The organism is Amycolatopsis sp. NPDC005232 (assembly GCF_040607795.1).
Taxonomy (GTDB): Bacteria; Actinomycetota; Actinomycetes; order Mycobacteriales; family Pseudonocardiaceae; genus Amycolatopsis.
Genome location: NZ_JBEXHL010000009.1, coordinates 55519 through 167565 on the forward strand (window position 1 = coordinate 55519; position 112047 = coordinate 167565).

The 112047-nt window shown below is 70.9% G+C and carries 115 protein-coding genes (1 of these 115 only partly in view); 52 read left to right on the top strand and 63 right to left on the bottom strand.

Annotated elements, in window-relative coordinates; genetic code table 11:
* From ABZU76_RS18870 to ABZU76_RS18890, 5 genes are all read left to right on the top strand, one after another.
* Window positions 1-1130 carry the 3' portion of an NAD(P)H-quinone dehydrogenase gene (locus tag ABZU76_RS18870; RefSeq protein ID WP_220246291.1) on the top strand. 274 nt of this gene lie to the left of the window's left edge, so 1130 of the gene's 1404 nt are visible here — the last part of the coding sequence; its start codon lies off the left edge, out of view; the stop codon is at window positions 1128-1130.
* A 109-nt stretch (window positions 1131-1239) separates the two neighbouring features.
* Window positions 1240-1701, top strand: coding sequence for a hypothetical protein (locus ABZU76_RS18875; protein ID WP_354871586.1), 462 nt, complete (start codon window positions 1240-1242; stop codon window positions 1699-1701).
* Between the two features lie 232 nt (window positions 1702-1933).
* The gene (locus ABZU76_RS18880; RefSeq protein ID WP_354871003.1) at window positions 1934-2581 is read left to right on the top strand and encodes a hypothetical protein; all 648 of its coding nucleotides are present in this window, start codon (window positions 1934-1936) and stop codon (window positions 2579-2581) included.
* 100 nt (window positions 2582-2681) lie between these two features.
* Window positions 2682-3281 carry a class F sortase gene (locus ABZU76_RS18885; protein ID WP_354871006.1) on the top strand — a complete coding sequence of 200 codons (600 nt, stop codon included), beginning with the start codon at window positions 2682-2684 and terminating at the stop codon, window positions 3279-3281.
* A gap of 99 nt (window positions 3282-3380) precedes the next feature.
* Window positions 3381-4175 (top strand): VOC family protein, encoded by a 795-nt coding sequence (locus ABZU76_RS18890; RefSeq protein WP_354871008.1) that lies wholly within the window; start codon window positions 3381-3383, stop codon window positions 4173-4175.
* Window positions 4176-4259: 84 nt separating this feature from the next.
* Here the strand turns inward: ABZU76_RS18890 and glpK are convergent, their stop codons facing one another.
* Both glpK and ABZU76_RS18900 read right to left on the bottom strand, forming a co-directional pair.
* The gene (glpK, locus tag ABZU76_RS18895) at window positions 4260-5765 is read right to left on the bottom strand and encodes a glycerol kinase GlpK (RefSeq protein ID WP_354871011.1); all 1506 of its coding nucleotides are present in this window, start codon (window positions 5763-5765) and stop codon (window positions 4260-4262) included.
* 49 nt (window positions 5766-5814) lie between these two features.
* The gene (locus tag ABZU76_RS18900; RefSeq protein ID WP_354871013.1) at window positions 5815-6759 is read right to left on the bottom strand and encodes an MIP/aquaporin family protein; all 945 of its coding nucleotides are present in this window, start codon (window positions 6757-6759) and stop codon (window positions 5815-5817) included.
* 151 nt (window positions 6760-6910) lie between these two features.
* Between ABZU76_RS18900 and ABZU76_RS18905 the strand changes: the two genes are divergently transcribed.
* Window positions 6911-8623 carry a glycerol-3-phosphate dehydrogenase/oxidase gene (locus tag ABZU76_RS18905; protein WP_354871015.1) on the top strand — a complete coding sequence of 571 codons (1713 nt, stop codon included), beginning with the start codon at window positions 6911-6913 and terminating at the stop codon, window positions 8621-8623.
* A gap of 116 nt (window positions 8624-8739) precedes the next feature.
* On the opposite strand, the gene ABZU76_RS18910 is transcribed toward ABZU76_RS18905, so the two are convergent.
* The 8 genes from ABZU76_RS18910 to ABZU76_RS18945 all read right to left on the bottom strand — a co-directional run bounded on the left by ABZU76_RS18910 (window position 8740) and on the right by ABZU76_RS18945 (window position 15479).
* Window positions 8740-9270: a GNAT family N-acetyltransferase gene (locus ABZU76_RS18910; RefSeq protein ID WP_354871017.1), complete on the bottom strand. Its 531-nt coding sequence runs from the start codon at window positions 9268-9270 to the stop codon at window positions 8740-8742.
* 27 nt (window positions 9271-9297) lie between these two features.
* Window positions 9298-10290, bottom strand: a complete 993-nt coding sequence (locus tag ABZU76_RS18915) for a hypothetical protein (protein ID WP_354871020.1) — start codon at window positions 10288-10290, stop codon at window positions 9298-9300.
* A 71-nt stretch (window positions 10291-10361) separates the two neighbouring features.
* Complete coding sequence (locus tag ABZU76_RS18920; protein WP_354871023.1) at window positions 10362-10979, bottom strand: response regulator transcription factor; 618 nt, start codon at window positions 10977-10979, stop codon at window positions 10362-10364.
* Window positions 10976-12199, bottom strand: coding sequence for a sensor histidine kinase (locus ABZU76_RS18925; protein WP_354871026.1), 1224 nt, complete (start codon window positions 12197-12199; stop codon window positions 10976-10978). The genes ABZU76_RS18920 and ABZU76_RS18925 overlap by 4 nt, the downstream gene beginning before the upstream one ends.
* Before the next feature lie 72 nt (window positions 12200-12271).
* The gene (locus ABZU76_RS18930; protein ID WP_354871589.1) at window positions 12272-12658 is read right to left on the bottom strand and encodes a DUF1707 domain-containing protein; all 387 of its coding nucleotides are present in this window, start codon (window positions 12656-12658) and stop codon (window positions 12272-12274) included.
* 19 nt (window positions 12659-12677) lie between these two features.
* Window positions 12678-13247, bottom strand: coding sequence for a DUF1707 domain-containing protein (locus ABZU76_RS18935; RefSeq protein ID WP_354871029.1), 570 nt, complete (start codon window positions 13245-13247; stop codon window positions 12678-12680).
* Window positions 13248-13301: 54 nt separating this feature from the next.
* Window positions 13302-15095: an acetyl/propionyl/methylcrotonyl-CoA carboxylase subunit alpha gene (locus tag ABZU76_RS18940; RefSeq protein WP_354871031.1), complete on the bottom strand. Its 1794-nt coding sequence runs from the start codon at window positions 15093-15095 to the stop codon at window positions 13302-13304.
* Between the two features lie 93 nt (window positions 15096-15188).
* A complete protein-coding gene (locus ABZU76_RS18945) occupies window positions 15189-15479 on the bottom strand; it encodes an SAV_915 family protein (RefSeq protein ID WP_285970436.1) in 291 nt (96 codons plus the stop codon).
* 50 nt (window positions 15480-15529) lie between these two features.
* On the opposite strand from ABZU76_RS18945, the gene ABZU76_RS18950 reads away from it, so the two are divergent.
* Window positions 15530-16267 (top strand): hypothetical protein, encoded by a 738-nt coding sequence (locus ABZU76_RS18950; RefSeq protein ID WP_354871033.1) that lies wholly within the window; start codon window positions 15530-15532, stop codon window positions 16265-16267.
* Window positions 16268-16359: 92 nt separating this feature from the next.
* Here ABZU76_RS18950 and ABZU76_RS18955 read toward each other — a convergent pair whose 3' ends face one another.
* The 5 genes from ABZU76_RS18955 to ABZU76_RS18975 form a co-directional block, all read right to left on the bottom strand.
* Window positions 16360-17685, bottom strand: coding sequence for a dicarboxylate/amino acid:cation symporter (locus ABZU76_RS18955; RefSeq protein WP_220246306.1), 1326 nt, complete (start codon window positions 17683-17685; stop codon window positions 16360-16362).
* Between the two features lie 91 nt (window positions 17686-17776).
* The gene (locus ABZU76_RS18960; protein WP_354871035.1) at window positions 17777-18406 is read right to left on the bottom strand and encodes a nucleoside triphosphate pyrophosphatase; all 630 of its coding nucleotides are present in this window, start codon (window positions 18404-18406) and stop codon (window positions 17777-17779) included.
* 688 nt (window positions 18407-19094) lie between these two features.
* Window positions 19095-20720 carry a DHA2 family efflux MFS transporter permease subunit gene (locus ABZU76_RS18965; RefSeq protein ID WP_354871038.1) on the bottom strand — a complete coding sequence of 542 codons (1626 nt, stop codon included), beginning with the start codon at window positions 20718-20720 and terminating at the stop codon, window positions 19095-19097.
* Window positions 20701-21318, bottom strand: coding sequence for a helix-turn-helix transcriptional regulator (locus tag ABZU76_RS18970; protein WP_354871040.1), 618 nt, complete (start codon window positions 21316-21318; stop codon window positions 20701-20703). The genes ABZU76_RS18965 and ABZU76_RS18970 overlap by 20 nt, the downstream gene beginning before the upstream one ends.
* 268 nt (window positions 21319-21586) lie before the next feature.
* A complete protein-coding gene (locus tag ABZU76_RS18975; protein WP_354871043.1) occupies window positions 21587-22897 on the bottom strand; it encodes an MFS transporter in 1311 nt (436 codons plus the stop codon).
* A gap of 97 nt (window positions 22898-22994) precedes the next feature.
* Between ABZU76_RS18975 and ABZU76_RS18980 the strand changes: the two genes are divergently transcribed.
* Complete coding sequence (locus tag ABZU76_RS18980; protein WP_354871046.1) at window positions 22995-23606, top strand: TetR/AcrR family transcriptional regulator; 612 nt, start codon at window positions 22995-22997, stop codon at window positions 23604-23606.
* 94 nt (window positions 23607-23700) lie between these two features.
* Here the strand turns inward: ABZU76_RS18980 and ABZU76_RS18985 are convergent, their stop codons facing one another.
* Together ABZU76_RS18985 and ABZU76_RS18990 are read right to left on the bottom strand one after the other, a co-directional pair.
* A complete protein-coding gene (locus ABZU76_RS18985; protein ID WP_354871049.1) occupies window positions 23701-23916 on the bottom strand; it encodes an acyl-CoA carboxylase subunit epsilon in 216 nt (71 codons plus the stop codon).
* Between the two features lie 8 nt (window positions 23917-23924).
* Window positions 23925-25559: an acyl-CoA carboxylase subunit beta gene (locus tag ABZU76_RS18990; protein WP_220246313.1), complete on the bottom strand. Its 1635-nt coding sequence runs from the start codon at window positions 25557-25559 to the stop codon at window positions 23925-23927.
* A 70-nt stretch (window positions 25560-25629) separates the two neighbouring features.
* Here ABZU76_RS18990 and ABZU76_RS18995 point away from each other — a divergent pair, with 70 nt between their 5' ends.
* A complete protein-coding gene (locus ABZU76_RS18995; protein WP_354871051.1) occupies window positions 25630-26436 on the top strand; it encodes a GNAT family N-acetyltransferase in 807 nt (268 codons plus the stop codon).
* Between the two features lie 21 nt (window positions 26437-26457).
* Here the strand turns inward: ABZU76_RS18995 and ABZU76_RS19000 are convergent, their stop codons facing one another.
* Window positions 26458-26874: a MarR family transcriptional regulator gene (locus ABZU76_RS19000; RefSeq protein WP_354871054.1), complete on the bottom strand. Its 417-nt coding sequence runs from the start codon at window positions 26872-26874 to the stop codon at window positions 26458-26460.
* An 80-nt stretch (window positions 26875-26954) separates the two neighbouring features.
* Here ABZU76_RS19000 and ABZU76_RS19005 point away from each other — a divergent pair, with 80 nt between their 5' ends.
* A complete protein-coding gene (locus ABZU76_RS19005; RefSeq protein WP_354871057.1) occupies window positions 26955-27500 on the top strand; it encodes an NAD(P)H-dependent oxidoreductase in 546 nt (181 codons plus the stop codon).
* Between the two features lie 3 nt (window positions 27501-27503).
* Here the strand turns inward: ABZU76_RS19005 and ABZU76_RS19010 are convergent, their stop codons facing one another.
* Window positions 27504-27857, bottom strand: coding sequence for a helix-turn-helix domain-containing protein (locus ABZU76_RS19010; RefSeq protein WP_354871059.1), 354 nt, complete (start codon window positions 27855-27857; stop codon window positions 27504-27506).
* Window positions 27858-27939: 82 nt separating this feature from the next.
* On the opposite strand from ABZU76_RS19010, the gene ABZU76_RS19015 reads away from it, so the two are divergent.
* Window positions 27940-28791, top strand: coding sequence for an NAD(P)-binding domain-containing protein (locus tag ABZU76_RS19015; RefSeq protein WP_354871061.1), 852 nt, complete (start codon window positions 27940-27942; stop codon window positions 28789-28791).
* Here ABZU76_RS19015 and ABZU76_RS19020 read toward each other — a convergent pair.
* Window positions 28770-29477, bottom strand: a complete 708-nt coding sequence (locus ABZU76_RS19020; RefSeq protein WP_354871063.1) for an NAD(P)H-dependent oxidoreductase — start codon at window positions 29475-29477, stop codon at window positions 28770-28772. The two genes, ABZU76_RS19015 and ABZU76_RS19020, sit on opposite strands and share 22 nt — an antisense overlap.
* 70 nt (window positions 29478-29547) lie before the next feature.
* On the opposite strand from ABZU76_RS19020, the gene ABZU76_RS19025 reads away from it, so the two are divergent.
* The gene (locus tag ABZU76_RS19025; RefSeq protein WP_354871065.1) at window positions 29548-30531 is read left to right on the top strand and encodes a helix-turn-helix domain-containing protein; all 984 of its coding nucleotides are present in this window, start codon (window positions 29548-29550) and stop codon (window positions 30529-30531) included.
* A gap of 160 nt (window positions 30532-30691) precedes the next feature.
* Here ABZU76_RS19025 and ABZU76_RS19030 read toward each other — a convergent pair whose 3' ends face one another.
* From ABZU76_RS19030 to ABZU76_RS19065, 8 genes are all read right to left on the bottom strand, one after another.
* The gene (locus ABZU76_RS19030; RefSeq protein ID WP_354871067.1) at window positions 30692-31525 is read right to left on the bottom strand and encodes an NBR1-Ig-like domain-containing protein; all 834 of its coding nucleotides are present in this window, start codon (window positions 31523-31525) and stop codon (window positions 30692-30694) included.
* Between the two features lie 67 nt (window positions 31526-31592).
* The gene (locus ABZU76_RS19035) at window positions 31593-32570 is read right to left on the bottom strand and encodes a hypothetical protein (protein WP_354871069.1); all 978 of its coding nucleotides are present in this window, start codon (window positions 32568-32570) and stop codon (window positions 31593-31595) included.
* Window positions 32567-33796 (bottom strand): MFS transporter, encoded by a 1230-nt coding sequence (locus ABZU76_RS19040; RefSeq protein ID WP_220246321.1) that lies wholly within the window; start codon window positions 33794-33796, stop codon window positions 32567-32569. Before ABZU76_RS19040 ends, ABZU76_RS19035 begins: the two co-directional genes overlap by 4 nt.
* A 76-nt stretch (window positions 33797-33872) precedes the next feature.
* Window positions 33873-34739: an alkaline phosphatase family protein gene (locus ABZU76_RS19045; RefSeq protein WP_354871072.1), complete on the bottom strand. Its 867-nt coding sequence runs from the start codon at window positions 34737-34739 to the stop codon at window positions 33873-33875.
* Window positions 34740-34980: 241 nt separating this feature from the next.
* A complete protein-coding gene (locus ABZU76_RS19050; protein ID WP_354871074.1) occupies window positions 34981-35793 on the bottom strand; it encodes a class I SAM-dependent methyltransferase in 813 nt (270 codons plus the stop codon).
* Window positions 35790-36116, bottom strand: coding sequence for a VOC family protein (locus ABZU76_RS19055; RefSeq protein WP_354871076.1), 327 nt, complete (start codon window positions 36114-36116; stop codon window positions 35790-35792). The genes ABZU76_RS19050 and ABZU76_RS19055 overlap by 4 nt, the downstream gene beginning before the upstream one ends.
* Window positions 36113-36262 carry a CopG family transcriptional regulator gene (locus ABZU76_RS19060; protein ID WP_354871078.1) on the bottom strand — a complete coding sequence of 50 codons (150 nt, stop codon included), beginning with the start codon at window positions 36260-36262 and terminating at the stop codon, window positions 36113-36115. Before ABZU76_RS19060 ends, ABZU76_RS19055 begins: the two co-directional genes overlap by 4 nt.
* Window positions 36263-36288: 26 nt before the next feature.
* Window positions 36289-37215, bottom strand: a complete 927-nt coding sequence (locus ABZU76_RS19065) for an AraC family transcriptional regulator (protein WP_354871080.1) — start codon at window positions 37213-37215, stop codon at window positions 36289-36291.
* 82 nt (window positions 37216-37297) lie between these two features.
* Here ABZU76_RS19065 and ABZU76_RS19070 point away from each other — a divergent pair, with 82 nt between their 5' ends.
* Both ABZU76_RS19070 and ABZU76_RS19075 read left to right on the top strand, forming a co-directional pair.
* Complete coding sequence (locus tag ABZU76_RS19070; protein ID WP_354871082.1) at window positions 37298-38008, top strand: SDR family NAD(P)-dependent oxidoreductase; 711 nt, start codon at window positions 37298-37300, stop codon at window positions 38006-38008.
* Between the two features lie 81 nt (window positions 38009-38089).
* On the top strand, window positions 38090-38683 hold the full coding sequence (locus ABZU76_RS19075; RefSeq protein ID WP_354871085.1) for a hypothetical protein: 594 nt from the start codon (window positions 38090-38092) through the stop codon (window positions 38681-38683).
* Here the strand turns inward: ABZU76_RS19075 and ABZU76_RS19080 are convergent.
* Together ABZU76_RS19080 and ABZU76_RS19085 are read right to left on the bottom strand one after the other, a co-directional pair.
* On the bottom strand, window positions 38586-39296 hold the full coding sequence (locus ABZU76_RS19080; protein WP_354871087.1) for a hypothetical protein: 711 nt from the start codon (window positions 39294-39296) through the stop codon (window positions 38586-38588). The genes ABZU76_RS19075 and ABZU76_RS19080 overlap by 98 nt on opposite strands.
* 53 nt (window positions 39297-39349) lie before the next feature.
* Window positions 39350-40426, bottom strand: a complete 1077-nt coding sequence (locus ABZU76_RS19085) for a C40 family peptidase (RefSeq protein WP_354871090.1) — start codon at window positions 40424-40426, stop codon at window positions 39350-39352.
* Window positions 40427-40590: 164 nt separating this feature from the next.
* Between ABZU76_RS19085 and ABZU76_RS19090 the strand changes: the two genes are divergently transcribed.
* The 6 genes from ABZU76_RS19090 to ABZU76_RS19115 all read left to right on the top strand — a co-directional run bounded on the left by ABZU76_RS19090 (window position 40591) and on the right by ABZU76_RS19115 (window position 44922).
* Window positions 40591-41400 (top strand): biotin--[acetyl-CoA-carboxylase] ligase, encoded by an 810-nt coding sequence (locus ABZU76_RS19090; RefSeq protein ID WP_354871092.1) that lies wholly within the window; start codon window positions 40591-40593, stop codon window positions 41398-41400.
* A gap of 191 nt (window positions 41401-41591) precedes the next feature.
* Complete coding sequence (locus ABZU76_RS19095) at window positions 41592-42185, top strand: PH domain-containing protein (RefSeq protein WP_354871094.1); 594 nt, start codon at window positions 41592-41594, stop codon at window positions 42183-42185.
* Between the two features lies 1 nt (window position 42186).
* Window positions 42187-43128, top strand: a complete 942-nt coding sequence (locus ABZU76_RS19100; RefSeq protein ID WP_354871097.1) for a hydroxymethylglutaryl-CoA lyase — start codon at window positions 42187-42189, stop codon at window positions 43126-43128.
* A 1-nt stretch (window position 43129) separates the two neighbouring features.
* On the top strand, window positions 43130-43693 hold the full coding sequence (locus ABZU76_RS19105) for a GNAT family N-acetyltransferase (protein WP_354871099.1): 564 nt from the start codon (window positions 43130-43132) through the stop codon (window positions 43691-43693).
* Between the two features lie 120 nt (window positions 43694-43813).
* Window positions 43814-44665: a TNT domain-containing protein gene (locus ABZU76_RS19110; RefSeq protein ID WP_354871102.1), complete on the top strand. Its 852-nt coding sequence runs from the start codon at window positions 43814-43816 to the stop codon at window positions 44663-44665.
* Window positions 44662-44922 (top strand): hypothetical protein, encoded by a 261-nt coding sequence (locus tag ABZU76_RS19115; RefSeq protein WP_220246333.1) that lies wholly within the window; start codon window positions 44662-44664, stop codon window positions 44920-44922. Before ABZU76_RS19110 ends, ABZU76_RS19115 begins: the two co-directional genes overlap by 4 nt.
* Before the next feature lie 69 nt (window positions 44923-44991).
* On the opposite strand, the gene hisN is transcribed toward ABZU76_RS19115, so the two are convergent.
* Window positions 44992-45780, bottom strand: a complete 789-nt coding sequence (hisN, locus tag ABZU76_RS19120; RefSeq protein WP_354871105.1) for a histidinol-phosphatase — start codon at window positions 45778-45780, stop codon at window positions 44992-44994.
* Between the two features lie 42 nt (window positions 45781-45822).
* Here hisN and ABZU76_RS19125 point away from each other — a divergent pair, with 42 nt between their 5' ends.
* The 3 genes from ABZU76_RS19125 to ABZU76_RS19135 all read left to right on the top strand — a co-directional run bounded on the left by ABZU76_RS19125 (window position 45823) and on the right by ABZU76_RS19135 (window position 48508).
* The gene (locus ABZU76_RS19125) at window positions 45823-46524 is read left to right on the top strand and encodes a response regulator transcription factor (RefSeq protein WP_220247366.1); all 702 of its coding nucleotides are present in this window, start codon (window positions 45823-45825) and stop codon (window positions 46522-46524) included.
* A gap of 15 nt (window positions 46525-46539) precedes the next feature.
* Window positions 46540-47823: an ATP-binding protein gene (locus ABZU76_RS19130; RefSeq protein WP_220247367.1), complete on the top strand. Its 1284-nt coding sequence runs from the start codon at window positions 46540-46542 to the stop codon at window positions 47821-47823.
* A 181-nt stretch (window positions 47824-48004) separates the two neighbouring features.
* Window positions 48005-48508, top strand: coding sequence for a hypothetical protein (locus ABZU76_RS19135; RefSeq protein ID WP_354871108.1), 504 nt, complete (start codon window positions 48005-48007; stop codon window positions 48506-48508).
* A gap of 31 nt (window positions 48509-48539) precedes the next feature.
* Here ABZU76_RS19135 and ABZU76_RS19140 read toward each other — a convergent pair whose 3' ends face one another.
* The 4 genes from ABZU76_RS19140 to ABZU76_RS19155 form a co-directional block, all read right to left on the bottom strand.
* Window positions 48540-49373, bottom strand: a complete 834-nt coding sequence (locus ABZU76_RS19140; RefSeq protein WP_354871111.1) for an NAD(P)H-binding protein — start codon at window positions 49371-49373, stop codon at window positions 48540-48542.
* Between the two features lie 220 nt (window positions 49374-49593).
* The gene (locus ABZU76_RS19145) at window positions 49594-50118 is read right to left on the bottom strand and encodes a GtrA family protein (RefSeq protein WP_354871113.1); all 525 of its coding nucleotides are present in this window, start codon (window positions 50116-50118) and stop codon (window positions 49594-49596) included.
* A gap of 37 nt (window positions 50119-50155) precedes the next feature.
* On the bottom strand, window positions 50156-50659 hold the full coding sequence (locus ABZU76_RS19150) for a GtrA family protein (protein ID WP_354871115.1): 504 nt from the start codon (window positions 50657-50659) through the stop codon (window positions 50156-50158).
* A gap of 10 nt (window positions 50660-50669) precedes the next feature.
* Window positions 50670-52922, bottom strand: coding sequence for a sigma-70 family RNA polymerase sigma factor (locus ABZU76_RS19155; RefSeq protein ID WP_354871117.1), 2253 nt, complete (start codon window positions 52920-52922; stop codon window positions 50670-50672).
* Between the two features lie 266 nt (window positions 52923-53188).
* On the opposite strand from ABZU76_RS19155, the gene ABZU76_RS19160 reads away from it, so the two are divergent.
* The 7 genes from ABZU76_RS19160 (at window position 53189) to purE (ending at window position 61313) form a co-directional block, all read left to right on the top strand.
* Window positions 53189-54031 carry a GGDEF domain-containing protein gene (locus tag ABZU76_RS19160; protein ID WP_354871119.1) on the top strand — a complete coding sequence of 281 codons (843 nt, stop codon included), beginning with the start codon at window positions 53189-53191 and terminating at the stop codon, window positions 54029-54031.
* A gap of 60 nt (window positions 54032-54091) precedes the next feature.
* Entirely contained in the window at window positions 54092-55504 is a 1413-nt protein-coding gene (locus ABZU76_RS19165; RefSeq protein ID WP_354871121.1) for a glycosyltransferase 87 family protein, read from the top strand.
* A gap of 7 nt (window positions 55505-55511) precedes the next feature.
* Window positions 55512-56642, top strand: coding sequence for a glycosyltransferase 87 family protein (locus ABZU76_RS19170; RefSeq protein ID WP_354871592.1), 1131 nt, complete (start codon window positions 55512-55514; stop codon window positions 56640-56642).
* Window positions 56643-56701: 59 nt separating this feature from the next.
* Window positions 56702-58312, top strand: coding sequence for a LuxR C-terminal-related transcriptional regulator (locus tag ABZU76_RS19175; RefSeq protein WP_354871124.1), 1611 nt, complete (start codon window positions 56702-56704; stop codon window positions 58310-58312).
* A 103-nt stretch (window positions 58313-58415) separates the two neighbouring features.
* Window positions 58416-59561, top strand: coding sequence for an NAD(P)-binding domain-containing protein (locus ABZU76_RS19180; protein ID WP_354871126.1), 1146 nt, complete (start codon window positions 58416-58418; stop codon window positions 59559-59561).
* Between the two features lie 50 nt (window positions 59562-59611).
* Window positions 59612-60796, top strand: coding sequence for a 5-(carboxyamino)imidazole ribonucleotide synthase (locus ABZU76_RS19185; protein ID WP_354871128.1), 1185 nt, complete (start codon window positions 59612-59614; stop codon window positions 60794-60796).
* Window positions 60797-60815: 19 nt separating this feature from the next.
* Window positions 60816-61313, top strand: a complete 498-nt coding sequence (gene purE, locus ABZU76_RS19190) for a 5-(carboxyamino)imidazole ribonucleotide mutase (RefSeq protein ID WP_220246345.1) — start codon at window positions 60816-60818, stop codon at window positions 61311-61313.
* A 1-nt stretch (window position 61314) separates the two neighbouring features.
* Here the strand turns inward: purE and ABZU76_RS19195 are convergent, their stop codons facing one another.
* Complete coding sequence (locus ABZU76_RS19195) at window positions 61315-62979, bottom strand: AMP-binding protein (RefSeq protein ID WP_354871131.1); 1665 nt, start codon at window positions 62977-62979, stop codon at window positions 61315-61317.
* A 105-nt stretch (window positions 62980-63084) separates the two neighbouring features.
* Here ABZU76_RS19195 and ABZU76_RS19200 point away from each other — a divergent pair, with 105 nt between their 5' ends.
* On the top strand, window positions 63085-64251 hold the full coding sequence (locus tag ABZU76_RS19200; protein WP_220246347.1) for an acyl-CoA dehydrogenase family protein: 1167 nt from the start codon (window positions 63085-63087) through the stop codon (window positions 64249-64251).
* Between the two features lie 48 nt (window positions 64252-64299).
* Here the strand turns inward: ABZU76_RS19200 and ABZU76_RS19205 are convergent, their stop codons facing one another.
* Window positions 64300-64974 (bottom strand): helix-turn-helix transcriptional regulator, encoded by a 675-nt coding sequence (locus tag ABZU76_RS19205; protein WP_354871133.1) that lies wholly within the window; start codon window positions 64972-64974, stop codon window positions 64300-64302.
* A gap of 73 nt (window positions 64975-65047) precedes the next feature.
* Between ABZU76_RS19205 and ABZU76_RS19210 the strand changes: the two genes are divergently transcribed.
* Window positions 65048-65407 (top strand): hypothetical protein, encoded by a 360-nt coding sequence (locus ABZU76_RS19210; RefSeq protein ID WP_354871135.1) that lies wholly within the window; start codon window positions 65048-65050, stop codon window positions 65405-65407.
* 46 nt (window positions 65408-65453) lie between these two features.
* Complete coding sequence (locus ABZU76_RS19215) at window positions 65454-66143, top strand: tetratricopeptide repeat protein (RefSeq protein WP_354871137.1); 690 nt, start codon at window positions 65454-65456, stop codon at window positions 66141-66143.
* On the opposite strand, the gene ABZU76_RS19220 is transcribed toward ABZU76_RS19215, so the two are convergent.
* Complete coding sequence (locus ABZU76_RS19220; RefSeq protein WP_354871140.1) at window positions 66140-66982, bottom strand: helix-turn-helix transcriptional regulator; 843 nt, start codon at window positions 66980-66982, stop codon at window positions 66140-66142. The two genes, ABZU76_RS19215 and ABZU76_RS19220, sit on opposite strands and share 4 nt — an antisense overlap.
* Window positions 66983-67086: 104 nt before the next feature.
* On the opposite strand from ABZU76_RS19220, the gene ABZU76_RS19225 reads away from it, so the two are divergent.
* The gene (locus ABZU76_RS19225; RefSeq protein ID WP_354871143.1) at window positions 67087-68103 is read left to right on the top strand and encodes an aldo/keto reductase; all 1017 of its coding nucleotides are present in this window, start codon (window positions 67087-67089) and stop codon (window positions 68101-68103) included.
* 18 nt (window positions 68104-68121) lie between these two features.
* Here the strand turns inward: ABZU76_RS19225 and ABZU76_RS19230 are convergent, their stop codons facing one another.
* On the bottom strand, window positions 68122-68667 hold the full coding sequence (locus ABZU76_RS19230) for a QsdR family transcriptional regulator (RefSeq protein ID WP_354871146.1): 546 nt from the start codon (window positions 68665-68667) through the stop codon (window positions 68122-68124).
* 83 nt (window positions 68668-68750) lie between these two features.
* On the opposite strand from ABZU76_RS19230, the gene ABZU76_RS19235 reads away from it, so the two are divergent.
* From ABZU76_RS19235 to ABZU76_RS19245, 3 genes are all read left to right on the top strand, one after another.
* Window positions 68751-69545, top strand: coding sequence for an alpha/beta hydrolase (locus tag ABZU76_RS19235; RefSeq protein WP_354871148.1), 795 nt, complete (start codon window positions 68751-68753; stop codon window positions 69543-69545).
* A 123-nt stretch (window positions 69546-69668) separates the two neighbouring features.
* A complete protein-coding gene (locus ABZU76_RS19240) occupies window positions 69669-70457 on the top strand; it encodes an alpha/beta hydrolase (protein ID WP_354871151.1) in 789 nt (262 codons plus the stop codon).
* An 88-nt stretch (window positions 70458-70545) separates the two neighbouring features.
* Window positions 70546-71478, top strand: a complete 933-nt coding sequence (locus ABZU76_RS19245) for an alpha/beta fold hydrolase (protein WP_354871154.1) — start codon at window positions 70546-70548, stop codon at window positions 71476-71478.
* Here ABZU76_RS19245 and ABZU76_RS19250 read toward each other — a convergent pair.
* Window positions 71471-71962 (bottom strand): N-acetyltransferase, encoded by a 492-nt coding sequence (locus ABZU76_RS19250; RefSeq protein WP_354871156.1) that lies wholly within the window; start codon window positions 71960-71962, stop codon window positions 71471-71473. The genes ABZU76_RS19245 and ABZU76_RS19250 overlap by 8 nt on opposite strands.
* A gap of 100 nt (window positions 71963-72062) precedes the next feature.
* Here ABZU76_RS19250 and ABZU76_RS19255 point away from each other — a divergent pair, with 100 nt between their 5' ends.
* Window positions 72063-72488 carry a hypothetical protein gene (locus tag ABZU76_RS19255; protein WP_354871159.1) on the top strand — a complete coding sequence of 142 codons (426 nt, stop codon included), beginning with the start codon at window positions 72063-72065 and terminating at the stop codon, window positions 72486-72488.
* Between the two features lie 99 nt (window positions 72489-72587).
* Window positions 72588-73412, top strand: a complete 825-nt coding sequence (locus ABZU76_RS19260) for a DUF1206 domain-containing protein (protein ID WP_354871162.1) — start codon at window positions 72588-72590, stop codon at window positions 73410-73412.
* A gap of 3 nt (window positions 73413-73415) precedes the next feature.
* Here the strand turns inward: ABZU76_RS19260 and ABZU76_RS19265 are convergent, their stop codons facing one another.
* Window positions 73416-75278, bottom strand: coding sequence for a translation factor GTPase family protein (locus ABZU76_RS19265; RefSeq protein WP_354871164.1), 1863 nt, complete (start codon window positions 75276-75278; stop codon window positions 73416-73418).
* A 251-nt stretch (window positions 75279-75529) separates the two neighbouring features.
* Here ABZU76_RS19265 and ABZU76_RS19270 point away from each other — a divergent pair, with 251 nt between their 5' ends.
* Complete coding sequence (locus ABZU76_RS19270; protein WP_354871166.1) at window positions 75530-75970, top strand: DoxX family protein; 441 nt, start codon at window positions 75530-75532, stop codon at window positions 75968-75970.
* Between the two features lie 8 nt (window positions 75971-75978).
* On the opposite strand, the gene ABZU76_RS19275 is transcribed toward ABZU76_RS19270, so the two are convergent.
* The 4 genes from ABZU76_RS19275 to ABZU76_RS19290 form a co-directional block, all read right to left on the bottom strand.
* Window positions 75979-76875 (bottom strand): aminoglycoside phosphotransferase family protein, encoded by an 897-nt coding sequence (locus ABZU76_RS19275; protein WP_354871169.1) that lies wholly within the window; start codon window positions 76873-76875, stop codon window positions 75979-75981.
* Window positions 76876-76934: 59 nt separating this feature from the next.
* Window positions 76935-77636 carry a TIGR03089 family protein gene (locus ABZU76_RS19280; RefSeq protein ID WP_354871171.1) on the bottom strand — a complete coding sequence of 234 codons (702 nt, stop codon included), beginning with the start codon at window positions 77634-77636 and terminating at the stop codon, window positions 76935-76937.
* Between the two features lie 22 nt (window positions 77637-77658).
* A complete protein-coding gene (locus ABZU76_RS19285) occupies window positions 77659-79002 on the bottom strand; it encodes an LCP family protein (RefSeq protein ID WP_354871174.1) in 1344 nt (447 codons plus the stop codon).
* Between the two features lie 64 nt (window positions 79003-79066).
* Window positions 79067-80602 carry an LCP family protein gene (locus tag ABZU76_RS19290; RefSeq protein ID WP_354871176.1) on the bottom strand — a complete coding sequence of 512 codons (1536 nt, stop codon included), beginning with the start codon at window positions 80600-80602 and terminating at the stop codon, window positions 79067-79069.
* A 139-nt stretch (window positions 80603-80741) separates the two neighbouring features.
* Between ABZU76_RS19290 and rfbB the strand changes: the two genes are divergently transcribed.
* Window positions 80742-81734, top strand: a complete 993-nt coding sequence (gene rfbB / locus ABZU76_RS19295; protein WP_354871179.1) for a dTDP-glucose 4,6-dehydratase — start codon at window positions 80742-80744, stop codon at window positions 81732-81734.
* A 43-nt stretch (window positions 81735-81777) separates the two neighbouring features.
* Window positions 81778-82659 carry a dTDP-4-dehydrorhamnose reductase gene (gene rfbD, locus ABZU76_RS19300; protein WP_354871181.1) on the top strand — a complete coding sequence of 294 codons (882 nt, stop codon included), beginning with the start codon at window positions 81778-81780 and terminating at the stop codon, window positions 82657-82659.
* Window positions 82660-82710: 51 nt separating this feature from the next.
* On the opposite strand, the gene ABZU76_RS19305 is transcribed toward rfbD, so the two are convergent.
* From ABZU76_RS19305 to ABZU76_RS19315, 3 genes are read right to left on the bottom strand one after another with little or no spacing between them, the layout of a single operon-like run.
* On the bottom strand, window positions 82711-83796 hold the full coding sequence (locus tag ABZU76_RS19305) for a glycosyltransferase family 1 protein (RefSeq protein ID WP_354871184.1): 1086 nt from the start codon (window positions 83794-83796) through the stop codon (window positions 82711-82713).
* Window positions 83789-86302 carry a glycosyltransferase gene (locus ABZU76_RS19310; protein WP_354871186.1) on the bottom strand — a complete coding sequence of 838 codons (2514 nt, stop codon included), beginning with the start codon at window positions 86300-86302 and terminating at the stop codon, window positions 83789-83791. The genes ABZU76_RS19305 and ABZU76_RS19310 overlap by 8 nt, the downstream gene beginning before the upstream one ends.
* A gap of 37 nt (window positions 86303-86339) precedes the next feature.
* Window positions 86340-87269, bottom strand: coding sequence for a glycosyltransferase family 2 protein (locus ABZU76_RS19315; protein ID WP_354871189.1), 930 nt, complete (start codon window positions 87267-87269; stop codon window positions 86340-86342).
* Between the two features lie 18 nt (window positions 87270-87287).
* On the opposite strand from ABZU76_RS19315, the gene ABZU76_RS19320 reads away from it, so the two are divergent.
* A complete protein-coding gene (locus ABZU76_RS19320; RefSeq protein ID WP_354871191.1) occupies window positions 87288-88355 on the top strand; it encodes a glycosyltransferase family 1 protein in 1068 nt (355 codons plus the stop codon).
* A gap of 76 nt (window positions 88356-88431) precedes the next feature.
* On the opposite strand, the gene ABZU76_RS19325 is transcribed toward ABZU76_RS19320, so the two are convergent.
* A complete protein-coding gene (locus ABZU76_RS19325) occupies window positions 88432-93303 on the bottom strand; it encodes an RHS repeat-associated core domain-containing protein (protein ID WP_354871194.1) in 4872 nt (1623 codons plus the stop codon).
* Between the two features lie 229 nt (window positions 93304-93532).
* On the opposite strand from ABZU76_RS19325, the gene ABZU76_RS19330 reads away from it, so the two are divergent.
* Both ABZU76_RS19330 and ABZU76_RS19335 read left to right on the top strand, forming a co-directional pair.
* Window positions 93533-94663: a glycosyltransferase family 1 protein gene (locus ABZU76_RS19330; protein ID WP_220247369.1), complete on the top strand. Its 1131-nt coding sequence runs from the start codon at window positions 93533-93535 to the stop codon at window positions 94661-94663.
* Window positions 94664-94809: 146 nt separating this feature from the next.
* Window positions 94810-95667: a glycosyltransferase family 2 protein gene (locus ABZU76_RS19335; protein ID WP_354871196.1), complete on the top strand. Its 858-nt coding sequence runs from the start codon at window positions 94810-94812 to the stop codon at window positions 95665-95667.
* Here ABZU76_RS19335 and ABZU76_RS19340 read toward each other — a convergent pair whose 3' ends face one another.
* A complete protein-coding gene (locus ABZU76_RS19340) occupies window positions 95668-96075 on the bottom strand; it encodes a hypothetical protein (RefSeq protein ID WP_354871199.1) in 408 nt (135 codons plus the stop codon).
* A 140-nt stretch (window positions 96076-96215) separates the two neighbouring features.
* Between ABZU76_RS19340 and ABZU76_RS19345 the strand changes: the two genes are divergently transcribed.
* Both ABZU76_RS19345 and ABZU76_RS19350 read left to right on the top strand, forming a co-directional pair.
* Window positions 96216-97295: an NDP-sugar synthase gene (locus ABZU76_RS19345; protein WP_354871201.1), complete on the top strand. Its 1080-nt coding sequence runs from the start codon at window positions 96216-96218 to the stop codon at window positions 97293-97295.
* The gene (locus ABZU76_RS19350) at window positions 97295-98188 is read left to right on the top strand and encodes a DNA-3-methyladenine glycosylase 2 family protein (RefSeq protein ID WP_354871595.1); all 894 of its coding nucleotides are present in this window, start codon (window positions 97295-97297) and stop codon (window positions 98186-98188) included. The genes ABZU76_RS19345 and ABZU76_RS19350 overlap by 1 nt, the downstream gene beginning before the upstream one ends.
* Before the next feature lies 1 nt (window position 98189).
* Here ABZU76_RS19350 and ABZU76_RS19355 read toward each other — a convergent pair whose 3' ends face one another.
* The 8 genes from ABZU76_RS19355 to ABZU76_RS19390 form a co-directional block, all read right to left on the bottom strand.
* Window positions 98190-98582, bottom strand: a complete 393-nt coding sequence (locus ABZU76_RS19355) for a hypothetical protein (protein ID WP_354871203.1) — start codon at window positions 98580-98582, stop codon at window positions 98190-98192.
* 18 nt (window positions 98583-98600) lie between these two features.
* Window positions 98601-98963: a hypothetical protein gene (locus ABZU76_RS19360; RefSeq protein WP_354871205.1), complete on the bottom strand. Its 363-nt coding sequence runs from the start codon at window positions 98961-98963 to the stop codon at window positions 98601-98603.
* 79 nt (window positions 98964-99042) lie between these two features.
* Window positions 99043-99396: a GntR family transcriptional regulator gene (locus tag ABZU76_RS19365; protein ID WP_220246377.1), complete on the bottom strand. Its 354-nt coding sequence runs from the start codon at window positions 99394-99396 to the stop codon at window positions 99043-99045.
* Window positions 99397-99408: 12 nt separating this feature from the next.
* Window positions 99409-99555 carry a hypothetical protein gene (locus ABZU76_RS19370; RefSeq protein ID WP_220246378.1) on the bottom strand — a complete coding sequence of 49 codons (147 nt, stop codon included), beginning with the start codon at window positions 99553-99555 and terminating at the stop codon, window positions 99409-99411.
* 10 nt (window positions 99556-99565) lie between these two features.
* Window positions 99566-100102: an NUDIX hydrolase gene (locus tag ABZU76_RS19375; RefSeq protein WP_354871208.1), complete on the bottom strand. Its 537-nt coding sequence runs from the start codon at window positions 100100-100102 to the stop codon at window positions 99566-99568.
* Window positions 100099-101460, bottom strand: coding sequence for a coenzyme F420-0:L-glutamate ligase (locus ABZU76_RS19380; protein WP_354871210.1), 1362 nt, complete (start codon window positions 101458-101460; stop codon window positions 100099-100101). The genes ABZU76_RS19375 and ABZU76_RS19380 overlap by 4 nt, the downstream gene beginning before the upstream one ends.
* Complete coding sequence (gene cofD, locus ABZU76_RS19385) at window positions 101453-102451, bottom strand: 2-phospho-L-lactate transferase (protein WP_354871212.1); 999 nt, start codon at window positions 102449-102451, stop codon at window positions 101453-101455. Before cofD ends, ABZU76_RS19380 begins: the two co-directional genes overlap by 8 nt.
* Window positions 102448-103206 carry a GNAT family N-acetyltransferase gene (locus tag ABZU76_RS19390; protein WP_354871215.1) on the bottom strand — a complete coding sequence of 253 codons (759 nt, stop codon included), beginning with the start codon at window positions 103204-103206 and terminating at the stop codon, window positions 102448-102450. Before ABZU76_RS19390 ends, cofD begins: the two co-directional genes overlap by 4 nt.
* Before the next feature lie 59 nt (window positions 103207-103265).
* Here ABZU76_RS19390 and ABZU76_RS19395 point away from each other — a divergent pair, with 59 nt between their 5' ends.
* The 3 genes from ABZU76_RS19395 to dapC all read left to right on the top strand — a co-directional run bounded on the left by ABZU76_RS19395 (window position 103266) and on the right by dapC (window position 104970).
* Window positions 103266-103442, top strand: coding sequence for a hypothetical protein (locus tag ABZU76_RS19395; protein WP_354871217.1), 177 nt, complete (start codon window positions 103266-103268; stop codon window positions 103440-103442).
* 119 nt (window positions 103443-103561) lie between these two features.
* Window positions 103562-103882, top strand: a complete 321-nt coding sequence (gene fdxA / locus ABZU76_RS19400; RefSeq protein ID WP_220246384.1) for a ferredoxin — start codon at window positions 103562-103564, stop codon at window positions 103880-103882.
* Entirely contained in the window at window positions 103879-104970 is a 1092-nt protein-coding gene (gene dapC, locus ABZU76_RS19405; protein WP_354871221.1) for a succinyldiaminopimelate transaminase, read from the top strand. Before fdxA ends, dapC begins: the two co-directional genes overlap by 4 nt.
* Before the next feature lie 31 nt (window positions 104971-105001).
* Here the strand turns inward: dapC and ABZU76_RS19410 are convergent, their stop codons facing one another.
* The gene (locus ABZU76_RS19410; RefSeq protein ID WP_354871223.1) at window positions 105002-105622 is read right to left on the bottom strand and encodes a TetR/AcrR family transcriptional regulator; all 621 of its coding nucleotides are present in this window, start codon (window positions 105620-105622) and stop codon (window positions 105002-105004) included.
* Window positions 105623-105703: 81 nt separating this feature from the next.
* On the opposite strand from ABZU76_RS19410, the gene ABZU76_RS19415 reads away from it, so the two are divergent.
* Window positions 105704-107137, top strand: a complete 1434-nt coding sequence (locus ABZU76_RS19415; RefSeq protein WP_354871226.1) for an FAD-dependent monooxygenase — start codon at window positions 105704-105706, stop codon at window positions 107135-107137.
* A gap of 154 nt (window positions 107138-107291) precedes the next feature.
* On the opposite strand, the gene ABZU76_RS19420 is transcribed toward ABZU76_RS19415, so the two are convergent.
* The 3 genes from ABZU76_RS19420 to ABZU76_RS19430 all read right to left on the bottom strand — a co-directional run bounded on the left by ABZU76_RS19420 (window position 107292) and on the right by ABZU76_RS19430 (window position 109812).
* Window positions 107292-108260: a CHAD domain-containing protein gene (locus ABZU76_RS19420; protein ID WP_354871229.1), complete on the bottom strand. Its 969-nt coding sequence runs from the start codon at window positions 108258-108260 to the stop codon at window positions 107292-107294.
* 96 nt (window positions 108261-108356) lie between these two features.
* Window positions 108357-109337, bottom strand: a complete 981-nt coding sequence (gene dapD / locus ABZU76_RS19425) for a 2,3,4,5-tetrahydropyridine-2,6-dicarboxylate N-succinyltransferase (RefSeq protein WP_354871232.1) — start codon at window positions 109335-109337, stop codon at window positions 108357-108359.
* A gap of 28 nt (window positions 109338-109365) precedes the next feature.
* Window positions 109366-109812: a hypothetical protein gene (locus ABZU76_RS19430; protein ID WP_354871235.1), complete on the bottom strand. Its 447-nt coding sequence runs from the start codon at window positions 109810-109812 to the stop codon at window positions 109366-109368.
* 43 nt (window positions 109813-109855) lie between these two features.
* On the opposite strand from ABZU76_RS19430, the gene dapE reads away from it, so the two are divergent.
* Complete coding sequence (dapE, locus tag ABZU76_RS19435) at window positions 109856-110929, top strand: succinyl-diaminopimelate desuccinylase (RefSeq protein WP_354871238.1); 1074 nt, start codon at window positions 109856-109858, stop codon at window positions 110927-110929.
* A gap of 150 nt (window positions 110930-111079) precedes the next feature.
* Here dapE and ABZU76_RS19440 read toward each other — a convergent pair whose 3' ends face one another.
* Window positions 111080-111931 carry a YceI family protein gene (locus ABZU76_RS19440; protein WP_354871241.1) on the bottom strand — a complete coding sequence of 284 codons (852 nt, stop codon included), beginning with the start codon at window positions 111929-111931 and terminating at the stop codon, window positions 111080-111082.
* Window positions 111932-112047: the final 116 nt, after the last annotated feature.

Consider the following 112047-nt stretch of genomic DNA (forward strand, 5'->3'; position numbering starts at 1 on the left):
CGCAGTCGGCCGACATCCGCGCCCGCGTGCAGCGTGAGGGCGTGCGCGTGATCAACGGCACCGCCAGCTTCTGCGACGAGGAGCCGGGCCTCGCGACGCACAAGGTCGCCGTGACCCACGCCGACGGCACCACAGAGGCCGTGGGCGCCGACGTCGTGCTGATCTCCACCGGCGCCACCCCGCGCGTGCTGCCCGGCGCCGTGCCCGACGGCGAGCGCATCCTCGACTGGCGCCAGCTCTACGACCTCACCGAGCTGCCCGAGCACCTCGCCGTGATCGGTTCGGGTGTCACCGGCGCCGAGTTCGCGTCGGCCTACACCGAGATGGGCGTGAAGGTCACCGTGGTGTCCAGCCGCGACCGCGTGCTGCCCCACGAGGACGCCGACGCCGCCGCGGTGCTCGAAGAGGTCTTCTCGCAGCGCGGCACCACCGTCGCGAAGCACGCACGCGCCGAGCGCGTGGAGCGCACGGAGAAGGGCGTGGCCGTGCACCTGGCCGACGGCCGCGTGATCGAGGCCAGCCACGCGCTGATGACCGTCGGGTCCATCCCGAACACCGCCGACATCGGCCTCGACCGCGTGGGCATCGAGCCCGGCCCCGGGGGGTTCATCACCGTCGACCGCGTGTCGCGCACCAGCGTGCCCGGCATCTACGCGGCGGGTGACTGCACCGGCCTGCTGATGCTCGCGTCGGTGGCGAGCATGCAGGGCCGCATCGCGATGTGGCACGCGCTGGGCGAGGGCGTCGCGCCGATCAAGCTGAAGACCGTGGCCGCCAACGTGTTCACGCACCCGGAGATCGCGACCGTCGGCATCAGCCAGCACGCCATCGACTCCGGCGAGGTGCCCGCGCGCACGATCATGCTGCCGCTGGCCACCAACGCCCGTGCCAAGATGGAAGGCCTGCGCCGCGGTTTCGTGAAGCTCTTCTGCCGCCCGGCCACGGGTGTGGTGGTCGGCGGTGTGGTCGTGGCGCCGTCGGCGAGCGAGCTGATCCTGCCGATCGCGCTGGCCGTGCAGAACCAGCTGACGGTGGACCACCTGGCGCTGACGTTCTCGGTGTACCCGTCGTTGTCGGGCTCGATCACCGAGGCGGGGCGCCAGCTGATGCGCCACGACGACCTCGACTGATCCCGGTCGATCTGGTTCGGACAGTTTTTCCATTCCCGCGCAACCCCACGTGGCTCGCCGCGTCTTGTGCGGTGACAGGCTGATGACTGAGCGGGACAAGGGGCCGAGGGTGCGCAAGAGGGCGGTTTTCGTTGCGGCGGTGGCGATCGGGACGGTCGCCGTGGCCGGACAAGCGGTGGCGGCGACCGGAGGGCCCGCGGCCGCGCCCGCGCCGGCCGTGACCGTGCAGTTGAACCAGGACACGGCGGCCCTGCACGGGCTGGTGAACCACTTCCAGCGCGGCGAGCCCAACGTCGCCCTAGCCGACTGCCCCGGCGCCAAGGCCGGCTCGACCACGTTCAGTTCGCCCGTGCTGAAGTTCGGGAACTACGACTTCGGGCCCTTCATCGGCGTACGCGCCACCGTCTCCGCCGACGCCGACCTCGTGTCCGGCACCGCCGCCGGCGACTACCCGCTCACTGTGGCGTGTGGCGGAAAGACCTACGACGCCACGTTCACCGTGCCGGCTGCCCAGGTGGCGACGGTTCCTGCGGGCGCCGCGAAGGCGGGCGACGGAAGCCTCGCCGAATAGCGCATCCAGACCCACTGAAAAGCCGCCGGGAACCATATCCGGCGGCTTTTTCGTGTGCACCGACCCGAGTTCTCGGCGTGCTCGAATCGTTACCCTGATTGACAACTCGGTGCAGGTCAGAGACGTCTTCATGGTGTCGGAGGAGCACGGCCGCGCGGCAGGGGGAACTGTACGCGCGGGGTTGTGGAATCCGCTGTTCTCCGTTGGGGAAAATCAGTTGAGGGGAAACTCCATGAAACGCATTGCAGTTTTTTCGTCGATTCTCGCGGCCGGTCTGCTCACGGCCGCGCCGGCCTTCGCGGCCGAGTCCACCGCGCCGACCACGCCCGGGCAGCCGACGTCGAGCACCTCGACGCCGGTCCCGCCCACGTCGGACAAGCTCACGCCGCCGACGGGCGAGCACCGGCCGCCCAAGCCGTCGCTCACGGTCCTGCCACGCGCGGCCAGAGCCGGTGACTCGGTCACGGCGCGCGTGGTGTGCCCGCCGGAGACGAGCATGAAGCTGTCTTCGCCGGTGATCACGTTCGGGGAGCTTCACGCCGTCGGGACGGAGCAGCCGCTCGAGACCGCGTACGTCTACCAGACGCCGGCCGACGTGAACAAGAACGCGAAGCCGGGGACCTACACCGTCACGTTCCTCTGCGGCAAGGCCAAGCTCGCGCAGAGCTTCAAGGTCCTGCCGGCCAAGGACGCCGTGGTGACCACGCCGACGACGCCGAAGCAGGTCACCAAGGTGCCGGTGGGGGCGCCGCAGACCGGTGGCACCGACGGTCCCGTCGACGACTCGTCGTCCGGGCTCGCGGTGGCCGCGGGCGCGATGGGCGTGCTGGCCCTCGGCGGCGCGGGCATGGTGCTGGCGCGGCGCCGCTCGCGCGGCTGACGAAACCCGGTCGCCGGAGGGGAGTCGCGGCCCCTCCGGCGACCGCGCTCGGTCACCTGGTTGGGTGCTCAGTGCGCCCTCGGGACCCGAAGGGGGAGACATGTTCAGAAAGACTTTCACCGCGGTGGCTCTGGCTGCGCTGGCCGTGCTCGGTGGCTGCGCCGCTCCGTCCGCTTCGTCCCCGCCGCCGGTGGGACATTCCCTGACGCCGCCGGCGCCCGAGACGTCCGTGGTGCTGCCGAAGTCCAAACCAGTGTCGCTGGACATCCCGAAGATCGACGCGCACTCCACGCTCGTCCCGCTCGGGCTCAACGCCGACAACACCGTGCAGGTGCCGCCGGTGAGCACGCCGTTGCAGGCCGGCTGGTACGAGTACTCGCCGACGCCGGGGGAGCGCGGGCCGGCGGTGGTGCTCGGGCACGTGGACGGCAACAAGCACGAGGGGATCTTCTTCCACCTCAAGGAAATGGCGCCCGGGGACCAGGTCTCGATCAAGCGGGAAGACGGCAGCACGGCGCGGTTCGAAGTGACCAAGGTGGACCAGGTGCCGAAGGACGTGTTCCCGAGCGACGCGGTGTACGGCGACACTCCCGACGCGCAGCTGCGGCTCATCACGTGCGGCGGGGCGTTCGACCGCGCGGCGCACAACTACGAGGACAACGTGATCGTCTACGCGCGGCTCGTCGCCGACGGTCACTGATCGCTGCTCGTTCGTGATGGTTCGCGGTTTTGTCGGTGGCCGGTGCAAGACTGTGGCCGCAGACACAATCCGCATCGCAACTGATCATGGGGAGTGCAGATGTTGTTCCGCGACGAACGCTGGCCCGACGGCACGCCGTGCTGGGTCGACCTGATGGTGCCCGACAGAACCGCGGCCAAGACGTTCTACGAAAGCCTGCTGGGCTGGGACGTCCAGTTCGGCGGCGCCGAAACCGGCTATTACGGCATGGCGCAGCTCGCCGGGCGGCCGGTGGCCGGGGTGGGGGAGATCCCGGCCGAGCAAGCCGGCATGCCGGCCGCGTGGACCACGTACCTGGCCGTGTCCGATGTGGACAAGGCCGTGGCCGCCATCACCGAGGCCGGCGGCCACGTCGTCGCCCCGCCGATGGACGTGATGACCCAGGGGCGCATGGCGATCGCGACGGACTCGACGGGCTCCGTGTTCGGCCTCTGGCAGGCCGGTCAGCACTCCGGTACGCAGGTCACGCTCGCACCGGGCGCGCTCGCGTGGAACGAGAACATGTCGCGCGACTTCGCCGCCGCCAAGACCTTCTACGGCAACGTCTTCGGCTACTCGTTCAACGACATCTCGAACGACGAGTTCACCTACGCCACCCTCGACATCGACGGCCGCCCGACCGGCGGCCTTGGCCAGGCGAACGGTGACTACGAACCGGGCTGGATGACCTACTTCTGGTCCGCCGACGTCGACGCCGCCGCGGCCAAGATCCCCGAACTGGGCGGCACCGTGACCGAGAACCCGGTGGACACGCCCTTCGGGCGGATGCTCATGGCCAAGGACAACCAGGGCGCGTCCTTCCAGCTCATGGCACCCAACGAGCAGTCCGGCACCCAAGAGGGCTGGGGCGCCTGACCCGAACGCCTGCCGTATCCAGGAATGCGAACGACCCCCGTCCGAAACCGGACGGGGGTCGTTCGCCGAAACGAAGCCGCGGGGTCAGTCGACCCAGTCGAACGTCTTCGTCACGGCCTTCTTCCAGTTGCGGTACTCCGATTCGCGGCGCGGCTCGTCCATCGACGGGTCCCACTGCTTGTCCTGCGCCCAGTTCGTGCGGATGTCGTCCTCCGACTCCCAGAACCCGACGGCCAGGCCGGCCGCGTAGGCCGCGCCCAGCGCCGTGGTCTCGGCGACCACCGGCCGGATCACGGGCACACCGAGGATGTCGGCCTGGAACTGCATGAGCAGCTCGTTCACGACCATGCCGCCGTCGACCTTCAGCGACTTGAGCGGCACGCCGGAGTCGGCGTTCATCGCGTCGATGACCTCACGCGACTGGAACGCGGTCGCCTCGAGCACGGCCCGCGCGAGGTGACCCTTGTTGACGAACCGCGTGAGGCCGACGATCGCGCCGCGCGCGTCCGAACGCCAGTACGGCGCGAACAGACCGGAGAACGCCGGCACGAAGTACGCACCGCCGTTGTCCTCCACCGTGCGGGCGTGCTCCTCGATCTCCGCGGCCGACGCGATCATGCCCAGGTTGTCGCGCAGCCACTGCACCAGCGAACCGGTGACCGCGATCGAGCCTTCGAGCGCGTAGACGGTGTCGTTGGAGCCGATCTTGTAGCAGACCGTGGTGAGCAGGCCGTTGTCCGACATGACTTTTTCAGTGCCGGTGTTGAGCAGCACGAAGTTGCCGGTGCCGTAGGTGTTCTTGGCCTCGCCGGGCGAGAGGCAGGCCTGGCCGAACGTCGCGGCCTGCTGGTCGCCCAGGATCCCGGCGATCGGCACACCCGCGAGCGCGCCCTTCTCGCGGACCTTGCCGTACTCCTCCGACGACGAGCGGATCTCCGGCATCATCGAGAGCGGAATGCCCATGTCCGCGGCGATGTCCGCGTCCCACTGCAACGTGTCGAGGTCCATCAGCAGCGTGCGCGACGCGTTGGTCGGGTCGGTGACGTGGATGCCGCCGTCGACACCGCCGGTCATGTTCCAGAGCACCCAGGTGTCCATGTTGCCGAAGATCAGGTCACCGGCCTCGGCCTTCGCTCGGGCGCCGTCGACGTTGTCGAGGACCCACTTGATCTTCGGGCCCGAGAAGTACGTGGCGAGCGGGAGGCCCACCTTCGGGCGGTAACGCTCCTGGCCGCCGCCCAGCGCGCCGAGGTCGGCGACGATCTTGTCGGTGCGCGTGTCCTGCCAGACGATCGCGTTGTACACCGGCTTGCCCGTGGTGCGGTCCCACACCAGCGCCGTCTCGCGCTGGTTGGTGATGCCGACGGCGACGATGTCGCGCGTGTTCAAGTCGGCCTTCGCGACCGCGCCACCGGCGACGGCGCGAGTGTTCTCCCAGATCTCTTCCGCGTTGTGCTCGACCCAGCCGGCCTTGGGGAAGATCTGCTCGTGCTCGCGCTGGTCGACGGCGACCACCCGGCCGGAGTGGTCGAAGATCATGCAGCGGGTCGATGTGGTGCCTTGGTCGATCGCGGCTACGTACGAAGTCATGATTGCTCCCTCGCGCTGGCGAGACCCAGCGGAAACGTGATCTTGCCGGTCATTCGGCGCCCGCCCGATGGCTCGGCTCCTCGGCCGGGACCCGCCCCGGCTCCGGCTCGACCTGGACGAGCGCGCTCTCGCGTGCCGTGAGCACCTGGCCGATGAGCAGGTCGTAGATCAGGATGCCGACCACACCACCGATGAGAGGCCCGGCGATCGGGATCCACCAGTAGTTGCTGAACCAGTCGCCGTTGCCGGGGAAGGCTTTGTTCCCCCAACCTTCGAACAGGGTCAGCAGCCTTGGCCCGAGGTCGCGCGCGGGGTTGATCGCGTAACCCGCGTTCGTGCCGAACGACAGCCCGATTCCCACGACCACGAAGCCGATCAGGAACGGCCCCATGTTGCTCTGGGGCGCGTTGTTGCGGGTGTCGATCAAGGCCGCGATGATCCCGACGAGGATCGCGGTGCCGACGATCTGGTCGAGCAGCGGTCCCCACACCCCGCCACCGAAGTACTCGGCCGGGAAGGTCGCGAAGATGGAGAACGTGCCCAATGAGTCCGGTCGCGACAGTGGTGGGTTCTGCGTGGCGTTGAAGACGTTGATCGCGTCGTGGTACACGGCGTAGACCACTGCGGCCCCGGCCAGCGCGCCGACCACCTGCGCGCCCCAGAACGGCAGCACTTTGGCCCACGCGAACTTCCGCCGGACGGCGAACGCCAGCGTGACAGCCGGATTGAGGTGCGCGCCGCTGACGCCGGCGGTCATGTAGACCGCGAACATCACGGCGATGCCCCAGCCGAAGGCGATGATCAGCCAGTTGGACGCCCCGAAGGCGACCGACTGCCGGCCGGAGCCGGGCAGGCCGACCACAGCGACCGCGACCGAGCCGCAACCCAGCATGATGATGACGGCCGTTCCCAGGAACTCTGCGAGTAATTCGCCCCCAAGGCTCGTGCGTAGTCGGCTCCAAGCGTTTGACCTCTGAGAGATTTGTTCGCTCATCGCTTCCCTCCCAATTCGCCGCGTCGTTGCGCCGAGATCGTCCATGCTGCTCTGCCACGTCGGTACGGACAAGTTTCCGGCCGGGCGAAGTGCTCGGTAGTCGTGCAATGCTGGGGGTGTGCAACAGCCAGTCGCGAGGAGGGCAGCCGCGGTGACGGAAGCGAAGCTGGGGCCGACGGTGCGCGAGGAGTCCTGGCAGCGCCTCGGCAAGGAGACCTTCGACCTGGTCGTGATCGGCGGCGGGGTCGTGGGTGCCGGGACGGCGCTCGACGCGGCGACTCGCGGCCTGCGCGTGGCGCTCGTAGAGGCCCGTGACCTGGCATCCGGCACGTCGAGCCGGTCGAGCAAACTCTTCCACGGTGGCCTGCGCTACCTGGAACAGCTGGAGTTCGGCCTGGTCCGCGAAGCGCTCCACGAGCGCGAGCTGATGCTGACCACGCTGGCCCCGCACCTGGTCAAGCCGGTGAGCTTCCTGTATCCGCTGACCCACCGCGTGTGGGAGCGGCCCTACACCGCCGCGGGCCTGCTGATGTACGACCAGATGGGCGGCGCGCGGTCCGTTCCGGGGCAGAAGCACCTCACCCGCGCGGGTGCTTTGCGGATGGTTCCTGCGTTGAAAAGGTCGTCGCTCATCGGTGGCATCCGCTACTACGATGCGCAGTCCGACGACGCCCGCCACACCATGACCGTCGCCCGCACCGCCGCGTATTACGGCGCCGTGGTGCGCACGTCGACCCAGGTGGTGGGGTTCCTGCGCGAGGCCGACCGCATCTCGGGCGTGCGGGTGCGCGACGTCGAGGACGGGCGCGAGACGGAGATCCAGGCCGGCGCGGTCATCAACTGCACCGGCGTGTGGACCGACGAGCTGCAGCGCCTTTCGGGCGGGCGCGGGCGGTTCCGCGTGCGCGCGAGCAAGGGTGTGCACATCGTGGTGCCGCGCGACCGGATCGTCTCGGAGTCGGGACTGATCCTGCGCACTGAAAAATCTGTCCTCTTTGTCATCCCGTGGCGCAACCACTGGATCGTCGGGACGACCGACACCGACTGGCACCTCGACCTGGCGCACCCCGCGGCCACGAAGCACGACATCGACTACATCCTCGACCACGTGAACACGGTGCTGGCCACGCCGCTCACCCACGACGACATCGAGGGCGTGTACGCCGGCCTTCGTCCGCTGCTGGCGGGCGAAAGCGAGGAGACGTCGAAGCTTTCGCGTGAGCACGCCGTCGCGCGCGTGTCGCCGGGCCTGGTCGCGATCGCGGGCGGTAAGTACACGACGTACCGCGTGATGGCGGCCGACGCCGTCGACGCCGCCGTGGTGGACCTGCCTGGCCGGCCGCCGTCGTCCATCACGGACAAGGTGCCGCTGCTCGGCGCCGACGGCTACCACGCGCTCGTGAACCAGGCCGACCACCTGGCCGCGCAGCACGGCCTGCACCCGTACCGCGTGCGGCACCTGCTCGACCGGTACGGCTCGCTGGTCCACGAGGTGCTCACGCTGGCCGAAGGCCGTCCCGAGCTGCTCAAGCCGATCGACTCCGCGCCCGATTACCTGGGCGTCGAGGTCGTCTACGCCGCCAGCCACGAAGGCGCGCTGCACCTGGAAGACGTGCTCGCGCGGCGCACCCGCATCTCCATCGAGTACGCCCACCGCGGCGCCGACTGCGCCGACCAGGTCGCGCGCCTCGTCGGCGAGGTGCTGGGCTGGTCCGCGGAGACGATCAAGCGCGAGGTCGACGTCTACACGGCCCGCGTGGAGGCCGAACGCCAGTCGCAGTCGCAGCCGACGGACGAGTCGGCGGACGCGTTGCGGGCTTCGGCGCCGGAGGCTCGGTCGGGGATCATCGAGCCGGTGAGCTGAGGTCCGCCAAGGGCACCTTGAGGGACTCGGATTCCCTGAAGGTGCCGTTGGCGGCTTTGAACCGAAGGGCGCCCCGGCTCGGCCGAGGCGCCCTTCGCTGAATTTTCACCGCTGGTTCAGGCCTTGCGGATCCACCTGATCAACGGCTCACCGGTCGGCGCCGGCGTCCGCTCCGGTCCGACGTACGCGAACCCGCACTTCGCGGCGACCGACGCCGACACGACGTTGCTCTCCTCGTGCCGGTAACTGATCTCCTGCAGCCCGAGCCCGCCGAAGCCGTAGCGCAGAGCCGCGCTCAGCGCCGTGCTCGCCACGCCCTTGCCCCGCTCCGTGGGATGCGTCCAGACGGAGGCCTCGGCGGTGTCGAACGTCAGGTCCAGATCCCGCAACCCGACCTCCCCGAGCAGCCGTCCGGTCGTCGGCTCCGCGACCGCCCACGAGCACCGCTCGTCGCACGACCACTGCGCCGTGCGCAGCGCGATGTACTCGGTCGCTTCGTCGAGCGTCCGCAGCCGGTAGTTCAGCACGTAACGCTTGTGCTCCGGATCGGCGAACGCCTCCATCAGCGCGGCCCGGTCGTCGAGGTGCCGGTCCGCCCGCAGCTGGCGCAGGTAGTACGCGCCCGCGTTGATCTCCACGGGTTCCACGCCACGAGCGTAACCAGAGCCGGGCCCTCAGCGCTCCCAGATGACGGGTGCGCCACCCTCGTCGAGCGGCCCGTTGGACACGATTCCGCCGATCGTGCCGTCGTCGCCGACGGAGTGGACGTCGCCGCTGCGGTAGCCGTCGGGCAGGGGCAACTTGCCGAGTGGCGTGGTGTCCTGCCAGGCGAACGGCGCGCCGGCGTTCGGCGTCGTCAGGTTGGGCAGCTGACCGGCGCTCAACCCGGTGCTGTTGACGAACCGGGCCTGGTCGCCCTGGGGCAGCGGCTCGGGGCGGTCCGGGGCGGTCCACCTGAACGCCTGGCTCGGCGGCGGGCCGTCCGGGTTCGCGAACCCGACCACCACGCCGTCGCGAATGGCGAGCGCGAACGCCGAGGAGTAACCGGCCGGGAGGGCCAGCGGTGTGCTCGCCCCGTTCTTCCACAGGTGGTCCGAGAACAGCACGGTTCCGTCCTCGTCGAGGTCGCGTGCGTCGGCCCACTCACCGGTGTGGGGGACGATGACCAGGCCTTGCCCGAGAACGGGCCACAGTGCGACGGTGTCCTTGGCCGGGTCGTCGGCGAAGAGCAGCGCCAGCACGTCGCCGCGGTCGTTGAGCGCGGTGGCCTGGCTGCCGACGTAGCCCGAAGCCTCGGGCAGGAGGTGGAAACCGTTGCCGTCCAAGAGGAATCCGCGGACGAGGCCGGTGTCGTAGTCGACCGCGTCGCCGAGGACCACGCCCGAGCTGTTCTCGTCGACCACCCTCGCGAACTCGTACCCCGCCGGGAGCCCGCGCACGGTGGGCTGCCCGTTGGTCCACGTCACGACCTGTGAGGTGCCGTCGATGGCGAACTCGCCGGCGAAGCCGCCGTGGCCGTCGGCGCCCATGAGGAAGCCGGTCGCGTCCTCGTGCCCCTTCGGCAGGGGCAGCAAGGTCGCGTGCCAGGTCTCCGCGCTCGCCGGGACCGCCCCCAGGCCGGTCACGACGACAGCGGTCGCGGCGACCGCCAGTGCTCTGAGCTTCATGTAATTTCTCCCCTTTGTCGGAGAGTTCACGAAGCAGACGAACCGGACGTTGTCCGGCAAATGGGTGAAGGTCAGAGCAGCCCGCGCCGGTAAGCCTCGCCGACGGCGGCCGCGCGGTCGTTCACGCCCAGCTTGGCGTAGACGTGCAGCAGGTGTGTCTTGATGCTGGCCTCGCTGATGAACAGCTGGTTCGCCGCCGCGCGGTTGGTGGCGCCGGCGGCGACCAGCCGCAGGACATCGAGCTCGCGGGAGGTCAACGCGCCCGGCTTCGGGCGGCGCAGCGGCTCCATCAGGCGGGCAGCCACCGCGGGCGCGAGCACGGACTCGCCGCGGGCGGCAGCACGGACGGCGTGCTGCAGGTCGGCGACGGGCGCGTCCTTCAGCAGGTAACCCGTGGCGCCCGCCTCGATGGCGGGCAGGACGTCGGACTCGGAGTCGTACGTGGTGAGGACCAGCACGCGCACGGCGGGGTGCTCGGTGGCGAGCCGGCGGATCGCGCCGACGCCGTCGAGCTCGGGCATGCGCAGGTCCATGAGGACGACGTCGGGGTGATGGCGCGCGACGAAGGCCAGCGCCTCGACGCCCGTGGCCGCCTCGCCGATCACCTCGATGTCGGAACAGCCCTCGAACGCGCCGCGCAGGCCGTCGCGGACGATCGGATGGTCGTCGGTGAGCAGAAGGCGGATCATCGGTCCGCCGGGATGGCCGGGAGCTGCACGTTGACCGCGGTGCCTTCGCCCGGTGCCGATTCGAGCGCGAACGTCCCCGCCACACGCCGCACGCGCTGGCGCATCGCCTGCAGGCCGAAGCCGGTGCCGTCGCCACGCGCCGGTGACGCGGGGTCGAAGCCGGCGCCGTCGTCGCGGACATCGAGGAGGACGACGTCGCCGGCGTAGGTGAGGGAGACGGCGATCCGCGAAGCGCGCGCGTGTTTTTCCGCGTTGGCCAAGGCTTCCTGCGCCACGCGGTACAGCGTCACCTCCAGCTCCGGCAGCAGCGGAACGGGTTCGCCGGAGGTCTCGGCCGTCACCGCGACGCCCGACGTGTCCGTGACGCGCCGCGCCAGGTCCGCCAACGCCTCGGGCAGCCGCGAGTCCGTGAGCGGCTCGGGCCGCAACGCCTGCACGGCGCGGCGGGCCTCCGTGAGGCTGTCCTTGGCGAGCGTGTGGACCTGGGTGAGGTGGCGCTGCCGGGACTCCGCGGACGAAGCCCGGTCCGCGGCCTGCAGCTGCGTGACGATGCCGGTGAGGCCCTGCGCGAGCGTGTCGTGGATTTCGCGCGCCATGCGCCGGCGTTCGTCGTGCACGCCGGCCTCGCGCGCCTGCGTGAGCAGCTGCGCGTGGAGCCCGGCGTTCTCCTCGAGCGCTGTTTCGAGCCGCGCGTTGGCCTCGGCGAGGGCCGCGTTGGCGCGTCGCCGCTTGTCGTTCTCCGCGCCGACGAACCACGCCGCGTACAGCATCGGCCCGACTACCGAGACGACGAACACCCAGGCCGGCGTCGGCGTGTCCGCGCCCCAGATTCCCTTGGCCAACAAGGGAACCACAGCCGTCGCGGTCACGGCGAAGATGCTCCAGCGGGCGGCGAACAGCACGAACGCGATGGGGTAGCCGATCGACGCGAAGGCCGTGTACGTGGTGTCGAGCGTCGTGAGGGCGGCCGCCCCGGCCAGCAGGCCGGCGAAGAACCCGACCGCGAGCCACGGGTGTCGCGCCCGGCGCGGGAACAAGGGCACGAGCAGCAGCAGCCACGCCGCCGACAGGCCCGCGACGACGAGCGTCACCGCACCGACGTGGTCACCCGCCGCCCAGATCGTGCACACGGCGAGCGCCACGATCCCGATCGCGGCGAACAGCGGCCCGGCCAGCCGCTCGCCGTGCGGGTGCACGACACCCGGCACCACACCCATCATGGGCGCGATTCTCGCAGCTCGACGCGCGCGCCGGGGTCCACCGTTCGACGCCGGCCTCCACCGATCGGTGGATCAGCGCCGGCGCCAGCCCGTGATCAGGAGGATCGCCAGCGGCAGCGCGAAGACGAGGATGAGCCGCCCGCGCGACAGCACGAACACCGCGATCGCCACCACCACCGCGATCGGCACGGCGAACCGCAGGGCGAAGCGCATCAACGCGCTGTCGCCGGCGGGGCTCGGAGCAGGCACGGCGGTGGCCCCGGGCCGCGAAACGGCCAGCAGCGCACTCGGCCGGGGTGAGGGCAGGTCGTCGAACAGGGGTTCCAGGTCGCTGACCCGCTTGGCGGCCGTGACCTTGGCCGAGCGGGTGCCGTATTCGTCGACGTCCAGGCGGCCGGTGCGGACGTGCTCGGAAAGCACGTCGAGCGCGTCCTGGCGTTCCTCGTCGCTCAGCCGCATGTCGGGCACGGGGTACGCCTCACCAGCGGTCGCGTCGGCGACGGAACTCGTCGCGCATCTCGTCACGCATCTCGCGACGGGCTTCGCGGTGGTCGATGCGGTGTTCGCGGTGGCGGTCCCGGTGGTTGTGGTGGTTGCCGCCGCCGTGGCCCCACAGTGCCCGGCCGATGATGCTGAGCGCGATCGGCGCGATGACCAGCGGCCACGCGGGCAGCGTGCCCGTGGCGATCAGCGCGATCGTCGCGATCCACACCAGCGGCACCAGGGCGGCCGCCGCTCGCTGGCCACCGTTCCACCCGTCCGGCCGGGCCACCGTCGTCTGCGGAGCGGTCGCGGGAACCGGAGGCGCGGCGGGAACAGGTGCGGGCGCGACGGGCGCCGCACCGCCGTACACCGGGTGCGGAGCAGGGAGGTCGTCGAACAGCCCCGCCAGCTCACCCCGCGTCTTGGCCGCGGTGATGCGCGCCGAGCGCTCCCCGTACTCGTCGATGTTGATCCGCCCCGCGCTCATGTGCTCACCGAGCGCATTCAGCGCGGATTCCCGTTCCTGGTCACTGATCCGCAGTTGCGGAGACGGAACCTCTGTCACACCGACGATGGTATGCCGCAGCGGGCCCGGGGACCCACGACATTCGGCACAACTTCAGTCCTTGAGCTCCAGAAGTTGCGTGCCCTGGGTCACGGCGGCGCCGACCTCGACCGAAAGCCCCGTGACGGTGCCCGCTTTGTGCGCCGTGACCGGGTTTTCCATCTTCATCGCCTCGAGGACCACGATCAGCTCGCCCGGCTCGACGTGCTGGCCTTCCTCCACCGCGATCTTCACGATCGTGCCCTGCATCGGCGCCGTGACGGCGTCGCCACTCACCGCTGCCTTCGCGCCGCCCGAGCGCTTGCGCGGCTTGGCCTTCGTGGCCGTCGCCCCGCCGGAGCCTTCGAGCGCGAAGCCGCCCGGCAGCGACACCTCGAGGCGCCGGCCGCCGACCTCGACCACCACGTTCTGCCGCGGGGCCTCTTCCTCGGCCTCGGCATCAGGTGCGACGAACGGCTCGATCTTGTTGTCGAACTCGGTCTCGATCCAGCGCGTGTGCACCGAGAAACCGTTCTCGTCGCCGATGAACGCCGGGTCGTCCACGATCACGCGGTCGAAGGGCAGCACGGTCGCCATGCCCTCCACCACGAACTCGGCCAGCGCGCGCCGGCTGCGCTCGAGCGCGTTGTTGCGGTCGGAACCGGTGACGATCAGCTTCGCGAGCATCGAGTCGAACTGGCCGCCGATCACGCTGCCGGACTCCACGCCGGAGTCGACGCGCACGCCGGGGCCGTTGGGCGAGATGAACTTCGTGACGGTGCCCGGCGCCGGCAGGAAACCGCGGCCGGCGTCCTCACCGTTGATGCGGAACTCGATGGAGTGCCCGCGCGGCTCGGGGTCTTCCGTGATGCGCAGCTTCTCGCCGCGCGCGATGCGGAACATCTCGCGCACGAGATCGAGGCCCGTCGTCTCCTCGGACACGGGGTGCTCCACCTGCAGGCGGGTGTTCACCTCGAGGAAGGAGATGGTGCCGTCGGTGGCCACGAGGTACTCGACGGTGCCGGCGCCGTAGTAGCCGGCTTCCTTGCAGATCGCCTTGGCCGATTCGTGGATGCGCCGGCGCTGGTCGTCGGACAGGAACGGCGCGGGCGCCTCCTCGACGAGCTTCTGGTGGCGGCGCTGCAGCGAGCAGTCGCGCGTGCCGACGACGATCGCGGTGCCGTGCTGGTCGGCCAGCACCTGCGCCTCGACGTGGCGCGGCTTGTCGAGATAGCGCTCCACGAAGCACTCGCCGCGGCCGAACGCGGCCACCGCCTCGCGCGTCGCGGACTCGAACAGCTCGGGGATTTCTTCACGCGTACGGGCGACCTTGAGGCCGCGCCCGCCGCCGCCGAACGCCGCCTTGATCGCCACGGGCAGGCCGTACTCGTCGGCGAACGCGATGATCTCGTCGGCGTTCTTCACCGGCTCTTTGGTGCCGGGCACGAGCGGCGCGCCGGCGCGCGTCGCGATGTGCCGCGCGGTCACCTTGTCGCCGAGGTCGCGAATGGACTGTGGGCTCGGGCCGATCCACGTGAGCCCGGCATCCAGTACGGCCTGGGCGAAATCGGCGTTCTCCGACAGGAACCCGTATCCCGGGTGGACGGAGTCGGCGCCGGAACGCTTGGCCACGTCGAGGAGTTTGTCGATGGAGAGGTAGCTCTCGGCGGCGGTCGTGCCGCCCAGCGCGAACGCTTCGTCGGCCAGGCGCACGTGGGGTGCGTCGCGGTCGGGATCGGCGTACACGGCCACACTTTCGAGACCCGCATCCTTCGCCGCCCTGATCACGCGGACCGCGATCTCACCGCGGTTGGCGACGAGAATCTTGGTCACCGGACCACCCGTGCTCGCGACGTCCTGCTCGGTCACCCGGTACCTCCCGTGAGCTCCACTGCCTGGTGTCCCGGAGTCTACGGACCGCACTACCCGCTTGGATGAGAGCTGGACCACCCGGTGGTTTCGTTATACCCGCGCGGTGTGGCGCAGCTCGACCGGGAGTTCGGAGTCGAGCACGATCACGTCGTAGGGGTTGACCTGGTGGATCTTCGGCAGGTGCTCGGTGTTGATCATGATCCACGGCTGGTGCTCGCCGCAGCAGTCGATCAGCCGGTCGAGCGCGGTGAACGCGACCAGCGCCACGCGGCCGTCGGGGGTGCGGCGCAGCTCGATGTTGGCACCGGTACCGCCGTCCGTGGTCCCGGAGACCGGGCCGGTCGGCAGATACAGGGCCGGGGGGAGGTTGGGGTTCGTCACCGGAACAACATAGACGGCCACCCTCCGCAAGGTCGCCTACAGTCTCGGATATGCGGATTTCGCCGACCCGGACCCCGAGGTCCGCGCTGCTCACGGCGGTGCTCGCCGCCGTGGTGACGGTGGCCGCGCTGGTGGTCGTCGTCGTGCTGCGCCCGAAACCCGACGGTGCGCCCGGCGTTCCGCCCGTGAGCCTGGAGCCGGCGGCGCCCACCACGGCGACGTGCGGCAGCGGCGCGTGCCGCCAGCTGGCCGCGATGACCGTGGGCGGTACCCCGGTCGTGCTGCTCTCCGACGCGTCCGGCGGCTGGGGGCGCGTGCAGGTGGGGCCGCAGCCCGGCACGGAGTTCGAGCTCGCGATCACCACGATGGGGGCGAAGCTGACTGCGGAGTCGTTGCGCTGCATCGCGGGGGAGACGTCGGCGTGCCTCGTGACCGGCGACGTCGGCGGGGGCGACGGCGCGGGCGGCGCGTTCGGCGAGCTGCTCGTCGGCTCGGGCGGGGTGTGGCGCGACTTCGGGAAGCCCTACTTCGCCGACGCCGGCACGCTTTCGCTCTTCGACGTCGACACCGACGGCCGGCCCGACGTGATCGTCGTGCGGCACGAGTGTCCGGATGCGACACCGGGCACGCCCAAGTGCCAGGCCGCGCCGGTGCTCGCCGAGGTTTACCAGCTCGACGGTACGGAGCTCGGCTGTACCAAGAAGGTGGCGTCGCCGTCGGATCTGAGGGGGTGGCCGCAGGTCGAGGTGCGGGCCTCGGAGCTGCGGCCGTGTGCGGACGGCGGCTGAGTTCGGCTGGTGCTGTTGCCCAGCCGCCGTCGCGTCGGATCAGGCGGTTTGGTCAAGGCTGCTTGGTGACGCTGTTTGGTCAGGCGGTTTGGTCAGGCACTGACCGGCTCGGCCTGGACCTTGGGGGCCGGGGTATCGCGCACCGTGTCGTCGAGCAGGCCTTCGGCGCGGGCGACGATGGTCGGGACCACGATCTGGCCGGCGACATTGGTGGCCGTGCGCATCATGTCCATGATCGGGTTCACGGAGTAGATGAGCGCGATGCCCAGCGCCACCTGCTTGGCGTCGAGGCCGATGAACGCGGTGGTGAGGGTGAGGGCGGTGAGCCAGCCCGTGGTGCCGGCGGTGGCGAGCGCGCCGAGCACGGCGACCACCACGATGCCCACGTACTGCCCGATGCTCAGCTGCACGCCCGAGAGGTTCGCGATGAAGATGGCGCCGATGGCAGGGAAAACGGCGGCGCAACCGTCCATTTTGGTCGCACTGGCGAGCGGCGTGGCGAAGGCGGCGTAGGACGGTTCGACACCCAGGTTCACCGCGGCCTGGCGGGTGAGCGGCAGCGTCGCGGCGGAGGACTGCGAGGCGAACGCGAACTGGATCGCCGTGCCGGCCTTGGCGAAGAACGTGGCCGGGCTGATCTTGGCGACGAACTTCAGCAGGATCGGGTAGACGACGAACAGCACCAGCAGGCAGCCGACGTAGACCGCGGCCGTGGTGGAGAGCAGCGGGCGGAAGAGGGCGTCGCCGTAGTTGGACACGGCGGCGCCGATCAGGCCGGCGATGCCGAGCGGGGCCAGACGCACGATCCAGCCGAGGTAGCGCTGGATGATCTCGAAGACGCTCGTGGTGAAGTCGACGAACGGCTTGGCCTTGTCGCCAAGGCTGTAGGCCGCGGCGCCGATCAGCACGGCAAGAAAGAGCACCTGGAGGGTGTTGCCGTCGGCGAAGGCGGAGAAGAAGTTCTGGGGGAGCAGACCGTCGATGAAGGAATCCCACGAACCCCAGTTGCTCACGCTCTTGGCGGCCTTGTCGGCGTTCTTGGCCGTGGCCGCGATGCCCGCACCGAGGCCGCCGGCGCCGGGGCTGAACAGCGTGCCGATCGCGATGCCGATGAGCGAGGCGATGAACGACGTGATGGCGAACCACAGCACCGTGCGGCCGCCGAGGCGCGCGGCCGTGCGCCCGCCGCCGAGGCCGCGCAGGCTGGTGATGCCGACCACGATCGCCGTGAAGACCAGCGGGATCACCGCGATCTGCAGCAGCGTCGTGAAGATTTCGCCGATTTCGTGGAGGACGTTGGTCAGCGTTGTGGCGCTCGTCGTCCGGGCGAGGACGCCGAGCGCCGCGCCCACGACAAGCGAGCCGATCACCGCGGCCGCGAAGACTCGAGGTTTGGTGTACGCGCGGAGGAAGGACACGAAGCCACCCCAGAGGTCGAAAGTTCCCGTTCAGGCCCGAACCGGGCCGAACATGAACTTTCTTCGATCACTCGGTGGAGTGAAAGTCTTCTCAGAATGTGGGAGGCGTCCAGAGATCCACGACACTCACGCCGACCTCGGTCAACAGGCGCCGCACGAGCGGCAGGCTGAGCCCGATGACGCTCGACGGGTCGCCCTCGATGCCCTCGACGAACCAGCCGCCGAGCCCGTCGAGCGTGAACGCGCCCGCCACCTGCAGCGGCTCGCCGGTGGCGATGTAGGCGTCGAGCTCCTCGGCGCTGGGTCGTCCGAAGTGGACGGTGGTGCGCTGCGTGTCGGCGGCTTCCTTGGTGCGGTGGCCGTTCTCGACGCGGATGATGGCGTGGCCGGTCAGCAACTCGCCGGAGTTGCCGGCCATCACCTCCCACCGCCGCCGCGCGATCTCCGGCGTGCCGGGCTTGCCGACCATCTCGCCGCCGATCGACAGCATCGAGTCGCACGCCACGATCACCGCGTCGGAGTGGATACCGGCCACCTCGGCGAACACGGCGTTGCCCTTCGCCGCGGCGAGTGCCATCACGAGCTCATCGGGCGCTGGATCGGTGAGCGCCGCGGCCACGACGTCCTCATCGACGCCGGACACCACGACACTCGGCTCAAGCCCAGCGGCGCGCAACAACGCGAGACGGGCGGGGGACTGGGAAGCAAGTACAAGACGCACGGGTGAAAGCTACCGCGCGTAGCGAGCGTTGCCGAATTGTGACCTGCAACACCCGAACGTGGAGCTAGTTTGTTGTTGCTCGCAACATATCGACTCAGCTCGCCTCGACGGTATCAAGGCAGATGCCGGGAAGGGACCACGGTGCCGCATGACGGTCCGGGTGACGGAATCCACGCCGCCGAACAGGCTGCGCTCCGCGTGGTGGGCACGCCTGCGCGCGCCGAAACACCGCGACCCAGTTCGTGCTGGTGGTTCTGAGGCGCTGAAGAGCTCCCCACCTCTGCGCGGGTGAGCCTGCTGCCGCCCGGCCGGCCGACTTCGGCCGTGCCTGGCTGCTGACCCCTCGACTTTTCTCCCGCGGTAAACGTGCCGCCCCTCGGCCCCGGCTCCCGCACCGGCGGCCGAGGGGCAGCACGTCTTTTGTGCCGTATCCGCGGAGGCTCATGAGCACAGGTTGGTGGGACCGGCTTGGCCACTTGCGGGGCGCGGTGGTCCGTAGCTGTCGCCCGCCGCCGGCCTGAGGCGTCGTGCGTGAGGTGCGCTGCCGGCCAAGACTCGTCGGCGATCGTCTTTGCTCACGTGGCAACCTCGACGGCGGGCGGCCTTGTGGTTGATCGGCGCACCCTTCGCCAAGCCTCGTGAGCGCGGGTTGAAGCCTGCGCTCACGAGGCTCGGTGTGCCTGCCAAGTCAGGCGGTGACCGGGGTTTCCGAGGTGGTCGGGGTGGTGGCCGTCGGGGCGGGGCGGGGGGTTACGCGGCGCAGGAAAGCCGCCGAGAGGACGCCCAGGATGAGCACGGCGATCGGCAGGATCAGCGTGGCGCGGGCGGCGTCGGTGAGGCCGTTGTGGACGGCTTCGGAGGCGAGGCGGCCCGCCTGGGCGGCGACGTCGGCGGGGAGGCCCGGGATGGGCGCGGGGCCCGCGGAGGAGCCGAACTCGCCGGTCGAGGCGGCGGCGTGGGCGATGCCGTCGGCGAAGGGCTGGCGGTACTGCTCGGGCAGCTGCGCCGCGGCGGTGGTGGCCTCGTCGGCGATGGAGGCGCTGATACGGGCCTGCAGGAGCACGCCGATGGCCGCGCTGCCGAGGACGCCGCCGACCTGGCGGGCGGTGTTGAAGATGCCCGACGCGGTGCCGGCGAGCTGGGGCTGGACCGAGGCCATGGTCAGGTTGCTCATCGGCGAGAAGATGCAGCCGATGCCGAGACCGCAGACGAGCAGCGCCGGGATCAGCGCCCACGGGCTGGTGTCCGGGCGGGCCTGCACGGCGATGATGCCGATGCCCACTGCGAGCAGGGAAAGCCCGCCCATCACGAGGTACTTGCCGTTGATGCGGTCGGACGCGCGGCCCACGAACGGCGCGATGACACCCGACAGCAGCGACATCGGCGCGGTCAGCACGCCGGCGAGCGTGGGGCTCAGGCCGAGCACCGTCTGGATGTAGATGATCAGCGGCAGGAACATCCCGGTCATCGTGAAGCCGACCGTGGTGGCCGTGAGCGTGCCTGCGGAGAAGTTGCGGTTGCTGAACACGTTGAGCGGCACGAGCGGTTCGCGGCGGTTGTACTTCTGCCACAGCACGAACGCCACGAGCAGCACCACGCCGGCGCCGATGAACTCGAACACCGTGATGCCGGCGAAGACCGTGCCCCAGTCGTACTGCTGGCCGTTCTGCACGCCGAACACCAAGCAGAACAGCCCGGCTGCCGACAGGAAGATGCCGATGAAGTCGAAGGCGTGCGCGTGTTTCGGCTGCCAGTCGGGCACGAGCAGCACCGTCAGCACGATGGCGATCACGCCGATCGGCACGTTGACGAAGAAGATCCACTCCCAGCCGAGGTGGTCGACCAGCACGCCGCCCAGCAGCGGGCCCGCGATGGTGGCCAGGCCGGCGACGCCGCCCCACGCGCCCATCGCCGGGCCGCGCTTGGCGGGCGCGAACAGGTGCGTGATGAACGCCAGCGTCTGCGGCGTCATCAGCGCGGCGCCGAGGCCCTGCACGGCGCGCGCCGCGATGAGCATCTCGACGCTGCCGGACAGGCCGCACCACAGCGACGCGCCCGTGAACACGACCAGGCCGGCGAGGAACACGCGCTTCGGCCCGAAGCGGTCGCCCAGGCGGCTGGTGAACAACATCGGCACGGCGTAGGTCAGCAGGTAGACGCTGATCACCCACACCACGGAGTTCAAGCCCGTGTTGAGCTTATTCAGCATGTTCGGCACGGCGATGGACACGATGGTGGTGTCCAGCAGGATCATGAAGAACCCGAGGCACAACGCGCTCAGCGCGGCCCACGGGTTAGCTTGTCTTGCGTTCATGGTCTTCCTTGATGAGGCTGAGGGAGGGCTTCTCGTCCTGGAACCGGATGCGCCCTGCGGAAAGATCGGCGTGCAGGCGTTCGCACCACTCGAGCTCGAAAGCCCGGTGGGCGGCGGCGTAGCGGAAGTCGAGCCAGTAGATCTCGGGGACCGCGTTGTCCCGCACCTTCTTGAACATCACCTGGTCGGCCGCGATGCTCGCGCGCAGCAGCGTGAGGCGGTGCTCCAGCTCGGCCAGCGACTTGTCCCGGCCGAGGTCGTCGATGACCGCCAGCCCGCTGAGGAACTCCGGGTACTCCTGGGCGACGTCGCCCAGCATCTCCCGAGCTCGCTGCTCGAACACGTCCTTGCCGGCCGCTGTCATCGCGTACACGGTCCGCTCAGGACGCCGACCGTCGCGCTGGGTGTCGACGATCTCGACGAAACCGTTGTGCTGCAACCGTTCCACGGTGTGGTAGAGCGACCCGGCCTTCAGCTTCACACGCTGGTCCACGTAGCGCTCGCGCATGAGCTGCGCCATCTCGTAGGGGTGCATCGGCTTCTCGTGGAGAAGCTCCAGCACGGCCACCCCCAGAGCGGTCAGCTTCGCCGCAACCATGGCTGTTGATCCTTTCGAGTGATCCGGCGTGGTTATTCCATGTGGACTATATGCAAGGGGACTATACGACTTCGGGTACGGGCGGGTCCAGTGCGATTTGCGCTGGTGAGCGCGCTGTCGCGCACGGTGATGGCAAGGCTTGGGCCCGACGAAGACACCGTAACCGGCGGCACCGACAAAAATCGCGGTCGCTGTGCGTGACCAGCGCAAACGACGATGCCCGCCGCCCCGGATAAGGGGCGACGGGCACCGAAAGGACTCCAGAACCTCAGTCGGCCACGTGCTGCAGCTGCTTCCGAGCCTCCCGCGCCCGCTTCCCCCACAGCGAGTACCAGCCGGAAATACCCGTCCCCACCGTCAGCGCGGCCGCGCTCAGCCCGAGTGACCAGTGCACCCCCACCGCCGCACCGAGCAGGCCGACGGTGAACCCGCTCCCGGCGCGCAGGCCGTTGGCAGAGACGTTGTAGACCCCGATCACCCGCCCGCGTTCGGCCGGTTTCGCCAGCAGCTGCACCACCGTCTGCCCGATCGACATAGACGCCAGGTTCGCGACACCGCCGATCACCAGCAGTACCAACGCCAGCGGATAGCTTGCCGTCATCGCGAAGAACAGGCTCGACAACCCGTAGATCGCCGTGCTGACCACCGCCGCGAACACGCTCGGTTTGATCCGGCCCGTCGCCTCCAGCAGGATGCCGCCGAGCACACCGCCGGCGCCGTTGGCGAACAGCAGCACGCCGTACGCCGTGCCGGCGCTGCCCGCGCCCAGGTCCTGGGCGAAGATCGGCATCGCGCTCTGCAGGGAAGCGCCGACGAAGAACGCGCCGAGCCCGGCCAGGATGATCATCCCGACCATCGTCGGGTTCGCGCCGACCTCACGCAGGACCCGCACCGAGTCGAACAGCCCCACGCGCGGCCGCGCCACGATGCCGCCGTCGCGCGTGTGGCCGGTGAACTTGGTGCGGAACAAGAAGATCGTGAGCGGCAGGTAGAACGCGACGTTCACGAAGATCCCCGCCACCGGCCCCAGTCCGAGCAGCAGTGCCGACCCGACGACCGGGCCGAAGAGAATTCCCAGGCTGCGGAAGGTCGCGTTGAGCCGCACCGCGCTCGGCAGCTCGGACGGGCCGACGAAGTCGTGGAGCATCAGCTGTTCGCCCGGACCCCAGACCGCGCCCGCGACACCGTGCAGGATCAGCAGCACGCACGCGCTCCAGATCTGCAGCGTGTCGGTGAGGATCAGCACGCCCCACAGTGCCGACACGAGCATGAACAACACCTGCGCGGCCTGGATGATCCGCCGGCAGTCGTGCCGATCGGCCAGCCCGCCGAAGTACACCGAGAACAGCAGGAACGGCACCCAGTGGCTGATCACCTCGAAGCCGGTGAGCGCGGGCGAGTGGAACTTCTCCCACAGCACCCAGTACGTGATGACGTGCTCGATGTTGTCGGCCATCATCGCCAGCGCCGCGCCGAACAGGTACGGGCGGCAGTCCTTGTTGTACAGCGCGGCGAACTTGCGCGGCGCGGTCGTGACCGCGCCGTCCCCGCCGCCTTCCTCCAGGACGTGCGTCGGCACGCCACACGCGGAACACATGTCGAGTGACCCCCTTTTGCCGCGGCCTACGCTAGACGCGACGTTGCGTCTTGTCTAGAAGCCGATTAGGCTCGCCGAGGTGGGAAACACCACTGCACCGGACACGCGCCGGCATCACGGGAATCGCTACGGCCGCAGCGAAGACGCACGCCGCGCCGTGCTGGAGGCCGCCGACGACCTGCTGGTGGAACACGGTTTCGCCGGGCTCACGATCGAGCGGATCGCGGCGGCCGCGGGCGTGGCGAAGCAGACGATCTACCGCTGGTGGCCGTCCAAAGTGGACATCCTGCTGGACGCGCTTGGCGACGACCTCGCCGAGGAGCTCGTGCCGCCCGACCACGGCGACCTGCGCCGCGACCTGCGGGAGCACCTCGCGGCTGTCGCGACCTTCCTGACCACGGCCGACGCCGGCGCGGTGTTCCGCGCGCTGATCGGCCAGGCGCAGCACGACCCGGAGCTGGCCGCGCGGCTGCGCGCGGAGCAGATCCACGGGCAGCACGAACGCGACCGGCTGCCGTTCGAACGGGCGGTCGCCCGCGGCGAGCTCCCCGCCGACACCGAGCTCGACTGCCTGGTGGAGCAGGCCATCGGGCCCGTCCACTACCGCGTGCTGGTCACCGGCGCGCCCGTCACGCGTGAGTTCACCGACGCACTGGCCGACCGCGTCGTCAACTCGTGCGCCGACATCTGACGCGCCACCCCAATGTGGCGTTGGTTGCGTTCAACGCACCCAATGCGGCGTTCGTTGCGTTGAGCGCACCGAACGCCACATTGGGGCGCTTGGGTCAGCGGGGCAGGGCGGAAGCGCGCCACGCGCCGTCACCTGGCGCGGGCGAAGTGCCCAGCCGCGTCGCGCGGTCGTTCCACCACGACGTCCGCCGCTCGGGCGCGGGCGAGCCACCCGAAGACGCCGCCACCGCCGCGACAACGGCGGTGAGGGCGGCGAGTTCGGCGTCGTCCGGGTTGCCGCGGACGACGCGGAGCAAGGGGCGATCGCTCACGGGAGACCTCACAGGGGGATGTTGCCGTGCTTCTTGGGCGGCAGCGTTTCGCGCTTGGTCTTCAGCAGTGCCAGCGCCTTCGTGATGTGGCCGCGCGTGTGCGCCGGCACGATCACCGAGTCGACGTACCCGCGTTCGGCGGCGGCGTACGGGTTCAGCAGCGTGTCCTCGTACTCCTGGATCAGCTCGGCGCGCAGCGCGTCGACGTCACGCCCCTCGGCCGCGGCGGCCGCCAGTGTCTTGCGGTGCACGATGTTCGCCGCGCCCTGCGCGCCCATCACGGCGACCTGCGCGGTCGGCCAGGCCAGGTTGACGTCGGCGCCGAGGTGCTTGGAGCCCATCACGTCGTACGCGCCGCCGTAGGCCTTGCGCGTGATCACGGTGACCAGCGGGACCGTGGCCTCCGCGTAGGCGTAGATCAGCTTCGCGCCGCGGCGGATGATGCCGTTCCACTCCTGGTCGGTGCCGGGCAGGAAGCCGGGCACGTCCACGAAGGTGAGCACGGGGATGTTGAACGCGTCGCACGTGCGCACGAACCGCGCAGCCTTCTCCGACGCCGCGATGTCGAGGCAGCCGGCGAACTGCGTCGGCTGGTTCGCGACCACACCCACGCTCTGGCCGTCGACGCGGCCGAAGCCCACGAGGATGTTGGGCGCGAAGAGCTCGTGGACCTCGAGGAACTCGCCGTCGTCGAGCACGCGGGTGACGACCTCGTGCATGTCGTACGGCGTGTTCGGCGAGTCGGGGATGATCGTGTCGAGCTCGCGGTCGGTGTCGGTCACGTCGTCGAAGAACCCGGCGGGCTCACCCGGCTCGAATGCCGGCGGCTCGGACAGGTTGTTCTGCGGCAGGTACGACAGCAGTTCCTTGACGTAGGCGATCGCGTCCTCGTCGTCGGAGCCGAGGTAGTGCGCGACGCCGGACTTGGTGTTGTGCGTGCGCGCGCCGCCGAGCTCCTCGAAGGTCACGTCCTCGCCCGTCACGGTCTTCACGACGTCCGGGCCGGTGATGAACATCTGCGACGTCTCGTCGACCATCACCACGAAGTCGGTGAGCGCGGGGGAGTAGACGTGCCCGCCGGCGTTCGCGCCCATGATCAGGGAGATCTGCGGGATCACGCCCGACGCGTGGGTGTTGCGGCGGAAGATCTCGGCGTAGAGGCCGAGGGAGACCACGCCTTCCTGGATGCGCGCGCCGCCGCCCTCGTTCATGCCGATGATCGGGCAGCCGGTCTTGATCGCGAGGTCCATGACCTTCACGATCTTCTCGCCGTACACCTCGCCGAGCGCGCCGCCGAAGACCGTGACGTCCTGGGAGAACACGCACACGGGCCGGCCGTTGACGGTGCCGTAGCCCGAGACCACGCCGTCGCCGTAGGGGCGGTTCTTCTCCAGCCCGAAGTTCGTGGAGCGGTGGCGCGCCAGCTCGTCGAGCTCGACGAACGACCCCTCGTCGAGCAGCAGGTCGATGCGCTCGCGGGCCGTCTTCTTGCCCTTGGCGTGCTGCTTCTCGATGGCACGCTCGGATCCGGCGTGCACGGCCTCGTCGTAGCGGCGGTAGAGGTCCGCGAGCTTGCCGGCCGTGGTGTGGATGTCCGGTTCTTCCTCGGGCGGAGTCCCGAGCGGCTGCGTCGCACTGCTCATGAAGCGGAGCTTAGCTACCGCCAGGTCGCTTCGCGTGTGGCGTACGCCTCCCCGGGCATAGGCTGGCTGCGTGCTTCCCGTCCGCCCGCTCGGGCCCGCCGACCTGTCCGCTTGCCTCGACCTCGGAGCCGACCGCGACTGGCCGCGGGAGCAGCGCAAGTGGTCGATCCTGCTCGACGTCGGCCGCGGTTTCGGCATCGACGCACCTGACGGCGGGCTCGCCGCCACCTCGATTCTGGTGGAGACGGGACCGGTCGCGTCGATCTCAATGGTCGTGGTTGCCGCCCGGTACGGACGCCAGGGTCTGGGCGGCCGCGTGACGGCCGAAGCGGTTTCGGCCGCGGGCGACGCCACGGTGTTCCTGCACGCGAGTGAATTCGGGCTGCGGCTGTACGAGTCCCTGGGCTTCGTGGTCGACGGCGGCTGCGAAGGCCACATCGGCGTGCTCGCCGACGACGGCGGTCCGGTTTCGCGGCCGATCACGCCGGCCGACGTGGCCCGGGTGTACTCACTCGACGCCGGCGCGCAGGGCTTCGCGCGGGAGGCGCTGCTGGACCGGCTGCTGTTCGAGGCCGAGCACGTCCACGTGACCGACGACGGGTTCGCTCTGGGCACCGTGCTGGACGGGGTGACGGTGATCGGTCCGGTGGTCGCGCCCGACGAGGAGCGGGCCCGGGCGTTGATCCGCGGCATCGCGCGGGCGGCCGGCGGACGGATCCGGGTGGACGTGGATCTGGCCCAGGCGGGCCTTTCCGAGTGGTGCCGTGCGTCGGGGCTGCTGCCGATCGGCCCGGCTCCCCGGCTGGTCCACGGCGGTAGGTCGCTGCCGGGCGAAGCGGCGCGGAGGTTCGCGCCGTACAACCGCGCGCTGGGCTGAGCTTCTCGGGGCGGTCCGGAGTCAGGCGGTTCGGACCGACGCGATCGCGGCTGCGAGCGACGGGTCGGCGCCCGCCTTGTCGAGCGCGGCCGTGAGAGTGGTGCGGTAGGTCGTCTCGACCTCGTCATGCCGGGCTCGGCCTGCTTCGGTGATCACGGAGTAGACGCCCCGGCGGTCGTCTTCGCAGAGATCGCGGACGCTCAGGCCCCGGTCCTCGAGGCGCGCGACCATGCGGCTGACCGAGCTCTGGTTGAGCCCCACCGCCTCGGCCAGCTCCTGCATCCGCAGCTCGCCCTTGGGCGCGGCGGCCAGCTTGCCGAGCGCGCGGTACTCGGACAACCCGATGCCGTGCTTGCGCTGCAAGGCTTTCGCCAGCTCCTGCTCGACTCGGGTGTGGAGCAGGAGCAGCCGGCCCCACGCGTCTTCGTCGTTGCTCATCGGCCCTCCCCTTGACGTCAGAGTACATGCAGTGACAACATTTGAATGCACATGCATAGACTTGATGGGGAGAGATCGTGATGGATCGGAGCTTCCTGTTCCTGGTGGCGGCCGCTCGCGCCGGGGGCAACACGGAGATGCTGGCCCGGCGCGCCGCGAGGGAGATCCCCCGGCAGCACGAGCAAACGTGGATCCGGCTGCCGGAGGTGCCGCTGCCCGCGTTCGAGGACCGGCGGCACGGCTTCGGCGAGCACCCGGAGCCGGCGGGTTACGAGAAGGTGCTGATGGACGCGACGTTCGCGGCCACGGACCTGGTGATTGCCTCGCCGGTGTACTGGTACTCGGTGGCGGCGAGCGTGAAGCTGTACCTGGACTACTGGTCGGGGTGGATGCGGGTGCCGGGGGCGGAGTTCAAGGCTCGGATGAAGGGCAAGACGCTGTGGGGCGTCAGCGTGCTGAGCGAGGGGCCCGAGCAGGCCGACCCGCTGGTGGGCACGCTGGAGAAGACCGCCGCGTACTTGGGCATGCACTGGGGTGGTGTGCTGCTGGGCAACGGGAGCAGGCCCGGCGACGTGCTGGCCGACGATGCGGCCATGAAGTCGGCCGAGTCGTTTTTCACCGGGTAGGAGTCAGCGACCACGTGCCGGCAGCGCCCCTCGGGTGGTGGCGATGTGGTGCATATTCGTCTCGCCCCATTCGCCGAGGGTCAGCAGTGCGGTGTTGAGCGCCTGCCCGCGCTCGGTGAGCGAGTACTCGACACGCGGTGGGATCTCGGCGTAGGCCTCGCGGTGCACGATCCCGTCGTGCTCCAGCTCGCGCAACGACTGGATCAGCATCTTCTCGCTGATCCCCGCCACGCTGCGCTTGAGATCCCCGAACCGCAGCGGCTCCTTGTGCAACGCCCAGAGCACCAACGACTTCCAGCGGCCGCCGATCACGTCGATGGCCGCGTCGAGACCGCAGTTGTACCTGCGTGGCTGCATCCTCGATCCTTACGTTCGGGTGGGCACCGCACAAATTAGTCGGTACTTGTTCCCAGTAAAGCCACCCCGCAGCATCGGTGCCATGCAAAAGAATCCGAAGCAGGTGAGCGTGCTCGGGCTGGGGCGGATGGGCTCGGCGCTCGCGGCGGCGTTCACGCGCGCCGGGTACGACGTCACGGTGTGGAACCGCACGCCCGGGAAGGCCGCCGGGTTCGCCGTGCTGGCCGATCCCGCCGAGGCACGTGGGGTCGTCGTCACCTGTCTGTCCACATGTGACATCCAGCGACCGGTGCTCGAACGGCTCCCCGCCGGGACGACGCTGGTCAACCTGACCTCTGGCACGCCCGCCGAAGCCCGCGCCACGGCGGAGTGGGCTTCGCAGCACGGCATTACCTACGTCGACGGCGTGATCATGGCCGTGCCGCAGGCGATCGGCACGCCGTCGGCCCGGCTTCTCTTCGCCGGCGCCGAGACCGCGTTCGCGGAGCACCGGGAGCTGCTCGAAGTCCTGGGCACGACGACGTTCCTCGGCGCCGACGTCGGGTTGCCCGCGGCCTATGACCTGGCACTGCTCGGCATCATGTGGACCACCATGGCCGGCTACCTGCACGCGTTGGCGCTGGTCGGCGGCGAGGGTGTGGCGCCGGAGCGGTTCACGCCGGTGGCGACGGGCTGGCTCGACGCCGTGGGGGCGAACCTGCCGCGGCTCGGGGAGGCGGTGGCGTCCGGGGATTACCGGACGGAAGTGTCCTCTGTGGACATCAACGCGCGCGGGCTGGCGCACCTCGTCGAGGCTTCGCGAGGCCTCGACGCGCGAGTGCCGACGGCGGTGCGTGAGCTGTTCGAGCAGGCGGTCGCGAACGGTCAAGGCAAGCATGGGGTGGCCAGCGTGGTCGAGGTGATCCGACAGTCTCAGGGTGTGCCGCAGAGGTGAACGTCCAGGCCTTCGCGGCCGGGCGCCACTTCGGGGCGCAGCACGAGGTCGCGGCCGTAGTCGCCGCCGTTCTGGTGGCGGAACGGGAGGGGTGAAGCCGTCTCGAGGTCACTCAGCCGGGCCCGCAAGGCTGAAGCCGCCGAGGCGAACGCACACGCCGTCATGCGGTCCGCGTCGTACACGGCGAAAGGCGGCAGCACCGACATGCCGGTGTAGAAGAGCGTGCCGTGCTGGAGGCCGAAGAGCAGGTCGGGCAGCGGGCCGTTGACACCGCGCGGGCCGAGGGCCGGCGCGGGCGAGCCGGTGGTGACGACGACCAGCGCGCGTTTGCCGGCCAGCGCGCCTTCGCCGTAGCGGGCGGGGCGGCCGTCGGGGCGGTGGACGTCGTAGGCGTAGCCCTTCACGAAGACGCGGTCGAACCAGCCCTTCAGCATGGCGGGCGTGCCGTACCACCAGAGCGGGAACTGGAAGACCACGGCATCGGCCCAGGTCAGCTTGGCCTGTTCGGCGCGGACGTCGTCCGGAACCGCCGCGATCTCGTCGACGACCGGGTTCCAGTGCATGGCGTACAGATCCGACTCGCGCACTTCGTGGCCGAGGGCGCGCAGCGTCGCCAGGCCCTCGTCGCGCAGCGCGCCGCCGAGGGAGTGCGGGTCGGGGTGGGCGAAGAGCCAGAGGACGTTCATGTCGCCAGGGTCGCTCGCGGTCCGGCCCGGAAAAAGTGGCCCGATGGACAACCTGTGAAAGAATCGGGCCATGTCCGTTTTCCGGCACCCGGAGAGGCATCACGTGGCGGTGCTCGTGCGCCACGGCATGCTCGTGATGGAGCTCGGCATCGTGCACCGGCTGTTCGGCCAGGCGCGCTCGGCCGAGGGCGAGCCGCTGTACGAGGTCCTCACCTGCACACCCGAGCCCGGCGACGTCCGCACCGACTCCGACGTCGTCATCCCCGTCGCGGTCGGGCCGGAGGCGATCGCCGAGGCCGACACGGTGGTGATCCCGGCGTCTTCGCTCGAGTACGAGCCCACCGGCCGCGAGTACCCGCCGGCACTGGCCGGCGCCATCGACCGCATCCGCCCCGGCGCGCGCATCGCGTCGATCTGCACCGGCGCCTTCGTGCTCGCCGCCGCGGGCCTGCTCGACGGGCGCCGCGCGACCACGCACTGGCGTTCGGCGTGCGAGTTCCAGCTGGAGTACCCGCGGGTGAAGCTGGACCCTGACGTGCTCTACACCGAGGACGGCAACGTCTTCACCTCCGCCGGCGTCGCGTCCGGCATCGACCTCTGCCTGCACTTGATCCGGCGCGACTTCGGCGCGGCCGTGGCCAACGAGGTCGCGCGTGGCACCGTCGTCTCCCCGCACCGCGAGGGCGGGCAGGCGCAGTTCATCCGCCGCCCGGTGCCCGAGCCGCAGACCGCGTCGACGGGCGCGGCGCGGGCGTGGGCGCTGGAGCACCTCGACCGGCCGCTGACGCTGCGCGACCTGGCGTCGAAGGAGGCGATGAGCGTGCGGACCTTCACGCGGCGCTTCCGCGAGGAGGTCGGGATCTCGGCCTTGCAGTGGCTCACGCAGCAGCGCGTGGAACGCGCGCGGCAGCTGCTGGAGGAGACGGACCTGCCGATCGACCGCATCGCGACCGATTGCGGCTTCGGCACGGCGGCGTCGCTGCGCCAGCACCTGCAGAGCGCGCTCGGGGTGTCGCCCAGCGCCTACCGGAGCACGTTCCGCCGCACGGCGTGAAATCGGCGGTCCGTGGGGCGCCCTTCGCCCGGGCCACCCCACGGACCGACCCCCAGAATCCGTCGAAGACGGGGGAGGCACGCCTTCGCTGCGATCCATTTTCCGGCGGGAACGGGATGTTCGGTACCGACCTGACCAGGTCTTACAGAATCTGACAGCGTCAGGGGACGACGGTCACGAGCACGTACACCGGACGCTTCGTCGTGAAGAACTCCGTGCCCGCGGCGTCGACCATCTTCCAGCCGATCCAGCAGCGGCCCGGCGCGTCCGACGCCGTCAGCGGCACGCTGATCATCACGTGCTCGCCGGGCGCGGTGTCGCCGATCAGCACGCGGTCGGGCGTGCGGCAGGTGCCCGGGGCGGGCGGCAGGTCCATGCGCTGCAGGTAGCGCTCGTGCCAGCGGACCGAACCCGAGTTCTCGAGCTCCCACACCTTCTGCACGGTCACGCCGACGTGCACCGCCGCGCCGTCGGGCACCGTCACGTCGGCGATGAACTTGGTGTTGTCGCCGGGGACGCGGGCGCTCGCGTCGCCCGCCGGAGCGTTCAGCTTGCCGGGGATGACGAACGCGGCCACCGCGGCCAGCACGGCGATCACGGCAGCGACCACGACCAGCGCGTTCCGCCGGGTGGAGCGCTTGCGCGGCGGCGGGGCGAGGCGGACACCTTCGACGTCCGGCTCGGGACTGCGAGGCTCGGCAGGACCCGGCGTGGCCTGCGCGGCCACGGCGACGGGTTCCGGCACCGGTGGCACGCCCTTGAGCTCCACCCACCGCGCCCGCCACGGCTCTTCGCCCGCGCCACACGCCTTCACGAACTCCCGCGTGGTCTCCCACGACGGGAACCGCGTGCCCTTCACCGCCTCGTGCAAGGTGGTGTGGGAGATGCAGCCGGAGCGCTCGGCCATCTTGCGGAACGACGGGTTGCCGGCGCTCGCGCGCAACGCGGCCAGCTCCGCGGCGAGCACGTCGGCCGGGTCCGGCTCCGCGCTCATCGCTCTCCCTGGGTGTCAGATCCGCTGTTCCGGACAAGTCTGACACCCGTCGGGGTCCGGGCGACGGTCAGCCCAGCGCCGCCGGCGACTCCGCGTCCGGCACGAGCACGCGCGGCACGCCGCTGCCGTCGGCCGGCACCGTCCAGACGTCCGAGTGCTGGGTGCCGCGCGGGATGGCGTATGCGACGGAGCGCTCGTCGAGCCACGCCGCCTGGTCGTCGACGCTGCGGGTCTCGGCCAGCGGCGTCACGCGGCCCGACGCCAGGTCGAGCACCGACAGGCGCCAGCCCTTCGCGGGGTCGTCGTCGATGGCCGACTTGAACGCGATGCGCGTGCTGTCCGGCGACAGCGACGGGCACTCCACGTTCTCCCGCAGCGACACGATCGTGTGCGCCCGGAAGTCGCCGCGCACGAGGTAGCGGTGCCCGGCCGTGGACATCGTGGCGTAGAAGGTGTGGTCGTCGCGGGTGAACGTGACGCCCCAGAAGTTGAGGTCCACGGCCTGGTAGGGCTTGCCGTTCAGCGTCACCGCGAAGTCCTCCAGCGTCGGGGCCAGCTCGCCCGTGCGCGTGTCGAGGATGCCGGCGCGCGTGGAGAACACACCGCCGTTGTAGGAGTCGCCGGTGACGAACACCGTCCACGCGACCAGGTTGCCGCTCGGCGAGACGCGTGCGCGGTTGGGCAGCCCGACCAGCGGGATCTCGCGCTTCGACGTGAGCCCGGAGTCGAGCACCGCCAGCTGGTACGTCGTCAGGTCGCCGTCCTGGCGCAGGCACAGGCCGGTGCCCGCAGCGGCGTAGACGCGCGCGCACGTCACGGGCGACACCGCGCGCGGGCCGCCCGGGTCTGCCACTGACACCGTGACGACGTGGCCGCGCGAGGCGTCGGCCGTGCTGCGCACGAGCAGCCGCGGGCCGGGAGCCAGGGACACCGTGCCGGTGGCCGCGACGTCGCGGTTGCGCGCCGCCGCCATCCCGACGTACACCGCTGCCGCGGCGACCAGCACCACGACGCCCGCCACTGCAACCAAGATCCGCGTTTTCATCGCGCCTTCCGAAGGAGTCCGAACGTCACCACGATCGCGAGCACGGCCGCGCCCGCCGCCACGGCCATCGACGGCCCGATGCCCCACACCTGCCACGCCAGCCCGAACAGCGCGGACGAGACGAAGTACGCCACCGCCTGGCCGGTCTGGATGAGCGAGATGCCCGTGGTCCGCAGGGCTTCCGGCAGCACCGGTCCCGCCAGCGCCATCAGCACGCCGTCGGTGGCCGCGTAGAACGCGCCGTAGAGCGCGAGCGACAGCACCACCAGCGGCCAGCCCGACACGGGCCCGGCCAGCAGCAGGTAGACCACGACCAGCGCGCCGTAGCCGCAGAGCACCACCGGCAGCCGCCCGAACCGGTCGGCCAGCGAGCCGAGCGGCGCGGCCAGCACGAGGTAGGCGAGGTTCGTGCCCACGGCCAGCAGCGGGAACCAGCCCGTGCCGATGTCTTCGCGGCGTTGCAGCAGCAGGTAGACGAAGCCGTCGCCGATAGTCGCTGTGCCGAGCACGCACGCGGCGATCAGCAGCCGCCGTACGGGCGCGGACTTCAGCAACGCTGCCGCCGCGCGAGGGGACACCGTGCCCGTGGCGGGGCGCGGCGTGCGGTGGTCCCGCACGAAGAGGATCAGCAGCAGCACGCCGATCGCCGCGATGCAGAAGCTGGTGACGAACACGGCGTCGAACGCGTCGGTGCTCGAAGCGCCGACCAGTGCGAGCACGCCCAGCGCCACGAGCGGTCCCGCGAACGCACCGGCGCTGTCCATCGCGCGGTGCACGCCGAACGCGCGCCCGAGCATGTCCTGCGGCGCTGACAAGGTGATCAGCGCGTCGCGCGGGGCCGTGCGCAGGCCTTTCCCGGTGCGGTCGGCGGTGATCACCGCGCCGATCGCGCCCGCCGACGCGCCGGCGGCGACGAGCCCGAGCTTCGCGACGGCCGAGATCGCGTACCCGATCCCGGCGATGGTCTTGCGCCGGCTCACGCGGTCGGCGAGGTAGCCGCCGACGAGCCGCAACAGCGCTGTCGCGCCGGTGTAGAGGCCGTCGACCAGGCCGTAGATCGCGGGGCTCAGGTGCAGGCTGAGGACGAGGTAGATGGGCAGCACCGCCGTGACCATCTCCGAGGAGATGTCCGTGACGAGGCTGACGGTGCCGAGCGCGAGCACGTTCGCGGCGATCTTCCCTCGGGAGACCTTGTGCTCGCGGCGGCCGATGGTGGAGAGGTACACGAACGCGCCCTTCTGGAGCCCGCGGGCGCGCCCCCTGTGTCCACAGTGGACACAGGGGACACGCCCGCGGGAGGGATCACTGCCAGACGTCGAGGATCGGCGACTTGCTCGCCGCGCCCGCGATCCCCGGCAGGCCGTAGGAGGCCTCGATGGTGCGCAGGACCGTGTAGTGGTTGATGGATTCGGAGTAGCTGCCCGGCTTCACGTGGGCGCCGACGAACGTGGTGTAGATCTGGTTGACCGAGGTGCCGCTGTCCTCGTCGAACGTGACGATCAGCAGGCTGTTGTGCGTCTTGGCCCACTGCGCGTACGAGTCGAGGTGGCTCTTGAGCCAGGTGTCACCCGTGCCGATCGAGCAGTCGTGCATGTCGCTGCACATGTTCGGCGTCACGAAGGAAACCGTGGGCAGCGTCGTGTAGTCGGTGGGGAAGCTGGAGTAGCGGACGTTGCTGGCCGCCGGGACGTTCGAGAAGTCCACCCAGCTGTTGTGCTTGCGCATGTAGGTGCCGCTGGAGCAGCCGGTGTAACCGTCCGACGGCATCGACTCGGAGTAGCCCTTGAACGACTTGCCGGCGCCGATCAGCTGCTGGCCGAGGTTGGCCTTGTTGCCGAGGTTGGCGGGGCAGGAGTCGCTCGTGACGCCCTGGGTGGCGCCGGAGAACAGGGCGACGTAGTTGGGCTGGCTGGGGTGGGTGATGGCGAAGGAGCTGGTGAACTTCGCGCCTTGGCTCGCCAAGGACGTGAAGTACGGAGCGGCCGACGAGGTGATGGACGAGGCCTTCTTGTTCTCGAACATCACCAGCACGACGTGGTCGAACGCCGGCACGGCCGCGGCGGCGGGCGCCACGTCCGGTTCGCCGGTGTTCGTCGCGGCTGCCGTGACAACACCGGCCGCGGCCAGCGTCGCCGCGGCGAGCGCGGCCACGATCCGCTTGCGGATCATGAGTCCTCCTGGGTCGGGGGGAAGGGCGACTCATGATGGGGACGCCAGCGGGCCGGGGTGTGCCCGGTTGGGGTCCGGCGCGTGGTCGGAAAATGAACAACTGGGTTATTTGCCCTGGCTCCGCCGGGGGCGGGCGAGATCGCCTTTGAGCCGGTTTCCGGATGGAGCAGTCGGATCGGCCGGAGGGCCGATCGCACTGCCCCATCCGGAAACCGGCGCGATCCCGCGGGTGGTTACGCGTTCAGACGGTGGCGACCAGGAAGTCCTCTCCGGTGGACGGTCGCAAGCCGTCCGCGCGGCCGGCGAAGTACTGCTCGGCCAGGGCGGTTCCGGAGACGTGGCGGACGTCGGTGAACCCGGCGTCGCGGGCCATCGTCAACATTTCCTCCGGCCTGTAGAAGCTGACGAACGGGGTGCCCGCGGCTTTGGCGCCGTCCTGGCTCGCGCGCAGGCCCGGGCGGTCCGTGGTGTCGAGCAGGTCCTGGGGCAGGAGGAAGGTCATGGCCAGCGTTGTGCCCTTCGCCAGGTCGGCGATGGCGCGCAGGGTTTCCGCCGTGGTGGCCTTCGACAGGTACATGCTCACGCCCGTGGACGCGAAAACCGCGGGTCGCGTCGGGTCGAAGCCGGCGGCCTTCAGCTCGGTGGCCCACGACTGGCCGGATTCGAAGTCGACGGGCACCAGCGTCGGCAGCGGGTAGCCGAGGGCTGACAGGCGCTCGCGTTTCCAGGCCTGGGTGCCGGGTTGGTCGATCTCGAAGACAGTGGTCTTTCCGGGGCAACGCTGGGCGAAGGAATCGAGGCCGGCACCGAGGATCACGTACTGGGTGGCTCCTCGTTCGAGCACCAGCTCCTCGACGAACCGCGCCCGCGCGACCATGCTCGCCCGAAACCCTTGCGTCGCAACGGGATCCATGTCCGGCTGCTGCCGCCAGCCCTCGTCGGGCGCCGCCAGCTCCAGGCCGACGCGGTCCTCGAACACGTGCGGCGCAGCGTCCACTTCGAGGTGCAAGGCGCGCCACAACGCGGTGCGCAGCGCGGTGTTGTCGACGCTCATGCCTGCAGCGTCCACAAGCGACCGTCGGGATCGCGCACGGTCATCTCTTCCGTGCCGTAGTGCGTGGGTTCGTACGGGGTCACGACGTCGACGTCCGGGCCCGGTTCGGCCGCGCCGGGCGCCCTCAGCACGAGCCGTGTATGCGTCTCCTGCGTGTCCGGCACCTCGGCGATGAACACGGACGGCCCCTGCTTGCCGCGGAACTGCCCGGAGTGGTGGTCGGTCTCGAACTCCAGCTCAAACCCCAGCGACTGGAAGAACTTCGCGGCTTTGCCCCAGTTGTGCGTTTCGAGGAATACGGCCTCGATGCCTTCGGTGGTCATTCGCTCTCCTCCCCGAGGTACTCGCGCAGCGCCTCTGCGACCAGCGCGGACAGCGACGAGCCCGTCTCGATCGCGCGGATCTTCACCTGCTTGATCAGGCTGACCGGCAGGTACACGTTGAACTGCTTCACGTCCTCGTCGCCCACGCTCTCGAAGCTAGCATGCTAGCAAGCTAGCCCGCAACGGTCCGGCGCCAGTCCGAAGGGCTGACGCCCCGGGCGCGCTTGAACGCCACGCTGAACGCGAACGCGTCGGTGTAACCGGTCTCGCGGGCGACTTGGGCGATGGGGTTTTCCGTGTCCCGCAACAGATCTGCCGCCAGCGTCATGCGCCAGCCGGTGAGGTAGGTGAGCGGCGGTTCGCCGACGAGCGTCGCGAACCGGGCGGCGAACGCGGCTCGGGACAGGCCGACTTCGGCGGCCAGCTCGCCGACCGTCCACCGGTGCGCGGGATCGCCGTGCAGCAGCCGCAGCGCCTCGCCGACGCCCGGGTCGGCCAGCGCGCGGTACCACGACGGCGGGGTCGGCGACTCGGCGCACCAGGCCCGCAAAGCCTGCACCAGCACCAGATCCAGCAGCCGGTTGAGCACGGCGCCCTGGCCCGGTTCGTCGCGGGAGACCTCGGCGGCGAGCAGGTCGAGCGTCGCGCCCGTGCGTGGTCCCGCCGGCACCACGGCCAGCTCCGGCAGGAGGGCGAGGAGTCGATCGCTGACCTCGCCGTGGAGTTCGTACGCGGCCCGGAGCATCACGGTCGCGCCGGGCAGCCCGTCGCCGTACGTGCGCGGGGCGAGAAACCAGTGCTCCGTCGTGGGTTCACCGCTGGGCAGGTACTTGCGGTTTCCGCGGATCGTGACCTGCTCGGCCGTGCCCGGGTCGTCGGCGATCGTGTAGTCGCGGCTGGTGACCAGCGCGATGTCCCCGGCTTCGAGGCGCACCGGCTCGCCGCCGACCCGGATCGACGCGTGGCCGCCGAGCGTGGCCATCACGGTGAGCGCGGGAGCGTCCGCGTACGCGACCGACCAAGGCGGGCGCTGGATCAGCTGGCGCACGAGCGCGGTCCTCGCGCGGGCGCGGTGCAGAAGGTCGGTGAGCACGTCCATGACTCCGACGGTAGACGATCGCAAAGGAATCCTGGACCGTCGACCATGGATAGTCCGGCTTCGGCGGAGTTGGCTTGTCACCATGACCAAGTCGCTAGTCGTGTTCGGAGCCGGCCCGGGTGTCGGCCGCGCCATCGCCCGCCGCTATGGAAAGGCGGGTTACGACGTCGTCCTCGTCGCCCGCCGCCGGGCTCCGCTGGAGGAATTCGCGGCAGTGCTGGCGGCCGACGGCAGCACCGCCCACGTCCTCCCCGCCGACCTGTCCGAAACCACTTCGATTCCCGCTCTTGCCACGGGGATCCGCGCTCTTGTCGGCGACCCCGGCGTCGTTTACTACGCCCCTTCGCCCGCCGACCCGGGCTTCACCGCCGCCGTCTCCCTCACCGCCGCCCGGCTGCACGAACTGATGCCGCTCACGCTCGACGCCATCCTCGCCGTGGTCCAGGAGTTCCTTCCCGCCATGCTCACTCGCGGCGAGGGCGCGATCCTCACCGCCCAGGGCGCGGCCGCCGTCTCCGGCCGGGCCCACATGACCGGCTGGGCCACGCTCCTTGCCGCGCAACGCAACTACCTCCAGGCGCTGGCCGCGGAGGTCGCCGACCAGGGTGTGTTCGTCGGCCAGCTCCACATCGGCGCCCGCATCACCGGCACGCCCTTCGACGACCACTACCGCGCGTCGGGCCAACCCGAGGCCGCGTTCCCGGCCGCCGATCCGGCCGACCTGGCGGAGCTGTTGTGGACCATGCACGCCGACCGCAAACCGCAGGAGCTGCTGGTCCCTTCGGACTGGTGACGCGTTTCCGGCCGCCGTAACTCGGTTGAGCGCCGTCGTACGGTGATCAGTACCCAGGGGAACTCCTCGAAGGAGCCGGACGTGCCATTCACCGATGCGACCGAACCTTTTCCCCCGGAGCTGAAGACGGACGAGTTCGCCCTGCGTCCGATCGTGGTCGGCGACACGGAGAAGGACTACGCCGCCGTGATGGAAACGCGGGAGCCCCTGCGGTTGTGGCGGCAGTCGACGTGGCCCGAGGACGAATTCACGGTGGAGGAGAACCGGAAGGACGTCGTGGACATGGAAGAACGCCATGCCGCGCACCGCGCGTTCAATTACACCGTGCTCGACCCGGCCGGCACCAGGTGCGTGGGCTGCGTCTACGTCTTCCCCCCGAGCGCCACGTTCCTCGCGAAGTCCACGGTGATTCCCGTCGGTGCCGACGAGTGGGCGGACGTCGACGCGGTCGTCTTCTTCTGGGCTCGCCAGCCCGAAATGGAGAAGGGAATGGACGAACGTCTTCTCGCCGCGCTCCGCACGTGGTTCAAGGACGAGTGGAAGTTCGAGAAAACCGTGTACGCCACGAGCGAGCCGTTCACCCAGCAAGTGGAGCTCCTGGAGCGGACCGATCTGAGCCTGAAGTTCGAGCTGATCGAGCCCGGCAAGGCGGGAAAGCGGCTCGTCTTCGGCTGAGTGGCCCCGAACTCGGGACGCGGCCCCTCGGTCGCCGGGCCGGGCACTCCTTGGGCGACGCGCCTCCGACGCCGGCCACGATCGTCGCGCCGGCCAACGGGTCCGGCGCCGGCCGCGGCGCGTCGAGGTCCACGGGCTCGACCTCGAAGTCGGTGAACACCTCGCGCACGACGTCCTCGCGCAGCCCGTCCGACGATCGCCACCACGCCAGCGGTCCCTGGACCCCGACCCGGTCGTTCGGGCGCTGGTCCCGCTCGACGTAGTCCGACCAGCGCCGCATCAGTCCGGGGTGGCCCGCCGTGGCCACCACGCCGACGAGCGCGAGCTCCTCGAGCACGCTGCCGTACGCGCGGACCGAGGTTGTGTCCAGCAGCCGGTGGCGCTTGAGTTCCGTGCGAGCAGCCCCGTAGCCCCTGCCCTCGTCGTGGGTGGTCCGCCGCAGTACGTCGTGGGGCCGACCGGAGGCAGCCAACACGTCCGCGTCGCGCTTCGTCGCATCCGTCACCCTCGGCAGGGAGACACCCGCGTCCTTCAGGAGCGTCCTGTCCGCGTTCACCCGTGCGTAGTGCGCGAGCAGATCGACCAGCGGCTCACCGGATTCCTGGCTGTGCACGGCGAAAGGCTGACCGAGCCCGCCCGTCGCCAAGACGGCTGAAGTAACGGTGATCAGGCCGGGCGGCCCGCGCCCGCGTAGTCGTCGCCGCGGGAGTGGTAGGTGTGGATCTGGATGGCCTGGCCCTCGGTCGGCGCGTTGATCATCAGGCCGTTGCCCAGGTACAGGCCGACGTGATGGATGCGCGTGGCGGGGGAGCCGTAGAAGACGAGGTCGCCCAGCTGCGGTTCGCCGGTGACCGGGGGCAGCGAGCGGAACTGGCTGTCGGCCGTGCGGGGCAGCGCGACGCCGGCGCTGTCGTACGACGCCTTCGTCAGGCCGGAGCAGTCGAAGCCCGCGGCGCCGGCGTCGGGGCCGTTGCCGCCCCAGACGTAGGGGAGGCCGAGCTGGCCGAGGGCGAAGCGGGTGGCGCGCACGGCCGGGCTGTTCGCCTTCGCGGGGTCGAGGGAGAGCGTGGCGTAGAGCTGCGCGTTGCCGAGCACGCGCTGGCGGAACAGCTCGGTGTCCTTGCTCGCGTACGCGGCGATCGACTTCCACCAGCCCGTGCCCGCGGACAGGTCGGCGCCGCCGGCGCAAAGGGCGCGGCCCGCGGCGACCGACGCCGAGCTGGGGTCGGTCAGAGCAGGCTTGTCGATGCCGGGGATCTTCGCGCCGTACTTCTTCCACGCTGCCGGCGACAGGCCCATCGGGTTGTCGCCGTGGCGGCCGTGGTCCGAGCCGGCCTCGCCGACGCCCGCGAGCGTCACCCACGAAAGGTGGCAGCCGGGGTCTTCGGAGCGCAGCGCGAGCTCGCCGTCGGCGTAGCCGATCAGCGCGTCGGCGGGGATGTCCAGGGGGCCGGCGAGCGACTCGGCCCACTGCTGCAACGGCGTCTTGCCGCCACCGCCGGAGGCGCCCTGCCCGGGTTCCTGCGCCGCGACGGGCGCGCTCACCTCGAGCACCGACGGTCCGGCCTGAGCCGTGGCGGCGGTCGCGACGGGAGTCTGCGGCGCGGGTTGGTCACGGTCGGCCACGATCCAGCCCGCGGTGACGAGGCCGGCCACGAGCGGCAGCGCGACGAGTCCACGGTGGAACGCACCGCGCGCCCAGGACTTGCCTGTCCCCTTGCCGGCAGCGGCAGACGAGGGCACGGCAGTTTCTTCCGGCACGGTTTTTGAATCCGGCACGTCTTTTGAATCGAGCACAGCGCTGTGCTCGGGGTCAGGCGGCGTCACAGCGTCCAATCTAGGAGAGCGCACCTTTACGTAACGAGCGAGTCGCTTGCACGTTAGGGGGACTCTCATATTCTGGGCACATGTCTGGCATGGACGCAGCGCGACTGCGCGAGGGACTCGGCGATCGGTACACCCGGGTGGACGTGGTGGAGTCCACCGGCTCCACCAACGTCGACCTGCGGGAAGCCCTGGAAAACGGGGGTGCGGACCGCACGGTGCTGCTCGCCGAGCAGCAGACGGCGGGCGTCGGCCGGCGGGCGCGTTCGTGGAGCTCGCCGAAGGGTGCCGGGCTGTACTTGAGCGTGGCGCTGCGGCCCGCGGGCGTCCCCTTCGCGGCGCTCGGCTCACTGTCCGTGGTGGCCGGCCTCGCCGTGCGCGGGGTCGCCGCCCAGTTGGGGGTCGACGCCGTTCTCAAATGGCCTAACGACGTGCTGGCCGGACCCGACCGCGCCAAGTGCGCGGGGATCCTGGCCGAGGCCGTCGCGGGCGGCGAGCCGGCTGTCGTGCTCGGCATCGGCCTCAACGTGCTGCCGCTCGGCGAAGACGTGCCGGCCGGCCCCGGCGGCCTGCCCGCGACGTCGCTCGCCGAGCAGGGCGCCGCAGACCCGGACCGCACCGAGGTCGCGCTGGCTCTGCTCACCCGCCTCGACGACCTCGAACGCCGGTGGCGCGGCGCGTCCGGCGACCTCACCGCCGCCGGCCTGCTCGACGACTACCGCGCCCACTGCGCGACCCTCGGTCAGGAGGTGCGCGTCGAGCTGCCCGGCGACCGCGCCCTCACCGGCCGCGCCGCCGACCTCGACGCGACCGGGCAGCTGCTGGTCGACGCCACCGACGGCCGCCGCGTGACCGTGTCCGCCGGCGACGTGGTGCACGTTCGCCCGGCGTGACCTACTGTGCCGATCGTTACCAATCCGACCACAGTCACGGCCGAATGGCTTCGCGGCAACGGTTACGTGCCGCGCGGGGGTCGGCCTACTTTTGGTCGGATTGGTAAACCGCGGTGTCCGGGCGCCGCGAGCGCCCTCGCGCCGGTACGGTGAGTCGACCAGCGAAGACATGAACCAGGGGAGCGTCCGCCGTGGCCTATCCGGACGATTTGCTCAGCCAGAACGAGGAAGTGGTGGTGCACAGCCACCCGCATTTCAAGATGCTGATCTTCCCGTTCGTGGCCTTCGTGATCACGATCGCGGCCGCCGTGTGGCTCATCCTGCTGGCGCAGGACGCGACGGCGCCGTGGAACAACGTCGCGATGATCGCCATCGGCGTGGTGGCACTCGTACTCGTGGTGTGGCTGTTCCTCGCGCCGCTGGTGCGCTGGCGGACCACGCACTTCATCGTGACCACCGACCGGTTGATCGCGCGCGAAGGCGTGGTGAAGCGCACCGGCATCGACATCCCGATGTCACGCATCAACAGCGTCCAGTTCGAGCACGGCCTGCTGGACCGGGTGTTCGGCTGCGGCACGCTGATCATCGAGTCGGCCTCCGACGAGCCGCTGAAGTTCGACGACATCCCTCACGTCGAGCGCGTGCACACGGTGATCTACCGCGAGGTCAACGACAACCCGTACGACGACTACCGCGGCGCACCGGGGCAGGGCGGACAAGGCGGCGCCCAGGACACCGAACCGCTGCCGCCGACGAACCACCCGCCGCGCGGACGGCGGCGCTGACGTGGGCGCCCGCGAAGTCGGCCTGCCCGAACGGGTCCCCGCCGAGGGCCTGCCCCGGCGCGTGACGATCTGGGAGGTCGGTCCGCGCGACGGCCTGCAGAACGAGTCCGCCGTCGTGCCGGTCGAGGTGAAGCTGGAGTTCCTCGACCGCCTCGCCGGCGCCGGTCTCACCACGCTCGAGGCGACCAGCTTCGTGCACCCGAAGTGGGTGCCGCAGCTCGCCGACGCCGAACAGCTGCTCGCCGGCCTCGACCGCCGCGAGGGCGTGCGCTATCCCGTGCTCGTGCCCAACGAGCGCGGCCTCAACCGCGCGCTCGACGCCGGCGTCTCCGACATAGCGATCTTCGCCAGCGCCACCGAGACCTTCGCGCAGAAGAACCTGAACTCCACGCTCGACGAGCAGTTCGCCATGTTCGAGCCGGTCGTCACGCGGGCGCGCGCCGAGGGCCTGGACGTGCGCGGCTACCTGTCGATGTGCTTCGGCGACCCGTGGGAAGGCGTGGTGCCGGCCGAGCAGGTCGTGCGCGCTGGCAAGCGGCTGCTCGACTTCGGCTGCTCGCAGCTGTCGCTGGGCGACACCATCGGCGTCGCGACCACCGGTCAGGTCACGCGGCTGGTCCAGGAGTTCGAGAAGTCCGGAGTGGCCGTTTCCGCGCTGGCCGTGCACTTCCACGACACCTACGGCCAGGCCCTGGCCAACACCGAGGCCGCGCTGCGCGCCGGAGTATCCACTGTGGACTCATCGGCCGGCGGCCTCGGCGGCTGCCCGTACGCGGAGTCGGCCACGGGCAACCTCGCCACCGAGGACCTCGTGTGGCTGCTGGAGGGCCTCGGCGTGGAGCACGGCGTGGACCTCGGCAAGCTCGTGGAGACGAGCGTGTGGATGGCCGGGCAGCTCGGCCGGCCGTCCCCGTCGCGGGTCGTGAACGCCCTCGCCGGCTGACGTGCGCGAGTTCGTTCCGCTTGACGCAGCTTCGTGGCCGCTGTTCGAGCAGCTCTTCGGGCCGGGCGGCGTGCAGGGCGGCTGCTGGTGCGCGTTCTTCCGCCTGACCGGGCCGGACTTCAAGGCCGCGGGGCGCGACGGCCGCAAGGCGCACGTGCGCGGTGAGGCCGAATCCGGCGTGCCGCTGGGTCTGCTGGCTGTGGTCGACGGTGAGCCGCTCGGCTGGGTCGCCGTGTCGCCGAAGCCGGACAACCCGCGGCTGGCGCGCTCGCCGGTGGCGGCTTCGGCCGAACCCGGGAATGTCTGGGCGGTGACGTGCTTCTACGTCGACCGTCGCGGCCGTCGGCGAGGACTGGCGGCCGAACTTCTGCACGCGGCCGTCGAGTACGCGGCGGAGCGCGGCGCCGACGTCGTCGAGGGCTACGCCGTGGCCGCCGGCGACCGCCCGCCCGCGGATCTTTACCACGGGACCCTCGGCCTGTTCACGCGCGCGGATTTCGAGGTCGTCGAACGACGCGGAGTGGCGCGGGCCTTGGTGAGGCGGAAGATCGCCTCTGCCGGATAAGGTGGAATCACCACCTTGTCCGGTGCCGCGCGGAAGTTCCCCCTATCGGGGAATTGTGTGGAACCGGCTGGCGCGGCGGACGTCTTTCCTGAAGCCGGAGCAACCGAGAAGAGGGTGTCCGTGTCCGAACACGCCGAACCGGTCGACACCGACTTGGCCACCGGGCCCATCCGGCTGCCCGCGCAGTACGGCGGCTTGCTCGACGGCGGGTTCGACGACGTCCCGACACCCCCGACCGGCACCCGCCTCCCGCCCGCGCGGCCGGCCCCGCGCCTGCCGTTCGCGGGCCGGCCGCACAACCAGGTCTTCCGCGGGCCCGTGCCGTACCCGGCGCCCCCGCCCCCGCCCCCGCCCCCGCCCCCGCCTCCGCCTCCGCCGATGGGGGCGCTGCGCACCGAGCGCGAGAGCGTGCTGGCGTTGTTCCTGGTCCACATGTTCCCGATCGGGCACCTGCCCGTGGCCGCGGACCGGCCCGCGCTGCAATTGCCGTTGCCGGACAACGGTTCCGGCCCGTTCGACCACCCGGACTCGGCGCTGCTCGACGACACCGCGACGCTCGAATACGTCTCGCGGGGCCTCCGTCGCACGCCCGCGCCGCCCGCCGACCCGCGGCCGCCCGCCGCGCTTTTCGCGGGCTACGAGCCGGGCGCCGAGGACACCGCGTGGCCACCGGTTCAGGAAGAAAAAGCCGTGGTACTCCCGGAAAACACGTGGCTCGACCGCTTCGGCGACGAGCACGGCCGCCTCTTCACCGTCGACGGCACACCGTTCGCGCAGCGTTCGCTGCCGGAGTCCACGCGCCACGCCGGCTACCGGCGCTACCGCGTGGTGAAGCCCGTGCCCATGTGGAGCTCGACCGCGCCGGAGTGGTTCGGACAGCCGGGCGGCGGGATCCGCTACCGTGCCGTGCTGGCCGCCGACGAGCTGGTCACCCTGGGATTCCTGGCCGACGTCACGCGGGAGGCGCGATGAACACGCAGTCGATCCGGCGCTGGCTCGACCGGCTGGGCGTGCCCGCGGAGGTCGTCTCCGTCGGCACCGAGGCCGACAACGCGTGGTGCCTCATGCCCGCCGACGACGAGGGCTGGGAAGTCTTCTGGCGCGAGCAGGGCAACCGTTACGACTGGGCGCGCTTCACATCGGAGCAGGTCGCCTGCCACTACCTCTTCGGCCGCCTCGCGTGGTCGCAGGTCGCGCGCGGCGCTGTCGGCGTGCTGCCCGGCCACTGAACCGCTCGTGAGCGGCGGGGCGAACCGCTACTCACGAGCCCGTCGGAGCAGGTCCAGGAGCAGGCCGGCTCAGCGCTTGAGCACGGCCAGCGCGGCGTCGTGCAGCGCGCCGTTGCTCGACAACGCCGAGCCGCCTTCGTAGGTCGCCGCGCCCGTGAGGTCGCTGAACCGCCCGCCGGCCTCCGTCACGAGGACCTGCGCGGCCGCGACGTCCCACGGGTTCACGATGCACTCCGCCGCGAGGTCCAGCGCACCCTCCGCCACCAGGCAGTGCTGCCAGAAGTCGCCGAACGCGCGGCTCTCCCAGCAGGCCTCCGTCAGAGCGAGGTACTTCTCGCGGGAGTGGTACTCGGTCCACGTGTTGAGGTCCGTCGTGGAGAGGTACGCGTCTTCCAGCGAAGCCACGGCCGACACCGCGAGCCGCCGCACCCCGGCCGTGTCGCTGCTGTACGCGCCGTCGCCGTGCGAAGCCCACCAGCGGCGGCCCAGCAGCGGCGCGGTGATCATGCCGACGACGGGCGAACCGTCCTCGACCAGCGCGATCAGCGTGGCCCAGACGGGCACGCCGCGCAGGAAGTTCTTGGTTCCGTCGATCGGGTCGAGCACCCACGCGCGGCCGGTCGCGCCGGCCGTACCACCGCGTTCTTCGCCCGCGACCGCGTCGCCGGGGCGCTCTGTGGCGAGGATCGCACGGATGGCGTCCTCGACGGCGGTGTCCGCGTCGGTCACCGGAGTGCGGTCGGGTTTGCGGGACACCGAGAGGTCGAGCGCGCGGAAACGCGCTGTGGTGATCGCGTCGGCGGCGTCAGCCAGCCGGGTGGCAAGGGTCAGATCATCCTCGTAGCCAGGCACGGTCACGATGGTTTCACGGGTGTTCGCCGTAAGGTTGGCGAGGTGAGCATGGTCCTACTTGCCGAAGACGATCCCACCATCGCCGAGCCGCTGTCCCGGGCGCTGCAGCGAGAGGGGTACGAGGTCGAGGTCGTCACCGATGGACCGGCGGTGCTCGGCGCCACCTCCGCCCACCGCGTCGACCTGCTCGTGCTCGATCTGGGCCTGCCGGGCATGGACGGGCTGGAGGTGTGCCGCAGACTGCGTGCCGGCGGCACCGAGCTGCCGGTGCTGATGCTCACCGCCCGCACCGACGAGGTCGACTTCGTCGTCGGGCTCGACGCGGGGGCCGACGACTACGTGGCCAAGCCGTTCCGCCTGGCGGAGCTGCTCGCCCGCATCCGCGCGCTGCTGCGCCGCCGGGTGCCGGAGGTGCTGGAGTCCGGGGGCGTCCGCATGGACCTCGGCGCGCGGCTCGTCACCGTCGACCTGCACGAGGTGCAGCTGGCGAACAAGGAGTTCGAGCTCCTGCGCGTGCTGATGACCCGCGCGGGCCAGGTCGTGAGCCGCGACGAGATCCTCGCCGAGGTGTGGAACGAGCTGGAGTCGAAGACGTCGAAAACGCTCGACATGCACATGTCCTGGCTGCGGCGCAAGCTCGCCGTCGCGGCCGACGAGGCGGCCGGGCGCCCCGCCAAGTCCACGCACTCCGACGGCGAACGGCGCATCGCGACCGTCCGCGGTGTCGGCTTCCGCTTCAACGTCGAATAGCGTCGCGCGATGAGCATGCGCCGCCGCATCCTGATGGCGATCCTGCTGGCCGTGCTCGTGACCGCGGCCGTGCTCGGGATCCCGCTCGGCGTCACGGCCTGGCGCCTGGTGGAGAACCTCAATCGCGAGAGCCTGGCCGAACGCGCGCGGGTGATCGCCGCGACCGTCGACACGCAGGTCGCCAACGGCGACGACATCGACATCCAGCAGTTCCGCGTGGGCGTGCCGCACGGCGGGTTCCTGGAGGTCCGCGGCGACGGGCTGATCGAGAAGCACCTCGGCGTCAACCCCGGGCCCGACCCGGTCGTGGAGATCGTGCCGACGGCACGCCACGGTGAGGTGGTCCTGTCGATCCCCAGAGGTCCCGTGCGCACGAAGCAGACGCAGGTGACGCTGCTGGTGGTGCTGCTGGTGGTGCTGTCCGTCGGCACCGGCGCGGTGGTGGCGACGGTGACCGCGCGCCGACTGGCGAAACCGTTGCGGCACGTCGCGGACCGCGCGTCGCGCCTCGGCGGCGGCGACTTCCGGCCCGACCCGGGCCGCTACCGCGTGGCCGAGCTGGACATGGTCGCTGAGGCGCTGGACACGTCGGCCTCGGCCCTGGCGCAGCTCGTGCAGCGGGAGCGGCAGCTCGTCGGCGACGTTTCGCACCAACTGCGCAGCCGGCTCACCGCGTTGCAGCTGCGGCTGGAACCGCTGACGGTGCACGGCGACCCCGACGTCGTCGAGGAGTCGCGCGCCGCGCAGGAGCAGGCCGACCGCCTGGCCGAAGCCCTCGACGAGCTGCTCGCCGCCGCCCGCGCGGCTCGCGAGGTGGACGCCGAGCCCGTCGACCTGCACGCAACGCTGCCGCAAGTCGCGGAGGAGTGGCGCCAGCTGCTGCGGGTCGAGGGCCGCAACCTGCGCCTGAAGATCGCCGACGGCCTCATGGCCCGCGCGACCCCCGGCCGCCTGCGCGAAGTCATCGGCGTCCTCCTGGACAACGCCCTGCGCCATGGTGCCGGCACCGTCACCCTCGCCGCGCGCCGCGGCGAGTCCGACGCCACCGTCGTCATCGAGGTCGGCGACACGGGCTCCGGCGTGCCCGACGAGCTCGCCCCGCACATCTTCGAACGCGGCTTTTCCGGCGGTGGCTCCACCGGCGTCGGCCTCGCCCTGGCCCGCGCCCTCGTCGAAGCCGACGGTGGCCGCCTCGAACTGTCGAACAAACGCCCGGCGATCTTCAGCCTGTTCCTGAAGGTGCCCCGCCCGGACGACGTCGGCGAGGTCCGCTGGCCGGCGGAGCCGGTGCCGCGCTAGCCCGAGCGGCGGGGATACCGGCCGAGGTGGACCGCGAGCTTCGCCTTCTCGAGCAGCGAGAAGCCGTTCTCCACCAGACCCGCGACGACGATCCGCGCACCCGTCGCGGAGTTCGAGCTTGCCGACGGCGGTCCAGAGCGTGCCGCCCGTGCGCTGGTGCACGTAGGCGACGTCGGCCCACTTGACCGCGCGCGTGCCGTGGCGGTCGGTGTGGACGAAACCGCCTTCGTGCAGCCGGAACTCCTCGTCGCCGTGCCGCACCTCGCTCACGCCGACGCTCACGCCGCTCACCAGCACGGCAAACGCGAGCCCGGCCAGCGCCGCGAAGCCCCCGATCGGCACCACGTGGTCGTACGAGTCGTCGCCAAGGCTGATGAAGGCGAACCAGAGCACGGCCGCGAGCCCGGCGAAGCCGACCACCGTGGCCCACAACGCGACGCGGCGGCGCCGGCCCGCCTTGCGGTGCACCGACACCAGCGACCCCAGCTCGTCGGGCCCCGGCTTGGTTTCCCTGACCCGGGCGATCTGCCGCACCTGCCGGCGCCGAAACGTCCTGGACGAGCGGATCTTCGCGATGGTGTACCACGTCATGCCCACCAGCCAGACCGCGCCGATGACGACCACGACCTCGGGCACCGCCGGTTCCTGGTCCACCTCGCGCCCCCCTTCCGGAGGCCGAGGCTAGAACTGCGGCCGGGGACCGGTCTCCGCCTTGGTCACCCGGCGACTTCCCTGGCCCAATCGGCGAATGTCAGCGGCTTGCGTCCCAGTAGCCGTTCCACCGTGTCGAACACGACGTCCTCCCGGCCGGCCGACTGGCGCTTGAGCTCGAACGCGCCGTCGATCGCCTGGGCCGGCCAGCCCAGGGCGAGCATGCGCGCGCGGGCGGCGGGTTCAGGCTCTTCGACGTAGCGCACCGGTCGGCCGAGCACGTCGGCGAGGATGGCGACCTGCTGGGCGGGTGTGAGGGCTTCGCCGCCGGTGAGCTCGTAGGTGGCGCCCTCGTGGCCGGGGGTGGTGAGCACGAAAGTGGCAACGGCGGCGATGTCGCGGACGTGCACCAGGGCCGACGCGGGGTCGCCTTCGGGGACGTACACGGCGCCGTCCGTGCGGGCGGAGTGGAGCCAGAAGCGGCGGTTGTCCATGAACGCGCCGGGGCGCAGGATCGTCCACGCCGGACCGGCTTCGCGGATCGCCTGCTCCGCGCGGGCGTGGGCGAGGGTGATCGGGTCCGTTTGTCCGAAGTGGACGCCGGTGGTGGACAGCTTCACGAGGTGGGTGACACCGGCCCGGGCGGCGGCGCCGGCGAGCGCGGTCTCCTGCGCAGCCGAGTCGCCACCGTGGCCGGAGGTCAGCACGAACACCCGGGAGACGCCGTCCAGTGGCAGGGAACCGACGTCGTCGAGGTTGCCGCGCACCACTTCGGCGCGGGGGTCGATGTGGGCGCGGCCCGGGGCGCGCGTGAGGGCGCGGACGGAGGCACCGGCGTCCAGCAGAGCGGGAACGAGGGCGCGGCCGACCTTGCCGGTGGCGCCGAGAACGAGGATCACGAAAAGAACTCCTTGAGACAGAACGAAAACCGCACGAGGGCGTGCGAGGGCACGAGACGGGAAAAGGTTCCGACCGTCACCCGTGAACGGGTGCGGTCCTCTTCGCGCTCGGCGACCACCTCGGATTCGTCCCACCGGCCCGGTCGACCCCGGGCGGCGTCTCAAGAAGGAACAACAACAAGCATGACGTTAGACAAGTGCATGTCGACGAGCAACCAATTTACCGCGGCAGCCGCGTGACCTGCTCGCGCCGGCGTTCGCCCAGCTCGGCCGGGAAGACCCACTTCTTGAAGCCCCAGTACCGGAACACCATCGCCAGCAGCATGCCGATGATCGAGCCGCTCGCGAAGTCGGCGAACTCCTGCATGAACCTCGAGACGAACGGCTCTTCGAGATGCAGCACGTACCGCGAGACGTACAGCGGGATCAGGTTCACCACCACCGCCACACCACTGATTACGAAGAACAACGCGGCCTCGTGGGTCCGCTCGCGGCCGCCGCGGGTGCGGAAGGACCACTCGCGGTTGAGCACGTACGACACGATCGTGGCCACGATGATGGCGATGGCCTTCGCGGTCGTCGGCTTCGACTCGAGGACGCTGAGCTTGAGCAGGTACCAGACGCCGTTGTCGACCACGAAAGTCGTCCCGCCGACGATCGCGAACTTCAGCATCTCCCGGTGCTTGATGAGCACCGAGCGCAGTGGCTCCGGCGTGCGGGCCAGCACGGTCTCGACAACGGTCACGCCGCCCAGTTTAGAGAACCCGAGGTCACCGCGGGTCTCAGGCGGCCTTCCTGCCGGGAATGTCCGCATCGTCCGATGACCTGACCGCACGCAGGCGGGCACCCTCCGTGGGGAACACCCACTTCTTGAACGCCCACCAGCGGAACAGCGTGCCCAGCAGCGTGCCGATGATCATGCCGCTCACGAAGTCGGCGACTTCCTGCCCGAGCAGCGTGAGGTGCGGCTGCTGCAGGTCGAGCACGTAGCGCGAGATCCACTGCGGCAACGCGTTGAGCCCCAGCGCGATGCCGCTGATGAGGAAGAACAGCGCGGCCTCGTGCGTGCGCTCGCGGCCGCCGCGCGTGCGGAACGACCATTCGCGGTTGGCGACGTAGGAGAAGATCGTGGCGATCAGCACGCCGATGATGAGCGCCGTGACCGGGTTTTGCCGGAGCACGGTGAACTTCAGGACGTAGGTGATCGCCGTGGTGATCAGGAAGCTGATCCCGCCGACCACGGCGAACCGCAGCAGTTCGCGGTGCTTCGCCAGGAACCCTCGCACCTGGGCGACGCTACCCCCTCAGCCAGTCGAAAAAGCCGCGGGGCTCGATCGACGGCGGGGTCTCGCCGGGTTTGCCGGAGTTGCCGCTTCCCGGGGTCGGGGGCGCGCTCGTGGTGGTCGACGACGTGCTCGGCGGGGTGGTGGTGACCGGGTCCGTCGGCTTCGCCGGCGGGGTGCTCGACGGCGTCGGCTTCCGGTGCGGCGGCTTCTTCGACGAGCTGGACGATTCGGGGGTTTCCGAGGTCGTCGTCGAGGAAGTAGACGGCGTCGGCGGGACTCCGGTCGTCGGGTACGGCACGTCGCAGATCTCGAGCCAGCAGCCGAACGACACCTTGGCCTGCTGCGCCGCCTTGCCGAGCGTCGCGTTCACGGTCACGGCCGCGTTGTGCGCCGGTCGGCCCTTGAGCCGCACCCACAGGTTCACGTGCTGGCCGGGTGCGAGCGCACCGCGCGTGGTGCACGTGGCGCCCGTGTCCGTGGAGTGGCACGGGAAGCCGCTGAGGCTCCACGACTGGTACAGCGCGTGGTCGAAGGTGACCGTGACCGGCTTCGTGGTGTCACCGGTGTTGCGGACGCGGACGTAGACGAGCGGGTTGCGCGTCCACGGGAACGCCGAGAGCCCGTCGGTGTCGGCCTGCAGTGCGAGCAGGTCGGGCGGGGACTTCACGGTGACCTTCACGCTCACGGCGACCTTGATCGTCGCGCCCGCCGTGACCGAACCCGTGACGGTGCCGCCCTGCGCGGAGTCGTCGGCCTGCAGGCGGAACGTGAGCACGGCCGTCTGGCCGGGCTGCAGGCCGGAGCCCGTTTTGCACGTCACGGTGCCGGTGCCGCCAGGGCAGTCGACGCTGAGCTGGGTCGTTGCCGGCGTATCGGCTTGGCGCGAGAAGCCGCTCACAGCACCGCCGCCACCTCCCGAGGGCACGGCGGACACACCGGGCGGCAAATTCAACGCGACCTGCACGGGGTCGGACGGGCTGCCACCGTCGTTGCGGACTGTGATCGGCAGGTTCACCGGTCCGGCGCCGGGCTGGAGTTCGAGATCACCGGAAGGAGTGGTTGCCGACATCTTCGCCGCCGCGGGTGTCGCAGGGGGCGGCGGTGCCGCGGGCGGCGCGGCAGGCGGCTGGACGGGCGGGGGCGCGGGGACCGCGGGCGGCGGCGCCTGCGGCGGTGCGGGCGGGGCCGGGGGCGCGGGAGGCGCGGGCTTGGCCGGCGGCACCGCGGGCGCGGCGGCCGGCGGCGGGACCTGCGCGGCCACGGGGATCTCCTGCGGCGAGCCGGCCGCGGCCAGCGCGACCGCCACCGTCGCCACGATGGCGGCGCCCGAAGCCGCGACGCCCGCGAACTGGCGGGGCGCGGAAGCGGCGGCTGCGGCACCGGCCTTGGCACCACCCGCCGCGGCGGCGCCGGCACCCACGGCGGCACCGGCCGTGGCCGCGCTCGCCTTCGCGGCGCCGATCGTCGCGAGGTAACCCAGCGCGGCGCCGCCCAGCACGATCGGAGCGATGATCGCGCGCAGTCCGCCGTTCACATCGGCCAGTTCGGCCGCCAGTCCGCGGCAGTCCTCGCACTCGTCGAGGTGGTTCTCCACTTGGGAGCGTTCGCGTTTGGACAGCCCGTCGCGCGTCCACGCGCCGAGCCGCTCGGCCGTGGCGTGGCAGCGTTCGGCGGCGGTTTCCTGCAGGTGGACTTGCAGGTACGCCTGGCGCAGGCCCTCGCGGGCGCGGTAGGCGAGCGCGGACACGCCGTTCGCGGTCAAGCCCAGCAGTGGTGCGACCTCGGCCGGGCTCTGCTGCTCGATCTCGGTGTGCCAGAGCACGGCCTGCCAGCGTTCCGGCAGCCGCGCGAACGCTTTCGCCGCCAGCGTGCGCTCGAGCCCGGCCACGGCGGTGTCGGAAAACGGCACGGTGAGCGCCTCGCCGATGGCCCCGCCGACGTCGCTCATGTCCTCGTTGAGGTCGACGCGGCGGTCGCGGCGGGTCTTGTCGTACGCGGTGTGGCGCAGGGCGGTGAGGAGGTAGGCGCGGAACGCGGTGTCCGGACCTTTGCCGCCGCGCAGCGTCTCGAGGACCTTCGAGAAGGCTTCGGACACGAGGTCGTCGGCCTCGGAGCTCGAACGCGCGAGCTGGCGGGCGAGGTTGTGGGCGGCGCGGCTGTGGCGTTCGTAAAGGGGCCCGTAGCTGGCGATGTTCCCCGAGCGGACCTCGGCGATCAGCTCGGTGTCGCTCTTACCGGACAGATCGGCGGGAACGGTGGACACGAGGCTCCTTCATCTGGCGCACGCGGCCTGGCCAGCCACGATCTACCTCTGTAACGCGAGCACAAGTGTGACGGACGCGGCGATACGCGTCACCTCGTGGTCGGTGTGTTGACTCCGTCGGCGCAACAAGTTCACCCGGGTCTGGGGTGTGTCGCTGCGGCCGTCCTGCGAAAAAGACCCCGGAACGCCGTCACGCGGACGGCGGTGTCACGTCCCCTGAGTGGAGCAGGACAAGATCGACATCGACCGGGAAGGAGCGGTGGCCAGTGGATGTACCGGCGACCGGGGCACTGTCCGGTCCCGCCGGCGAGCAGGAGTCCCGCACCCGGTTCGACCGGGATCGGAACCTGCGCGCGCTGCGGGCCAGATGGCGCACCGCCAGTCTCGCCGCGGGGTGGCGCTTCCCGAGCGACTGGGCACTGCCCGAAGTGGACGCCGTGTGCGCCGCCGTGGTCCGCCACGGCGCGACGGGCGCCGAGACGGCGCTGGCCGGCCTCGGGCGAGCCCGGGCCGCCGCGGGCGCGAACCTCTCGGAGACGCTGTCCGACCTGGCCGCGCTGCACGCGGTGCTCGCCGACCCGGACGCGGTCGACGGCTTCGTCTCACCGGACGTCGACGCGACACCCGCGCGGTTACTGCGCGTGACCGCGCTGGCGTGGGCGGACGTGGCGACGGATCAGCTCGCGCACACCGAGGTGACCGATCCGTTGACCGGGTTGCCTTCTGCCGCGTACCTGCGGACGCGGCTGGCGGAGGTCTACCGGGCGAGTGCGGCCGACGAGCATGTGCTGCTGGTGGTGGCGATGGACCTGACCACGGTGTCCGGCTGGCCCCGGCTGACGGGGATGATCTTGGTGGCCGACGCGATGCGCGCGGTCTTCGACACCGGCGAGAGCCACGCGACGCTGGGCCCGTCGGTGGTCGCGGTGCTGTGCCGCCGGGACGGCCGGCTGGCTTCGCGGGGGGTGGCTTTGCGCCGGGCCCTGAACGACCGGCTGTCGGTCGACGCGCAGCTTCGGGAGGTCAACCGGCCGCGCGTCTCGGCGGTCCGCCTGCCTGCTTCGCACGACCGTGCGTGCGACTTGCTGGCGGACCTCGCCCGGGGCTGACGCTCGGCCCCGGCCCGACCCATCGGGCCTGCTCCGGCGCGTTCATGATTTCCTGGTGTGGTGACCAGGACCGTACCCTCCGCCGTCGACGGCGAAGTTCCGGCGAGCGCTGCCCAGCCTCGTCTGGCCCTGCGCAAGTCACTCGCCAGACTGTCGATGCGGCCGCGGTCGATCCTGATCTTGTCGGTGATCCCGCTGGTCGCGATCGGTGTCGGGATCTGGGGCTGGACGCACGAGTGGGGGCTGGGCGTCGACAGCGCGGTCTACCGCGGCGGCGCGCTCACCCTGCTGCACGGGGACTCGCTCTACGACACCAACACCCTGTCCACCGAACCGTGGTGGGCGCTGCTGCCGTTCACGTACCCGCCGACGGCCGCGTTGTTCTTCGTGCCGCTGGCGCTCGTGCCGACGCAGGTGGCGTGGGGGTTCCTGACGGCCGTCTCGCTGGGCGCGCTCGCGCTGTCCGTGCGGATCTCGATCGGCGCGCTGCCGCGGCCGGAGGAGGACGGGCCGCGGTGGTGGGCCTCGCCCGCGCGGTCGACGATCGTGTTCTTCGTGGTCTTCCTCGGCTTGGAACCGGTGTGGCGCACGATCTTCCTGGGCCAGATCAACCTGATCCTGATGGCCATGATCCTGCTGGACATGCTGGTGCTCGGCGCGCGCGGCAGCCGGTGGGGCGGCGTGCTGGTGGGCGTCGCGGCGGCGATCAAGCTCACGCCGCTGGTGTTCCTTGGCCACCTGTTCATCACCGGCCGCCGCAAGGACGCGTTGCGCGGGCTGGCGACGTTCGTGGTCCTGCAGGGCCTGATGTTCCTGATCAACTCCCACGACGCGTGGCGTTACTGGACCGCGACGCTGCCCGACACCGGCCGCATCGGGCCCGTGCACTGGGCCGGCAACCAGTCGCTCAACGCGCTGATGAACCGCGCCACCGACCTCGCGCCGTGGGCGTCGAAGGCGGCGATGGGCATCGGGCTCCTGCTGGCGATCCCGGCGCTGTGGCTGCTGATCCGCTTCCACCGCAAGGGACAGGCGCTGGCCGCGCTGCTCGTCACGGCGTTCTGGACGCTGCTGATGTCGCCGATCTCGTGGTCGCACCACTGGGTGTGGGTGGCGCCGCTGATCGTGCTGCTCGTGTCGCGCCTGCCGAAGACGACGCCCGCCACGGCGTGGAAACGCTGGCTGGGCACGGGGCTGGTGGCGTTCGTGTTCGTCAGCTGCGTGCTGCTGATCCTGCCCAACGGCCGCAACGTCGAGCTGCACTGGAAGGTGTGGCAGAACGTCCTCGGTGACGCGTACATCCTGATGCCGGTGGTGCTGGGGGTTGCCTTGATCCTGCGGTGGGGGCTGCAGCGGCGGGCGCGCAATCGCGGTTCGGGCCCAGGCCCGGATTCGGGGCCGGATTCCGGTTCTGGTTCGGGTTCGGGCTCTGGGGAGGCCGCGGACCGTGCCGACGCCACGCCGGCTCGCTGACCCGCGCCTGCTGGCGCTGCCGTTTCTCGCACTCGTCCTCGGAGCCGTCGTCTGGCTCACCCACCGGCACCTCGGCGCCGACAGCGCCGTCTACCGCGGCGGCGCGCTGACCCTGCTCAAAGGCGAGCCGCTCTACACCACCGGCGATCTCACGACCCTGCCCGACTGGGTCCGGCTGCCCTTCACCTACACCCCCGCCGCGGCCGCGCTGTTCCTCCCGCTCGCCCTCGTGCCGGCCGGGCTGGTGTGGGGCGTGGTGACGGTGTTGTCGGTGGTGTCACTGACCGTGGTGATCGCGATCGTCGCGCGCCCCTCGCGCTGGTGGCTCCTCGGCGGCACCGCGTTGGCCCTGGCGCTGGAACCGGTGTGGAAAACGCTGTTCCTGGGCCAGATCAACCTGATCCTGATGGCGTTCGTGGTCGTCGACGTCCTGGTGCTTTCGCTGCGCGGCTCACGCCGGGCGGGCGTGCTGGTCGGTGTCGCCGCGGCCATCAAGCTGACGCCCCTGATCTTCGTGCCGCACCTGTTCTTCACCGGCCGCTGGAAAGACGGCCTGCGCGCAGTGGCCACCTTCGTCGGCCTCGAGACCGTTATGTTCGCCGTCATCCCGCGCGACGCGTGGTTCTTCTGGACGAAGTCGGCCACCGACCCCAGCCGCGTCGGCTCGGTCTCGTGGATCTTCAACCAGTCGCTCAACGGCCTCGTCAACCGCGCCTCCGCCCTCGCCCCGTGGTCGCTCACGGTGGCCGTCGCCGTCGGCGCGGTGCTCGCCGTGCCCGCTGTGTGGCTCGTGATCCGGCTGCACCGCCGCGGCGAACCGAAGGCCGCCCTGCTGGTGACGGCGTTTTACGGACTGCTGCTTTCGCCCGTTTCCTGGTCGCACCACTGGGTGTGGGCCGTGCCGCTGATCGCCCTGCTCGTCACCACGGGCCGCCGCTGGTGGGCCCTCGCGGCCACCGCGCTGTTCGCCTCGGAAGTCGTCATGCTCGTCCCGAACGGCGCCGACGTCGAGTTCACGTGGGGCCTGGGCTGGTCGATCCTCGGCAACGCCTACGTCGTCGCGGCGGCCTGCACGATCGTCGGCCTGGTGGTGCGCGAGCTGCGGCTGAGTTCTCCCGTGGCGAGGCTGGCGAAATAGCGTCGCCGCTCCCCAGCGTCGAATCCGCGTCGTACAGTGGAACGACTGCCGGGAGGTGCATGGCGGTGGTGAACGGCGAGACGGCCGAGCGGGCCTTCGCCGGACAGGCGTGGCGGGAGGTGTACACACGGCTCACCGGAGGCCGTGCGTCGCTCACCGCGGAAGATCTCGTGCGCCTTTCGACGGCGGCTTATCTGCTCGGGCACGACGACGAAAGCTTCGAATCACGGGAGCGCGCGTATCTCGAGTACGTGCGGGATGGTGGGCTGGCCGAGGCTGCCCGGTGCGCGTTCTTCCTGGCCCTGCCACTGCTGCTGCGGGGTGAGCCGGCTCGTGCGAACGGTTGGCTGGCGCGGGCGCGGCGGCTGCTCGACGAGCACGGCCTGGACTGCGTCGAACGGGGTTACCTCCTCGTCCCGGTCGGCCTGCAGCGCATCCAGGGCGGTGACACCCGGGGCGCGCACGACGCGTTCACCGCCGCCGTGCAGATCGCTTCCCGCTTCGGCGACACGGACCTGCTGGCGCTGGGCCGGCACGCACAGGGCCGGGCTCTGATCAAGCTGCACCGCACCGCCGAAGGACTGGCCCTGCTCGACGAGGCGATGGTCTCGGTGACCTCGGGCGAGGTGTCGCCGATCCCTGCCGGAGTGGTCTACTGCAGCGCGATCGAAGGCTGCCACGAGGTTTTCGACGTCATCCGGGCGCAGGAGTGGACGGCGTCGCTGAGCGCGTGGTGCGCGGCGCAGCCGGACCTGGTGCTGTTCCGCGGCCAGTGCCTGGTGCACCGTTCGCAGGTGCTGCAGGCTCTCGGCGCGTGGCCGGAAGCCCTGGTGGAGGCCCGCCGCGCCGGTGAGCGGCTCTCCGGCCTCCGCCGTCAGCCGGCGCTCGGCATGGCGCTGTACCAGGAGGCCGAGCTGCGGCGGCTGCGCGGCGAGCTCACCGCGGCCGACGACGGTTACCGGAAAGCCGGCGAGTACGGCCATCCCACCCAGCCCGGCTGCGCGTTGCTGCGCCTGGCCCAGGGCCGGACGGCGGCGGCTGTCTCGGCGATCGGCCACGCCGTGGCCGAGGCGGCGGACGACCACCTCGTGCGCGCCCGGATGCTCGCGGCGCAGGTGGAGATCGTGCTGGCCGCCGGAGAACCGGGTGCCGCCCGCGGCGCGGCCGACGAGCTGACGGCGATCGCCGCCGAGATCGGGATGCCGCTGCTGCGGGCGACGGCCGCGCACGCGCGGGGCTCGGTCCTGCTGGCGGAGGGCGATCCCTCGGCCGCGCTGGCCGAGCTGCGCACCGCGTGCGAGGGGTGGGCCGAGCTGGACGCGCCGTACGACGGAGCCCGCTCGCGCCTGCTCATCGGCCGGGCCCGGCAGCTGACGGGTGACGACGACGCGGCCGAGGTGGACTTCGCCACCGCGCGTGAGGTCCTGCACCGGCTCGGCGCCGGCACCAGCGTTCCGCCGATTCTGCCGACGCCGCCGACCTCGCTGACCGAGCGGGAGCTGCAGGTGCTGGCGCTGGTGGCCGAGGGGCTGTCGAACCGGCAGATCGCGGTGCGGCTGGTGATCAGCGAACACACCGTGCGCCGGCATCTGCAGAACGTGTTCGCCAAGCTCGGCGTGCCCTCGCGCGCCGCCGCGGCCACCCACGCGGTTCAGCACCACCTCATCTGACCCGTGGTACGGACGGACCATCCCGCCCCCGACCGAAGTGGTACGGCTGTTCGATGCCGACCGCACGGGCGGCTCCTAACGTGCTGGTCAGGAGGTGTCACTGATGAACGAGCACGAGCGCACCGAGACCGTGATCATCGGGGCGGGGCAAGCGGGCCTGTCAGCCGGCCACTACCTCGCGCGGCGGGGGCGCGACTTCGTAGTCCTCGACGGCAACGACCGGATCGGGGACAACTGGCGCTGCCACTGGGACACGCTGCGGTTGTTCACCCCGGCCCTGGCGGCCGGGCTGCCCGGCATGGCCTACCCGGGCCCGCCGATGCACTACCCGACCAAGGACGAGATGGCGGACTACCTCGAGACCTACGCTCGCCGGTTCTCGCTGCCCGTGAGGGGTGGGCAGCGCGTGGAGAGCGTGAGGCGAACCGAGGCCGGGTACGAGGTGACCACCGGGACCACGACGTTCACCTGCGACAACGTGGTGGTCGCGACAGGTACCTTCGGCCGTGCGCCGCGGGTCCCGGAGTTCGCCGGGGGGCTCGACCCCGGGATCCGGCAGCTGCACTCCAGCGAGTACCGCAACCCGGCGCAGCTGAAGCCCGGGGCGGTCCTGGTCGTCGGCGCTTCGCACTCGGGCGGCGACATCGCGTACGAGGCCGCTCGGGCGGGTCATCCGACGGTGCTCAGCGGGCCGATCCGCGGTGAGTTCCCGTTCGACATCAACCGGCGCCCGGCCCGGGTCATCTTCCCGGTGCTGTTCTTCGCGGCCAAACACGTGATGACCCTGCGGACGCCGCTCGGCCGTGCAATGCGGTCCGAGATCCGGGCGCACGGCGGACCGTTGATCCGGGTGAAGCGCGCCGACCTGACCCGCGAGGGGGTCGAACTCGTCGCCGACCGCACGACCGGCGTCCGCGGCGGTGCGCCCGTCCTCGGCGACGGCCGAGTGCTCGACGTCGCCAACATCGTGTGGTGCACCGGGTTCCGCCAGGACTTCTCCTGGATCGACCCGCCCGTCACGGACGACTCCGGCTGGCCGCGTGAGGAGCGCGGCGTGGCGACCACGGCACCCGGCCTGTACTTCGTGGGGCTGTCGTTCCAGTGGGCGTTCTCGTCGATGCTCGTGGGTGGCGCCGGCCGCGACGCCGAGTACGTCGTGAAGCACTTGACCGCGCGCACCAAGGCGGCGGCCGGGGAGCGGAACGGACGCGCGCGGCTGGGCGCGGGTGCCGGTGGCGTGGCTCACTGAGCCGGTACCCGCAGCTCCGCCAGGTCTCGCCAAGTAACCTGAGCGGCGCTATGGACAAACGAACCGGTCTTCCCGTGGTGGGCATGGTGGGTGGCGGGCAGCTGGCCCGCATGACGCACCAGGCGGCGATCTCCCTAGGTCAGTCGCTGAGGGTCCTGTCGGCGAGTGCGGACGATTCGGCCGCGCTCGTGGCGTCCGATGTCGTCATCGGGCACCACACGGACCTTGAGGCGCTGCGGAAGTTCGCGCAGGGTGTCGACGTGCTCACGTTCGACCACGAGCACGTGCCGGGTGAGCACCTGCTGACGCTCGTGATGGAGGGCGTCGTGGTGCGGCCGGCGCCCTCGGCGCTCGGGTTCGCGCAGAACAAGCTCGTGATGCGCGAGATGATGGCCGGCATGGAGGTGCCCGGCCCCGCGTTCGCCGAGGTGTCCACTGTGGACGACGTGATCAGCTTCGGCGCGGCGCACCGGTGGCCGGTGGTCCTGAAGGCCGCTCGCGGCGGGTACGACGGCCGCGGCGTCTGGATGCTCGACACGGCGCAGCACGCGCGCGAGGTGGTGCCGCGCCTGCTCGACGCGAGCACGGCGCTGCTGGTCGAGGAGAAGGTCGAGATGAAGCGCGAGCTGGCGGCGCTGGTCGCCCGCTCGCCGTTCGGCCAGGGAGCCGCGTACCCGGTGGTCGAGACGGTGCAGACCGGCGGCATCAACACCGAGGTCCTCGCCCCCGCGCCCGGCCTGTCCGAGGAGCGCGTGCACGAAGCGCAGGACCTCGCGTTGCGCATCGCGTCGATGCTGGACGTCACGGGGCTGCTGGCCGTCGAGCTGTTCGAGACGGAGAAGGGCCTGCTCGTGAACGAGCTGGCCATGCGCCCCCACAACTCCGGCCACTGGACGATGGACGGCGCTCGCACGTCGCAGTTCGAGCAGCACCTGCGCGGCGTGCTCGACTACCCGCTGGGCCGCACCGACCTCGTCGCGCCCGCGTGCGTGATGGCCAACGTGCTCGGTGCCGACGTCGCGCCGCAGATGAGCCCGGACGAGCGCGTGCACCACTTGTTCGCGCGCTACCCCGACGTGAAGATCCACCTCTACGGCAAGCAGGACCGCCCCGGCCGCAAGCTCGGCCACGTCAACTTCGTCGGCAACGACATGGACGACCTGCGCAACCGCGCGCTGCTGTCGGCCCACTGGCTGTCCCACGCCGTCTGGCTCGACGGCTACGAGATCCACTGATCCGCTGAAGGGAACACATATGGCGCCGCAGGTGGGCGTGATCATGGGCAGCGACTCCGACTGGCCCGTCATGGAGGCCGCCGGCCAGGCCCTGGCGGAGTTCGGCGTGGAGTACGAGGTCGGCGTCTATTCCGCCCACCGCACGCCGCAGCGCATGCTGGACTACGCCACGTCCGCCGCCTCCCGCGGCCTGCGCGCCATCATCGCCGGCGCCGGCGGTGCCGCCCACCTGCCCGGCATGGTCGCCTCCGCCACCGTGCTGCCCGTCATCGGCGTCCCGGTCCCGCTGAAGTACCTCGACGGCCTCGACTCGCTGCTCTCCATCGTCCAGATGCCCGCCGGCATCCCCGTCGCCACGGTCTCCGTCGGCGGCGCGCGCAACGCCGGCCTCCTCGCCGTGCGCATCCTGGCGGCTTCGGACCTGCAGCTGCAGTCGAAACTGGCGGAGTTCCAGTCGAGCCTGGAGGCGCTGGTGCTGGAGAAGGACGCGGCGCTGCGGGAGAAGGCCGGCCAGTAGTTCAGGGCAGCTGCTTTCGAAGCTCCCGCTTCAGCACCTTCCCCGCCGCCGAGACCGGGATCTCGTCGACGAAGTACAGCTCCCGGATCCGCTTGTACGGCACCACCTTCTCGTTCACCGCGGTGATCAGCTCTTCGGCATTCAGGTCCGCATCCGGCTGCCCCACCACGAACGCGACGGGCAGCTCGCCGACGTCGGCCTGCGGGCGGCCGACCACGGCGGCCGTCGCGACGCCCGGCAGTGCGATGAGCAGCTCCTCCAGCTCGCGCGGGAAGACGTTGTACCCCTTGTACAACAGCATGTCCTTCTTGCGGTCCACAATGGACAGATAGCCGTCCTCGTCGAGCACGCCGATGTCGCCCGTGTGCAGCCAGCCGTCGACGAGCGCCGCGGCCGTTTCGTCCGGCCGGTTGCGGTAGCCGCGCATCATCTGTGGCCCGCGCAGGCACACTTCGCCCTCGACGCCGGCGGGCAGCGGGTCCTCGTCGAGGCCGACGATCTTCACCTCCGTGTCGAAGATCGGCCCGCCGACGGAGCCCACCTTGCGCACACCCGAGCGGTACGACGGCGAGATCACCGCGCCCATCGTCATCTCGGTGAGGCCGTAGCCCTCGGCGATCACGATGCCGGGGAAGCGCTCGTGGAGCGCGCGGATCATCTCGTGGTTCATCGGCGCCGCGCCGGAGCCGATGCTGCGCACGGACGACAGGTCGGCCGTGTGGAACGCGGGCGTCGCCAGCAGCGCGGCGAACAGCGCGGGCGCGCCGCCGAGGGACGTCACGCGCAGGCGTTCGGCGTCGGCGACGTACGCGGCCGGGTCGAAGCGCGCGTGCAGCACGGTCTGGGAACCGCTGAGCAGCGCGGCGTTGAGGCCGGCGATCACGCCCATCGCGTGGAACCACGGCGTCAGGTTGATCGCGACGCCGGTCCCGAGGCGTCCGACCCACTCGTCCGCGCTGCCGATCTGGTCGAGGATCACGTCACCGTACGTGTCCAGCGCCGGGATGGAACCGCTGCTCCAGCACGCGCTCTGCAGCGTGTTCGCCACGATGTTGCGGTGCGTGAGCTCCACGCCCTTCGACCGGCCGGTCGTGCCGCCGGTGTAGGCGAGGTGGGCGAGGTCGTGGTGGACGTCGATGGCCACGTCGGGCCGGGTGGCCGGCGCTTCGGCGAAGAACTGCTTGAACTCGACGACGGCGTCGGACCAAGCCGGCGCACTCGGCGCGACCACGATCGTCAGCCGCGCCGGGATCCGGTCCGCGACGGCCGCGACAGTGCCCGCGACCGGCCCGAACGTGACCACCGCGGCGGCCTCGCAGTCGGTGAGCTGGAAGGCCAGGTCGTCGGGCGGGAGCAGCGGGTTCGTCGGGCTGAAGGTCGCGCCGGCGAGCAGGGTGCCGTAGTAGGCGACGGGATAGGCGAGGCAGTTGGGCAGGTGGATCGCGACCACGTCGCCGTGGCCGATGCCGCGGGCGAGCAGCGCGTTGGCGAACTTGCACGCGCCTGCGTACGTTTCGGTGAAGGTGAGGCTGTCGTCGCCCATGGCGAACGCGGTGCGATCACCGAAGCGGACGGCGGCGCCGGCGAGTATCGAACCCACCGGAACATCGGGGTAAGTGAGGGAAGCGGGCAATCCGGGCGGCGGCGTCGACGCGGTGATGGCCATCACCCGACCTTACGAAGAGTGCGGCCAAGGACACAAGAACGAGCGGAGCGCCCGGCGTGAACGAGCGCTAACATCGACAAAACTCTCCCCATTGCTGCAGAGAAGGTGACGGAAGTGGCCGAGGGCCTGTACCAGCTTGCCGAGGAGCACGAAGAGCTGCGGGCCGCGGTCCGGGCTCTGGCCGAGAAGGAGATCGCGCCGTACGCCGCCGAGGTCGACGAGAACGAGCGGTTCCCGACCGAGGCGCTGGAGGCGCTGACCAAGTCGGGCTTCAACGCCGTGCACATCGGCGAGGAGTACGACGGCCAGGGTGCCGACGCCGTGGGCGCCTGCATCGTGATCGAGGAAGTCGCGCGAGTCGACGCGTCGGCGTCGCTGATCCCGGCGGTGAACAAGCTCGGCACGCAGCCGATCATCCTGTCGGCCTCGGAAGAGCTGAAGAAGATCGTGCTGCCCTCGATCGCGCGGGGCGAGGCGATGGCGTCGTACGCGCTGTCGGAGCGCGAAGCCGGCTCGGACACCGCGTCGATGCGCGCACGGGCGAAGCTCGACGGTGATCACTGGGTCCTCAACGGAACCAAGGCGTGGATCACCAACGCGGGTGAATCTTCGTGGTACACGGTGATGGTCGTGACCGATCCGGACGCGGAGAAGAAGTCCAACGGCATTTCCGCGTTCGTCGTGCACAAGGACGACCCTGGCTTCTCCGTGGGGCCGAAGGAGCGCAAGCTCGGCATCAAGGGTTCGCCGACGCGCGAGATCTACTTCGAGAACTGCACGATCCCGGCCGAGCGCATCATCGGCGAGCCGGGCACGGGCCTCAAGACCGCTCTGAAGACGCTCGACCACACGCGCCCGACCATCGGCGCGCAGGCGCTGGGCATCGCGCAGGGTGCTCTGGACGCCGCGATCGCCTACGTCAAGGACCGCAAGCAGTTCGGCAAGGCGATCGGCGATTTCCAGGGCGTGCAGTTCATGATCGCCGACATGGGCACGAAGATCGAGGCCGCTCGTCACCTCGTCTACGCCTCCGCCGCCGCCTCCGAGCGCGGCGACAAGCGCGCGGGCTTCATGGCGTCCGCCGCGAAGGCCTACGCGTCCGACATCGCGATGTCCGTGACCACCGACGCCGTCCAGCTCTTCGGCGGCGCCGGCTACACCCGCGACTTCCCGGTCGAGCGCATGATGCGCGACGCGAAGATCACGCAGATCTACGAAGGCACGAACCAGATCCAGCGCATGGTGATGGCTCGGGCTCTGCTCAAGGGCTGAGGTTCTTGGTTTTCGGCCCGCGCACCTTTTCGGGGTGCGCGGGCTTTTTTAGTGTCGCCGCCACCCGGCGCGGATCTTGGCGGCGTCTTCGATGCGGTAGAGGACGTCGAGGCAGATCAGTTCTTTTTCCTCCAGTTGCAGCAGCCTTGACTCGGTTTCGGGATCGGTCGCGTCGGCGTTCTTCGCCAGGTTGATCCGCTGTTGTTTGAACGAATCCCGCTGCTCGCTCCAAGTACCGGCCAGACGGTGCAGGTCTCGCGCGGTGTAGCGCAGGATCTCTTGCAGGCTGGGGACTTCGCATTCGACGAAGCGGCCTTGCAGCGTGCGGACTTTTTCCTCGGCGTCGTCGCGGTGGCGATTGGCTGTGTCGGCGGCGTCGGTTGCGGATTCCAGTTCTTCTGCCGCGTGGGACAGTTGTTCGAACAGGCTGGAGCGCGCGGGCAGGACCATGTTCGCGAGCGAAGTGTTGAGGACCTTCGCGATGGCGACGGCTTCGCTGAGGCGAATTGTCCGCCCGGTGGTGCCGTCGGCGTGTTTTTCAATGCGGGTGATGGCTGTGCTGTCGAGCTGGATTCCTACCCGTTCCAGCTTCTTCGCGAGGCCCGCTTGGGACACGCCCAGCTCTTCTCGTAGCGCGCGCATGTTCAGGGCGAAGGTGCGCTCGGCTTGGGCGCCGATGGCGTCGCCGGGAGCTTCGCGCGGTGGTTCCGGGTGATCCTGCACGAGGAGCAGTGTAGTGCTTGACGTGCAGCGCCGCTTGAGGCACTCTGGGTGACGACGGTGCTGATGGAGCACCATGCTGCACGAGGAGCACTGGATGAGGAGTGGCGATGACGAAGACCTGGTCGGTAGGGGATGGGCGGCTCGGCCGTATCGGCACGCGGCGTGGTGCCGGTACCAGGACGAGGAGCGGCACGCGTGTGATGCAGGTGCGCCGGACGTGCGCGGGATGGTGTCCGACGGCGCCGAGCCGCCGATCGTCTCCGCGACGGCCTGGCGGGCCGAGATCACCGAGCGGCGGTCGGTGCTGGTGCACGTCGAGAACCGGGACTGCTGGGCCGATGTCGAGGTCGACGGGGCCGGGGCGCGCGAGCTTGCCGCGCAGCTGGTTGCTGCGGCGGAGTTGATCGAGGTGCCGTTGCGGGAAGCGGCGTGACGAGGGAGCGTTCGGTGCGTCGGTCGCTGGGTCGGAAGGGAGTGGGATGGCGTTTGCGGAAGAGGCGTTCGCTGCGTTTCGGCGAGGGGAGACCGACGCTGTCGAGCGGTTGAGTCGCGCGGAGCTCGGGCGGGCGAAGGCCGCGGGTGACGCTGCCGGCGAGGTTGATGCGCTGTGCATGTTGGCCAGGGTTGCCGTGCGGGGTGGGGACTTGGCCGGGTGCCGGGAGTTGGCCGTGGAGGCGCTCGAGGTCGCGCGCCGGAGCGGTGACTCGGCGTTGGAGCGGGGGCCGGTGCATGTGCTGGCGGCCGTCGCGCGGATGAGGGGCGAGCCGGCGGAAGCGCGGGAGTTGTTCGCGCGGAGCATCGCGTTGCGGGAGGAGGCGGGGCTGGCTGATCTCGTGGTCTGGGAGCAGCTGAACCTCGGGTACGTCGAGCTGGAGTCCGGCGCCGTCGGGCGGGCTCGGGAGTTGTTCGAGGGAGTTCGGCGGTACGCGAGGGAGCACGGCGTCGGTGACCTGGTGCCGTACGGCGAACTCGCGAGTGCCGTGCTGGCGGAGAGGGATGGAGATGCCGCGGGGGCCGTCCGGTTGCTGGCGGAAGTGGAGAGGGCGTTGCGGGAGCGGGGTCAGGTGCTCGATCCCGATGACGCCGAGGTGCGGGAGGCGTTGCGGGAGCGTCTTGTCACAGCACTGGGAGAGGAGGGGTTCAAGGACGAATACTCGAGCGAAAGCTAACCGTCCACTGTGGCCGGTGACGTCCAGCTCGCCAGGAGGCGCAGGCGTTCCTCGGAAGGGGAGCCCGGCTCGACGGTCGTGATGCCGAGGGTTTGTTCGGGGTCGTCGACGGGGGTCATGGCTTCGTAGCCCAGCGTCAGCTCGCCGACGAGCGGGTGGTGGTAGTGCTTGACGCCGTGGGTGCGTTCGAAGACGTCGTGGTCGGCCCACCAGCGGCGGAAGTCCTGGTCGCCCAGGGAGAGTTCGCCGATGAGCTCCGCGAGCGCCGGGTCGTGGGGGTAGCGGCCCGCATACAGGTGGAGGGTGGCGACGACGCCGCGGGCGGCGCCTTCCCAGTCGGTGTAGAGGCCGCGGACGGTGTCGTCGAGAAAGATGAGCCGGGCCATGTTGCGGGAGCGAGGAGGGAGGGCGCCGAAGTCGGAGTAGAGGGCGTTGGCGAGGCGGTTGGCGGCGAGCACGTCCATACGGCGGCCGAGCACGATGGCCGGCACGTGGTGGAGGCTGTCGAGCACGAGCTGCAGGCCCGGGCGGACGCGCTGGGGCGGCAGGGGCCGCGGCCGTGAGCGCGTGGGCTTGGCGAGGGTGAATAAGTGGGTGCGCTCGAGGTCGTTGAGCTGCAGGGCTCGGGAGATGGCGTCGAGGACGGACTCGGAGACGTTGAGGTTGCGGCCGCGTTCGAGGCGGACGTAGTAGTCCACGCTCACGCCCGCGAGCTGCGCGACCTCTTCGCGGCGGAGGCCGGGCACGCGCCGGGGGCCGGGGTGCGGGGTGAGGCCCGCGTCGGCGGGGGTGATCTTCGCTCGGCGCGAGCGCAGGAAGTCCCGGAGTTGCTCGCTCATGCGACCCAGCGTAAGGCCGATGTCCGCCTCGAGAGGGGGTCTGCTGGACCCCCGGTAGAGGGAGTCCTCTCGCCTCGGGTGCGAACGGTGGTTGCGTGGGAACCATGAAACGACGCATTCTCGGCGGCACCGGCATCTCCGTGAGCGAGTACGCGCTCGGCACGATGATGTTCGGCGCCATGGGCAACACCGACCACGACGAGTCGGTCCGCATGATCCATGCGGCGATCGACGCCGGCATCAACTTCCTCGACACGGCCGACGTCTACTCGACCGGGGAGTCGGAGGAGATCGTCGGCAAGGCGCTCGCGGGTCGGCGCGAGGGCGTGGTGCTGGCGACCAAGTTCGGCCTCCCCATGGGCGAGGACCCGAACCAGCGTGGCGGCTCACCGCGCTGGGTCAAGCGGGCGCTGGAGAACAGCCTGCGCCGCCTCGGAACCGACTACGTGGACCTCTACCAACTGCACCGGCCCGACCCGGGCACCGACATCGACGAGACGCTCGGCGCGCTGTCGGACCTCGTGCGGGAGGGCAAGGTGCGGGCGATCGGCAGCTCGTTCTTCTCGCCGGAGGAGACGGTGGAAGCGCAGTGGACGGCCGAACGCCATGGCCACTACCGGTTCCGCACCGAGCAGCCGCCGTACTCGATCCTCACGCGAGGCATCGAGCAGCGCGTGCTGCCGACCGCGCAGCGCTACGGCATGGGCGTGCTCACCTTCGGCCCGCTCAACTCCGGCTGGCTCTCCGGCCGCGCCGACCCGACGGCCGGGCACCGCAACGCCGGCCGCGGCGCGCAGATGTTCGACCTCTCGCGGCCGGGCGTCCAGGCGAAGGCCGACGCCGTCGCGGAGCTGACCAAGCTCGCCGCCGACACGGGGATCTCCGTGCCGCACCTGGCGATCGCGTTCGTGCGCGCCCACCCTGCGGTCACGTCGGTGCTGATCGGCCCGCGCCGGCCCGAGCACCTCACCGACCTGCTGGCCGGCGCCGACGTGGAGCTGAGCGACGACGTGCTCGACCGCATCGACGAGATCGTGCCGCCGGGGGTCGACGTGCACTCCGGCGACTTCTACATCAACCCCACGCCGGCGATCCTCGACAAGCGCCTGCGCCGGCGCTGATCACCGAGCCGCGGAGGGTCACTTGGCGGTGGCGAGCAGCAGCCCGATCACCTGTACGGCGTCGTCGAGCCGCGGCTCGCCCCCGAGGAGCTGGGAGTACATGAACGAGTCGCCGATGCGGATCACGGCCTGCGCGACGGCCGCCGTCGGCGCGTCGAAGCGCAGGCCGTTGCGGTCGAGCAGCTCGGTGAACAGGCGCGCCGCCCGGGACTCGACCTCGCCGGGCGACATGATCACCTTCGCGAACAGCACGGGGTCGCGCCGGGCGAGGTCTTTCAGCGGCGCGAGCGTGACGACGGTGCGCATGAACCGCTCGACCACCACCAGCGTCCGCGCGAGGCCCGGGGGACCGGTCACACCGGCCTCGATCGCGAGGTAGGTCCGTTCGGTGCTGTCGGCGAGTACGCGCCCGAGCAGCTGCTCGTGGTTGCCGACGCGCCGGTACAGCGTCGCGCGGCTCAAGCCGAGCTCGGTCGCGAGTGCCGACATGTCGATCGTCCGGCCGCGCAGGTACGCCTCGGTCGCCGCGCGGACGACGTCGTCGGTGGAGGGAGGGCCGGCCATCCGCGCAGTATGGCCGACTCCGCTTGCCAAAACACCCTGAACGTGAGACAAAACGTCTGTCTGTCTCAATGCGGAGGTGCGGTGTGGCCACGGTGACCGTGAACGGTGGGCAACAGGTCCACTACGTCGACCACGGTGGCGACGGCCCGGCCGTCGTCCTGCTGCACAGCTTCCTGATGGACGTCGACATGTGGCTTCCGCAGGTCGAGGCGTTGCGCGGCGACCACCGGCTGATCGCGATCGACGAGCGCGGCCACGGCGAGACCCCGGCCGACGGGCCGTTCGACTACTGGGACGTCGCCCGCGACGCGCTCGCGGTGCTCGACCACCTCGGCTTCGACCGCGCCGCCGTGATCGGCACCAGCCAGGGCGGGTTCGTCGGCCTGCGCATGGCGCTGCTCGCCCCGGAGCGCGTGACCGCGCTGGCCGTGCTCGGCACGTCGGCCGCCGCCGAGCCCGACGAGGTCGCCGCCGTCTATCGGCAGCTCGGCGACGTGTGGGCGCAGAACGGCCCCGACGGCGTGATCGACGGCGTCGCCGCCATCTGCTTCGGCGACAGCTTCGACGCCGCGGCGTGGAAGGCCAAGTGGCGCGAGCACTACCAGGGCGCGCAAGCCGGCCTGCTGATCGGCGTCCTTGCCGGCCGCGACAGCCTGCTGGAGCGCCTCGGCGAGGTCCAGACCCCGGTGCTCGTCCTGCACGGCACGGCCGACCGCGCCTACCCCGTCGAGAAGGCGGAAGAGCTCGTCAACGGCCTGCCGAACGCGAAGCCGCTGGTCACGATCGCGGACGGCGCGCACTTCCTCAGCCTCACTCACGCCGCCGACGTCAACCCGCACCTCAAGGGTTTCCTCGCCGCGCACGCCGCCGTGAACTGACCCGCGCGGCACCGGCGAAACCGCGGCACCGGCGGGCATTCGGGTGAGGATTTCCCTGCCTCTTGCCCGATCCTGGCGCATGTGAGACATGTGCCATGCTGGTCCTCAACGCGGAGGTGTCGGATGGCGACGGTGTCTGTCAACGGTGGGCAGCAGGTGCATTTCGTCGACTACGGCGGTGATGGCCCCGCTGTCCTGCTGCTGCACAGCTTCCTGATGGACATCGACATGTGGGAGCCACAGGTCCAGTCCTTCGGCGCGGACTACCGGCTCATCGCGATCGACGAACGCGGCCACGGCGGCACTCCCGCCGACGAGGACTTCGACTACTGGGACGTCGCCCGCGACGCTTTCGGCGTGCTGGATCACCTCGGCATCGAGCGGGCCGCGGTGATCGGCACGAGCCAGGGCGGGTTCATCGCCCTGCGCATGGCTTTGCTCCAGCCCGAGCGCGTGACCGCGATGGCCGTGCTCGGCACGTCCGCCGAGAAGGAAGCCGAAGGCACCGCCACGGTCTACCGGCACCTGATCGCCGCCTGGCTCGAAGCCGGGCCGGAGCCACTGGTCGACGGCGTTGCCGTCTTCTGCCTCGGTGACTACGAAGCGTCCGCGTGGAAAACGAAGTGGCTCGAGGTCCCGGGGGAGAAGTTCCAGCGGATCATGGAGACGCTCGTCAGCCGCGACAGCGTGCTCGAACGCGCGGGCGAGATCCAGCAGCCGGTGCTCGTGCTGCACGGCAGCGGAGACAACGAGTACCCGATGGCCCGCGCCGAGTCGCTCGTGGCCGCGCTGCCCAACGCCGAACCGCTGGTCACGATCGTGAGTGGCGCGCACTTCCTCAGCCTCACCCACGCGTCGGACGTGTACCCGCACCTGAAGAAATTCCTCGAAGCCCACGCTGCGGGCAAGTAACCCACTCGGAGGAGTTTCCGTTCCTCTCGCCACGCGTTAACTGATCAGGTGGCTGGGGTCACCATCGGTTCACAGAGAGGTGGAGCGGATGGGTGTGCGCGCGTTCGGGCGTCGGGTAGTGGTTCTCGTGGCGGCAGTGGGAGCATTCGCCCTGAGTACCGGCACCGCGGACGCGGCGGTGAAGGAGCCGACCGGCCCGGTCCAGCCGAACATCATCTCGGCCGCGCTGTACTCCGTGGTGCAGCCGACGATCGCCCCGCCCGGCGCCAACGACTGGAACTGCAAGCCGTCGGCTGAACACCCCAACCCGGTGCTGCTGTCCAACGGCACCACGGCCAACGCGTACGAGAACTGGGCCAACCTCTCGAAGGTGCTCGCCGACCACGGTTACTGCGTGTTCGCCGGAAACTTCGGCGGCTCGCCGGGCAGCTTCTTGCAGACCGTCGGCCCGGTCGCCGGCACGGCCGCGCAGCTCGCGGCGTTCGGGGACAAGGTCCTCGCGGCCACGGGGGCCGCGAAGCTGGACGTCGTCGGGCACTCCCAGGGCGGAATGAACCCGCGTTACTGGATCAAGTACCTCGGCGGTGCCTCGAAGATCGGCAAGCTCATCGGCCTGTCGCCGTCGAACTACGGCACGAGCTTGTTCGGCCTGCTCAGCACGCTGCAGGCCATCCCGCCGGTGCGTGATCTCGTGGGCCTCGCGTGCGCGTCGTGCAACGAGCAGTCCACCGGTTCGGCGTTCCTGACCGACCTCAACGCCGGTGGCGACACGGTGCCCGGCATCGACTACACCGTGATCCAGACCAAGTACGACGACGTGGTCACGCCCTACACCAACGCGTTCCTCAAGCCGGCGCCGAACGTCAAGAACATCGTGTTGCAGGACGTCTGCTCGGCCGATTTCACCGACCACCTGGGCATTCCGTACGACCCGATCGCCGAGCGCGAGGTGCTCAACGCGCTCGACCCGGCGCACGCGCAGACCCCGAAGTGCGTGTTCGTGCCCCCGGTGATCAGCTGAGCGACTGGTACATCACGTGCAGCCCCACGTACCCGTGCACCGGGTGGTGGAAAGCCCCGGGCACCGTGCCGATCACGGTGAAGCCGAGTGATTTCCACAGGGCGACCGCGCGGGTGTTGGTTTCGACCACGGCGTTGAACTGCACCCCGCGGTAGCCCTCGGCGCGCGCCCACTCCAGCATGTGCGTGCCGAGCGTGCGGCCGACGCCTCGACCGGCGGAAGCGGGCGCGACCATAAAGCTCGCGGTCGCGATGTGCGAGCCTGGTCCTTCGCGGTTCGGCCCCATCTTCGCCGAGCCGAGAATGGCGTCGGAATCGTTCCCAGCGACGACGGTGCGGCCGGGCGGGGACATCAGCCAGAGGTCGCGCGCGGCCTGTTCGCCCAGGTCGCGGGGCAGGGCGTAGGTCTCGCCGGCGGCGACGATGTCGTGCAGGAACGGCCAGATGGCAGGCCAGTCTTGGCCCGTCGCGTCGCGGATCAGCACGTAACGAGGATTCCAGAAGTAGGTACAAACGCGAACTCTTTTCGTCCCGTTGTGCCATTCCAGTTGTGCAGCCCCGCGGCCGAGTGTCACAGTCGTCGACATGTTCTGGCCGGTCCCTGACACCTGGAAGCCGAGCGACGACGCCGAGCTGGTCGCCGGCTGGCGCCTGTGGCTCGAGCTGAGCGACCGCGCTTGGCCCACGGCCGCGTGGGACGGCACACCCGCCGACGCGGTCAAGCAGCTGCGCGAACTGCTCGACGTGTGCGACGACATCGAGACTGTGTACCGCGAGACTTCCGCCGACCCGGCAGAGGAGTTCGTGCACGTCATCCAGTCGCTGGCGCTGTGCGCGAGCGCCGTGATCGGGCTGTGGTGGGACGACTTCGCGCCACTGGACTCCGACCGTGCGCCCAAGCTCCACGAAGATCTGCAGCGCTTCGCCGCGCACGCCGAGCAGGTGCTGACGCTGCTGGCCACCCATGGCGGCTGGGCCGCGCTCGACTCGGTACGCCGCCGCCCGGCCTGAGTCCATTCGGGACAGTCCGGTTGCGCTGAATGGCCCAATCGGCCCCGGTTTCGTGTCACGCGGGCGAAACCCGGGCACTCCGGCAACGGAGGTGCCCGGATGAACGCAGTCAGAACGAGAATCCCGATCGGCCGCACCCGCGGCAGCACGACCGCGCAAGCACTCGGCCGCGCCGGCATGGCCTGTTACGGGGTGGTGCACCTGATCGTCGCGTACCTCGCGCTGCGCATCGCGTTCGGCGGTGGCAGCGGTGCACCCGCGGACCAGAACGGTGCACTGCAGGAGATCGGCTCGAACGCGGCCGGCCGCGTAGTCCTGTGGGTGCTCGCGATCGGGCTGCTCGCGTTCGGGTTGTGGCAGATGCTCATGGCCGCGACCGGCTACCAGTGGGTGTCCGGTGGCGAACGGGTCCGCAAACGCCTCGGCTCGGCCGGGCGCGCGATCGTGGTGTTCGCGCTGGGCTACAGCGCGATCCGGATCGCCGTGGGCGCCGGTTCGGCCGCGGGCAACCAGCGTCAGCAGGAGGCCACGGCGAAACTCCTCTCGCTGCCGGCCGGGCCGGCGATCGTCGTGGTGGCGGCTTGTTGCGTGGCCGCGGTGGCCGTCGCGGCCGGCGTGAAGGGCGTGCGGCGGTCGTTTATGCAGGACCTCGACACCTTCGAGCTGCCGCGGGCCACCCGGCGCTGGGTGGCCCGCCTCGGCACCGGCGGTTACCTGGCGAAAGGCGTGGTTTTCGCCGTGATCGCCGTCCTGCTGGGGTACGCCGGTCTGCGGTCGGACGCGCGGGCGGCCGGTGGCCTCGACGCGGCGCTGCGGACGTTGGCCGGCCAGCCGTTCGGCACGGTGCTGCTCACGATCGTCGCGTTAGGACTCGCCGCGTTCGGCGCGTACTGCTTCGGGGCCGCGTGGGCACACCGGCGGTGATGCTCAGCGCGGCCGGTACTCGGCGAACTCACTGAAGAACACCCCCTCGCCCTGCGTCAGTGCGGGCAACGCCTGCTCGAACTCGTGCACGGACGCGGCCGGGATCGTGCCGGTGACGGTGCAGCCGGTGGCCGTGACCGTGGGCTCGTCGGGTACCGCGCGAAGCTCCACGAGCTTGCGGAGCACGCCGCTCACCGCGTTCGCCGGGGCCTCGGCCTCGAAGCTGTGCACGGGTTCGTGCACGCGGGTGACGGCTGCGCGCAGGGCTTCGGCGAGCGCGAGCGCGGTCATGCCGCGGAAGTCGCCGGCCGTGGTGAGTGGCGGAAAGAACGCGGCCTCGGTCAGGGTCACCACGCAGTCGATCACCGGGCGCGGACGGTGGCGCAGCTGTTCGTGCACGGTCTCCTCGATGGCCTTGTGGAACGCCAGCGGCAGTGAGCCAAGGTGCACTCCCAGCCGGTACGCGACGCCGGAGGCGGGCGGGCCGGGTTCCACGCGCAGGCCGACGTTGGCCCAGAAGTACACGCGTTCGTCAGGCGCGCGGTGGCCCACGGCGTGGCCCGCACGGCAGAGGCGTTCGACGAGCAGGATGCGGGACTCCTCGAACTCCGCGGCCAGGCCGAAGTCCTCGGCCAGCGTCGAGCGGATCACCTCTTTCTGGACTTCGCCGTAGAGCCGCACGGAGACCTCGTGTTCGTGGCGGCGGACGCTGATCAACGGGTCCTGTTCGGACAGTCGTTCCAGCGCCGAGTACAGGGCCACGGCGTCGTCCGGGTCGACGGGCCGCACCACCGTCTCCAGGCTGGGCGGGGCGAAGAATCCGGGCTCGGCGAGGGTGCCGGCGCGACCCAAGTGGTCGCCGATCCGCACATCCTTGAGGCCCCACACGCGGGCGACGTCGCCGGCGCACGCCGGGCCGTCGACCGGGGTGGCGCCGTGTTCGTAGACGCGCACGGCGGACGCGCGGCCGGTCAGCTCGGTGACCGTGCCGTCGGGTTCGCGGCGGTGGAAGGGAAACGGCGTGCGCGGGCTCAGTGAACCCGACCGCACCCGGATGTACGCGATCTTTTCCCCGGCGCGCCCGCGTTCGATCTTGAACACGGTGGCGGCTAGCTCTCCGGCCTCGGTGCGTTCCCTTGCCGGGAAGAGCTCCCGCACGCGCGAGACGAGCGCGGCCACGCCCGAGCCGGTGATCGCCGAGCCGAACACCACCGGGTGCACGGCTCCGCGCGCGACCTGGCGGACCAGGGCCGCGTGGTAGTCCGGTTCGCGTCCCTCCACATAGGACGCCAAGAACTCGTCGTCGTCCGCCAGCGCCTCGGCCAGCTCGTCGCCGGGTGGCAGCGGCACGGGTTTCGCCTGCGGTGTCCCGAGCCCGGTCACGGTGTCGAGCGCGACGCAACGCGGGGAAAGTCGCGTGCGCAGGGCGTCGAGCAGGGTGGTTTCCTGCGCGCCCACGCGGTCGATCTTGTTCACGAACACGAGCACGGGGATGCCGAGGCGCGTGAGAGTCCGCATGAGCACGCGGGTCTGCGCCTGCACCCCGTCGGCTGCGGACACCACGAGCACGGCGCCGTCGAGCACACCGAGGGCGCGTTCGACCTCCGCGATGAAATCGGAGTGGCCGGGGGTGTCCACGAGCGTCAGCCGGTGCTCGCCCGTGGTCACAGCGACCACGGCCGATTTGATGGTGATTCCGCGGCGGCGTTCGAGCTCCAGGGAGTCGGTCTGGGTGTCGCCGGAGTCGACGCTGCCGAGGTGGCCGATCACGCCGGTCTCGAAGAGCAGGCGCTCGGTCAGGCTGGTTTTACCGGCGTCGACGTGCGCGAGGATGCCAAGCGTGAGTGTCTTGAGTTGCGGGGTCATGAACGGGTGAGGTCCTCATCGATGCGATGGACAGGCCGAACTGGGGTCGGTCGGACTGTCGGCGCATCGGGGTCTCCTCACCGTCTCGAACAGGGCGGTCGGCACGATACCGCTCGGTGACGGACGCGTACAGCGAGTATTTTCCGGTGCCTGTCGGTTTCCTGTCGATCACTCGCCGAAGCGGGCTTCGGCGGCGCCCTCCGACCTACTGTGGGCCGGGACAGTGGGAAGATCACCGATCAGGAGTTTTCATGTTCGCTCGAGTCAAGGACGTCGCACTGCTGCTCGGCCGCATCGGCGTGGCCGTGGTGTTCTTCGCCCACGGCCTGCAGAAGTGGAACAGCGGGGTTGGCGCCACTGCGGACTTCTTCGGCCAGGTCGGCGTGCCGCTGCCCACGATCTCGGCGGTTTTCGTGATCATCCTCGAGGTGCTCGGCTCGATCGCGTTCGTCGCCGGCTTCCTGCTGCCGCTGATCGCCGTCGGCTACGTCGTGGACATGGCCGGCGCGCTGCTCTCCGTCCACGCGCCCAACGGCCTCACCGGAACGGGCGGCTACGAGCTCGTCCTGGTGCTCGGCTTGGCCGCCCTCGCCCTCGGCTTCAACGGCGGGCGGCTTTCCCTGGACCACGTCCTGTTCTGGCGCAAGCGCGAGGCCCGCACCACCCCGATGGCCGAGCTGGAAACCGTGTAACCACAGCGTCAGCGGGCTTCGGCCAGCACCGTCCGGATCACGTGCCGGGCGGTGTTCGCCATCGCCGCGTTCGTCTCCCGGTAGTACGGCAGGGCGACCAGCGCCTGGGAAAGCGTGCGGGCCCGGCCTCGGGCCCAGGTCGCGTCGTCCACGCCGAGCGCCTCGCGGAAGACCTCCCGCGCATCCACCGGCAGCAGGTTCCACGCGGGGAACAGATCGCAGGCCGGATCACCCGTCCCCGTGCAGCCGAAGTCGATCACCGAAGTCAGCCGGCCGTTCTCGAGCAGCAGGTTGCCCGGCATGAGATCGGCGTGCAGCCACACCGGCTCCCCGGTCCAGCCCGGCGCGCGCAGCGCCTGCTCCCACACGGCGAGCGCGGCGTCGCAGTCGACGCCCTCCTGTGGCAGGCCACGGAGTTCGCCGATCGCGGCCCGCGTCCACGGATCGAGCTCGGTGAGCGGTCCGCCGCGGTGGGCCCGCGGCGCTCGCGGCAAGGTGATGCTCCGCATCGCCGCCACGAACGCGGCCAAATCCTCGGCTAGCGCCAGCGCCAGCGGCTCGGTGAGCGCTTCCGCCTCGGGGTGCTCACCGGTGCGCCAGCCGTAGACCGACCACGGCCACGGATACTCCTCGGCGGGCTCCCCGGCCCCGACCACCTCCGGAATGGCGGTCGGCAGGCGCGAGGCGAGGCGAGGCAGCCACTTCTGCTCCAGCGCGACGTCCTTCGCCCCGCTCTCGAGCAGCGGCAGTCGCACGGCCAACTCCTCGCCGAGCCGGTACACGGCGTTGACCGTGCCGCCCGAGGGATGGCGCCGCACGGGCAGCGCCGCCCACCGCGGGAACTGCCCGGCGACCAGCCGCCGGACGAGGTCGTCGTCGAGGGGGTGCGGTTGTCCGGGGGTCATGGCACGTCATCCGACCCGGGGAAACCGTTGGCCGTCAAGCGGGTTTCCGCCGCTGACGGTCAGCCGAGGTCGGTGGTGGTGCGTTCGGCGTCGCGTTTGCGGTCGAGCTTCGCCGGGTCCGCGTGAGTGACCTGGACGAGGTGGGCGCTCGCGGCCAGGGGCACGAGGAAGCCGTCCAGGACGCCTTCGGGGATGGTCCAGTCCAAGGTGGACAGGGTGCGGTCGGTGGCGGTCAGACCCAGCTTTTCGGCGCGCGCACGGGCTTCCGCGAGCACCTCGTCCACTGTGGACGAGCCGAGCGCGGGAGTGTCCCCGGGGATGGGGGACATCGGTGTGAACTGGTCGCCCGACATCCGCGCCTCGGTGAGGTAGTCGAGGGCGCCGCCCGCCGGGGGAGTGGACAGGCCCCGGCCCATCGGGTCGAGGGAGACCACGGCGACGGCCGGTGCGTCGACGGAAGCGTCCGGGCCGATGAACACCACGCGCGCGCCGTTGGGCTCGGGGACCACGCGGGCGCCGCACCACCAGGCGCCGAGCAGGATGCCGGCGGTCTGCCAGTGGGCGGGCAGCTGCACGGCGACGTCGTCGCCCGGCTCGACGTCGAACTCGTCGACGAGCCAGTTGGCGGTCTTCGCGGCCCAGTTCAGCGTGGTCGCCACCGACAGCTCGACGCGGCTGCCGAGCTGGTCGTCGTAGTGCGTGATCAGCGGTTTCGCGGGCGACGCCAGCAGCGGGCGCAGCAGCTGTTCGGTCAGACTCATGAAGCCCAGGCTAGCCGGGGCCTCAGTCGACGCAGGGCACGCCGGGGATGCCCGACTGGAGCTGCAGTGCGGGGGCGCCGGCCGCGGCCCCGCCGCCGCCGGTGGGCGCGCGGCCGACCAGGCCGGCGACGAACTTGCGCACCGCCGCCGGGTCGATCTCGACGATGCTCTGCCCGTCGGCGCTGCGGCCGTTGGCCGTGATCACCGGCACGGTCGTGAAGTTCAGATCGCCGGACGCCACGCCCTTCACTTGCTGCGCGAAGTCGAGCACGTCGAGGCCGTCGTCGAGCGTGATCGAGCGGTGCACGGCGTCCATGAGGCTGCTCATCGTCGACGGGCTGGTCAGCGTGCCCGCCGACAGCACCTGGTGCAGCGCCGAGGACAGGAACGCCTGCTGGCGCACGATCCGGTCGAGGTCGCCGTGGGGCAGGTTCTTGCGCTGGCGCACGAACGACAGCGCCTCGCCGCCCGACACCGTCTGCACGCCGCGGCGGAAGTCCGCACCCGAGTCCTTGTCCGACGTCGAGTGGTTCAGGCACACCTTCACGCCGCCGAGCGCCTCGGTGAGCAGGTAGAAGCCCAGCAGGTTGATCTCGGCGTAATGGTCCACCCGGATCTTCGTGAGGTCCTGCACGGTCTGGACCAGTACGCGCCGGCCCTCGCTGTCGGAGTCGCGCTCGATCTTCGCCTGGTCGCGCTCGCCCTTGGCGCGCTCGGCGTCGGCGAACTTGGCCTTCGCCACGCCGTACGCCGAGTTGATCTTCGCCTGGCCGCGGCCCGGGATGTCGACCCAGCTGTCCCGAGGGATCGAGACGCCCGACGGCTTGCTGCCGTCCTTCGGGAAGCGCAGCAGGATGATCGTGTCGGTGTTGATCCCCGCCTTCTCCTCGGTGCGCAGCGACTTCAGCATGCTCAGCGGCAGCGGGTTGCCCTGCGCGTCGGTGCGGGCGTCGCTGCCGACGAGCAGGATGTCGGTGGCGCCGTCGTCGGCGGGCGGGGCCGGCGGTTCCCCCGCGCGGGGGGTGAGGACGTCGGTGGTGGGGACCTTGCTCTGCAGCTGGTCCTTCGTCACGTACGCGTAACCGGTGGCGCCGAGCGCCAGCACCGAGACGAGCCCGAGCGCGATCCGCCGGGTGATCCGGCCGGCGCGGCCCGGACGGACACGCGGGGTCCGCACTGTCGGCTGCGGCAGGTCCAACCGGGGGTAGGGCGACGGCTTCCAGTCGGAAGACTGTGCCGATTCGTCACTGTCCGTGTCCGAATCCGGCGTCTCGGCAGCTTCAGCCGGCTCGACGGCTTCTTCCGACGACGGCTCCGTCGGCTCCGCGCTCTCGGCCCGGTCCGGCTTGTCCTCGTTCTCGTCCACCCCACGTACCTCCCCATAGCCCAGCCTAGAGGCCGCCCCCGGCCGCCACGCTGAGTGCCCGACTCTAGTTGACGCAGGGCACTCCGCCGGCCGTAATCGGCGGAGCGGGTGGTGCGGCCGGCGCGCTGGGTTTGGTCGGGGTGCTCGTCACGGTCGGGGTCGACCCCGACCCGGCGCCCGCTCCGCGACGGTCCTTGCCGAGCAGCACACGCACGTGCCCGGCGGTGACGTCGGAGTCCGGCTCGGCCTCGAGGTCGCCGCCGAGGGCCTGGCGGACCAGCGCGAGCGCGGCGTCGTCGGCCGGGTTGTAGCGGATCACCGTGCTCGCCCGGGTCGACAGCATCGTGTCGCCCGCGAGCTGGAAACCCTTGCCCTGCAACAGGGTGTGGGTCTGCGTGGCGACATCGGCGCCGCTGCCGTCGAACAGCTCGACCGTCACGGCGCCGGCACCGGGCAGCGTGGCGGGCGTCGAGGTGGGGGTGTCGGGCGTGCCGTCGGAGGTGAGCCGGTCGACCTCCGCCTGCACCTGGGCCGGATCGACGCGCAGCACGTCGGCGCCGCCGATCACCGCGTTGCCCTGCGTGGGGATGGTGTGGAACTCGACGTTGCCGCCCGTCAGGCCGCGCATCTGCTCCGCGAACTCGGTGAGGTCCCAGCCCTCGGAAAGCACCACGGACTTCTTCACCGCGGCCACGAGCTGCGCGATCTTGCCCGGGTTGGTGAGCACGTCGCCGGAGAGGACCTTGTTGGCCAGCCCCGAGAGGAACGCCTGCTGGCGCGCGATGCGGTCGAGGTCGCCGTTGGGCAGGCCGTAGCGCTGGCGCACGAACGCGAGCGCCTGCACGCCCGAGATGCTCTGGCGGCCCGCCGGCAGGTCCACGCCGGACTTCTTCTCCTTCACGGCGCTGTTCAGGCACACGTCCACGCCGTCGATGGCCTTCGTGATCTCGTAGAAGCTCGCGAGGTTCACCTCGGCGTAGCGGTCGATCATGCCCGGCTTGCCGATGAACTTCTCCAGCGTGGCCACGAGGTTCTTGCGACCGGCCACCTTGGACTTCTCGTCGACGTCCTTGAGGTCGGCGTCGCCATGGTTCTGCAGCGTCTTGAACGTGTCGTTGTAGGCGTACACATACGCGCTGTTGAGCTTGTGCTTGCCGAAGCCGCCGGTGATCTCCACCCACGAGTCGCGCGGGAACGAGATGGCGACCGCGTGCTCTCCGTTCTGGGGGATGTGCACCAGGATCATCGTGTCGGTCTGCTTTTCACCGTCCGCGATGCCGGCGTGGAGCATGTCGAGCACCTCGCGCGGCAGCGGGTTGCCCTGCGCGTCGGTGCGGCTGTCCTGGCCCACGAGGAGGATGTCGATGGCGCCGTCGAGCGGTTTGGCGTGCGCCTCGGGCTGGTCGAAGATCTGCGTGGTCGTGAACCCGGTCTGCGGGTCGCCGATGAACTGCCAGCCGTACCAGGTCAGCGCCAGGACCACGATCGAGAACATCGAGAGCACGACCTTGCCACCGCGGCGCAGCACCACGAGTACGCCGCGGCCCCGCGTTGCCGGTACCCGCTGCGACGGCAGCGGCGACCCAGGCCACTCGGTCACGCGTTCCTCCCCCACCAGTGCCCTCGTGGGCACCGGAGTGCCTCCAGGAGACTCTACCGAGTCTCGTGTGAGTCATCCGTAGTCTGGTGGTCGGATTGCCCGGTCGGGCACGAGAAGCGGGCACGAAGGGTGGAGAAGGATGCGAGTCCTGGTCACGGGCGGTGCAGGGTTCATCGGATCGCACTACGTCCGGCAGGTGGTTTCGGGTGCCTACCCGACGCTGCGTGACGCCGAGGTCGTGGTGCTGGACAAGCTCACCTACGCCGGCAACGAGGCGAACCTCGACCCGGTCGCCGGCAGCCCCCGCCTGCGGTTCGTCCGCGGCGACATCTGCGACGCCCCCCTGGTCTCGGACCTGATGCGCGGCGTCGACCTGGTGGTGCACTTCGCGGCGGAGTCGCATGTGGACCGTTCGATCCTGGGCTCGGCCGACTTCGTGCTCACCAACGTGCTGGGCACCCAGACGCTGCTGCAGGCCGCGCTGGAGGCGAGCGTCGGCAAGTTCGTGCACGTGTCCACCGACGAGGTCTACGGGTCCATCGCGGACGGTTCGTGGTCGGAAGACCACGTGCTGGAGCCGAATTCGCCGTACTCGGCCTCGAAGGCGTCGTCGGACCTGATCGCGCGCTCGTTCTTCCGCACCCACGAGCTGCCCGTGTGCGTCACGCGGTGCTCGAACAACTACGGCCCGTACCAGTTCCCTGAAAAGGTCATCCCGCTCTTCACCACGAACCTCCTCGACGGGCTGAAAGTGCCCCTCTACGGCGACGGCCTCAACGTGCGCGACTGGCTCCACGTCGACGACCACTGCCACGGCATCCAGCTCGTCGCCGACGGTGGGCGGCCCGGCGAGATCTACAACATCGGCGGTGGCACGGAGCTCACCAACCGCGAGCTCACCGGGCGGCTGCTCGACGCGGTGGGCGTCGGCTGGGAGCGGGTGGAGCCCGTGGAGGACCGCAAGGGCCACGACCGGCGCTACAGCGTCGACATCAGCAAGATCAGCTCCGAGCTCGGTTACGCTCCGCGGGTGTCCTTCGAGGACGGTCTGGCGGGTACGGTGCGCTGGTACACCGACAACCGCGCGTGGTGGGAGCCGCTGAAGGGCCGCGCCGCGCTCGGCACATCCTGAACTTTTTTCGTGCTCGGCGAAGCTTTTGTGTGGAGGTAAGACGGTGCGGCTCGCTCTGCTCGTCCCCGGCGGTTCCGGCCAGCTCGGCCGCGACCTGGCAGCGCTCGCGGGTCCCGAGGTGGAGGTGGTCGCGCCGTCTTCGGCGGAGCTGGATCTCCGCTCGGCCGGCGAGGTCGTGAGGGCACTCGACGCCCTGGTTTCCCGCGCCGCCTCGGGTGCGGCCCCCGTGGTCGTGAACGCGGCGGCCTACACGGCGGTCGACGCGGCCGAGCAGGATGAGGTTCGTGCGTTCGGCGTGAACGCCGACGGACCGCGGGTGCTCGCCGCGGTGTGCTCGTCGCGGCGGGTGCCGCTGGTGCACGTGTCCACGGACTACGTGTTCCCGGGCGACGCTTCGCGGCCGTACGAGGTCACGGACGAGCTGGGCCCGAAGAGCGCGTACGGGCGGACCAAAGCGGCCGGCGAGGACGCGGTGCTCGGATCCGGCGCATCGGCCTGGGTGGTGCGGACGAGCTGGGTCTACGGCAAGAGCGGGGCCAACTTCGTCAAGACCATCCAGCGGCTGGAAGGCGAGAAGGACCAGCTGACCGTGGTGGACGATCAGGTCGGGTCGCCGACGTGGTCCGCGGACCTGGCCGGTGGGCTGGTGGAGCTGGCCGGGCGGATCGCGGCCGGCGAGGGTCCGTCGTCGCGGGTGCTGCACTGCACCGGCGAGGGCGAGGTGACGTGGTGCGGGTTCGCGAAGGCGATCTTCGAGGAGATCGGCGCGGATCCCGAGCGGGTGCGGCCGTGCACGACCGAAGAGTTCCCGCGGCCGGCGCCGCGGCCCGCGTATTCGGTGCTGTCCAACGCATCCTGGCGCGAGGCGGGGCTGACGCCGTTGCGGCCGTGGCGCGAGGCGCTGGCGGAGTACTTCCGGAGCTGACTCGTGAGCGGCGCGCGCCGGTTCCGTCGGCGGGCGCCACCCCCGAGCGGATCAGCGGCCGGCGGCCCGGCGGTAGGCCTCGACGGTCAGCGTCGCGCAGTTGCGCCAGGTGAAGCCGGCGGCGTGCGTGCGGCGGGCCGTGGACGTGGCCGTCGCGTGCGGATCGAGCACGGCTTGCCGCAACGCCGTCGCCAACCCGTCGACGTCGTCGTAGGGCACGAGCGTCGCACACGGACCGGCCACTTCCCGCAGCGCCGGAATGTCCGTGCAGACCACGGGAACGTCGGACGCCATGGCCTCCAGCACCGGCAGCCCGAAGCCCTCGTCGCGTGACGGCAGCACCAGCGCGGCCGCCCCGGCGACGACGGTCCTGAGGTCCACATCGGACAGATAGCCCGTCTGTCCGGAGCGCGGCAACCGCGGGAACGGGCCCGGCCCGGCGAAGACCAGCGGCGGCAGATCGGGCGCCGACGCGTGTGTGCGGGCCAGCCAGTCGAGGCCCTTGCGCGGCCCGGCGGCGCCGGCGAACAGCAGGTACTTCTCGGGCAGGCGGAGCTTCGCGCGCTGGCCGTCGTCCGGCGGGCGCGCGGTGAACCACGCCGGGTTCACTCCGAGTGGGGTGACGACGATCTTGTCGCGCGAGACGTCCAGGCGCTCGGCCACCGAGTCGGCGACGGCCGAGGTGGGGGTGCAGATCACGTCGGCGCGGCGGGCGCCGCGGCGCACCAGCTCCGGCAGCGTCCGGTCGGACGGCGCGAGCTCACCGGGTTCGTCGAGGAACGCCAGGTCGTGGATGGTCAGCACGCCCGCGGCGCGCAGGCGGCCGGGGAGGACGAAGTTGGTGCCGTGGACGACGTCGGTGGGCCCGGCGAACAGCTCGACCGGTGGGAGCTCGGAACGCAGCCACGCGCGGCGCAACAGCCGCGCGGGCACCGGCATGCCGCGAGCCCGTGCGCCGTGGGGCAGGACGCCGCGCAGCTTTCGCCAGCCGCGCAACGTGAACGCCACCGCGCGAGGGTCCACTTCGGACATCGACGCCAGTTCCTCGCTCAACGCCGCCGTGTAGCGGCCGATGCCCGTGCGGGAGCCGAGCAGCGGGGTGCCGTCGAGCAGCACGCGCAGCGGTCGGTCAGCCACGGCGCAACCGTTGCCGGGCGACCTTGACGACCCGGCCGCCGACGCGGCGGGCCAGCTCGCTCGCGCCGCCCTGCGCGAGGTACTCGCGGACGAGGTCGACGTCGCGGCGGACCAGGGCCGTGCCGCGGACCGGGGCGGTGGTCGTGAGGTCCGCGGTGCCCGGCAGCCGGTCGGCGGCGGGCCGCGGGTTGCGGCAGAACTCCACCAGCGGCTTCAGCGCCTCCGGCCATGCGTAGCGGCGCGCGACCTCGGCGATCCGCTCGACGCAGCCGGCCGCGAACTCCTCGTCGTACAGCGACTTCTCCAGCGCGGCCGCCAGCGCCTCCGCGTCCTCGGCCGGCACGACGACTCCGAGCCGCTCGGTGCGGACGAGGTCGGCGAACGCGTCGCCGTCGGTGGTGACGATCGGCAGGCCCGCCCACAGGTAGTCGAGCACGCGCGTGCGGAAGGCGAACGTGGTCTCGACGTGCTCGTAGTGCGTGGTCACGCCGCAGTTGGCGTCGAGCAGCCAGTTCTGGCGCTCGCCGTAGGGGACCCACTGCTCGTTGAAGAACACGTGCTTGTCGGTGAGGCCCAGCGAGTCGGCCAGGCGGATGGTGCGCGCGCCGATGTCCATCTCGGCGACCTCGGGGTTCGGGTGCTTCATACCCAGGAACACGAGCCGCGCGTCGTCCCGGTTCTGGCAGAGCAGATCCATCGCACGGATGAGCGTGAGCGGGTCGAACCAGCTGTACACGCCGCCGGCCCACAGCACCACTCGGTCGGACTCGCCGAGGCCCAGCGACGCGCGCAGGCCGGGGCCGGTGCGCACGGGTTCCTGCGGCGAAAGGCCGAACGGCACCACGGCCAGCAGTGACTGCGTGGTCGGGTCGGCGTCGTAGAGCCGCGGCGACAGCCGGCCCAGCGCGGCGAGGTGGCCGAGCCAGAAGTGGCGCTGCCGCTCCGACGCGCAGAGGAAGAAGTCGGCGCGCTCCAGCTGTGCGTCGAGGACCTTCGTGACGCCCGCGAGGTCGAGGGCGCGCTGGTCGTCGGCCACGCCCTTGCCCTGCTCCAGGAGCTCGAGGTGCATGGGGTCGTAGACGTCGGCGACCACGATCTTGTTCGCGTGCTGTTTCTTCAGCGTCGGCGCGAGCTCCAGGACGTGGCCTTGCAGGATGATCACGTCGGCCCACTCGACGGGCGCGTCGAGGTCGCGGAACTTGCCCGAGCTGATCTTGAACGCGGCGGGTGGCGGCGAGAGCAGCGGGTTGGTGGTCATCAGGTGCACTTCGTGCTCGGCCGCGAGCGTCGAGGCGATGTTCCACGCGCGGATCGCCGGGCCGGCCATGCGCTCGGTGATCGAGTCGCCCGTGAGCACGAGGATCTTGCGGCGCTGGCCGAACACGGCCTCGATGCCGAAGGCTTCCACGAGGATGTCGTGGGCGCGCAGGTAGTCCGGCAGGGGGTACGCGGGCTCTAAAGCCTTGCGCAGCAAGGGAAGCAGGTCGGCGTCGGTGCGGACGCGCGCGGCCTGCTCCTCGGCGCGCGACTCGGCGAGCGACGGCATCATCTCCACGAACCGGTCGATGGCCAGCACGCCCGCGACCGTCGTCCGGGGCACCGCGAGGTCGCCCGTCTCGACCGGGCCGACGCCCTTTTCGAGGTTGAGCTGCTCGGGGTCCAGGCCGCCGCGCGCGGTGGCGCGGCGCACGGCCAGCGCGAGCGCCGCGGGCAGGGCCTTGGCCAGCGACTCGTCGGAGAGGTTCTTGTAGAGGGCGGCGAGCGCGTTGCGTTCCAGCAGGAAGGTCTCGCGGCCGGTCTCGGGCGCGTCGACGGCCGACATCGTGCCGTGGTGGCGGTGATACGCCAGCGATTCCGGCACGTAGCGCACGCGCCAGCCGCGCAGGTTCAGCCGCCAGCCCAGGTCGACGTCCTCGTAGAACATGAAGAATCGTTCGTCGAAGCCGCCGAGCTCGGCGAACACCGAAGCGCGCACGAACATCGCCGAGCCGGTGCCGAAGAGGACGTCCTTGGCGACGTCGCGTTCCGCCTCGGGCACGTCGGCCAGCGGGCTGCCCGCGTGACGCTTGTAGCCCATGCCGAACCAGGTCAGGCCCGCGTCGACGAAGTCGGTGCCGGTGCCGTCCCAGTCGACGACCTTGCTGGCCACCGCCGCGACGGTCGGCTGCGCCCGCAGCTCCGCGACGGCCGCGGAGACCCACGCGGGCGCCGGGCGGGCGTCGTTGTTGAGGAAGGCGAGGACGGTGCCGCCTGCGTGCTTCGCACCGAGGTTGCAGCCCCCGGCGAAGCCGCTGTTCACGGGCGACTCGATCAGCGTCACGTCCGGCACGGCGGCGCGGATGCGCTCGGCGTCGTCGCCCCCGGAGGCGTTCTCGACGCAGATCAGCTCGACGTGCTCGTAGTCCAGCTCGGCCGACAGCGCGCGAAGGCAGGTGATCGTATCTTCGGCGCCGCGGTAGTTCACCACGATCACCGAGACGAGCGGTTGCGGTTCCCCCAGCGGCAAAACGAGCTCCTGTCCGTGGTGTCGGGCCTGACCCAGCTTAAAGGCCCGCCCAGGCGTCCCAGATCGCCCCTCGGCCGAGGGTGGTGATCGCGCCTGTGCGTCTGCGGGCGTGGAGGGTGGCGGGGAGCCTGATCGCGACTTCGGCCAGCACGCGAGCGCGAAGGCCGATGTGGAAGTTGGCGGCGTCGGGCTTGCTGCGGCGGAGGGGGAGCAGTGCGGTGATCAGGGCGAAGCGGACGATTTCGCGCACGGCGATCGTGGCCGGGGCGCAGCGCAGGAGCATGAGGAGACGGTTGCGTTCGTTCCAGCGGTGGAACAGGGGCGAGCCCGGTTTTGTGCTCGCGCCGTGGAGGTGGCGGACGCGGGCCTTCGGGGCCGAGACGACGTGCCACCCGGCCAGGCGCAGGCGCCACGCGGTGTCGGTGTCTTCGTAGTAACAGAAGAAGCTCGCGGGGACACCGCCGACGGCGCGCACGGCGTCGGCCCGCAGGAGCGCGGCGCCGCCGCAGAAGCCGAAGACCTCGTCGACGGGTTCGGTGAGGTCGGCGCCGTGGCCGTCGGCGGTGAGGCGGACGCCGGTCGACTGCGTGGTGCCGTCGGCGAGCTCCAAGTGGCTCGTGACGGCGGCGGCGAGCGGCTGTTCGTCGAGGGTGTCTTCGAGCTCGGCGAGCCAGGTGGGTTCGGGCGCGGCGTCGTCGTTGAGCCAGGCGATGGCCGGGGTTGTCGTGCGGTCGAGGGCCACGGCCATCGCGCCCGCGTAGCCCGTGTTGCGACTGAGGCGGATGACCTGCGGTTTCGACGGGTGGGCCGCCAGGAGGGCGGCCGTGCCGTCGTCGGAGGCGTTGTCGATCACGAGCGTCCGATGTGGACGCGTCTGGGCGGCGAGGGCGTCGAGGCAGGCTTCGACGTGAGCCGCGCCACGCCAGGTGACCACGACGACGGTGCTGCCGGTTTCCGCGCTGGTCACCTGGGTGAGAATAGCGGCGTGCCCGAACTGGTAGTGCTCGCCGAGCAGCTGCTCGCCCCCGTCCCGGGTGGTACGGGCCGGTACACCGCCGAACTGCTGCCCGCGCTGGCGCGCACCGCGCCGCCGGGCTGGACGGTGTCGAGTGTGGTCGCGCGCCACGCAGACGTATCGCCTGCCGTTGTCGAAGGCGTCGAGGGGCCGCGCGCGCTCCCGGTTCCGCCGCGCGCCCTGGTCGGCCTGTGGCAGCTCGGCGTGCCCTGGTGGCCGGGCGGCGACGCGGTCCACGCGCCGACGCCCTTCGCGCCCCCGCGCCCGCCCGCGGGCCGCACGCTCACCGTGACCGTCCACGACACCGTGCCGTGGACCCACCCCGAGACCCTCACCGCCCGCGGCGTGAGCTGGCACCGATCGATGATCGCGCGAGCCGCGCGCCGGGCGTCGACCTTGATCGTGCCGACGCGAGCGGCGGCCGACGAGCTGGCCGTGCTGGTGGACGTGACCGTGCCGGTGCGCGTCGTGCCCCACGGCGTGACGGTGCCTCAGGGACAGGCGGCGCTGGACCTGCCGTCGAAGTACGTCCTGGCCGTCGGCACGATCGAGCCGCGCAAGGGCATCGACGTGCTGGTGGACGCCGTCGCCGCGGTGGGCGATGTCGCCTTGGTGCTCGCCGGGCAGCCCGGCTGGGGCGGCATCGATCCGGTGCAGCTCGCGGCTTCGCGCGGCCTGACGGACGTGCACGTCCTGGGCAAGGTCACGGACGCGGAACTGGCCACGGCCCTGCGCGGCGCGAGCGTCCTGGCCGTGCCCAGTTTGGCGGAGGGCTTCGGGCTGCCGGTTTTGGAGGCCATGGCTTCCGGAGTGCCGGTGGTGCACACGGACGTGCCGGCGCTGGTGGAGGTCGCCGGTGGTGCGGGGGTGGTCGTGCCGCGGGGTGATGCGGTGGCGTTGGCGGCCGGGCTGCGCGAGGTGCTGGGCTCGCCCGAGCGGGCCGCCGAGCTGGTCACCCGCGGCCGTGCCCGGGCGCGGGAGTTCACCTGGCGCGCCGCCGCGGAGGCCGTGTGGGCCGCGCACCGGAAACGGTCCTGACCACGGCTGACCCGGTCCTGCTCACGGTGCCCGCCCGCCGACCGGGTGTCGGCGGGCGGGCACCGTCGTCAGCGGCTCACTTCACCCACTTGCCGGGTGTGGGACGTCCCGGAACGGTCGTGGTGCCGGTCCAGTCGACGGAGTTGCTCGCCGCACCGAAGCCGCCGGGCTGTTTGCGCAGGACCAGCTCGATCGGCCGGCCGCTCTGCATGGCGGCGGCGAACGTGTGGTGCTTGTCGCCGTCGATCGTGAGCTGACCCGGTTTGTTCGGGGGGTAGTAGACCGGGACCTGTGTGGGGGTATCCATCTGCCCGTCCTTCTTCCACTGGGCGATCTTGTCGTCGATGACGCCCTGGAAGACGTGCTCCTGCTGGCCGGCGACACCGTTGAACCGGGTACCTCCGATCTTCTGCGGTTCGGGGGTGAAGGTGTAGGTCCCTTCCACCCGCTTGACGCCGAACTTCGTGCCCTCCGGAGCCGGGTGGAAGTCCGTCCTCGCCGCGGGCGGCTTCGACCCCGGGTTGGTGTTGGTGCCCACGCCTCCGTGCGGAGCGGGGTTGGTGTCGGTATCCGGTTTGGTCGTGGCCGGTTCCGGCTTCGGGTCCGGGTGGGAGCCAGTTCCGGCCGGGTCCGGCTTGGGAGCCGGTTCGGGCTTCGGCGCGGAGGTGTCCGGGGTGGAGGAGTCCGGTTTCGCCGTTGATGCGGTCGTGGAATCCGAATCCGGCTTGGCTGCGTCCGGCTTCGGATTGCCTTGCAAGCCCGCCGGCTTCGGGGCCGGCGTCGGCTTGCCCTGCAATTCCGGTGGCTTCGGGGCCGGCGTCGGCTTGGACTGCAAGCCCGATGGCTTCGCGGGCAGCTTCGGCTTTCCGGTCAAGGGGTCGATCGGCGCGGGCGGGCGGTTCTTGAGCGGCGGTGGGGTCGGCTTCGCCGTGCTGCCACCGGTGTTGCCGGCGTTGTGGCCGGCGTTCGGCGTGGCCGGCGCCGGGTTGGCGGAACTGGCCTTGGTCGAGCAGTTCATGAGTCCGAGCGCGTCGAACTCCGCGAACGGGTCGGTGACGTAGGCGTAGGGGTCGGGGCCTGGTTCGAGGCCCAGCGGGTCCTGGCTCAGGTACCTCGCCGTGGCCGGGTCGTAGTAGCGGAACACGTTGTAGTGCAAGCCGGTCTCGGCGTCGGCGTACTGCCCGGGGAAGCGCAGCGGGGTGGCCGCCGCGGTGAGCTCGCGGCCGGTCAGCGTGCGGCGGCTGGTCCAGGCCAGCGCGCCGCGGTCGTCGAGCAGGTCGGTCGGCGTGCCGATCGAATCGGTCACGAACGTGTGGAACACCTCGCCGCGCGCGCCGTGCTCGGACTGCGCCACCGGGGCCGGCGTGCCGGGCAGGTGGTCCCACGTGACGATCCCGTCGGGGCGGGACTCCTCGATCAGCGTGGTTCCGTCCCACGTGTAGTGGGTCGTGTGCGTGGTGCCGTCCGGGTGGCGGGAGGTCTTGCCGATCCGGCGGCCCAGCGGGTCGTAGTGGTAGTGCCAGACCGTGCCGTCGCCCGTGGTGACCGCGGCGAGCCGGTCGCCGGACCAGCTGAAGGTCTGGCCGGCCTGCCGGCGGACGCGGCGGCCGTGCTCGTCTTCGGCGACCGCGGCACCCGGCGGCGGCACGGGTGTGCCGGCGCTGTCGTAGCGGTACTCCTCGCGCCCGCGCGCCGTCGTCACGGCGATGATGCGGCCCGCCGGGTCGCGGGCCAGGGTCGTGGCGCCGGTGACGTCGTCGCGCAGCCTGGCGAGCGAGCCGCCTGGCTGGTAGGTGAACCCCCGGCGCTGCACGGTGGCGGGACCGGCGGTCACGGTCTGCGAGGTGAGCGCGCCTCCGGGGCCGTAGCTCTGGGACAGCTTGGAGACGCCGTCCGCGGTCCGGGCCGTCACGCGGCCGTCGGCGTCGTAGCGGTACTCGACGACGTGGCTGCCCGTGGCGAGCCGGATCGGGCGGTCCAGGTCGTCGAACGTCCAGGTGCTCTCCAGCCCGCCCGGCGTGCGGCGCCGGATGGTGCCGGGACTGTAGGCGAACTCGACGCTGCGGCCGTTGACCGTTTCGCGGACCACGCGGCCGAACTCGTCGCGCTCGAACTCGACGGCCGACTCCCCGTTGTCCGCGTGGACGAGCATGCCGACCGGGTCGTAGTGGTAGGTCGTGGTCCGCTCGGGCGCCCGGACCTCGACGAGGTTGCCGAGTGCGTCGTAGCGGTACTCGGTGGGCTCGCCGGCGGGATCGGTCGACAGCATGAGGTGCCCGGCGCTGCCGTAGACGTAGGTGCGGGTGCGGCCGCCGAAGTCGGTCTGGTGCACGAGACGGCCGAGCGCGTCGTAGCGGTAGTGCCACGTGCGGCCGAGCGGGTCGGTCACGGACGTGAGCCGCAGTTCCGTGTCGTAGCCGTAGGTGGTGCGCGCGCCCGAGGGGTCGGTCACGGCGGTGAGCTTGTCGAACGGCCCGTACTCCCGCCGCGTGCGGCGGCCGAGCTCGTCGGTGTGCTCGATCTCGTTGCCTTCGCCGTCGTAGCGCCAGAGTTCGCGCTCGCGCCGTTCGGTCGAGCGCGCCGCGCGCAGCCCCTCGACGGTCCAGCCGAGGCGAACCCGCCCGCCACCGGCTTCGGGCACCTCGCGGGGACGGCCGAACTGGTCCGTCTCCACGGCGTCCGGATTCGCGGGCGGGGCTTGGTCGAGGCTGATCGCCGAGGCGATGCCGACCTGCTCGGTCAACGGGTCCGGCGCGCCGTTGTCGTAGCGGCGGTAGAAGGTCCGCTCCCCGTCGTCGACGGTGATCGCGACGACCTGACCGGACTCGTCGTGTTCGGGCCGCGCGACGGAGCCGTCGGGGCGCGTGATCGTGGCGAGCACGCCGTCGCCGTCGTAGGTGTAGCGGGTGGCGCGGCCGAGGGAGTCGGTGCGCGCGAGCAGCCGGTCGTAGCGGTCCCACTCGAAGTGCGTGACGTCGCCGAGAGGATCGGTTTCGGACACCACCTGGTGGGCGTCGTTGAGCCGGAACTCCGTGGTGTGCCCGAGGGAATCGGTGTGGCGGGTGAGGTGATCGCCGTAGTCGAAGGCCCCGTTGAGGAACCCGTCGACGCCTTCGGTGCGGACGCAGCGGCCGCGCTCGTCGTAGACGTAGCGGTATCGGACGCCGTTGCGGTCCTGCCAGCCGGTGACCCGCCCGGCGAGGTCGTAGTCGAACAGCTGGGGGCGGCCCGAGGAGTTGACCACCTCGGTGAGGCGGCGGCGCTCGTCGTAGCCGAAGCGCAGGACCCGCACGTCCGCCAGGGTTCCGTCGCCGAGCACTGCCAGCTCGGTGACCCGGTTGTTCTCGGTCCGCACGGCGACCCGCACGCCGTCGTCGCGCCGCAACAGCGCGGGTGCGCCGAGGTCGTTGTAGAACACCTCGACCCGGTGCTGCTTCGAGGTGATCGCGCGCAGCGCGAGCCGGTGGCCGGTGCCGGGGAACTCCAGGTCGCGGTCGCCGGCGTGCAGCGAGTAGCCCCGCTCGGTGCGGGTCAGCGGCCAGCGCGGGCCTTCGAGCGGCCAGCGCGTGCCGTCGCCGAGTGCGTAGACGAGGATCTTGCCGTCCGGCGCGAAGTAGCAGACGTGCTCGTCGTCGACCTCGAGCCGCTGGTCGATGCTCGACGCCCAGGACGGGCCGAACCAGCGGCCGGCCCGGTAGGACGAGACGTGCGTCCGCTCGAACAGCAGGGTGCCGAGGTCGAGGTCCAGCTGTTCGATCACCACCTCACCGGTGGCGACGTCGACCGGGTCGGACTTGCAGACGCGGTCGTCGGTGCCGACGGAGCGGTCGCGCGGGTTGCCGGGCTTGTTCGAGGAGGGCGTGGTCGAACCCGACGTGTCCGGGGTGTCTTTCGGCTTGGGCGCGGGGATGTCGCCGCCCGTCGCGCCGTCGCTGCCCGAGGGCGAGTCGCCGCCCGGGCTCGACTTGGCCGGGGGAGGCGGGCCGCCGTCGTCGAGCTTCGGCGCGCTGGAGGTCGTGGTCGTGTCGTCGCCGCCCTTGCCTGCGGGCGGGGTGTCCTTGGCGGGCGGGGTGTCCGAGCCGTGGTAGCCGGCGCTGGACGTGGTGGTGCTGTCGCCGCCGGGTGCCGGCTTGGGCGTGTCCTTGCCGGGGCCCTTGGGCAGCCCGCCGGGCTCGGCGCCCTTCGAGATCTTCCCCGGCTTGAGGTTCTTCAGGCTGCCCGCGGCGTCCTGGAAGAGGTGGCCCGCCTTGGTCAGCAGCTTGCCGAGGTCGCCGAGCGCCTTGACCAGGTTCTTCACCAGTTCGGCGAGGTCCTTGGCGGTCTTCGCGACGAGGTTGACCACCTGCGGTACGACCCAGCTCAGGCCGACGCCCAGCGTGAAGATCACCTGCAACGCCCAGGAAACCATGTGCCCGACGACCTGCGCGATCGTGTCCCGCACCAGCATGCGCACCGCGGCGACGACCTCGCCGGCGGTCTTCACCCCGCTCGACGCGCCTTCGGACGCTTGGGAAGCGCCTTGGAGGAGCTTCGAGACTTCGTCGGCCTGCTTGCGGTACGCGTCGGCCGCGGAGCCGGCCCAGCTCTGCAGGTCAGAGTTGACCAGGTCGATCATGTCCGACGAGACGGAGGTGAGCTCGTCGGCGATGTTCTTCCAGGTTTCCGAGGCCGCCGTGATCTGGTCGGGGTTGCCCGCGAGCTTGTCGAGCGCCTCCTTGAGCGGGCCGACGTGCTCGATCAGCCAGCCGACGCCGTTGGCGAGGATCGCGCCGAACGGGTCGGCGACAACGGAAAGCGCGTCCATCGCGGTGCCCGCGACGCCCATCACCGTCGACGCCCAGTCGCCGCTCTCGATGCCTGTCTTGAGGCTCTGGGCGTCTTCGAGGATCGATATGCCGGAGACGGCGGTCGTCGAATCCTTGGGCTGCGCGACCAGCGGGTTGGACATCGGGTTCTCCTGTTCTCGGTGCTCCCTGGGACCAGCACGAGGAGGTCACCCCAACGGTTCAAATCTCCTTGATCGGCGGGCGTGTGAGGACACCCGGTCATGTCGGAAGGGGCACCCCGGCGGAGCTGTCAACCGGGCCTGTGCCGGGTCACGCACTGTCAGTTCGTCGGTTCCTTACTTGCTCGCTGGGTGATCGCCGTACTCTGCTCACGTGACCGGTGATCCCCGTGTGTTGATCGACGCGACCGCGGTGCCCGCGGATCGGGGTGGCGTCGGCCGGTACGTGGACTCGCTCGTCGCGGCCTTGGACCAGGACGGTGCGCGGCTGACGGTCGTGTGCCAGCCTCGTGACCTGTCGCTGTACGACCGGCTCGCTCCCGGCGCGCGCGTGGTGCCCGCGTCACCCGCGACGTCCACCCGCACGGCCCGTCTGACCTGGGAACAGGCGACGTTGCCGCGGCTCGTGCGCCGGCTCGCGGCCGATGTCGTCCACTCGCCGCACTACACGATGCCCCTCGCGAGCGGCGCGGCTTCGGTCGTGACGCTGCACGACGCGACGTTCTTCACCGACCCCGTGCTGCACTCCTCGGTGAAGGCGCGGTTCTTCCGCGCGTGGACCGTGGCCGCGCTGCGCCGCGCGACGCTGTGCGTCGTCCCGAGCCAGGCGACGGCGCTGGAGCTGGGCCGCGTGACCCCCGTCCGGCACGCGGAACTGGAAATCATTCACCACGGCGTGGACACGGAACGCTTTCACCCGCCGTCCCCCGAGGAGATCGCCGCGGCTCGCGCGGCCGTCGGCATCGGGCGGACGCCGTACATCGCCTTCCTTGGGGCGCTCGAGCCGCGCAAGAACGTGCCGGCGCTGATCCGCGGCTACGCCCGGGCGATGTCGGGCGAGCGCGACGCCCCCGCACTGGTGCTCGCCGGCCAGCCGGGCTGGGACACGCAGGTCGAACGCGCCCTGGACGCCGTGCCCCACCGCCTGCGCGTGATCCGCGCCGGGTACCTGCCCTTCGGGACTCTCGCGGGCTTTCTGGGCGGGGCCGAACTGGTCGCCTACCCGTCCCTGGGCGAGGGCTTCGGCCTGCCCGTGCTCGAAGCCATGGCCTGCGGCGCCGCCGTCCTCACCACCCGCCGCTTGTCGCTACCGGAAGTCGGCGGCGACGCCGTCGCCTACTGCGGCGTCGGCGCGGGCGACGTGGCCGCCGCGATCACCGAACTCCTCGCCGACCCGTCCCACCGCGCCTTCCTCTCGGCGGCCGCCCAGCAGCGCGCCAAGGACTTCTCCTGGGCGACGACGGCGGAGCGTCATCGGGAGGCGTATGGGAAGGCTTGGGATCGGCATCGCCGAATGCACTGACCGGCGCGGTTGAACGCTGCGCGGGTGCTCGCCGAAACCGGCGGCTTGGCGGACGGTCGCGTGCCCCGAAGACCGCCCGTCATCACCCTCGGTGACGGGGTCGATGCATGCCCGTAGCCGTGTGTGAACGGGGGACAATGGGTGCCGTGACTGAGCAGCGCAGCTACGGCGACAATCTGGCCGTCGTGACCGTGACCTACTTTCCCGGCGACATGCTCGAGAAGTTCCTCGACACGCTGGAAAAGGCGACCGACCGTGAGGTCCGCGTGGTGGTCGCGGACAACGCGTCCACGGATGGCGGGCCCGAGAAGGCGGCGGAGCGCGAGAACGTCCGGCTGGTCAGCATCGGCGAGAACGTCGGGTACGGCACGGCCGCCAACCGGGGCGTGGCGGCGCTCGGCGACAGCTACGGGTGGGTCGTCGTGGTCAATCCGGACCTGGAGTGGGAGCGGGGGTCGCTGGACGCGCTCCTCGAGGTCGCGAAGCGGTGGCCGCGTGGGGGTGCGTTCGGGCCGTTGATCCACGACCTCGACGGGACCGTCTACCCGTCCGCGCGTCTTCTGCCGTCGTTCGGGCGGGGGATCGGGCACGCCGTCTTCGCGAAGGTCTGGCCGGGCAACCCGTGGACGCGTCAGTACCGCCAGGAGAACGCCACGCCGCAGGAGCGCACGTCCGAGTGGCTGAGCGGTTCGTGCCAGCTGTTCCGGCGCGAGGCGTTCGACTCGGTCGGCGGCTTCGACACGCGCTACTTCATGTACTTCGAAGACGTCGACCTCGGCGACCGCCTGGCGAAGGCCGGCTGGCTGAACGTCTACGCGCCCTCGTCGAGCGTGATGCACATCGGTGGCGTGTCCACGGCGCGCGTGTCGAAGAAGATGCTGCGCGCGCACCACGCCAGCGCCTACCGCTACCTCGCCGACCGGCACCAGGGCGTGCTGTGGAAGCCCGTGCTGGCGGCGGTGAAGCTCGGGCTGGCCGTTCGCGTCAAGCTCGAGGGCGCGTGATCACAGCCCGTCGAGACGCCGCGAGAGGTTCGACCGGCCGCTGCTCTGCTTGATCGTCGGCACCAGCCCGGTCAGCTCTTCCTCGGCGGGCTCCCGCAGGGGACTCGGCACGGGCGCGGCCTGCGGGCGCGCCACCAGCGGCGTGGTCACCTGCGCGGCCGGCACCTCCAGCGGTGTGGTCGTGCTCGGCTTCGCCAGCGGGTGCTCGTCGTTCTCCTCGATCAACGACGCCGGCAGCTGCGTCGTCGTGTCGGGATCCTGCTGGTCGAGCTCCGAGACCACAGATCTCGGGATCTGCTGCGTGTTGGAGGCGTCCATCGGCGATGTCATGTTGTCCGGCGTCACCACGAAGGCGCCGCGGGAACGTGCGCGTGCGAGCAAAGCGTCCGCGCGATCGCGGGGGTCCATCCCCTCGGCCTCCCGACTGACCCGGGGCCTCTGGGGAAAGGCCCACCTGTTTCCTGTCTAGGGTAGGGCCTCGGGGGCGCAGCCGTCAGCGTTTCCCGCGGCTTGTCGCTCAGCGGTGCGTGATACAAGAGGAGTTTTCTGTGACGTCCGAGCTCGAGGTCGACGCCGTCGTGCTGGTCGGGGGCAAGGGCACCCGCCTGCGGCCGCTCACCCTGTCCGCGCCGAAGCCGATGTTGCCGACGGCCGGCACCCCCTACTTGAGTCACCTGTTCTCGCGAATTCGCGCGGCCGGGATTCGCCACGTCGTGCTCGGCACGTCCTACCGCGCCGAAGTCTTCGAGGAGTACTTCGGCGACGGGGCGGCGCTCGGCCTCGAGCTCGAGTACGTGGTCGAGGACGAACCGCTCGACACCGGCGGCGCGATCCGCAACGTGTACGACAGGTTGCGCGCGGACCACGCGATCATTTTCAACGGCGACATCCTCTCCGGCGCCGACCTGCGCCACCAGCTCCAGACCCATGTGGACACCGGCGCCGACGTCACCCTCCACCTCCAGCGCGTGCCCGACCCGAGCCGCTTCGGCTCCGTCCCCACGGACGAACACGGCCGCGTGCAGGCGTTCCTCGAGAAGGCACCCAACCCGCCGACGGATCAGATCAACGCCGGCTGCTACGTCTTCCGCCGCTCGGTGGTCGAGACCATCCCGGCGGGCCGGCGCGTGTCGGTGGAGCGCGAGACGTTCCCCGGACTCCTCGAAGCCGGCGCGCACCTGCACGGCTTTGTGGACTCCTCGTACTGGCTCGACGTCGGCACGCCCGAGGCGTTCGTGCGCGGCAGTGCGGACCTCGTGCGCGGCATCGCGCCGACGTCCGCGTTGGCGGGCCCGACCGGCGAGTCGCTGGTGCTCGACGGTGCTTCAGTGGCTTCGTCGGCTCAGCTGACCGGCGGGACGACGGTCGGCGAGAAGGCCGTGATCGGCGACGGTGCGACCGTCGACGGTTCGGTCCTGTTCGACGAAGCCGTGGTCGAGGCCGGGGCCACTGTGGAGCGTTCGGTGCTGGGCCGCGGCGCGTTCGTCGGGGCGGGTGCCGTGCTGCGTGGCGTGGTCCTGGGCGACGGCGCGTCCGTCGGCGCGGGCTGCGAACTCCTCGACGGCGCCCGCGTCTGGCCCGGCGTCACCCTGCCCGACGGCGGCATCCGGTTCTCGAGCGACGCATGATCGAGTGGCGACCGCCCTTCCCGCTGGACCTGGCCGCGGTGCTGGGCCCGCTCTGCCGTGGGCGCGGTTCGCTGAACTTCCGCGGTGACCGCGGTGTCTGGTGGCTGGCCGCCAACACGCCGTCCGGCAAGGGCACGCTGGCTCTGCTGCGCCGGCCCGACGGCGTCGTCGAGGCCGACGCGTGGGGCCCCGGCGCGGAATTCCTGCTCGACGGCGTGCCGGCATTGCTGGGCGCCGAGGACGACGACACCGGCTTCGTCGCGCACCACCCCGTGGTCGCCCGCGCGCGCCACGACGCCCCCGGCCTGCGCCTCGGCTCGACCCGGCGCGTGTGGGACTCGCTCGTGCTGGCGGTGCTGGAGCAGAAGGTCTCGGGCAAGGAGGCGATCCGGTCGTGGGCCGAGCTGTGCCGCTGGTTCGGCACGCCCGCGCCCGGCCCGGGGCCCGCTTCGCTGCGCGTGCCACCGTCGCCGGTCGCGATCCGCTCCATTGTGGACTGGAACTGGCACCGCATCGGCGTGGACCTCAAACGCCGGACGGCGCTGATCAACGCCGCGCGCGTGGCTCCACGGCTGGAGGAAGCGGTGGAGCTAAGGGGTTCCGAGGGCCGGGCCCTGCTGCGCAAGGTCTCGGGCATCGGCGTATGGACCGCCGCCGAAATCGCCCAGCGCGCCTGGGGCGACCCGGACGCCGTCAGCTTCGGCGACTACAACATCCCCTCGATGGTCGGCCACACGCTCCTCGGCCGCCGCATCGACGACGAGGCCATGGCCGAACTCCTCGCGCCCTACGCCCCGCAACGCCAGCGCGCGATCCGGTACCTGGAAGTCGGCGGGGCCCGTGCGCCTCGCTTCGGGCCCCGCATCGAACTTCGCGACTACCGCGCGATGTGACCTACTGCGGCGGCCGCTGACCCTGGCCCGGCTGTTGGTTCGGCTGTTGCTGACCAGGCTGACCCGGCTGACCTGGCTGCTGCGGTGAGGGGTACGGCTGCCAGTTCTGCACGGCCTGCTGGTTCGGCTGACCCTGCTGCTGCCCGGGATATCCCTGCTGCGGATACGGTCCTGGCTGTTGCTGACCTGGCTGTTGCCTGGGGTATCCCGGCTGCTGCGGGTACTGCCCCGGCTGCATCTGCTGCTGCGGAGGAAACTGCTGCGGGGGATACGGCTGCTGCGGCGGGTACTGCGGACCAGGCTGCTGCTTCGGCTTCCGACCGACGGTGAACTTCAGCACGAGGATGACCACCAGCACGATGATCAGCAGCGCTGGGAGTACAAAACGCAACACGGCGGCTGAATCTCCTTTTCAGTTCCCGAATCCGGACGGCGGTTGCTCGCCTGGCTGCTGCGGCGGGTACGGCTGCTGCGGGTACTGGCCGGGTGCCGGCGGCTGTTGCGGCGGAAACCCGGGCTGGCCTGGTGGATATCCCGGTTGCTGCGGATAGCCGGCCTGCTGACCGGGCGGATAGTCAGGTTGTTGCGGGTAACCCGGATAACCCGCCTGCCCCGGTGGGTAACCCGGATATCCCGGAGGCTGCATCCCTTGCCATGGCGGGGGAAACGGTGGCTGCCGACTTTTCTTCACCGCCAGCACGATCCCCACCACGGCCGCGACGATGCCCGCCAGCACCAGCAGGACGATCAGATGCCAAGGCTGGATGATGTTCACAAGAATCCCCTCTCCCCGCGCAGTGCCATCGTAGAGGGACTCGCCGTCGAGGGCCGGGCGAAAGCGAAACCGAACCAGGTCAGCGCAAGGCAGCCGTGACGATCGCCAGCGCCTCGTCCGTCGACAGCCCCAGCTGCCGCGTCACCGCCGCATAATCCGCGGCCGCCGCCAGAGCCCGCGAACGCGACTCATCCCCCGAAGCACCCACGAAACTCCCGGCCCGGCCGCGCGTTTCGATGAGGCCGGCTTCCTCGAGTTCCCGGTAGGCGCGCGCCACCGTGTTCGGTGCGACGCCCAGGTCCGAGGCCAGCGCGCGCACGGTGGGGAGCTTGGCGCCGACGGCGAGGGTGCCGTCGTTGATCTGCGCGGCGATCGACGAGCGCACCTGCTCGAACGGCGGCACCGAAGAGGCACTGTCGTAGCTCACGGTCACCGCGGAACCTCCCTAACGCCGGCGCTTCCTGCGCAGGCTGACGATCACACCCACCACGACCAGCACGATCGCCACCCCGAACCCGACGGCCACGACCCAGCCGCTCACGAAACCGCCGTCGCCGGTGTGGATGTGCGGGTTGGCGGGCACCAGAGGCATGCCCGCCATGCTAACGGGACGAAACGGCCGCGTTCACGAGTTCGGCCAGATCCTCCGACCCCGCGGGCAGGGCGTCGACCGGCCACCAGCGCAGGTCGTCGGACTCGTCGCTGCGGACGGGCAAAGCCCCGGCCGGCGCGCGGACCGCGTAGCGCACGTCGAAGTGCCGCGTCGGTACGCCGAGGGAGCACGTGATCGGGTGGACGTCGAGGTGCACCGGCTCGGCGCCGATCGTCAGGCCGGCCATGCCCGACTCCTCCGTCGCCTCGCGCAGAGCGGCCTCGGCGACCGACGCGTCAGAAGGCTCGCAATGCCCGCCCAGCTGCAGCCAGCGGCCCACGCGCGGGTGCAGCGTCAGCAGCACCTGCGTACCCGTCGAGTCCAGGACCACGGCCGACGCTGTGAGGTGCCCTGCCTCGCACGACCGCTGCACGGTGTCGTCCCGCGTCGCCAGGAAACCCAGAAACGCCTGGCGCAGAGATTCCTGCGAGCCCAGAGACGGGGTCCACGTCGAAAGAACCGTCAGGGCGTCCGCATGCAAGTTCACAGCTCCACCAGACCTTCGCCCGGCTCGCCCGGCGAACGCACGGGCGGCGTCTCCAGCGGATGCCCGATCGCGACGGCTCCCAGCGGCTCCCAGCGCGAATCCAGGCCCAGCGTCGACCGCACGAGGTCGGCCGCGAAGATCGTCGACCCGATCCAGCACGAGCCCAGGTCCTCCGCCGCCAACGCGACCAGCAGACCCTGCACCGCGGCACCGGCGGCGACCGTGAACATCGTGTGCTCGCAGTCGTTGCGCCGCTGGTCGCGGTAGGTGTGGGCGCCCTCGGGCACGAGGAACGGGATCACGACCTCGGGCGCGCGATACAGAATGTCCCCGCGCGACAAGCGTTTCTCGACCTGCGACGGCGTGAAGTCGTCATTCGAAAGGTCCGCGCGCCACGATTCGCGCATGGCGTCCAGCAGCTTCGCGCGCAACCCGGCGTCGCGCAGCCACACGAACCGCACGGGGTGCGTGTGGTGCGGCGCGGGCGCGGTCAACGCCGCCGCGACCGCACGCCGAACCACCGACGGATCCACCGGCGCGTCGGAGAACGTGCGCACGGAACGCCGGTGCGGCACGGCTTCGCGCCGCCCCTGCGCCAGAGCTTCGTTGGTACCCAAGCGGAACAGGTCCTCGTCGACGGGCCGGATCAGGTTCCGCGCCGTGGAGCCGTCGTCGGTGAGCTGCAGGCCGCGCACGACCGCCACCGGCAGGCCGCCCAGCTTGCCCTTGACCAGGTCCGCGGCGGAGGCGAGCTCGTCGGCCACCGCGATCTCCGTGACGGCCAGCTCGTTGCCCTGCGAGTCGACCTGCCCCGCGTACGCGTGCAGCACGCGCAGGCCCGAAGCGCCGATCGCGGCGTCGGTCTGCCCGACGCGCCACGCGCGGCCCATCGTGTCCGTGACGACCACGGCGACCTCGACACCCAGCCGTTCCCGCAGCCCGCCGCGCAGCGCGTGCGCCGATGCGTCCGGGTCCGCGGGCAGCAGTGCGACCTCGTCGCCCTGCACGTTCGACGCGTCGATCCCCGAAGCCGCCTGCACGATCCCCAGCGGGTTCTCCGTGATCACCGTGCGCGCTACGCGGGCGACGACCCGCACCGTCTCCTGGTCGATCAGCTCGCGCCGCGCCGCGTCGCGGGCCTCGGGGTCGCTCGGCACGCGCACGAGCCGGCCCTCGACCTTCGAGAACACCTTGCTCGTCACCACCACGACGTCGCCGGACCGCAGCCATGGCGCGGCCGCGACGAGTGCGCCGGTGAGGTCGTCTCCCGGACGGAACTCGGGCAGCCCGGTCACGGGCAGGATCTCGACCTTGGCCGAGGCATGGTCGTCGAACTCGGGCTTGCTGAACTCAGACACCGGGCACTCCCGCAACGTCGAAGGCCGCCCGCACCATCGCGGCGGTCGCGTCCACATCGGACATCAGCAGCGGCACCGCGCGCACGTCGACACCCGGCACCGTCACGTCGTGGTCCTCCTCGGCGACGAGCCAGCCGTCGAGCACCCCGCCGTCGGAGCGGACGCCGTAGTGGCGGCCCACGGCCTCGGCGGAGGTTTCCACGCCGATCGCGGTGAGGCACGCGTCGGCCATGCCGCGCAGCGCCTTGCCGCCGATGATCGGCGAGATCCCCACGACCTTGGCCTTCGACTTGCGCAGCGCTTCGCGCACGCCCGGCACCCCGAGCGTCGTGCCGACGCTCACCACCGGGTTCGACGGCGCGAACAGCACCAGGTCGGCCTCGCCCAGCGCCTCGAGCACACCCGGCCCGGGCTTGGCCTCGTCGGCGCCGACCGAAACGATCGAGTGCGCCGGGCGGTCGGCCCGGTAGCGCACCCACCACTCCTGGAAGTGGATCGCCTTCTGCTGCTCCGGCTGGTCGGGGTCGTCGATCACGACGTGGGTCTCCACGCGGTCGTCCGACATCGGCAGCAGGCGCACGCCCGGGCGCCAGCGGTCGCACAGCGCGTCGGTGACGGCCGAGAGCGGGTAGCCCGCGCGCAGCATCCGCGAGCGGATCAGGTGCGTCGCGATGTCCTTGTCGCCCAGCCCGAACCACGTCGGCTCCGCGCCGTAGGCGGCGAGCTCCTCCTTGACGACCCACGTCTCGCCCGCGTGGCCCCACCCGCGTTCGGTGTCGATGCCACCGCCGAGGGTGTACATGCAGGTGTCGAGGTCGGGGCAGATGCGCAGGCCGTGCATCCACACGTCGTCGCCGGTGTTCACCAGCGCCGTGACCTCGTGCGGGGACGGGCTCTCCGGCTCGCCGATCGCGGGCATCCCGAGTGCGGTCTTCACGCCGAGCAGGAAGCGCGCGCCTCCGACTCCACCGACCAAAACGACGATCTTCACGACTGCGGATCCTCGCACGCGCCGGGTCCCGGGCCCCAGTAGCGGTACCTGTGGTGCTCCGTACAGCCGAGCGCGGAATACAGCGTCAACGCGCCTTCGTTGTCCACGGCCACCTGCAACACCCACCTCTGGGCACCGTGCGCGCGGCCCCACTCGGCCAGCGCGAACATCAGCGCCGACGCGAGCCCACGCCGGCGGAACTCCGGCCGCACCGCCAGCCGCGACACGTGCAGCCACCCGTCCACGATGGCACCGCGCACAGCTCCGGCGGTGACACCGGCGGCATCGTCCACGTCAACGACGCCATAACCCACCTTCCCGGTGGCCAGCACGTGGCGTTCGGCGGCGCCGGGCTCGGGGCTGTCGGCCGTCAGTTCCCACCACGCCGGGGTCGGCTCGTCGAGGACCTCTGCGTCCTGCAGGGGCCCGGTCGGCAGCGGTCCGACGAGCACGGACACCTGGTAGCCCGCGGCGTGTTCGGTCCACTCGCGCCATCCGGCGGCGGCCACCTCGCGCTCGGTGTCGCTGTCCTGGATCACTTGGATGACCGGGGGGATCCCCCGATCGTGGGCGAAGTCACAGACGGCCTTCAACGCGACGGCCACGCTCCGGCCGGGATCGCCCACGGCGAGTGCACTGTTGGCGCGCCCGGTGAAGCCGTCGGCCCAGCGCAGGCGCCACTCGCCGAGGGGTTCGTCGACCACCGGGGGCCAGGCCCGCGCACACACGAGTTCGAGCATTTCCGAGTCGTTCACGGTTAGATTGTGGCGGACGCGGCAACGCGGCCGCGGCCCCATTTCCGCAGGGAGGACCGATGAGCTACGCGCGCAGGGACGACCGGCACAACGACGACCTCGTCGACGAGATCGCCGACGGGTTCGAACGCACCCTCAAGGAGAAGCGCGAGGGCGACACCAAACCCACCGGCCCGGGCTTCACCATCACCGGCGACGCACGCAACACCCCGAAGCCTCGCCGCCGGGACCGCTGAGCGGGACATTCGGCCCCATACCAGGGGTATGGCTAAGGGTTGCCTAAGCACTACCGGTGCCTCGGGAAGCGCGTAATGTCCGCAGGGACTGGCTAAGCAGAGAAAAGCAGGAGTACGCAGTGACCTACGTGATCGCCGAGCCCTGCGTCGACGTGCTCGACAAGGCGTGTATCGACGAGTGCCCCGTGGACTGCATCTACGAGGGCGAGCGGATGCTGTACATCCACCCCGACGAGTGCGTCGACTGCGGCGCCTGCGAACCGGTCTGCCCGGTCGAGGCGATCTACTACGAGGACGACGTCCCCGACAACTGGTCCGACTACACCAAGGCCAACGTCGACTTCTTCGACACGCTGGGCTCGCCCGGCGGTGCCTCCAAGGTCGGCAAGACCAGCCACGACCCCGCCTTCATCAAGGCGCTGCCCCCGCAGGGCGAATGACGACCCGCCCCCTGCCCGACTTCCCCTGGGATTCGCTCGCCGAGGTCAAGGCCCGCGCGCAGGCGCATCCCGGTGGGATCGTCGACCTCTCCGTCGGCACGCCCGTGGACCCGGTTCCGGCCGGGATCCGCGACGCGCTTGCGTCGGTCTCGGAGATCCCGGGCTACCCGGCCACCCACGGCACGCCCGCGCTGCGGACCACCGCGGTGGAGGCGCTCGGCCGGCGCTACGGCGTCGAGGGCCTCGAGCCCGACGCGGTACTGCCGACGATCGGGTCGAAGGAAGCCGTGGCCTGGCTGCCACGGTTGCTCGGCCTCGGTCAGGGCGACACCGTCGTGATCCCCGAGCTCGCGTACCCGACCTACGAGGTGGGTGCGCTGCTGGCCGGCGCCGACGTCATCCGCGCGGACGGGCTCACGCAGCTCGGTCCGCAGCGTCCGGCCATGATCTGGCTCAACTCGCCGTCGAACCCGACCGGCAAGGTGCTCGGGGTCGAGCACCTGCGCAAGGTCGTGGAGTGGGCGCGTGAGCGCGACGTGATCGTGGCGTCGGACGAGTGCTACCTCTCGCTCGGCTGGGACGCCGAGCCCGTGTCGGTGCTGCACCCGTCCGTCCACGGTGGACGGCTCGACGGGCTGCTGGCCGTGCACTCGCTGTCGAAGTCGGCGAACCTCGCGAGCTACCGCGCGGGTTTCATCGCCGGCGATCCCCGGCTGGTCAAGCAGCTGCTGGAGATCCGCAAGCACGCCGGGATGATCGTGCCGCGTCCGGTGCAGGAGGCCATGGTGGCCGGCCTGACCGACGACGAGGCCGTGGCCGCGCAGCGCGAGCGCTACCTTCGCCGCCGGCTCGTGTTGCGGAAAGCGTTGCAGGACAACGGTTTCGAGATTTCTCACTCCGAAGCCGGGCTGTATCTCTGGTCCACGCGCGGGGAACCGGCGCTGGACACCGTCGCGTGGCTGGCCGAACGCGGCATCCTCGTGGCGCCGGGCACGTTCTACGGCCCGGCCGGCGGCAACCACGTGCGCGTGGCCCTGACCGCCACCGACGAGCGTATCGACGCCGCCGCGGAGCGGTTGAACTCCTGATTCCCGAGCGGGCGCGCTTCGGTGCGCCCGCTCAGAAATCGCGTCCCGTGAAGCCCCGGTAGACGAACCTCGTGAGCGCCTCGACCGCCTCGTCGTCGCTCGGCGCCGCCCAGCCCGCAGGTGGTGGAGCGGTCAGCCACATCTGCGCGAAGTTGTCGATCAGCTGGTACATCATCACGATGCTCAGCTGCGTCGAGGCGGGCAGTTCGTAACCGGCGGCCGTGACACGCTCGAGGTGACCCGTGATGTCGGCCGCCTGCGTGACGCCGAAGTTCGCGAGCGTGCTCGCGAACCCGTCGTGGACCATCGACGCTTGGCGCAGCGCCTGCATCGTTGCCGCGTTGGCCTTGTAGAAGTCCCAGTACTGGCGCACGTGCCAGCGGACAGCCTCGGGATCGCTGAAGTCCGACAGGTGGCCCTCGGAGGCCGCCTCCTCGTCGCCCGCCGCGGCCAGGTCGCCCAGGAGCGCTTCGAGCAGCTCCTCCTTGCCGGCGAAGTGGTTGTAGAACGAGCCCGCCGCGCGGCCGGCTTCCGCCGTGATGTCGGTGATCTTCGTGTTCAGGTAGCCCTTGCGCGCGAACACGCGCTTGGCCGCCTCCTTCAACGCGGTCTCCGTCTCGGCGGCCTTCTCCTTGCGGCTCGTCGCCGTCATCTCGGCACCTCCCTTGACAGGAACGCTAGCAGCGCGCATGCTGAATTCAGATTCACTGAATTCAGATTCACTGGAGGGGACATGGACACCACGGTGCTGATCGCGGGAGCGGGCCCGACCGGCCTGACTCTGGCCATCGAACTGGCCCGGCGCGACGTCGCGGTCCGGCTCGTCGACAAGGCGCCGGCGTTCTTCAACGGCTCCCGCGGCGACGGCCTGCAGCCCCGCACACTGGAGGTTTTCGAGGACCTGGGTGTGCTCGACGCGGTGCTGGCCGCGGGTTCGCCGCAGTACCCGATCAAGGTCTACCTTGGCGGCGAGTTCGTGCAGGAGCGCTGGATGAGCGACACCGTCGAGCCGACTCCCGCGGTGCCGTACCCGAACATCTGGTTCCTGGGGCAGTCGCAGACGGAGGGGATCCTGCGGGAGCGGCTGTCGTCGTTCGGGGTGCAGGTGGAGCTCGGGGTGGGGCTGGAGGGCTTCACACAGTCCTCTTCGGGTGTGACGGCTTCGCTGTCGACGGGGGAGACGGTGGAGGCTGCGTACTTGGTGGGAGCCGACGGCGGCAAGAGCTTCGTGCGCAAGGCACTGGGGATTCCGTTCGAGGGCACGACCGACGAGTCGATCCGGATGTTGCTGGGGGACGTCCAGGCTTCGGGGCTTTCGCACGACTCGTCGTACTGGTTCGCGCCGGCTTCGTCGCCGATGAGCGGGGTGGCGTTCACGCCTTTGGCCGGTACCCCGCACTTCCAGTTCGGGGCGCCGCTGGGGGATGGGGATCTGGCGGTGGAGACTTCGCTGCCCGCGTTGCAGGCGCGGCTGGACTCCGTGTCGGGCGGGGGGATTCAGCTGTTCGATCTGGCTTGGTCGACCGTGTGGCGACCGAACATCCGCCTGGCTGCTTCCTTCCGCGTCGGGCGAGTGTTCTTGGCGGGGGACGCCGCGCACGTGCACCCGCCGACGGGCGGGCAGGGGCTGAACACCGGGGTCCAGGACGCGTACAACCTGGGGTGGAAGCTGGCCTCCGGGTCTGCCGACTTGCTGGACAGCTACGAACCCGAGCGGCGCGCGGTCGCGGCGCGGGTGCTGGGGGTTTCGACGGCTTTGATGGAGAAGTACACCGACGGGGAACAGGACGCGCATCGGCGGGGGTCGGAGACGCAGCAGCTGGATGTCGGGTACCGGGGCGGGCCGCTGGCCGATGCTGGTGCCGGTGCCGGCTCGCTTCGCGCGGGGGACCGGGCTCCGGATGCACCGCTGGTGGATGCGAACGGCAAGTCGGTGCGGCTGTTCGAACTGTTCCGGGGGCCGCACGCTACGGAGCTGGTTTTCGGTTCGGGTGCGGTGGGTTCGTCGGAGGTTCCGGGGTACCGGATCCTGCCTGCCGGGTCGGTGGCTTCGGGCCCGGACCTGGTGGACGCCGGCGGGCACGCGTACGCGGCTTACGAGGCCGCGGCGGGCCGCCGGGTGCTGGTTCGGCCGGACGGCTACGTCTGGTCGATCACGGCTGAGTGACTGGGGTTGAGTGGGTTGTCCACAGCTCCGTCGAGTTGTGGACGACTCGGTCCCCAACCGGCTTGATCACCGGTTTTGTCGGAGGTGGCCGATAGAATGGACATGGGGACGCCCCCTTCGGGAGGGCGGGGGCTGTCTGTCGGCGGATGTTCGGTCAGAGAGCCGCGTGAGCCGCTTTGTCGATGCGGGCCCATACCGCCGGCCAAGCCGCCCGGGCCTCGGTGCGCTTCACCAGCTCGTGTTCCGCGATCCGGCCCGCGATGAAGCCGATGTCGCCGTCGGCGCCGGGCAGGAGCGAGCGCACCTTCTCCGCCGCGATCACCGCGTCCTGGTGGTCGCCGAGGACGGTTTGGAGTTTGCGGGTCGCCTTGACCAGGTCGGTGAGGGCGGCGGCCTGCTTCTTCTTCGCCGACGAGCGGGCCAGCTCGGCGGTGTAGCGCAGCTTCTTGCCGTAGATGCGCAGGGCGTGCAGGTCGTCGTCCGGCACGTCGGACGGCAGGGCGCGCACGGCCTTGAGAAGGCGGCGGTAGGGCTTGCGGACGTCGGTGGCGAGGCTGCCCGACCCGAGCGGCGTGGGGTCGAGCTCGCGGTCCGGCGTGCGGGTGAGCTGGGCGATGCTCTGCAGCAGCACGGCGTAGCGGGCACTCGACAGGGCGCGCGTCAGGCGCCGGCGGGCGGCGCCGCGTTCGGTGACGAACTTCGAGACCAGGCGGCGGCCCGCGGGTTGGTCGCGGACCTCGAAGGTGGCGATCACCTCGCGCAGGTGGCCGATCAGCACGTCGTAGTCGCGGACCTCGCCGAGGGACTGGCCGAGCCAGCCCAGCTCGACGCGCACGGGCTCGGCGGACTCGCCGAGGAGCGCTCCGGAGGTCTTCAGCACGCTGCGCATCCGCCGGAGGGCGACGCGCATCTGGTGCAGGTCTTCGGGATCCGCGCCGCTGCGGGTGCCGGGCTCGCGGGCCAGCAGCTCGCGCAGCTCGTGGTCCAGCTTGGCCCGGATGTGGGTGGCCGCCGGGTCCCTGGGGCCGGCTTTCGCGGGCTCGTCGGGGAGGCCGAGCTCGGCCGGGGTCGTCGGCTCAGGTGCGCGGCGGCGGGTCGAGGAGGGCAACGATTCGGTGGTCACGACATGAATGGTAGGTGAACCCGCAGGCAGAGTGGACGTGACCTGTGACGAAAAAGGGTGCGCTCCTGGTGGAGCGCACCCTTTTTCGAAAGACGATCAGTTCGCGTGCAGCGCTTCGTTCAGCTCGATCCCGACGCCGGTGCGCGACACGACCTCCACCGCACCCGTCGCCGAGTTCCGCCGGAACAGGGCTCCCGAAATACCCGAGATCTCGCGCGCCTTCACGGTCTTGCCGTCGACGACGACCTTCGTGCCGGCCGTGATGTAGAGCCCGGCCTCGATCACGGAGTCGTCGCCGAGGGAGATCCCCACGCCGCCGTTGGCGCCGATCAGGCAGCGCTCGCCGATCCCGATGACCTCCTTGCCGCCGCCCGAGAGCGTGCCCATGATCGACGCGCCGCCGCCGACGTCGCTGCCGTCGCCCACGACCACGCCCGCCGAGATGCGACCCTCGACCATGGACGCGCCGAGCGTGCCGGCGTTGAAGTTCACGAAGCCCTCGTGCATCACGGTCGTGCCGGACGCGAGGTGCGCGCCCAAGCGCACGCGGTCGGCGTCGGCGATGCGCACGCCTGTGGGCAGCACGTAGTCGACCATCCGCGGGAACTTGTCCACGCCGTACACGGTCACCGCGCCACGGCTGCGCAGCCGCAGCCGGGTCTGCTCGAAGCCCTCGACGGGGCACGGGCCGTGGTTCGTCCACACGACGTTGGCCAGCTTGCCGAAGATGCCGTCGAGGTTCTGCCCGTGGGGCCGCACGAGCCGGTGCGACAGCAGGTGCAGCCGCAGGTAGGCGTCGTACGCGTCGGCCGGGGCCGTGGCCAGGCTGCCGATCGTCACGCGCACCGCGACGACCTCGACACCGCGGTCGGTGTCGGGCCCGAGCAGCGCCGCCGCGGCGTCGCCGAGCAGCTCGGTGGTCTCGGCGGCCGACAGCCGCTCGGTGCCACTGGAGCCGGTGCCGGTCAGCTTCGGGTGCGGGTACCAGGTGTCCAGCACCGTCCCGTCGGACGCGACGGTGGCCAGCCCGACGCCGACGGCGCCGGTCGTTTCGGGGTCAGGGGTCTGCTCGCTCACGCCGGTCACGGTAGTCGAGTGACGCGCCTCAACCCGTGGTGGCCTGCTGGTTCACGAGCTTCTTCACCGACGTGAGTGCGCCGGAGATGGTGATCAGCGCCTGCGTGCACGCGCCACCCGGGCTCGGCACGGTCGTGCAGCCCGCCCCGCGGAACGCGCTCACGCCCTGGTCGAGCGCGGCCGCCGCGTGGTCGAGGGCCACGTCGACGGTCTTGCCGGCCGCTGCGCGCTCGTGCACCGACCCGGCCGTGCCGCCGACCTCCGTGACGAACTTCTCGCAGCCCTTCGGCAGCTGCGTCTGCGGGCTCGTGTAGCAGGCGTCGGCGGACAGCGCGTCGAGTTTGATCGGCAGGGCGTCCGGGCCCGGCGAGCCGGGGTTCGGGCCGGGCGTGGGGCCCGCCTCGGAGCCGCAGCCGGTCAGGACCAGGGTCAGGAGGACGCCGCTGAGAGCGACCAGGGAGCTTCGCGTGCGCACGTCCCTCACGGTAGCCCTCGCACCGGGTCGGTACGGTGCCGGTATGACCTCGCTGGACCTGCGCGCCGACCCCGCCGACCTCACCGCCGCCCTCGTCGACGCGTTCAGCGTCTCCGGCGAGGAGGGCCGGCTCGCCGACGCCGTGCAGGCCGCGCTCACCGAGCAGGCGCCGCACCTCGAGGTGGTCCGCAACGGCGACGCGGTGCTCGCGCGCACGAACCTCGGCCGCGGCTCGCGCGTGATCCTCGCCGGGCACCTCGACACCGTGCCGGAGAACGCCAACCTCCCGTCGCACCGCACCGGATCCGGCGACGAGGAGCTGCTCCACGGCCTCGGCTCCGTCGACATGAAGGGCGGCGACGCGGTGTTCCTGCACCTCGCCGCCACGCTGACCGAACCGAAGCACGACATCACCTTCGTCTTCTACGACAACGAAGAGGTCGAAGCGGTCAAGAACGGCCTCGGCCGCATCGAGCGCGAGCTGCCCGAGTGGCTGGCCGGCGACCTGGCCGTGGTCGGCGAGCCCTCCAACGGCACGATCGAGGCCGGCTGTCAGGGCACGCTGCGCGTCGAGATCCGCACGAGCGGGACCCGCGCGCACACCGCCCGCGCGTGGATGGGCGAGAACGCGATCCACGCCCTGGCCGAGCCCCTGCGCCGGCTCGCCGAGTACGCGCCGCGCGTGGTCGACATCGACGGCCTCACCTACCGCGAAGGCCTGCAGGCCACGAAGATCTCCGGCGGCGTGGCCGGCAACGTCGTGCCTGACGCCGCCGTGCTCACGGTCAATTTCCGCTTCGCCCCGGATCGCAACCCCACGCAGGCCGAAGCCCACGTGCGCGAGGTCTTCCACGGCTACGACGTCACGCTCACGGACCTCTCGCCGGGCGCGCTGCCTGGTCTTTCGGCCCCGGCGGCCGCCGAGCTCGTGGCCGCCGCCGGTGGCCGCGCCGCCGCGAAGCTCGGCTGGACCGACGTCGCGCGCTTCGCGGCGCTGGGCATGCCGGCCGTCAACTTCGGCCCCGGCAACCCGAGCCTCGCGCACACCCAGCAGGAACACGTGCACGTGGCGGAGATCCGCCAGGTGGCCGACGTCCTGCGCAAGTTCCTGGGCTGACGGCCGACCGCCGCGCCCTGCTCACCGCACCCCAATGTGGCATTGGGTGCGTTGGGCGCACCGAACGCCACATTGGGTGCGTTGGGCGCAACCAACGCCGCATTGGGGTGCTGGCCGCAACCCGGAGGCCAGGGGTGAGTGGCGAGGTGGCTAAGCGCGAATGGCCTGGATGTCGAGCTTGATCTCGATCGTCGAGCCGACCATGACCAGGCCTTTGGCCAGCGTCTGCTGCCAGTTGATCGTGAAGTCCTCGCGGTGCAGTTCGGTAGTGGCGACGGCGCCGAGCCGGTCGCCGTTCCACGTCCGCAGGCCCAGGTAGCCGGCGTCCAGCCGCACGCCGCGGCTGGCTCCGTGCAGGTTGAGCGTGCCGTCGATGCTCCAGCGGTCGCCGGGCGCGCGGCGGAACCGGTGCCCGTGGAAGCGGATCTGCGGGAAGCGGCGCACGTCGAGGAAGTCCGGGGACCGCAGGTGGTCGTCGCGCTTCTCGGCCGAGGTGTCGATGCTCGCGGCGTCGATCACGACCTCGACGGTGGAGTCCTCGATCTGCTTGCCGACGACGATGCTGCCCTGGAAGCTGCGGAACCGGCCGTGGACCTCGCACAGCCCGATGTGCCGCGCGATGAACCGGATGGCCGTGTGGTCGGGGTCGAGCACCCATTCGCCCGGGTCGGGGAGCTGGCGGTTGTCGTCCGGCACGAGCCGCAGGTCCGCGAGCGAGGTGTGGTCGCCGCTCACGACCTCGACCGTGCTGTTTTGCGCCTGGTAGCCGCTCGCGCTCACGGATACCGCGTATGTTCCGGCCGACAAGGTGCTCACGGCCAGGCCGAACTCGTCCGCGACGGCCTTCGTCTGACGCTGGGTGCGCTTGTGCAGCATCACCATCTGCGTGCCCGGGAGCGGGTGGCCGTTCTCGTCACCGACCCGCACACTCAGGAGTCCGGCATCGGCGTTGAACGTCACGGGCCCGCCACGCTGTCCGTTGCTTCGCTTGCGCCCGAACACGTTGTCTCCTCTGCTCGACTTTGTCGGGGCACGTTATCAGCGACGTCAACGGAACCCGGACCTGTTGAGCCGTAGTGAAGTAGCAGTGAAGTCCGGTAACGGGATCCCGGCAGCGG

Excerpts from the sequence above, each read along its gene's own strand:
- ABZU76_RS18880 (WP_354871003.1), top strand. The coding sequence starts at position 1,934 with ATGAAACGCATTGCAGTTTTTTCGTCGATTCTCGCGGCCGGTCTGCTC.
- ABZU76_RS18885 (WP_354871006.1), top strand. The coding sequence starts at position 2,682 with ATGTTCAGAAAGACTTTCACCGCGGTGGCTCTGGCTGCGCTGGCCGTG.
- ABZU76_RS18890 (WP_354871008.1), top strand. The coding sequence starts at position 3,381 with ATGTTGTTCCGCGACGAACGCTGGCCCGACGGCACGCCGTGCTGGGTC.
- glpK (WP_354871011.1), bottom strand. The coding sequence starts at position 5,765 with ATGACTTCGTACGTAGCCGCGATCGACCAAGGCACCACATCGACCCGC.
- ABZU76_RS18900 (WP_354871013.1), bottom strand. The coding sequence starts at position 6,759 with ATGAGCGAACAAATCTCTCAGAGGTCAAACGCTTGGAGCCGACTACGC.
- ABZU76_RS18915 (WP_354871020.1), bottom strand. The coding sequence starts at position 10,290 with ATGAAGCTCAGAGCACTGGCGGTCGCCGCGACCGCTGTCGTCGTGACC.
- ABZU76_RS18920 (WP_354871023.1), bottom strand. The coding sequence starts at position 10,979 with ATGATCCGCCTTCTGCTCACCGACGACCATCCGATCGTCCGCGACGGC.
- ABZU76_RS18925 (WP_354871026.1), bottom strand. The coding sequence starts at position 12,199 with ATGATGGGTGTGGTGCCGGGTGTCGTGCACCCGCACGGCGAGCGGCTG.
- ABZU76_RS18930 (WP_354871589.1), bottom strand. The coding sequence starts at position 12,658 with ATGCGGCTGAGCGACGAGGAACGCCAGGACGCGCTCGACGTGCTTTCC.
- ABZU76_RS18950 (WP_354871033.1), top strand. The coding sequence starts at position 15,530 with ATGCGGATTTCGCCGACCCGGACCCCGAGGTCCGCGCTGCTCACGGCG.
- ABZU76_RS18965 (WP_354871038.1), bottom strand. The coding sequence starts at position 20,720 with ATGAACGCAAGACAAGCTAACCCGTGGGCCGCGCTGAGCGCGTTGTGC.
- ABZU76_RS18970 (WP_354871040.1), bottom strand. The coding sequence starts at position 21,318 with ATGGTTGCGGCGAAGCTGACCGCTCTGGGGGTGGCCGTGCTGGAGCTT.
- ABZU76_RS18990 (WP_220246313.1), bottom strand. The coding sequence starts at position 25,559 with ATGAGCAGTGCGACGCAGCCGCTCGGGACTCCGCCCGAGGAAGAACCG.
- ABZU76_RS19000 (WP_354871054.1), bottom strand. The coding sequence starts at position 26,874 with ATGAGCAACGACGAAGACGCGTGGGGCCGGCTGCTCCTGCTCCACACC.
- ABZU76_RS19005 (WP_354871057.1), top strand. The coding sequence starts at position 26,955 with ATGGATCGGAGCTTCCTGTTCCTGGTGGCGGCCGCTCGCGCCGGGGGC.
- ABZU76_RS19010 (WP_354871059.1), bottom strand. The coding sequence starts at position 27,857 with ATGCAGCCACGCAGGTACAACTGCGGTCTCGACGCGGCCATCGACGTG.
- ABZU76_RS19015 (WP_354871061.1), top strand. The coding sequence starts at position 27,940 with ATGCAAAAGAATCCGAAGCAGGTGAGCGTGCTCGGGCTGGGGCGGATG.
- ABZU76_RS19020 (WP_354871063.1), bottom strand. The coding sequence starts at position 29,477 with ATGAACGTCCTCTGGCTCTTCGCCCACCCCGACCCGCACTCCCTCGGC.
- ABZU76_RS19025 (WP_354871065.1), top strand. The coding sequence starts at position 29,548 with ATGTCCGTTTTCCGGCACCCGGAGAGGCATCACGTGGCGGTGCTCGTG.
- ABZU76_RS19030 (WP_354871067.1), bottom strand. The coding sequence starts at position 31,525 with ATGAGCGCGGAGCCGGACCCGGCCGACGTGCTCGCCGCGGAGCTGGCC.
- ABZU76_RS19035 (WP_354871069.1), bottom strand. The coding sequence starts at position 32,570 with ATGAAAACGCGGATCTTGGTTGCAGTGGCGGGCGTCGTGGTGCTGGTC.
- ABZU76_RS19045 (WP_354871072.1), bottom strand. The coding sequence starts at position 34,739 with ATGATCCGCAAGCGGATCGTGGCCGCGCTCGCCGCGGCGACGCTGGCC.
- ABZU76_RS19050 (WP_354871074.1), bottom strand. The coding sequence starts at position 35,793 with ATGAGCGTCGACAACACCGCGCTGCGCACCGCGTTGTGGCGCGCCTTG.
- ABZU76_RS19055 (WP_354871076.1), bottom strand. The coding sequence starts at position 36,116 with ATGACCACCGAAGGCATCGAGGCCGTATTCCTCGAAACGCACAACTGG.
- ABZU76_RS19065 (WP_354871080.1), bottom strand. The coding sequence starts at position 37,215 with ATGGACGTGCTCACCGACCTTCTGCACCGCGCCCGCGCGAGGACCGCG.
- ABZU76_RS19070 (WP_354871082.1), top strand. The coding sequence starts at position 37,298 with ATGACCAAGTCGCTAGTCGTGTTCGGAGCCGGCCCGGGTGTCGGCCGC.
- ABZU76_RS19090 (WP_354871092.1), top strand. The coding sequence starts at position 40,591 with ATGTCTGGCATGGACGCAGCGCGACTGCGCGAGGGACTCGGCGATCGG.
- ABZU76_RS19115 (WP_220246333.1), top strand. The coding sequence starts at position 44,662 with ATGAACACGCAGTCGATCCGGCGCTGGCTCGACCGGCTGGGCGTGCCC.
- ABZU76_RS19125 (WP_220247366.1), top strand. The coding sequence starts at position 45,823 with ATGGTCCTACTTGCCGAAGACGATCCCACCATCGCCGAGCCGCTGTCC.
- ABZU76_RS19130 (WP_220247367.1), top strand. The coding sequence starts at position 46,540 with ATGCGCCGCCGCATCCTGATGGCGATCCTGCTGGCCGTGCTCGTGACC.
- ABZU76_RS19175 (WP_354871124.1), top strand. The coding sequence starts at position 56,702 with ATGGCGGTGGTGAACGGCGAGACGGCCGAGCGGGCCTTCGCCGGACAG.
- ABZU76_RS19180 (WP_354871126.1), top strand. The coding sequence starts at position 58,416 with ATGAACGAGCACGAGCGCACCGAGACCGTGATCATCGGGGCGGGGCAA.
- ABZU76_RS19185 (WP_354871128.1), top strand. The coding sequence starts at position 59,612 with ATGGACAAACGAACCGGTCTTCCCGTGGTGGGCATGGTGGGTGGCGGG.
- purE (WP_220246345.1), top strand. The coding sequence starts at position 60,816 with ATGGCGCCGCAGGTGGGCGTGATCATGGGCAGCGACTCCGACTGGCCC.
- ABZU76_RS19195 (WP_354871131.1), bottom strand. The coding sequence starts at position 62,979 with ATGGCCATCACCGCGTCGACGCCGCCGCCCGGATTGCCCGCTTCCCTC.
- ABZU76_RS19210 (WP_354871135.1), top strand. The coding sequence starts at position 65,048 with ATGCTGCACGAGGAGCACTGGATGAGGAGTGGCGATGACGAAGACCTG.
- ABZU76_RS19215 (WP_354871137.1), top strand. The coding sequence starts at position 65,454 with ATGGCGTTTGCGGAAGAGGCGTTCGCTGCGTTTCGGCGAGGGGAGACC.
- ABZU76_RS19220 (WP_354871140.1), bottom strand. The coding sequence starts at position 66,982 with ATGAGCGAGCAACTCCGGGACTTCCTGCGCTCGCGCCGAGCGAAGATC.
- ABZU76_RS19225 (WP_354871143.1), top strand. The coding sequence starts at position 67,087 with ATGAAACGACGCATTCTCGGCGGCACCGGCATCTCCGTGAGCGAGTAC.
- ABZU76_RS19230 (WP_354871146.1), bottom strand. The coding sequence starts at position 68,667 with ATGGCCGGCCCTCCCTCCACCGACGACGTCGTCCGCGCGGCGACCGAG.
- ABZU76_RS19240 (WP_354871151.1), top strand. The coding sequence starts at position 69,669 with ATGGCGACGGTGTCTGTCAACGGTGGGCAGCAGGTGCATTTCGTCGAC.
- ABZU76_RS19245 (WP_354871154.1), top strand. The coding sequence starts at position 70,546 with ATGGGTGTGCGCGCGTTCGGGCGTCGGGTAGTGGTTCTCGTGGCGGCA.
- ABZU76_RS19255 (WP_354871159.1), top strand. The coding sequence starts at position 72,063 with ATGTTCTGGCCGGTCCCTGACACCTGGAAGCCGAGCGACGACGCCGAG.
- ABZU76_RS19260 (WP_354871162.1), top strand. The coding sequence starts at position 72,588 with ATGAACGCAGTCAGAACGAGAATCCCGATCGGCCGCACCCGCGGCAGC.
- ABZU76_RS19265 (WP_354871164.1), bottom strand. The coding sequence starts at position 75,278 with ATGACCCCGCAACTCAAGACACTCACGCTTGGCATCCTCGCGCACGTC.
- ABZU76_RS19270 (WP_354871166.1), top strand. The coding sequence starts at position 75,530 with ATGTTCGCTCGAGTCAAGGACGTCGCACTGCTGCTCGGCCGCATCGGC.
- ABZU76_RS19275 (WP_354871169.1), bottom strand. The coding sequence starts at position 76,875 with ATGACCCCCGGACAACCGCACCCCCTCGACGACGACCTCGTCCGGCGG.
- ABZU76_RS19280 (WP_354871171.1), bottom strand. The coding sequence starts at position 77,636 with ATGAGTCTGACCGAACAGCTGCTGCGCCCGCTGCTGGCGTCGCCCGCG.
- rfbB (WP_354871179.1), top strand. The coding sequence starts at position 80,742 with ATGCGAGTCCTGGTCACGGGCGGTGCAGGGTTCATCGGATCGCACTAC.
- ABZU76_RS19325 (WP_354871194.1), bottom strand. The coding sequence starts at position 93,303 with ATGTCCAACCCGCTGGTCGCGCAGCCCAAGGATTCGACGACCGCCGTC.
- ABZU76_RS19340 (WP_354871199.1), bottom strand. The coding sequence starts at position 96,075 with ATGGACCCCCGCGATCGCGCGGACGCTTTGCTCGCACGCGCACGTTCC.
- ABZU76_RS19370 (WP_220246378.1), bottom strand. The coding sequence starts at position 99,555 with ATGCCTCTGGTGCCCGCCAACCCGCACATCCACACCGGCGACGGCGGT.
- ABZU76_RS19395 (WP_354871217.1), top strand. The coding sequence starts at position 103,266 with ATGAGCTACGCGCGCAGGGACGACCGGCACAACGACGACCTCGTCGAC.
- dapC (WP_354871221.1), top strand. The coding sequence starts at position 103,879 with ATGACGACCCGCCCCCTGCCCGACTTCCCCTGGGATTCGCTCGCCGAG.
- ABZU76_RS19410 (WP_354871223.1), bottom strand. The coding sequence starts at position 105,622 with ATGACGGCGACGAGCCGCAAGGAGAAGGCCGCCGAGACGGAGACCGCG.
- ABZU76_RS19415 (WP_354871226.1), top strand. The coding sequence starts at position 105,704 with ATGGACACCACGGTGCTGATCGCGGGAGCGGGCCCGACCGGCCTGACT.
- dapE (WP_354871238.1), top strand. The coding sequence starts at position 109,856 with ATGACCTCGCTGGACCTGCGCGCCGACCCCGCCGACCTCACCGCCGCC.